Source organism: Ohtaekwangia kribbensis, from assembly GCF_042676245.1.
In the GTDB taxonomy this organism is placed as follows: Bacteria; Bacteroidota; Bacteroidia; order Cytophagales; family Cyclobacteriaceae; genus Ohtaekwangia; species Ohtaekwangia kribbensis.
Genome location: NZ_JBHTKA010000001.1, coordinates 692,057 through 807,399, shown reverse-complemented (window position 1 = coordinate 807,399; position 115,343 = coordinate 692,057). Strand labels below are relative to the sequence as shown.

At 44.4% G+C, this 115,343-nt stretch carries 80 protein-coding genes (2 of these 80 running past the window's edge); 52 read left to right on the top strand and 28 right to left on the bottom strand.

Translation table 11 applies throughout. From position 1 onward, the window contains the following. The 9 genes from ACFQ21_RS03220 to ACFQ21_RS03180 form a co-directional block, all read left to right on the top strand. Positions 1–417: the 3' portion of a response regulator gene (locus tag ACFQ21_RS03220; protein ID WP_377574757.1), read on the top strand. It extends 240 nt beyond the left edge of the window; only the last 417 of its 657 coding nucleotides appear in the window; its start codon lies off the left edge, out of view; it ends in the stop codon at positions 415–417. A 340-nt stretch (positions 418–757) separates the two neighbouring features. After that, a complete protein-coding gene (locus ACFQ21_RS03215) occupies positions 758–1,300 on the top strand; it encodes a sensor histidine kinase (RefSeq protein ID WP_377574754.1) in 543 nt (180 codons plus the stop codon). 447 nt (positions 1,301–1,747) lie between these two features. Continuing rightward, positions 1,748–2,077 (top strand): ArsR/SmtB family transcription factor, encoded by a 330-nt coding sequence (locus tag ACFQ21_RS03210; RefSeq protein WP_377574751.1) that lies wholly within the window; start codon positions 1,748–1,750, stop codon positions 2,075–2,077. A gap of 65 nt (positions 2,078–2,142) precedes the next feature. Continuing rightward, positions 2,143–2,781 carry a protein-tyrosine-phosphatase gene (locus ACFQ21_RS03205; RefSeq protein ID WP_377574748.1) on the top strand — a complete coding sequence of 213 codons (639 nt, stop codon included), beginning with the start codon at positions 2,143–2,145 and terminating at the stop codon, positions 2,779–2,781. Positions 2,782–2,791: 10 nt separating this feature from the next. Further along, positions 2,792–3,838 carry an ACR3 family arsenite efflux transporter gene (gene arsB / locus ACFQ21_RS03200; RefSeq protein WP_377574745.1) on the top strand — a complete coding sequence of 349 codons (1,047 nt, stop codon included), beginning with the start codon at positions 2,792–2,794 and terminating at the stop codon, positions 3,836–3,838. A gap of 3 nt (positions 3,839–3,841) precedes the next feature. Then, positions 3,842–4,918 (top strand): ArsO family NAD(P)H-dependent flavin-containing monooxygenase, encoded by a 1,077-nt coding sequence (locus ACFQ21_RS03195; protein WP_377574743.1) that lies wholly within the window; start codon positions 3,842–3,844, stop codon positions 4,916–4,918. 72 nt (positions 4,919–4,990) lie between these two features. Next, entirely contained in the window at positions 4,991–5,527 is a 537-nt protein-coding gene (locus tag ACFQ21_RS03190) for a sigma-70 family RNA polymerase sigma factor (protein WP_377574740.1), read from the top strand. Positions 5,528–5,819: 292 nt separating this feature from the next. Then, entirely contained in the window at positions 5,820–6,710 is an 891-nt protein-coding gene (locus ACFQ21_RS03185; protein ID WP_377574737.1) for a phosphatase PAP2 family protein, read from the top strand. A 297-nt stretch (positions 6,711–7,007) separates the two neighbouring features. Further along, positions 7,008–10,493: a DUF5689 domain-containing protein gene (locus ACFQ21_RS03180; protein ID WP_377574734.1), complete on the top strand. Its 3,486-nt coding sequence runs from the start codon at positions 7,008–7,010 to the stop codon at positions 10,491–10,493. Between the two features lie 225 nt (positions 10,494–10,718). Here the strand turns inward: ACFQ21_RS03180 and ACFQ21_RS03175 are convergent, their stop codons facing one another. Together ACFQ21_RS03175 and ACFQ21_RS03170 are read right to left on the bottom strand one after the other, a co-directional pair. Beyond that, positions 10,719–11,741 (bottom strand): LLM class flavin-dependent oxidoreductase, encoded by a 1,023-nt coding sequence (locus ACFQ21_RS03175; RefSeq protein ID WP_377574731.1) that lies wholly within the window; start codon positions 11,739–11,741, stop codon positions 10,719–10,721. 206 nt (positions 11,742–11,947) lie between these two features. Continuing rightward, entirely contained in the window at positions 11,948–12,328 is a 381-nt protein-coding gene (locus ACFQ21_RS03170) for a hypothetical protein (RefSeq protein ID WP_377574728.1), read from the bottom strand. 148 nt (positions 12,329–12,476) lie between these two features. Here ACFQ21_RS03170 and ACFQ21_RS03165 point away from each other — a divergent pair, with 148 nt between their 5' ends. Beyond that, positions 12,477–13,481 carry an AraC family transcriptional regulator gene (locus ACFQ21_RS03165; protein ID WP_377574725.1) on the top strand — a complete coding sequence of 335 codons (1,005 nt, stop codon included), beginning with the start codon at positions 12,477–12,479 and terminating at the stop codon, positions 13,479–13,481. A 33-nt stretch (positions 13,482–13,514) separates the two neighbouring features. On the opposite strand, the gene ACFQ21_RS03160 is transcribed toward ACFQ21_RS03165, so the two are convergent. Continuing rightward, positions 13,515–13,955, bottom strand: a complete 441-nt coding sequence (locus tag ACFQ21_RS03160; RefSeq protein WP_377574722.1) for a response regulator — start codon at positions 13,953–13,955, stop codon at positions 13,515–13,517. A gap of 182 nt (positions 13,956–14,137) precedes the next feature. Here ACFQ21_RS03160 and ACFQ21_RS03155 point away from each other — a divergent pair, with 182 nt between their 5' ends. From ACFQ21_RS03155 to ACFQ21_RS03145, 3 genes are all read left to right on the top strand, one after another. Continuing rightward, the gene (locus tag ACFQ21_RS03155; RefSeq protein WP_377574719.1) at positions 14,138–14,815 is read left to right on the top strand and encodes a response regulator; all 678 of its coding nucleotides are present in this window, start codon (positions 14,138–14,140) and stop codon (positions 14,813–14,815) included. A gap of 36 nt (positions 14,816–14,851) precedes the next feature. After that, positions 14,852–15,925, top strand: coding sequence for a sensor histidine kinase (locus tag ACFQ21_RS03150; protein ID WP_377574717.1), 1,074 nt, complete (start codon positions 14,852–14,854; stop codon positions 15,923–15,925). Between the two features lie 393 nt (positions 15,926–16,318). After that, positions 16,319–18,121 carry a L,D-transpeptidase family protein gene (locus ACFQ21_RS03145; RefSeq protein ID WP_377574714.1) on the top strand — a complete coding sequence of 601 codons (1,803 nt, stop codon included), beginning with the start codon at positions 16,319–16,321 and terminating at the stop codon, positions 18,119–18,121. A 10-nt stretch (positions 18,122–18,131) separates the two neighbouring features. Here the strand turns inward: ACFQ21_RS03145 and ACFQ21_RS03140 are convergent, their stop codons facing one another. Continuing rightward, positions 18,132–18,923 (bottom strand): murein L,D-transpeptidase catalytic domain family protein, encoded by a 792-nt coding sequence (locus tag ACFQ21_RS03140; protein WP_377574711.1) that lies wholly within the window; start codon positions 18,921–18,923, stop codon positions 18,132–18,134. A 285-nt stretch (positions 18,924–19,208) separates the two neighbouring features. On the opposite strand from ACFQ21_RS03140, the gene fucP reads away from it, so the two are divergent. The 3 genes from fucP to ACFQ21_RS03125 all read left to right on the top strand — a co-directional run bounded on the left by fucP (position 19,209) and on the right by ACFQ21_RS03125 (position 22,712). After that, a complete protein-coding gene (fucP, locus tag ACFQ21_RS03135) occupies positions 19,209–20,426 on the top strand; it encodes an L-fucose:H+ symporter permease (protein ID WP_377574708.1) in 1,218 nt (405 codons plus the stop codon). Between the two features lie 192 nt (positions 20,427–20,618). Further along, the gene (locus ACFQ21_RS03130) at positions 20,619–21,374 is read left to right on the top strand and encodes a TerC family protein (protein WP_377574706.1); all 756 of its coding nucleotides are present in this window, start codon (positions 20,619–20,621) and stop codon (positions 21,372–21,374) included. Between the two features lie 18 nt (positions 21,375–21,392). Next, positions 21,393–22,712 carry a PQQ-dependent sugar dehydrogenase gene (locus ACFQ21_RS03125; RefSeq protein WP_377574703.1) on the top strand — a complete coding sequence of 440 codons (1,320 nt, stop codon included), beginning with the start codon at positions 21,393–21,395 and terminating at the stop codon, positions 22,710–22,712. Positions 22,713–22,893: 181 nt separating this feature from the next. Here the strand turns inward: ACFQ21_RS03125 and ACFQ21_RS03120 are convergent, their stop codons facing one another. Beyond that, positions 22,894–24,360, bottom strand: coding sequence for a potassium/proton antiporter (locus ACFQ21_RS03120; protein ID WP_377574700.1), 1,467 nt, complete (start codon positions 24,358–24,360; stop codon positions 22,894–22,896). Positions 24,361–24,581: 221 nt separating this feature from the next. Here ACFQ21_RS03120 and ACFQ21_RS03115 point away from each other — a divergent pair, with 221 nt between their 5' ends. From ACFQ21_RS03115 to ACFQ21_RS03085, 7 genes are all read left to right on the top strand, one after another. Further along, positions 24,582–25,175 (top strand): RNA polymerase sigma factor, encoded by a 594-nt coding sequence (locus ACFQ21_RS03115; protein WP_377574697.1) that lies wholly within the window; start codon positions 24,582–24,584, stop codon positions 25,173–25,175. 505 nt (positions 25,176–25,680) lie between these two features. Then, a complete protein-coding gene (locus ACFQ21_RS03110; protein WP_377574694.1) occupies positions 25,681–26,796 on the top strand; it encodes a FecR family protein in 1,116 nt (371 codons plus the stop codon). A gap of 188 nt (positions 26,797–26,984) precedes the next feature. After that, positions 26,985–30,308: a SusC/RagA family TonB-linked outer membrane protein gene (locus ACFQ21_RS03105; protein WP_377574691.1), complete on the top strand. Its 3,324-nt coding sequence runs from the start codon at positions 26,985–26,987 to the stop codon at positions 30,306–30,308. A gap of 52 nt (positions 30,309–30,360) precedes the next feature. Beyond that, on the top strand, positions 30,361–31,800 hold the full coding sequence (locus ACFQ21_RS03100) for a RagB/SusD family nutrient uptake outer membrane protein (protein WP_377574688.1): 1,440 nt from the start codon (positions 30,361–30,363) through the stop codon (positions 31,798–31,800). 70 nt (positions 31,801–31,870) lie between these two features. Then, positions 31,871–33,877, top strand: a complete 2,007-nt coding sequence (locus ACFQ21_RS03095) for an FAD-dependent oxidoreductase (protein ID WP_377574686.1) — start codon at positions 31,871–31,873, stop codon at positions 33,875–33,877. A gap of 56 nt (positions 33,878–33,933) precedes the next feature. Beyond that, positions 33,934–35,784 carry an FAD-dependent oxidoreductase gene (locus tag ACFQ21_RS03090; protein WP_377574683.1) on the top strand — a complete coding sequence of 617 codons (1,851 nt, stop codon included), beginning with the start codon at positions 33,934–33,936 and terminating at the stop codon, positions 35,782–35,784. Positions 35,785–35,870: 86 nt separating this feature from the next. Continuing rightward, on the top strand, positions 35,871–37,094 hold the full coding sequence (locus ACFQ21_RS03085; protein WP_377574680.1) for an MFS transporter: 1,224 nt from the start codon (positions 35,871–35,873) through the stop codon (positions 37,092–37,094). Between the two features lie 38 nt (positions 37,095–37,132). Here ACFQ21_RS03085 and ACFQ21_RS03080 read toward each other — a convergent pair whose 3' ends face one another. From ACFQ21_RS03080 to ACFQ21_RS03060, 5 genes are all read right to left on the bottom strand, one after another. After that, the gene (locus tag ACFQ21_RS03080) at positions 37,133–37,489 is read right to left on the bottom strand and encodes a hypothetical protein (RefSeq protein ID WP_377574678.1); all 357 of its coding nucleotides are present in this window, start codon (positions 37,487–37,489) and stop codon (positions 37,133–37,135) included. 227 nt (positions 37,490–37,716) lie between these two features. Then, the gene (locus tag ACFQ21_RS03075; protein WP_377574675.1) at positions 37,717–38,232 is read right to left on the bottom strand and encodes a L,D-transpeptidase family protein; all 516 of its coding nucleotides are present in this window, start codon (positions 38,230–38,232) and stop codon (positions 37,717–37,719) included. Between the two features lie 95 nt (positions 38,233–38,327). Beyond that, positions 38,328–38,723 carry a VOC family protein gene (locus ACFQ21_RS03070; RefSeq protein WP_377574673.1) on the bottom strand — a complete coding sequence of 132 codons (396 nt, stop codon included), beginning with the start codon at positions 38,721–38,723 and terminating at the stop codon, positions 38,328–38,330. Continuing rightward, positions 38,723–39,163 carry a hypothetical protein gene (locus ACFQ21_RS03065; RefSeq protein WP_377574670.1) on the bottom strand — a complete coding sequence of 147 codons (441 nt, stop codon included), beginning with the start codon at positions 39,161–39,163 and terminating at the stop codon, positions 38,723–38,725. Before ACFQ21_RS03065 ends, ACFQ21_RS03070 begins: the two co-directional genes overlap by 1 nt. A 121-nt stretch (positions 39,164–39,284) precedes the next feature. Then, on the bottom strand, positions 39,285–40,067 hold the full coding sequence (locus tag ACFQ21_RS03060) for a hypothetical protein (protein ID WP_377574668.1): 783 nt from the start codon (positions 40,065–40,067) through the stop codon (positions 39,285–39,287). Between the two features lie 577 nt (positions 40,068–40,644). Between ACFQ21_RS03060 and ACFQ21_RS03055 the strand changes: the two genes are divergently transcribed. The 5 genes from ACFQ21_RS03055 to ACFQ21_RS03035 all read left to right on the top strand — a co-directional run bounded on the left by ACFQ21_RS03055 (position 40,645) and on the right by ACFQ21_RS03035 (position 49,334). Next, a complete protein-coding gene (locus ACFQ21_RS03055) occupies positions 40,645–43,938 on the top strand; it encodes a DUF7948 domain-containing protein (protein ID WP_377574664.1) in 3,294 nt (1,097 codons plus the stop codon). A 239-nt stretch (positions 43,939–44,177) separates the two neighbouring features. After that, positions 44,178–46,076, top strand: coding sequence for a glycoside hydrolase family 44 protein (locus tag ACFQ21_RS03050; protein WP_377574661.1), 1,899 nt, complete (start codon positions 44,178–44,180; stop codon positions 46,074–46,076). Between the two features lie 300 nt (positions 46,077–46,376). Next, on the top strand, positions 46,377–47,738 hold the full coding sequence (locus ACFQ21_RS03045; protein WP_377574659.1) for a hypothetical protein: 1,362 nt from the start codon (positions 46,377–46,379) through the stop codon (positions 47,736–47,738). Further along, positions 47,695–48,285 carry a hypothetical protein gene (locus ACFQ21_RS03040; protein WP_377574656.1) on the top strand — a complete coding sequence of 197 codons (591 nt, stop codon included), beginning with the start codon at positions 47,695–47,697 and terminating at the stop codon, positions 48,283–48,285. Before ACFQ21_RS03045 ends, ACFQ21_RS03040 begins: the two co-directional genes overlap by 44 nt. 197 nt (positions 48,286–48,482) lie before the next feature. Continuing rightward, positions 48,483–49,334 carry a Cof-type HAD-IIB family hydrolase gene (locus tag ACFQ21_RS03035; protein WP_377574654.1) on the top strand — a complete coding sequence of 284 codons (852 nt, stop codon included), beginning with the start codon at positions 48,483–48,485 and terminating at the stop codon, positions 49,332–49,334. On the opposite strand, the gene ACFQ21_RS03030 is transcribed toward ACFQ21_RS03035, so the two are convergent. Beyond that, a complete protein-coding gene (locus ACFQ21_RS03030) occupies positions 49,306–50,694 on the bottom strand; it encodes an alanine/glycine:cation symporter family protein (RefSeq protein ID WP_377574651.1) in 1,389 nt (462 codons plus the stop codon). The two genes, ACFQ21_RS03035 and ACFQ21_RS03030, sit on opposite strands and share 29 nt — an antisense overlap. A 406-nt stretch (positions 50,695–51,100) precedes the next feature. Between ACFQ21_RS03030 and ACFQ21_RS03025 the strand changes: the two genes are divergently transcribed. The 6 genes from ACFQ21_RS03025 to ACFQ21_RS03000 all read left to right on the top strand — a co-directional run bounded on the left by ACFQ21_RS03025 (position 51,101) and on the right by ACFQ21_RS03000 (position 63,244). Then, positions 51,101–52,597, top strand: a complete 1,497-nt coding sequence (locus tag ACFQ21_RS03025) for a sensor histidine kinase (RefSeq protein WP_377574648.1) — start codon at positions 51,101–51,103, stop codon at positions 52,595–52,597. 186 nt (positions 52,598–52,783) lie between these two features. Continuing rightward, positions 52,784–56,614: a PAS domain S-box protein gene (locus ACFQ21_RS03020; protein WP_377574646.1), complete on the top strand. Its 3,831-nt coding sequence runs from the start codon at positions 52,784–52,786 to the stop codon at positions 56,612–56,614. A gap of 43 nt (positions 56,615–56,657) precedes the next feature. Continuing rightward, positions 56,658–57,407: a LytR/AlgR family response regulator transcription factor gene (locus ACFQ21_RS03015; RefSeq protein ID WP_377574643.1), complete on the top strand. Its 750-nt coding sequence runs from the start codon at positions 56,658–56,660 to the stop codon at positions 57,405–57,407. 115 nt (positions 57,408–57,522) lie between these two features. Beyond that, complete coding sequence (locus ACFQ21_RS03010) at positions 57,523–60,606, top strand: PAS domain-containing protein (RefSeq protein WP_377574640.1); 3,084 nt, start codon at positions 57,523–57,525, stop codon at positions 60,604–60,606. 66 nt (positions 60,607–60,672) lie between these two features. Next, positions 60,673–61,779, top strand: a complete 1,107-nt coding sequence (locus ACFQ21_RS03005; RefSeq protein ID WP_377574637.1) for a hypothetical protein — start codon at positions 60,673–60,675, stop codon at positions 61,777–61,779. Positions 61,780–62,191: 412 nt separating this feature from the next. Further along, on the top strand, positions 62,192–63,244 hold the full coding sequence (locus ACFQ21_RS03000) for a protein-glutamate methylesterase/protein-glutamine glutaminase (RefSeq protein ID WP_377574634.1): 1,053 nt from the start codon (positions 62,192–62,194) through the stop codon (positions 63,242–63,244). 47 nt (positions 63,245–63,291) lie between these two features. On the opposite strand, the gene ACFQ21_RS02995 is transcribed toward ACFQ21_RS03000, so the two are convergent. Next, a complete protein-coding gene (locus ACFQ21_RS02995; RefSeq protein ID WP_377574631.1) occupies positions 63,292–64,704 on the bottom strand; it encodes an inorganic phosphate transporter in 1,413 nt (470 codons plus the stop codon). Between the two features lie 265 nt (positions 64,705–64,969). Here ACFQ21_RS02995 and pdeM point away from each other — a divergent pair, with 265 nt between their 5' ends. Together pdeM and ACFQ21_RS02985 are read left to right on the top strand one after the other, a co-directional pair. Continuing rightward, on the top strand, positions 64,970–65,623 hold the full coding sequence (gene pdeM / locus ACFQ21_RS02990; RefSeq protein ID WP_377574629.1) for a ligase-associated DNA damage response endonuclease PdeM: 654 nt from the start codon (positions 64,970–64,972) through the stop codon (positions 65,621–65,623). Between the two features lie 47 nt (positions 65,624–65,670). Then, positions 65,671–66,828 carry a CapA family protein gene (locus ACFQ21_RS02985; protein ID WP_377574626.1) on the top strand — a complete coding sequence of 386 codons (1,158 nt, stop codon included), beginning with the start codon at positions 65,671–65,673 and terminating at the stop codon, positions 66,826–66,828. A 120-nt stretch (positions 66,829–66,948) separates the two neighbouring features. Here the strand turns inward: ACFQ21_RS02985 and ACFQ21_RS02980 are convergent, their stop codons facing one another. Next, a complete protein-coding gene (locus ACFQ21_RS02980) occupies positions 66,949–67,668 on the bottom strand; it encodes a hypothetical protein (protein WP_377574623.1) in 720 nt (239 codons plus the stop codon). A gap of 49 nt (positions 67,669–67,717) precedes the next feature. After that, complete coding sequence (locus ACFQ21_RS02975; protein WP_377574621.1) at positions 67,718–69,544, bottom strand: LTA synthase family protein; 1,827 nt, start codon at positions 69,542–69,544, stop codon at positions 67,718–67,720. A gap of 77 nt (positions 69,545–69,621) precedes the next feature. Between ACFQ21_RS02975 and ACFQ21_RS02970 the strand changes: the two genes are divergently transcribed. Beyond that, positions 69,622–71,337 (top strand): amidohydrolase, encoded by a 1,716-nt coding sequence (locus tag ACFQ21_RS02970; protein WP_377574618.1) that lies wholly within the window; start codon positions 69,622–69,624, stop codon positions 71,335–71,337. 239 nt (positions 71,338–71,576) lie between these two features. Here the strand turns inward: ACFQ21_RS02970 and ACFQ21_RS02965 are convergent, their stop codons facing one another. From ACFQ21_RS02965 to ACFQ21_RS02915, 11 genes are all read right to left on the bottom strand, one after another. Next, positions 71,577–71,843: a hypothetical protein gene (locus ACFQ21_RS02965; RefSeq protein ID WP_377574616.1), complete on the bottom strand. Its 267-nt coding sequence runs from the start codon at positions 71,841–71,843 to the stop codon at positions 71,577–71,579. 9 nt (positions 71,844–71,852) lie between these two features. Further along, positions 71,853–76,313, bottom strand: a complete 4,461-nt coding sequence (locus tag ACFQ21_RS02960) for a T9SS type A sorting domain-containing protein (RefSeq protein WP_377574613.1) — start codon at positions 76,311–76,313, stop codon at positions 71,853–71,855. A 35-nt stretch (positions 76,314–76,348) separates the two neighbouring features. Continuing rightward, positions 76,349–78,439 carry a hypothetical protein gene (locus ACFQ21_RS02955; protein ID WP_377574610.1) on the bottom strand — a complete coding sequence of 697 codons (2,091 nt, stop codon included), beginning with the start codon at positions 78,437–78,439 and terminating at the stop codon, positions 76,349–76,351. Then, entirely contained in the window at positions 78,405–82,994 is a 4,590-nt protein-coding gene (locus tag ACFQ21_RS02950) for a hypothetical protein (protein WP_377574607.1), read from the bottom strand. Before ACFQ21_RS02950 ends, ACFQ21_RS02955 begins: the two co-directional genes overlap by 35 nt. A gap of 35 nt (positions 82,995–83,029) precedes the next feature. Continuing rightward, positions 83,030–83,989 (bottom strand): hypothetical protein, encoded by a 960-nt coding sequence (locus ACFQ21_RS02945; RefSeq protein ID WP_377574605.1) that lies wholly within the window; start codon positions 83,987–83,989, stop codon positions 83,030–83,032. A gap of 1 nt (position 83,990) precedes the next feature. Further along, positions 83,991–85,637, bottom strand: coding sequence for a tetratricopeptide repeat protein (locus ACFQ21_RS02940; RefSeq protein WP_377574602.1), 1,647 nt, complete (start codon positions 85,635–85,637; stop codon positions 83,991–83,993). Positions 85,638–85,864: 227 nt separating this feature from the next. Next, complete coding sequence (locus tag ACFQ21_RS02935) at positions 85,865–86,524, bottom strand: hypothetical protein (RefSeq protein WP_377574600.1); 660 nt, start codon at positions 86,522–86,524, stop codon at positions 85,865–85,867. 111 nt (positions 86,525–86,635) lie between these two features. Continuing rightward, complete coding sequence (locus ACFQ21_RS02930) at positions 86,636–87,487, bottom strand: hypothetical protein (protein ID WP_377574597.1); 852 nt, start codon at positions 87,485–87,487, stop codon at positions 86,636–86,638. 12 nt (positions 87,488–87,499) lie between these two features. Next, positions 87,500–88,249 (bottom strand): hypothetical protein, encoded by a 750-nt coding sequence (locus ACFQ21_RS02925; protein WP_377574595.1) that lies wholly within the window; start codon positions 88,247–88,249, stop codon positions 87,500–87,502. Continuing rightward, the gene (locus ACFQ21_RS02920) at positions 88,239–92,357 is read right to left on the bottom strand and encodes a fibronectin type III domain-containing protein (RefSeq protein ID WP_377574593.1); all 4,119 of its coding nucleotides are present in this window, start codon (positions 92,355–92,357) and stop codon (positions 88,239–88,241) included. Before ACFQ21_RS02920 ends, ACFQ21_RS02925 begins: the two co-directional genes overlap by 11 nt. After that, complete coding sequence (locus ACFQ21_RS02915; protein WP_377574590.1) at positions 92,354–94,081, bottom strand: hypothetical protein; 1,728 nt, start codon at positions 94,079–94,081, stop codon at positions 92,354–92,356. The genes ACFQ21_RS02920 and ACFQ21_RS02915 overlap by 4 nt, the downstream gene beginning before the upstream one ends. Before the next feature lie 921 nt (positions 94,082–95,002). On the opposite strand from ACFQ21_RS02915, the gene ACFQ21_RS02910 reads away from it, so the two are divergent. After that, positions 95,003–95,107, top strand: a complete 105-nt coding sequence (locus ACFQ21_RS02910) for a hypothetical protein (protein ID WP_377574587.1) — start codon at positions 95,003–95,005, stop codon at positions 95,105–95,107. 132 nt (positions 95,108–95,239) lie between these two features. On the opposite strand, the gene ACFQ21_RS02905 is transcribed toward ACFQ21_RS02910, so the two are convergent. Next, the gene (locus ACFQ21_RS02905; RefSeq protein ID WP_377574584.1) at positions 95,240–97,111 is read right to left on the bottom strand and encodes a hypothetical protein; all 1,872 of its coding nucleotides are present in this window, start codon (positions 97,109–97,111) and stop codon (positions 95,240–95,242) included. A gap of 354 nt (positions 97,112–97,465) precedes the next feature. Here ACFQ21_RS02905 and ACFQ21_RS02900 point away from each other — a divergent pair, with 354 nt between their 5' ends. Genes ACFQ21_RS02900 through ACFQ21_RS02885 form a run of 4 tightly spaced genes read left to right on the top strand, consistent with a single transcriptional unit; the run spans position 97,466 to position 100,310 of the window. Then, positions 97,466–98,215 carry a hypothetical protein gene (locus ACFQ21_RS02900; protein WP_377574581.1) on the top strand — a complete coding sequence of 250 codons (750 nt, stop codon included), beginning with the start codon at positions 97,466–97,468 and terminating at the stop codon, positions 98,213–98,215. A gap of 26 nt (positions 98,216–98,241) precedes the next feature. Next, a complete protein-coding gene (locus ACFQ21_RS02895) occupies positions 98,242–98,889 on the top strand; it encodes a hypothetical protein (protein WP_377574578.1) in 648 nt (215 codons plus the stop codon). Beyond that, positions 98,859–99,653 carry a sensor histidine kinase gene (locus ACFQ21_RS02890; protein WP_377574575.1) on the top strand — a complete coding sequence of 265 codons (795 nt, stop codon included), beginning with the start codon at positions 98,859–98,861 and terminating at the stop codon, positions 99,651–99,653. Before ACFQ21_RS02895 ends, ACFQ21_RS02890 begins: the two co-directional genes overlap by 31 nt. 3 nt (positions 99,654–99,656) lie before the next feature. Then, positions 99,657–100,310 carry a response regulator gene (locus tag ACFQ21_RS02885; RefSeq protein WP_377574572.1) on the top strand — a complete coding sequence of 218 codons (654 nt, stop codon included), beginning with the start codon at positions 99,657–99,659 and terminating at the stop codon, positions 100,308–100,310. A gap of 222 nt (positions 100,311–100,532) precedes the next feature. Here ACFQ21_RS02885 and ACFQ21_RS02880 read toward each other — a convergent pair whose 3' ends face one another. Further along, complete coding sequence (locus ACFQ21_RS02880; protein WP_377574569.1) at positions 100,533–101,711, bottom strand: acyl-CoA dehydrogenase family protein; 1,179 nt, start codon at positions 101,709–101,711, stop codon at positions 100,533–100,535. Positions 101,712–101,824: 113 nt separating this feature from the next. Here ACFQ21_RS02880 and ACFQ21_RS02875 point away from each other — a divergent pair, with 113 nt between their 5' ends. Beyond that, complete coding sequence (locus ACFQ21_RS02875; protein ID WP_377574566.1) at positions 101,825–102,784, top strand: tryptophan 2,3-dioxygenase family protein; 960 nt, start codon at positions 101,825–101,827, stop codon at positions 102,782–102,784. 39 nt (positions 102,785–102,823) lie between these two features. Then, a complete protein-coding gene (gene cysM, locus ACFQ21_RS02870) occupies positions 102,824–103,702 on the top strand; it encodes a cysteine synthase CysM (protein ID WP_377574564.1) in 879 nt (292 codons plus the stop codon). 8 nt (positions 103,703–103,710) lie between these two features. On the opposite strand, the gene ACFQ21_RS02865 is transcribed toward cysM, so the two are convergent. Next, a complete protein-coding gene (locus ACFQ21_RS02865) occupies positions 103,711–104,343 on the bottom strand; it encodes a dioxygenase family protein (protein WP_377574561.1) in 633 nt (210 codons plus the stop codon). A gap of 165 nt (positions 104,344–104,508) precedes the next feature. Between ACFQ21_RS02865 and ACFQ21_RS02860 the strand changes: the two genes are divergently transcribed. From ACFQ21_RS02860 to ACFQ21_RS02825, 8 genes are all read left to right on the top strand, one after another. Then, positions 104,509–105,537 carry a sensor histidine kinase gene (locus tag ACFQ21_RS02860; protein ID WP_377574559.1) on the top strand — a complete coding sequence of 343 codons (1,029 nt, stop codon included), beginning with the start codon at positions 104,509–104,511 and terminating at the stop codon, positions 105,535–105,537. A gap of 67 nt (positions 105,538–105,604) precedes the next feature. Next, complete coding sequence (locus tag ACFQ21_RS02855; RefSeq protein ID WP_377574557.1) at positions 105,605–106,318, top strand: LytR/AlgR family response regulator transcription factor; 714 nt, start codon at positions 105,605–105,607, stop codon at positions 106,316–106,318. A gap of 68 nt (positions 106,319–106,386) precedes the next feature. Beyond that, positions 106,387–107,043 carry an SGNH/GDSL hydrolase family protein gene (locus ACFQ21_RS02850; protein ID WP_377574554.1) on the top strand — a complete coding sequence of 219 codons (657 nt, stop codon included), beginning with the start codon at positions 106,387–106,389 and terminating at the stop codon, positions 107,041–107,043. 99 nt (positions 107,044–107,142) lie between these two features. Further along, complete coding sequence (locus ACFQ21_RS02845; RefSeq protein WP_377574551.1) at positions 107,143–107,667, top strand: Dps family protein; 525 nt, start codon at positions 107,143–107,145, stop codon at positions 107,665–107,667. A 212-nt stretch (positions 107,668–107,879) separates the two neighbouring features. Beyond that, entirely contained in the window at positions 107,880–110,126 is a 2,247-nt protein-coding gene (locus tag ACFQ21_RS02840; RefSeq protein ID WP_377574548.1) for a transglycosylase domain-containing protein, read from the top strand. Positions 110,127–110,348: 222 nt separating this feature from the next. Continuing rightward, on the top strand, positions 110,349–110,681 hold the full coding sequence (locus ACFQ21_RS02835) for a PadR family transcriptional regulator (RefSeq protein WP_377574546.1): 333 nt from the start codon (positions 110,349–110,351) through the stop codon (positions 110,679–110,681). A 3-nt stretch (positions 110,682–110,684) separates the two neighbouring features. Then, complete coding sequence (locus ACFQ21_RS02830) at positions 110,685–113,354, top strand: ABC transporter permease (RefSeq protein ID WP_377574543.1); 2,670 nt, start codon at positions 110,685–110,687, stop codon at positions 113,352–113,354. Continuing rightward, positions 113,347–115,343: the 5' portion of an ABC transporter permease gene (locus ACFQ21_RS02825; RefSeq protein WP_377574540.1), read on the top strand. It continues 649 nt past the right edge of the window; 1,997 of the gene's 2,646 nt are visible here — the first part of the coding sequence; it begins with the start codon at positions 113,347–113,349; its stop codon lies off the right edge, out of view. The genes ACFQ21_RS02830 and ACFQ21_RS02825 overlap by 8 nt, the downstream gene beginning before the upstream one ends.

Below are 115,343 nucleotides of genomic sequence, written 5' to 3'. Positions count from 1 at the left end.
ATTTCAGCGGAAGCGAATAAAGAATTTATAGCGGCCGGAATCAAAGCCGGTATAGCAGGCTATGTATTGAAAGATATAAGTAAAGATGCGTTGCTTACCGCCATACGCACAGTAATAAAAGGTGAACGCTATTTTAGTCCCGAGGTAATGACGATTGTATTCCAGGATTTCTATACACAGGAAAAAGTAGAGAAGACACCGGGTGCACGCGAAGTAAAAACCGATCTCACCAAACGCGAGCTGGAGGTATTAACGCTGATCGCGCATGGCAAGAGTTTAAAGGAAATTGCCGATCAACTCTTCATTAATATAAAAACGGTTGAGACACACAAGCTGAACATCCAGGGAAAGCTGAACCTTACCAACACGGCACAACTGGTACGTTACGCGATCGAAAACAAGATCGTGAATATATAGCCAGTTTCCCGGTATTCAGGATTTTAGGGTATAGCAACGGTTTTCGTGCGTAGCTATACCGGTTATCTGCCAACCTTTTCAATCAACTCTAATTTTTGCAGGCTTACTTTTTCTAAGGGAATACCTTAGGAAAATCTAATCCATTCCCCTGGATTTACCCAGAATATTTCCGATAAAGACTATAAATCACGGGTATAGACTTACGCATCTAATCCTGTCCCTGATTTTTTAAAATCCTCTTTTTGCTAAAGGTTTAGCGCTCGCCCGGAGTGGATCTTTGTATCGTCAACATGGATATACATGGCGGCAGTACAACAAGATAAAGTAATGATAACGCTCAATGGTGAAACGTATGGTAGATGATCTGGAACAATCTCTGGAAAGCTCGCAGAAGAATGCTCCGGATCAGCAGGTTGATCTTGCCGAGCTGATTGGAAAAGTGTTGGCAGACTACAGCGAAAAAATCAGAGAGCAAAATATAGCCGTGACCATAAAGGTTGAGCAGCACGTAAAGCTATATATGAATGAAAGCCGGTTTCGCGTAGCCCTGGCGCATGTCATTGATAATGCGATCCAGTTCAGCGATGATGAAAAAAAAAAGAAGTTTATTGAAGTACTCGGGAACGTAAATTTTACAAGCTGTTCGGTGAACGTGATTGATAACGGTATAGGAATGGAACGCGTAACAGAATCAAAAGTATTTGATCTCTTTTACCGCGGAACAGAAAAGTCGAAAGGTTTGGGTATAGGACTTCACGTGGTGCGCGAAGTGCTGGAGCAGATGGGCGGAAGTGTATCGGTACATTCGGTATATAAAGCCGGGTCCAAATTTTTTCTGTGGCTACCGAATAAAACTGTGCGCGATGCGAACGGTGCTAACTAGAGTTTGTTTTTTTGTTTATAGGTTGTTGTTTATAGTTTATTGTTTGAGTTGGTGAGTATAGTCTAACCGATGTCATGACTCCTGAACAGGCCTGTTATGAATCATGTGGCTTGGCGGAGGAGGTGGAGGTAGTTTCCGTTGCAGTACCTACCGGGGGGATAGGAACTTGTGATGTTTACGAATCGGAAGCCTGTACTTTTAGTACGGGTGTATGAGCCTCCGCCTCCGTCACTAATCTGCATGAGGATTACAGGTGATGTAGCAAGAAACAGGAGCCAAACCAGAGTTGCGGGTAACACCGCTATCGGATCAAAGCGCTTTGAAAGAGGCGCTTTTTTCTTTGCTTTGCCGTTATCCGGTAATCGTATTGTACAAGTTTCCCGAGGTGAAGAATTTGGGTTTTGGTTTGTATAACAATATACCGTAATATTGCGTTATTACGGTACTATGGGAATTACGAAATCAGAACTGTTTAAGAAACGACAAAACAGAATTGCTCATCTGGCGAAAGCATTTGATCACCCTGCGCGGGTCGCTATTATTGAGCATTTACTAAGTAATCAGACTTGTATCTGCAACGACCTTGTTGATGTATTGCCCTTGTCTCAATCAACCATCAATCAGCATTTGAAAGAACTCAAGAGCATCGGCATCATTAAAGGAGAGATTGAAGGTCCAAAAGTCAATTACTGCATTGACGAAAAAGTTTGGGAGGAAGCCAAAGATATATTTATCAATATGTTCTCTCAATTTGTTTCGAAGAAGAACTGCTGTTAAAAAATTTGCCCAATCGTACCGTAATATTACAATACTACACTGCCACCTAACGATAGGATTATACTATGTCAACACACAACATTACCCTGTTTCCTTCTTTACAGCTTACGGTTACACAACTGGCGAAAGAATTTAATGAGATTCCTGCCGAACGTAAACCGGTACTGAACGAGCTAACGCAATTCATTCAGAAGGGCATTGATAAAAAGCACCCGGTATATCTGAATTTCATTTGTACGCATAACTCCCGCAGAAGTCATCTTTCACAGATATGGGCTCAGACCGCTGCATATTATTTTGGTATTCCGGATGTATTCTGCTTTTCCGGTGGAACAGAAGCAACCGCATTTAATCCGAGAGCAGTTAAGGCTATGCGGGAAGCAGGTTTTGATATCGCCCTATCAACGGAAGGCGATAACCCTGTATATGAAGTAAAATACTCACCGGCTATACCGGGTATAAAAGCATTCTCGAAGAAGTACGATGATCCGTTCAATCACAATAAAGATTTTGCTGCCGTGATGACGTGTTCACACGCCGATGAAAACTGTCCTATAGTACATGGTGCCGTAACAAGAATTCCGCTTCGTTACGATGACCCCAAAAATTTTGATGATACACCACTGGAAGCAGCCAAGTATACGGAGCGCGTTCATCAAATTGGCAGAGAAATATTGTTTGCCTTTTCGCAGGTAAAAGTATAGCAGTGCAGATATGAATAATACGAAGCAACTCAGTTTCCTGGATCGATACCTTACACTCTGGATTTTTCTCGCAATGATCCTGGGCGTTACTATGGGAAATATTTTTCCGATGGAAGCGTTCATGTCAAACTTCCAGGCGGGCACTACAAATATACTACTGGCAACCGGGCTTATCGTGATGATGTATCCGCCTTTGGCAAAAGTCAGGTACGAGCACTTGGGAAAAGTATTTAAGAATGTAAAAGTTATCAGCTTGTCGCTTATCCTCAATTGGATCATCGGTCCGGTAGTAATGTTTGTACTGGCTGTTATTTTTCTGCGCGACAAACCAGAGTATATGACGGGGCTGATCCTGATAGGACTTGCACGGTGCATTGCCATGGTATTGGTATGGAATGATCTGGCGAAAGGAGATAAAGAATATGCTGCAGGGCTTGTTGCGTTGAACAGTGTTTTTCAAGTGCTTTTTTATAGTTTGTTCGCCTGGCTGTTTATCACAAAACTTCCAGCGTACTTTGGTATAGCAGGCTATGAGATAAACGTGAGCATGGCTGACGTTGCAAAAAGTGTTCTGTTATATTTAGGTGTGCCTTTCGCTGCGGGTTTTCTCTCGCGTTTCTTTTTTGTAAAGACAAAAGGAGAGACCTGGTATAGAGATCATGTTATTCCAAAGATCAGTCCGCTTACGCTGATTGCTTTACTTTTTACCATCGTGATCATGTTCAGTTTCAAGGGTAAGCTGATCATGGAAATTCCACTGGATGTAGTGCGTATAGCAATTCCACTCGTTATATATTTTATTGTCATCTTTATTTTGAGCTTCATACTTTCCAGACAACTGGGTGCTAACTACGAAGAGAATGCTTCAGTATCATTTACGGCAACCGGCAATAATTTTGAGTTGGCTATAGCGGTGGCAGTAGGAGTATTTGGAATTAATTCGGGGCAGGCTTTTGCGGGTGTTATAGGTCCGCTTATTGAAGTACCTGCGTTGATCTTGCTGGTAAATCTTGCCTTTTGGTTTAAGAAGAAACTATATCCGGTTAAAGCTGTTTAACGTATGGAGAACAGGTTCGATGTAATTGTTATTGGAGGCGGACAGAGTGGTCTTGCGCTTGGATACTATCTGAGACGATCCGGCCTGTCCTATATTATTCTTGACAACCAGGAAGAGCCTGGAGGTGCGTGGTTACACACCTGGAAATCGCTTCGTTTATTTTCTCCTGCGCAATGGAGTTCTCTTCCCGGCATGATCATGACCGGAGGAACGGATTATTATCCGACAAGAGATGTGGCCATTGAATACCTGAAGTCGTACGAGACTAAATATAATCTTTCCATACGCAGACCGGTTCAGGTGACGCGGGTATATAAACGCGAAGGGGAGTTCCAATTGGAAACGTCTGATGGATTATATTTTTCAAAAACAGTAGTAAGTTCAACCGGTTCATTTTCGAATCCCTATATACCTTCCTTCGAGGGTATAAATGTATTTAAAGGACAGGTGTTGCATTCAGGCGAGTATCAAACACCGGATATATTTACCGGCAAGCGCGTAGCCATTGTCGGAGAAGGAAATTCGGGTGCGCAGATACTGGCCGAAATTTCGAAAGTGACCGGCACACTGTGGATCACACAAAAGGAGCCGCGTTTTCTGCCGGACCACATCGATGGACGTTTCCTGTTTGATGCGGCTACACAAATGTACGAAGCGCAAAAGGCAGGCAAGCGTTACAGACTGCCATCGCTTGGCGATATTGTTATGGTTGACGCTGTAAAGGAAGCACGCAGTAATAAAGTATATAACAGCAGTATCAGACCCTTTCAACATTTTACAGAAGACTCGCTGGTGTGGTCAGATGGTCACGAAGAAAAAATAGATGTTGTTATTTTTTGCACCGGATTCAAAGCATCACTCAATCACCTGGACGCGCTGGGAGTGATTAACGAAGAAGGAAAAATTGATACGGATGGTACAAGGGCAATGCACATTCCCGGCCTTTGGCTTGTGGGGTATGGAAATTGGACAGGCTTTGCTTCCGCAACATTGATCGGTGTTGGTCGTTCTGCAAAGACAACGGTAGAGCAGCTCAGTACCTATATTACCAAACAGAAAGAATCACTTTCCTTGAAATAACAAGCGGCCGGAAAGCTTGCGTCTTTTTTGAAAGTATTGCGTCTTAGTCAGGTAAAAGTATATCAAATGATTATGGAATCGACAGTAGCACAAGGAAGCTTTTTTGAAAATGAACTGAAAGGTTTTGTTTTTAAACGGGTGAAAGACAAAGCGCTTACGGAAGACATTGTTCACGATGTTTTTATACGGGTGCAGGATAAGATTGGACAACTACAAGAACCGGAAAAAGCCACCGGGTGGATATACCAGATTACCCGGAACATGATCATCGATCACTACCGAAAACAATCAAAATATATAGATGCTTCTGTGGTTAACAGTCATGATGAAGTTTTGAATTTTAATGAATGCGTTGAAAACACGCTCCGGAAACTGCTGTTAACGCTTCCACTGAAGTACAGAGAAGCGCTTCAAATGGCAGAGCTTGAAGAACTGTCGCAAATAGAAATGGCTAAACGTCTCGGTGTTTCATACTCGGGTGTTAAGTCGCGCGTGCAGCGTGCCCGGCAAATGTTAAAAGAAAAGTTGCATGAATCGTTGATCATCAAAACCGATGCGTATGGAAATATAGTGGTTTGCGTAGACCGTGATCCGAGTTGTTGCAAATAAAAAGTTGACATAATTAAAGCATATCTCATATATAGTATAATAGTATAAATGAAAGGCGGGACTGTTCCCGCCTTTTCTTGTTTTAGCAGCAACCACTGCCACCGCAACATCCACCGCCTTCGATGGAAATAATCAGATCTTCCATAGTAAATAACTTTTATGTGAATATTTAGTAATTGAACATTTTGTTCGGATAGAAGACGCATGCTCCTGAAAAAAGACGCAACCCGCATCAAGAAAAATAACGCGTCTTTTTAGTCTGCATCACGTCTCAGGGAAAAATTTATTTCACATGAAAAAGTATTATGCCTTTCTGTTTCTTGTATTACTCCGCTTCAGTAATTCCAATGGCCAGAGCAAATTCAATCTTGCCCCTGTTAGCGATCACTACAAGGCGTTGCAATCCATAAGTAATATGCCGAACCAACAGCGCGCATGGATGGATACTATAAAATATCCACCGGCAGAATATGGAACTTCTATAGTATATCTGATAGTGAAGCCGTATTACTTGTCCGATGCGCAGGTAAAAGAATTAAGCGAGAGCGTGAGGTTTCCGGCAAACAGTTCTGACCAGGTTCGAAAGGAGTTAGACTATCTTTTGGAACTTCAGAACAAGCGAACACCTGAGCAGATAAAGCGAGTTGAATTTCTGGGAGATATTGGTTACTGGCCTTCGGTAAATATGGTACCATCACATACTTCTTATGCACATAATCTGCAGGACCTGTTCTTTGAGGGAAGAGAATTGCTGGGAGATAATGTTAATTCGAAAAACTTTCCGAAGATCTCAAAGTTGCTTCAGGGTGTTATGCAGGATATGCGCATCATGGAATTTACCATCAAGTATAAATTGCTGAGGCCGCGTCCGTATCATCTCGAGCCGATGTTAAAGCCGCTGACAAAAATTAACTCGCCATCGTTTGCCAGCGGCCATACACTTTGGGCGTTTATTCAGGCGTATACGTGGAGTGAGATTGTGCCCGAAAAGCAACCACAGTTCATCGCCCTGGCTGAAGAGATCAGACGATCAAGAGAGATTATGGGGATACACTATCCAAGCGACAACGAAGCGTCACGGCAGGTAGCCTATAAAATGCTTCAATACTATTTTCAGAATGCTGCTTTTAATAAAGATTTGAGAGAAGCGATTCTTGAATGGAAAAAGCAATCAGGTGAGTAGCTTCCCTACATAAAACGTCCATTAACGATTTCAAAATTCCTTGCACAAAGGCCACAAAAAAGATACGAAGTTTCACAAAGTATATATTTCCCTGTGCGTTGTGTCTCCTCGTGGCCTTTGTGTTTCCGTATTTTATTTCCTGATAACGATATAACCGATAAAGAACAATAGATAATAATAAGTGTTTAAACTCGAACCTCTACACTATATTTTATAACCTGCACGCAACATTCTTTTCACATTTTAAAAGTAGTTTAGCAACCGGACTGTAATTTTTCCGAACTAAACCCTATATACATGAAAAGTCATTACCCGTTATGGTTTTTACTTATCGCATTTTTGACTGGAGCACAGTGGGCTTCGGCACAAGTGCATCTTAATCTTATCAATTCACCGTATCAACAGCAGTTTGATTCACTTGCCAGTGCAGGCACTACCAATGATATAGCGACATTGCCGGCCGGCTGGACCTTCAGTGAGTCAGGTACCAATGCCAACACTACGTATGCAGCTGGTACAGGTTCATCAAATGCCGGTAACACCTATAGCTTCGGACTGACAGCTAATGACCGCGCACTCGGAGGTTTACTTTCCGGATCGCTTAACTCAACCGTTGGTGCCGGGTTCATCAACCATACCGGCAGTACCATTACAGCATTACACATACAGTACCGCGGTGAGCAATGGCGTCTTGGCGCAACAGGGCGTGCAGCCGACCGACTCGATTTTCAATACAGTACCGATGCTACTTCCATAACATCGGGTACATGGACCGATATAGATTCACTTGATTTCATCAGTCCGGTTACAACGGGTACAGCAGGCGCACTCAATGGTAACGACACGCTTAACAACACCGTCATTACCTTTACTATAAATGGATTGTCGATTGATGATGGTGAAACGTTTTACCTGCGCTGGCTCGACTTTAATGTAGCAAGCTCGGATGATGGTTTGGCAATTGATGATTTTATACTGACACCCTTCGGTGTACCTTCGAATGAACCGGCTATCCAGGTAGTACCTGCATCGCTGAACTTTGGCGATGTTACCGTACATGAGACAAAGCAACTTCGTTACCAGGTGATCGGTGCCAACCTGCAGGATTCCATCGCGATCTTTACTTTTAATAACGCCTATACTATATCTGCGGATAGTATACATTTTGCCGGATCTGCTATAGTACCGGCTACCGGAGGTTTTGTATATGTACAGTTTGCACCGGTAGCACCGGGACTTTCCAGAGATTCATTGTTGCATATCAGCGGCACTACGTCAAAAGTGGTGCATGTGGAAGGCAATGGTTTTGATTTTGTGAGCAGTGTTATATCCATCGCGGAAGCACGCACCAAATCGGTAGGACAAAAAGTTACGGTTGGTGGACGAATTACTGTAGCGAACGAACTGGGCAACCCTGCCTATGTACAGGATGCCACGGGGGGTATACCGGTTTTTGATTATGCTTTTGCTACCCATGTTTCCATTGGCGACTCGGTAATTGTTACCGGACCTATAGGTGTGTTTAACGACCAGGTACAGATCAGTGGCAGTGGTATAGATTTTATACAGCCTGATTCTTCAAAGCGCTATATAGATCCGGCACCTATCGCTATCGGTCAACTGGCCGCGTACGAAGGACAACTGGTTACGGTTGACAGTGTAGAACTGGTTAATAAGGCATTTGTGTTTTATCCGCAAAGCACCGATCGCATGACGGCAGATGGTATACAGGCCGATCTGCGTATTGACGGAGACACCGATATACCCGGACTTACCAAGCCGCAAGGTGTTGTGTCCATCACCGGTGTTGTAGGTCGTTTCCGTACCAATGCTCAGCTGCTGCCACGTTTCAGTGCAGATATACCGGGAGCTCATGTACCATCGCCTGTTTCAGATAGTATTCCGAAAAGTAAAACACTCGATGTTGTTACCTGGAACCTGGAGTTCTTCGGTGCGAAAAAAGAAGACTATCGTAATGAAGAGTACGGTCCGGAAGATGAAGCACAGCAACTCGTAAATGTAAAACGTGTACTGGATTCATTGCAGGCTGATGTCATCGCTGTTGAGGAAGTATCAGACGATTCGTTATTTACCGTGCTGATCTCGCAATTGGGTAAATATAGGGCTACCTGCTCTGATCGTTATTCGTATTCTTTTGATGGACCCAGCGATGAATTCCCTCCGCAGAAAGTATGTTTTATCTACGACACAACAACTGTAAATGTACGCGCGGCACGTCCGATGTTTGAAGCGTTGTACGATGAAGCACGCACGACTAACCCGAATATATTACCAAACTATCCCGGAGGAAGTCCTTCAAGTTTTTATTCCAGCGGACGCCTTCCGTATTTGTTAACGGTTGATGCTACCATCGGAGGCGTAACCGAGCGCATATCCTTTGTTGGTATACATGCTAAATCTGGTTCTACGGCAGCCGACAGAAGTCGCAGAGAGTATGATGGTGCTGTGCTGAAGGATTCGCTCGATTTACACTTTGCCAATGAGCAGGTAATTATACTCGGTGATTTGAACGATGATCTCGATCAGTCGATTGTTACCGGTATGGAAAGTCCATATATAGCGTTTATACAAGACTCGTTGAATTATACCGGCATTACGAAAAACCTCAGTGATGCAGGAGCAAGATCAACGATCAGTTTCCAGGATGTGATCGACCACCAGATCATCACGAACGACCTTCTCCAAGAGGTTATCGGAGGTTCTGAGCAGATCATAACACCGTTCCGTTTTATCACGAATTATGCTGCCACTACATCCGATCACTTGCCGGTAATTGTACGTTACCAGTTGCAGCCAACGCGTGTTAATTTTACAGCAAGCGGTATAACGTTACCGGAAGACAGTGCATCTCATCACGTATATGTTCAGGCAGATAAACAATCGACATCGGCCAAACAGATTGTTATAGCCTTACAGGGCGATGCAACCTATGGACAGGATTTTGTAACCGAGCCGGCAGCCGTTGATAATAAAATTACAGTGACGCTTCCGGCAGATACATTGCTGACGTCATTCCGAATCATAATGCTGAACGATGAAGCCGATGAACTGCTGGAGACAACTACCTTCACGATTTTGGCAGAAGATGGTGTAGCCGGAGGAACGCAGGCAAACTTTTCACTTTCCATTGAAGACAACGATGTGCCAACTATTGCTTTTGCCGAGATACTGCCCAGCGCCAAAGAGGGCAGCGGTATATATAACCTGAAACTGAAATTGAATACAGCCGTTGCTTCCGACCAGGTTGTAACGATCCAGGTAACACAAGGCCCGGGTGTAGTATATGGCGAAGACTATAGCACGGAACCTGCTGTAGCCGGTCGCGCGATACAATTGACAGTTCCGGCAGGTAGCCGCGAAGCTTCGATTGCTATAGATCCGATAGCCGATGGCAAAAAGGAATTCCCGCTGGAGTTTGTGTCTTTCTACCTGGATAAAACAACGGACGGACTAGTGCTTTCTAATCCGCGTATAGCAGTATTTACAATCATTGATGTAAAGAAGAGACAACCCGTTGTAATCGCATCACCAAACCCGACCTCCGGCTTTGTACGACTGGTATGCAAAGAGCTTGAAGCCCATGAAGTAATTCAGGCTGAAGCGCGCAACAGTAACGGAGAGTTAATCTATACTGGCACCGGAACACTCGAAGAACTGAGCGCAGCCCTTACAAACCGTGTCCAATCGGGGAGAAGAGGATTCTATACCATCAAGCTAATTATCGATGGCGAGCCGATCGTAGTACGGCTGTTGAAGATATAGCCGTTATCCGTTTTCTTAACCGTTAATTGTTAATCGTTATCCGTAGGTATAACCTGCGGGTAACGATTATTTTTTTATATAGACCCTCTGTGAAACTTCGTGTCTTCTCCGTTTCCTTTGTGCCATTAGATTTGCCACACGTTGCATTATGAGAACCCTGCTACTATATATAGCACGCCCCAACCACACTCCTCACGATTAACGATTAACCGATAACGGTTAACACTATTTCACGAAGACATCCTCCGGTAAAAAAAACATCTCCGCCAGCAATTCATACGAACGCACGCGATCTTCAAATGTATCTGCAAAAGTAGCAACTACCACTTCATCCACATCAAAAGTACGTGCCAGTTGTTTGATCTTCTCCTTCACAACGTCAGGAGTACCCGTAATGGTGCGAAGGCGGTTATATTGCACACGAGCAAGCTCTTCGCGTGAGTATGCATATCCCTTGATCGCCTCGTATGAAGGTGCTTCATCTATTTTTCCTTTCTCGATGCTGAGCAAGCGATAATCCATAACGGCCTGCATCTGCGCTGCCTTCTCTTCGGTCTCACCACAAAATACAAATACACCAACACTGGTCTGTGGCGTTTGCAATTGCTCGGAAGGTTTGAACTGTTGACGGTAGGCACGTATAGCTTCAGGACCACCCACCGGATTAATGAACTGTGCGAACGACAACGCCATGCCGAAGTGTGCTGCTATATAGGCACTCTCACCACTGCTTGTCAGCATCCACAGATCCGGTTGCGTATCAATGCTCGGTATAGCTTTTACTTTTTCGTGAATCGTGCCGGCCTGACGGTCATCTTTCAAAAACGCTTTCAGGTCAATGATCTGCTGAATATAATCTTGCGGACTAAACGTATTGGACGGGTTAAGCAGCGAAGCTGTAACACGATCGCCACCGGGAGCACGCCCTATACCCAGATCAATGCGACCGGGATATAGTCCTTCCAGTAAACGAAAATTCTCGGCTACTTTTAATGTACTATGATTGGGCAGCATGATACCTCCGGAACCGAAGCGCAGATTTTTTGTTTCACCGGCCAGTCGTGCAATGAGTACTTCAGGAGCTGCACCTGCCAATGTTGCAATGTTATGATGTTCCGATAACCAGTAGCGCGTATAGCCCAACCGGTCGGTATGTTTAGCGAGTTGTATACTTTCCTGTAGGGCTTCCCGTGCGTTGCTTCCTCTGCGAATGGGAGTCTGATCGAGTACGCTGAGTTTTAATTTCATGACAATAGATGCCTTCTGTCTCAGAAGGGGTGTGTTTATGTATTTTCTATAAACACAACTGCAAGCGGGAAAGGTTCAGCCAGGTGCAGATTCGTTTTTGATGGCCGCTTCATCATGCTGATCATCAAAGTGAAAATATTTTTAATATGAAATAAAAAGCCTCACCGTGGTGCTGCACAGTGAGGCTATAAGGAGTTCGGTTTAACTCAGACTGCTGCGGTCTGTTTCACCCCCTTAATCTGCAGGTAAGCCATGGCTGCCACCCACAAGGCTACTGCGGTAATTGCGATATAGCCTATCGCAGACAAATTAAATAACTGCGGCAGTACAATGGCTATACTACCTATAACCCAGAGTATATCCAGCGCAATAATAATATATACATGCGTAAGCCGTGCTGTGCGTTGTACAGCTTCATTCAATACACCGGCAGCGAACACCACCAGAAATATACCAACACCCATAACCGTTCCTACAGCGGTTGTACCAAAGAGGTTGGCAACGGTTTCTGCCAATACTACAAGTCCAATACCGGTAGCACCTGAGCTTACCGCGTTGATGAGAAGAACATTTTTTAGAGATAGCATATACATTTACGTTTAGTGTTTATTGATGAAGCAAAGGTATACCGGCACCATACCCTGCGGTTTATCTTTTTGCGACAACCCGTTACCATCTTGCGCCAACGGTAGGGTGGCATGGTAAACACCTTGATTGAACCAGTATATTTGTTGTATGGATGAGCAACAAAAGCGATTCGTACTAAGTCTGCTGGCGTATGCAGTGCAACGGGGTATATCGGCACAGCAACTCTGCAAGCTTTGTAATCTTGACCTGGCGGCATTGAAACGAAATGAAGCCGTTACCATTACGCGCAAACAACAGGAAGACCTCTGGGTGAATGCGAGTCACCTGTGCGATGATCCTTTATTTGGATTGCACTTTGGTGAATCGCTGCAGTTGAGTGCGCTTGGCGTAGTAGGCGAGATCATCAAGATGAGCGGTACAGTAGGGGAAGCGTTGGCGCATGCTGCAGCCATGACTCCGATGGTAACTGACCTTGTAACGATGGATGTGATACAATCCAGGAAAACCTTTACAGTACATTTTATACCAACCGCTATCGGGAAGCAACAAAGCGATACCGTTACATTTCGCCAGATGCTCGATCTGCTCATGATATTCACGATACATGAACTCGATGGTTTGTTGCTGGAGAAAGTAAAGCCTGTATCGGTGCGACACGCTTTTCAGTCTGTGCATATACATGAATATGAGCGCGTGCTTCGTTGCACGCCTGTGCGCAAGACGCAGCATACCCTGGAGTTTGACAATGCATACTGGGACGAACCCATTCTCACCGCCAACTATGAACTGCAGAAGGTGTTGTTGGACAAAGTAAATACAATTGGTAAAGAAGAAGGTAATGCGCAAACATTGCAGTCTAAGATTTATACGTACCTGTTACAGCATGCGTATCTGGGTATACTTAGCCAGGAGGAGGTAGCTGCTAATTTTAACATCAGTGCGCGGAGCCTGCAGCGAAAGCTTCGCGAAGAAGGAGTAACGTATCAACAGTTGTCTGACAGCGTTCGAAAGTCACTGGCGGTACACTATATCCGTTCGGGTAATTACCAACTCAAGGAAATATCGGGTATGCTTGGCTATAATGAGTTGAGTGCCTTTACCCGTGCCTTTAAACGTTGGACAGGAAAAGCCCCGGCCAGTTACCGTGCATAGGCAAAGACTAAAAATATATAGCCGGTTATTTCTTTATACAGAAAGTTTAGCCAGGCATTTCTCGATAGACACTTTCAGGTGTGCATACTGCGATGGCTTCTGTATATACTGAAAGGCTCCCAGTTTGTACGACTTCTCGATATTATCCAGCGTAGAAGATGTAGACAGAATAACCACCGGTATAGAACTGAATTCGGGATGCTCTTTTATTTCTTTGAGACACTGAAAGCCGTTCTTCAACGGCATGTTCAGATCCATGAAGATAGCATCGGGAAACCGGTTGGCAGCACGAAGCTTTTCCAGGAGTATAATTCCGTTTTCAGCGATCGTAATATCGATCGGAAGTCCTAAGTCCTGAAATACGTCTTTGAATAATAGTATATCATCCGGATCATCGTCAGCGTAAAAAATATTCTTAATCAACAGGTCTTCACTCATCGGGATAAAGTATAAGTTAAGGTAAACGGGCATCATTTTTTTTACGTATTCAGCTCATGCTATATCGCCCGCTGATGTATTCCAAACAACAGTTCAATATTAGATGGTTACACCCTAACTTTCTATCAGGGATTTCCCTGATTTTTAGTCGGATTTGACCGGTTTTTGGACTTATTAACATTAAAGCAATATACCTTTAAGGATTTAATCGCTTTAAAATGCCCGAAAAGATCAAAGTTTTTCATCTCGAAGATTACAAAATTATACGTGATGGCATTCGGTTTTTGTTAGGTAATGATGAAGCCATTGAAGTTGTAGGCGAAGCAAGAAAAGGGGAGGAGCTGTTGAGTGTTATCGATAAAATGCGCATTGATATACTCCTGCTTGATATCTACCTGGACGGAATGCAGGACGTTCGTACCATTGATGGTTTTGAAGTATGTGAAATCGTCCGTAAGAAATATCCCAAAGTAAAGATCATCGCCCATTCAGTTTATGATGATGCCGACCGGGTTGCCAAGATCATGAAAGCCGGTGCCATGGGGTTTGTATCCAAGAAAGCCGGATACGAAGAGCTTATCCAGGCTATTAAAGTCGTGTACAGCGGCAAGAAATATATTTGTGCCGAGACCTCGCGAAAACTGAAAAACATTAATAAATTTTTAGCCGGAATTGAGGATACGTTGCGCGGAGAAGATGAGTTTTTCTCCAAACGCGAACGGGAAGTGCTTGAGCTGATGGCGAAAGGGCACTCGTCCAGAAAAATTGCCGAAAATTTATTTATTACCGAAAAGACCGTGGAGTCTCACCGCAAGAACATGGTTCAGAAGGCGAAAGTGAAGAATACAGCTGAACTTATTGCGTATGCCTCTGCGCGTGGCTTTTTGAAAGTATAGTATATACCTTTCTATTTGCTATAAAGTTTTAGCCCCATGCAAGAAGCCCCGGTGTACACGGAGATCAAACGTATTGGAGAATTATCCAGCGATGGTGTTTTCATTTATAAGATTGACGAACGCAAATTTCAGTACGTCAATCCGGCCTTCAGTGAGATCTTTTATGTAAGTCACGAAAATCTTTACGCACAGTCAAGGTTACTGCTGGATCTGATCATCTCGGAAGACCAGCATTACCTGCGTTCGCGCTTCTCGGATCTCATTCACTTTGGTTGTATAACCAGCACGGAGTTCACGATAAAAATTTCAAGCGGGTTGCTGAAGCACGTTTCGTGCGATGCGTATGTATTGGATAACAATACTACGGTTATCGGTTTTGTAAAAGATGTCAGCCGCATCAAGGAGCACGAGAACTATATCATTAACTATGGTGCCAAGAAAGATACACTGCTGGATATGGTTACCCATAATCTCTACGGACCGCTGAATCTTTCGCAAAGCATTCTAGACAAGATCGAAGAGTCTTATCAGGGAGATTCGTATAAGGACATGAATGCGCAGCTGCAACTTATCCGCAGTATAACCCGTGAATGCATTGATATCGTGACCAACTTTTTACGCGAAGAACACCAGGAGTCTGAACGCATCTTTATCAAGAAAAGTCGTTTTGATATCGTTGATCGGGTGCGCGCAACACTGGTGAAACTGGTAGAGACTAATCACGACAAGAACTTTACGCTTATAACGAAGCTGGATAACCTGTATATCAATGCTGACAGTGTTAAGTTCTTTCAGATCATTCATAACCTCATCTCCAACGCCATCAAATTCACACCCGAAGGTGGCCAGATTGATATAACACTGGAAGAAGGTGAAGAGGATTTTGTTGTGAGTGTAAAAGATAACGGCATCGGTATACCGCAGGCATTTCAATCCTTTATATTTCAACGCAACGATGCGGTGCGCAGGCCGGGACTGAAGGGTGAAAAATCAATGGGATTGGGCCTGCCGATTGTGAAGAATCTTGTCGAGTTGATGAACGGCCAGATCTGGTTTGAAAGTACCGAGAATGATGGGGCTGTATTTTTTGTCAGGTTCCCCAAAGAGTAATACAGGCTATATATGTCAGCCTGGGTATAAAAATGCACAGGCTGTTCTTTTGTCGGGTATATAGCGCAAAATTGTTCGTTCAGCTAAATCCGATTTTTATTTTGTTCCCAATGAAAACAGATATAGTTTTGTGGTGAAGTATAGGCTTTATGCAAATTACTTTCTCATAACATCACAAATCATACATACGCTAAAATCCTCTAATTTATTTGAAAAATAGTTGGCCTAAAGGTTGCAATATCGATTATACAGGAATAAACCTGTAGACAAGTTATGAGCCTTTTCTGTAGACCTAAATACGCTGTCACTCCACAAGTTTACGAGTTGGGCATGCGTAAGGAAGACCCAACCCGTTGGAATTATTTTTTCAATTCAGGAAAGGTGAGAACCAATATGAAGAATCAGATTTTTGAAAAGTCGGGCAGTTACGTTGTCGGTGTACTCTGCGTAGCCATATTCTTTTCTTGCAGTAAAAACATTACACCTACAGACACAGCATCTAAGCAGGGTGCCACTGAGCAAGTGGCGGCTCAAACCGACTCACTCTATGCGCAGCCTGTACGGCCCGGACGCAATCTCTCCATCGATACATTGAAACATCCGCTGGATACCCGCCTCACGCAGGTATGGAAGCAGGATGTATACTATAATCAGAAAGTTCACGATAAAGTGCATCGCTTTTATGCGCTGAGCGACTATCACACCAAGTGGTTAGGTGAATATGCACCCAATCCGTTCTATCAGAAATTCACAGCGTTAATGGCAGATGCATCCGGTTATGGACTGGTGCCTGAAGACTATACCATTACCGATCTCGCTGCAAAGCTCGAAGAACTATATAGCCGGAAGCCGCTGGATACAGCAACACTCATTGATCTGGATATACAGATCAGCGAGAAGCTTTTCCTTTTCACCACGCACCTTGCGGAAGGTAAGGTGAGAAATCCGGGTAACACCACTGCCGTATGGCTCCGCGAGTTTAAGCCGGAGGATAATACTACAGATGTATTTACACTGGCTAAAATTCTTGAGCCTGAACAACTCATCACCGCTGTAAACAGTTTGCAACCTGTATATGAGCAATATGCCAAACTGCAACAGGCACTGAAGCAATACCAGACACTCGAGAAAGCGGAGCCTAAAGAATTTCCGGTGAGTGTTGCTGCGAGCAAGATCAAACCGGATGAACGCAACCAGGTTATACCGTTGATCCGTAAAAAATTATTGCTGACGGATCTGAAAGCCTATACACTTCCCATAGATTCTGTAACCGGTCAAACCGATTCACTGCGCTACGATGCAGCGTTGGTATCTGCTGTAAAATGGTTCCAGGAACGCCACGGACTGGAACCGGATGGTATCATTGGAGAGAAGACGGTGCGTTTTCTGAATCAGTCGTTTCGAGATAAGGCCAACATCATCGCCATGAACATGGAGCGCTTCCGCTGGTTGCCACAGGATGCGTATGGGGATAATTATATCACGGTAAATATCCCGGAATATGAACTCCGCATGTTTGAGAACGGTAAAGAAGCGTTTGATATGCGCGTGATTGTAGGTGCTCCGAATAAACCTACTCCGGTGTTCAACGATGTAGTGAATCATATAATCTTCAGTCCTACGTGGACTGTGCCAACCAGCATCATCAAAGAGGAAATTATACCGCGTCTGCAGAAAGATTCGCTTTACTATACCGAGAAGAATTATGCTTTCTATAAGAATGAAGAAACAATCGATCCTTCAGCGGAAGCGTGGAAAGATGGTTCGGTCAATCCTTATAAATATCGCATCGTGCAACAGCCGGGTCCTGACAACTCGCTGGGACTGGTGAAGTTCGGCATGCCTAACAAAATGAATATTTACCTGCACGATACTCCGAACCACCGCCTGTTTAAGAAGAGTTATCGCGCACTCAGTCACGGTTGCGTGCGCCTGGATGAACCTGCACGTTTTGCAGAATATTTACTCCGCGACCAACGTGGCTGGACAAAAGAGACTGTGCAGAAAGCTATGCATGCCGGAACTCCGGCAACCATTCATCTGCGTAAAAAATACCCGGTGCACATCGAGTATCGCACGGCATGGGTAGATGAAAATGGATTGATCAACTTCCGCGAAGATATCTACGGTCACGATAAACGTCAGTTGCAACAGTTATATCCTGCGCAGAAACCTTCGGCTGTAGCTGGAATCTAAGAAAGAGTAATCAGCGCTTAGCCGTTACGTTGACGTTCTGCAATAGTTGGTCAAGGTTCAGGTAGCGTGAAGTGGACAGGTAGTTTTCGTCATTGAAGTATGCGAAAATGGCTGTGTGACCTTTGATGGCATCAATCACTTCTCTGGCAATTTCTTTCGAAAGAGCAGGGCAGCCCTGGCTTCTTCCCAGACGGCCATAGTGTTTAATCCAGTATTCGCTCACGTATTCAGCATCGTGCATAACCACGGCACGCTCACGCATGTTGTCGTTATAGCCTTTTTCCATGCCATCCAGTTTCAGGCTGTAGCCTTTGCTGCCTACATAGGTTTCAGCAGTTACATAAAAGCCGAGGCTGCTCTGGTTGGAATGAACCATGTTGGAAAATGATTTGGCGATGTCTTCACCGGTATTTTTCCCATGACTCACATACGTGAAGAATTTTACGATATGATGTTCAAGATCAATGGTGTAGAAGCGCTTTTGTGTGCTTGGTTTGGTGAAATCAATAATAGATAACAGGTTTTTATCGTTAAGCTTTCCCTGCATGCGCAGTGTGTAGTAGCCGATTACAGCATACTTGAAAACTTTGTACGACAGGTTATATTTTTCAAGTCCGATAGACGTATAGAGAGTCTGCAACGAGTCGTCAAAGGAAACAGCGGCATCAACATGTGTGGCAGTTGTGTGATCGATAGAATCGGTAACAGCCGTGATGTTTGCAGTGTGGAGCGAGGTTATTGTTTCGGGTTGAGCAGGTGCCGCTGAGTAAAGACTCAGCAACAGGTATAGTACATACGTCATTCTGAAGAGGGGTTATTTTGATACTACAAAACAATCATGAAAGGCAGCCTTAAAAAAATCAACAAAAAGTGAAAAAGTACACCTGAGCTAAATTGAAAGGCTCCAAGCGATTTTCTCCCGGAAAGAGATTTTTAAGTATACAATATCAAGGCACCTTATTTCCAGAAACCTTCTGCGGAATAATAGATATTTCGATAAAGTGAGTTATGTTAGAGGTAATATGCCGGAGTGAAACACGAAGTGTTGCTTCGGGCGGTTCAAGTTCATCTTACTAAATTCTTTGACATGACCTTAAAACCATCCTTTACCGAGAAGAAGTACATCGTTACGCTCATCTTTGTTACATCCCTCTTCATGTTATGGGGCATTGCCATTACCATGGGCGACACACTCAACAAACATTTTCAGAATGTGTTGAACGTGTCCAAATCGCAATCCGGATTGGTGCAGTTCTCGATCTTCGGTGCCTATGCAGTTATGGGCATACCCGCCGGCCTGTTTATGAAAAGGTTCGGGTACAAGAATGGTGTTCTGCTGGGATTGTTCCTGTATGCCCTTGGAGCATTTCTGTTTATACCGGCAGCCAACACAGAATCATTCTCCTTCTTTCGCGCAGCACTGTTTATACTTGCCTGTGGACTTGCCACGCTTGAGACAGTAGCGCATCCGTTCGTTGCTTCGCTGGGAGACCAGCGTACGAGCGATCAGCGAATTAACTTTGCTCAATCGTTCAATGGATTGGGAGCCGTTATTGGTCCTGCACTCGGAGGCTTTTTCATTCTTCGCGCAGGCCAGGACTATACCAATGAATTGGACTCTGTTAAATTCCTATACATCGTCATCGGTTCAGTCATAACTGTTATTGCTTTATCATTTGCATTTGTAAAAGTTCCACCACTTTCCGATCCGCATAACGCAGACGAACCAGGTACGACTGATGCACCGCCTAAAAAGCTTTTTCAACACCGGCATTTTGTGTGGGCGGCTGTTACACAATTTTTTAATGTTGCTGCGCAGGGAGGTACGTGGGCATACTTCATTAATTATAGTGTAGAGATCAATCCTGGGATGAGTGATGAACGTGCCGCTTATTTCTTCTCATTAAGCATGGCGATGATGATGGCGGGAAGATTCCTGTCAACGTTCCTGATGCGGTTCATTGCACCGAACAAATTGCTGTCGATTTATGCTGTTGCCAACATTATACTTTGTATCATCATCGCGCAGAGCTGGGGCACCGTTTCGTTTGTATCGCTTATTATGCTCAACTTCTTTTTCAGCATTATGTTCCCGACCATCTTTAGTCTCGGCTTGAAAGATATGGGTAAATATACCCAGCAGGCTTCATCGTATATTGTTATGGGAGTAGTAGGAGGAGCGTTGTTTCCTCCCATCATGGGCATTGTTGCGAACAAAAGTGTTGCTGCAGCATATTACTTACCGATCATCTGCTACTCGGTAATTTTTGTTTATGGATTTGCTCTTTATAAAGTAAAGAAGTAGAAAGCTGAGATATAGTTTTAAGATTAAGCCTTGAGTAATACTCAGGGCTTTCTTTTTTAATACACATCTGTGGAAATACTTGGACACTGATCCCGTGAAAGTGAATGGAGATCACGTAACCCTTTGAAATATACTTTGAAGCTGCATTGGCGTTGATTTTTAGTATTCGTCCTGATCACATAACCAGGAAGGATGGATTCTATTTTCACAACGGAAGGGCTGGTGAGTCTTTTAACGCTCACATTTCTAGAAATAGTTTTAGGTATCGATAATATTGTTTTCATTTCAATTCTCTCGGGAAGGTTGCCACAGGCACAACAGAACCAGGCGCGTGTGCTGGGCATTGGTATAGCACTCGTGGCGCGCATCATTTTGCTGCTGGGCGTAAGCTGGCTGATTGGATTGCAGAAGCCTGTGCTTACTATGAATCAATTCAACCTTAGTTATCGCGATATAATTCTGATTGTTGGAGGTCTCTTTCTGATTGGTAAGAGTGTATCCGAGATTCATGCCAAGCTGGAAGGAGCGGCACATGCCGAAAATAAACCACGCTTGTTAAGTTTGCGTTCGGCCATTATTCAAATCGTACTCATCGATCTTATATTCTCGCTGGACTCTATCCTTACTGCCATCGGCCTGGTGGAGAACGTCATCATTATCATTATTGCCATTGTTATATCACTGGCCGTTATGCTATTCTTTGCCCGTGGCATAAGCGATTTCATACAGCGACATCCGGCCATGAAGTTGCTGGCGCTCGCATTTCTGGTTATGATCGGAACGTTGCTGGTGGTAGAAGGCTTCCATGTACATGTACCGCGCGGCTATATATACTTCTCTATGGCGTTTGCTGTCATAATTGAAGTGCTGAATATGAAAATTCGCAAGAAGACATCCATCACACCGGGTGTTGATAGAAAGATCAACGTAAAAAATACGATCCGATAAACCCAAATCCATAACTGCATGCTGAAAACTTTTATACCGCTTATAGTCCTTTTTGCTGTGATGATCGGTTCATCCTGTAACAGTCGTAAGCAAGACTCTGAAAAGGCGTCTACCGATACCGTTGCAACCACTGCCGGCACTTTACCGGAGCCCCATGCAACCAAATCGGTAAAGAACTACAGCAACGTGGTGGGCTGGCCCATCGGCACAACGCCGGTAGCGCCTGCAGGTTTTGAAGTAACGAAGTTTGCAGATCAATTGCAGAACCCGCGCTGGATATATATAGGACCTAACGGAGATATATTTGTAGCAGAGGCCAACACCGAATCCAAAGGCGTTGCCAAGGTTAAAGACGAAGTTACCGGCAAAGCAGGTTCACAAAATTCAGGACAGAGCGCGAACCGCATTACACTGTTACGGGATACTAATAAAGATGGTACACCGGAGATACGCTCCGTTTTTCTTGACGATCTCAATCAACCCTTCGGTATGCTTATTCTCAATAATTATTTCTATGTAGCCAATACCGATGGACTCTGGCGCTTTCCGTATAAGGCCGGTGCTAGTACACTGAAAGGAAAAGGAGAAATGATTGTACCATTGCCGGCAGGTGGCTACAACAATCACTGGACCCGAAATGTTATTGCGAGCGCTGATAATACCAAACTATATATAGCAGTAGGCTCTGGCAGTAACAATGGCGAGAACGGTATGGAACATGAATACAGAAGAGCGAATATACTTGAGGTTAATTCGGATGGGAAAGAATTGCGTATATATGCGAGCGGACTTCGCAATCCGGTGGGTATAGATTGGCAACCGGGCACCAATACACTATGGGCTGCGGTAAATGAACGCGATAATCTGGGTGATGGTCTTGTCCCCGATTATGCAACGAGTGTTAAGGAGGGAGGCTTTTACGGATGGCCCTATACCTACTTGGGTCATCACGATGATCCGGATGTTGACATGCCGTTACCGGATTCGATCCGGAATGTAATTGTGCCCGATGTAACATTGGATGCGCATTCGGCTTCACTTGGTTTTGTATTTTATGATGCCAAAACGTTTCCGTCAAAATATCACAATGGTGCATTTATAGGACAGCATGGATCGTGGAACAGTTCGAAATTTACCGGCTATAAAGTTGTCTTTATACCTTTCGAAGGAAACAAGCCCGGCACTCCGGAAGATTTTCTCACAGGCTTTATAAAAGACGAAAGCAGTAAAGAAGTATACGGCCGCCCGGCAGGCGTAGCCGTTGCATCGGATGGAGCATTACTCGTAGCCGATGATGCAGCGAATACCATTTGGCGCGTACAGGCGTTGAGTCGTTGATTGTGAATCGTTATCCGTTATTAGAAAATCCAATTGTGCAAAGTGCAGAGGAGACACAAGTTACGGAGAAAAACTTTGTGTTTTCTTCGTGATTTCTATGCAATGGATTTATACTTTTATACGGATACTATATATACTCCCCCAATCTCGCAGCTCAAAGCTCAATGCTCGCAGCTATTTCCTAGCCTTCAACCTCGAAGCAGGCATGTATATCTTTTACAACTTCCTTGTTATCGGCCATAATGAGGAGGTGATCGTGCTCCTGGATAACGGTATCACCACGTACCGTCATATATTTACCTTCGCGGTGTATCAATACGATTAACGCTGTGCGTGGCAGATTCAATTCGACAACAGCTTTGCCGGCAACAGGGGAGTGGGCGGGTATATCGAACTCCAGCAGTTCAGCTTTGATATCGTCTTTGATCTCAATGTCCAGCGGAAATTTACGTTTGATCTTTTCAGGAACACTTACCTTTAGCCAGTCTGCCACTAGCGCCAGCGTAGTGCCCTGCACGAGTACGGATGATACGGATATAAAGAATACAAGATTGAAAATCATCGGAGCATTCTGCACACCGGCAATCAACGGATATATAGCGAATACAATCGGCACGGCACCGCGCAAACCTACCCACGATATAAAAAGTTTTTTTCTCCAGCGGAGGTCAGAGTTGGCAAGCGCTATAAAAACAGCAATGGGCCTCGCGAGAAATATCAACACACCCGCCAGTAAAACACCCGGCCCTATAAAGGGAACGATCTGACTCGGGAATACCAATAGTCCCAGGGTAAGGAACATGATGATCTGCATAAGCCACGCCTGACCATCGTAAAACTTCATGAGACTTTTCTTGTGTATAAAATTAGCGTTACCCAGAATGATAGCCGCTATATAGATCGCGAGAAAACCGTTGCCGCCTATAAAGTTGGTGAAGGAAAACGTGAAAAACACCAGCGACAAGATCAATACAGGGTATAGTCCTTCGATATCAAGTTTGATCTTGTTGGTAATAAAGATCATCAGTTTTCCGAAAGTATATCCGCATACCGTACCGAGTATCATACCAATCAGGAACTTCGGTATAAGCGATACAATGGAAGCATCCGGATTTTGTACCAGGAACGTAAAGCTTACGGTGAGGAAGTATGCCATTGGATCGTTACTTCCACTTTCAAGCTCAAGCAACGGACGAATTACACCTTTGAGTCCTATATTTCGCGAACGGAGAATAGAGAATACAGCAGCAGCATCGGTAGATGAGACAATGGCTCCGAGCAACAGACCTTCCATTACAGATATATTCAGCAGGTACGATGAGCACACGCCTACGATCGTGGCGGTAACAAGAACACCAATAGTCGATAATGAAATACCACTCTTGAGTACCGGCTTTACACTTTCCCACTTCGTGTCCAATCCACCGGAGAAAAGTATAAATGTCAGCGCCACCACACCGAGGAACTCAGCAATTTTTGGATCGTTGAAATATATTCCGCCAAGACCATCCGAGCCGGCCACCATGCCTACGATCAGAAAAAGGATGAGTGCTGGTATACCGAACTTGAAAGATGTTTTACTGGTAATGATACTGACGAAAAGAAGAATGGAGCCTAACAGTAATATATTGTGTGAGGAAAGTGCCATGTTGGTAGAGTGATAAAAGCTGAAACAGACAAAGTTAAAAAAGCGCGTGAAGTTTGTAGTATCGTTGCCCGTTGCACGGCACTATTAAAACAGATTTATTCCATCAATTTATTATTTTTTCTTACATCAAAAACAGCATTACTGAAAAGTTCAAACGATTTAAATAAGATGGGATACTGGTTTTTGTAAAATAAATTCCCGTATTTAAGCACGTCAACACCATGCACCTCAACGTACACAACGAAATAGAACTGAAGCAGTGGGAAGCTATGCGGGCGGGCAATGAACAGGCTTTTGCATGGTTATACGATCGCTATTTCAAGTTACTTTATAATTACGGCAAGAAGATCGGCACAACAGATGCCGCGCTGGAAGATGGTATACATGATCTCTTTGTAGACCTGTGGCGCTTTCGCAGTTCGCTGTCATCAACAACATCGGTTCGGTTTTATTTATACCGCTCGCTGCGGAGAAGACTGATGCGTAATGATTCGCGCAGTAACTTTTTCACAGCCGATGGCTCCATCATTGAAGACGCATTGAAAGCTGCAACACCTTCATCCGAGCAGGAGTTGATTGACGAAGAGAATAACAAGCAACGTATATATCGGTTAAAAAAATTACTCAGCGATCTTTCTCCCCGTCAGTATGAAGCGTTGGTGTTGCGTTACTACGATGAAATGTCGTTCGATGAAATCGCAGCCATCCTGAATGTGAACGAACAATCCGCGCGTAACCTCGTGCAACGCGGCCTGCTGCAACTGCGGCATTATGCTAAGTATGTGATTGGATTGTTGGTGTTTCTCTTTTTTTAGTCAGAAAGTCCGGAAGACCAGAAGTTGGAAAAGAGTGGAAGTGCGAATGTAATAATGTCGAGATAAGAATGACTTTAATGTATAGAAAGCTGAAGAAGCCTGGTAGTACACGTTGAATGAATTTTATAGCAATGGCCTTCGGGCTCAATAACTTTTTTGATCCCTATATTCTATAATTTTATATACTCTACGGTCTATAGTCACTATAGCGTAAGTTTTCAGATTTTATATTCTCAAACACAATTACAACTCTTTATAACTCTCTAAACATCCGGAATTCTTTAACTTCCGATTTTCTCGCTTCCGGTCTTCCTGACTTTCTAACTTTCCGACTTACGGACTTTTCCGACTTCCCAACTCCTGCAATATTCGATCTTCTTCCTTTCAAATTCTCTCCCTTGCCACATTTCTGCTATAATTCAAAAATATTTTTCCTTCCGGGTGAGTTAAATCCCGAAAACGTTGCTTTTGGTAATTATAACGTTTGAATTGATTTCAACAAGGTATGAAAGATTATGCCCGCTTTAGTGCTGAAGAGTTAGCCACTGATGATGACTTCATCAAATGGGTGAAGTATGCAAACCGTTACCCGGAACTCGACCGCTTTTGGAAGAACTGGCTTGAGCAACACCCGCATCGAAAGGAAGAAGTAGATGAAGCGCGGTTGATGATACGGGCTATTCTCGAAGAGCCTCAGCATTTACCGGGACATGAAAAGCAACGTGCTATATGGAATGAAATTTCCGGTACACTATCTATACTCGCAGAGGAGGAGAAGAAAATTATACCGTTCTACAAGCGCTGGTATATGAAGGCCGCTTCCGTGGTAGTTATACTGGGTATAGGATGGTATACCTATCAGGTTGTATTTACCGGACATCCTGCCGTTAATCATCATCCGGTGGTAGCTACGATTAACCTGGAGAAACACGTCAATAATAATGATGTGCCAAAGACTGTTGTGCTGGAAGATGGTACTTCTATTGTGCTGCAGCCGCATACCATGTTGCGTTACCCGAAGCATTTCAAAAAAGATCTGCGCGAAGTATACCTGATCGGTGAAGCTTTCTTTGAAGTAAAGAAAGATCCTGCCCGTCCTTTTATCGTACATGCAAATGAAATTATAACGCGTGTGCTGGGAACAAGCTTTACCGTGCGCAATTTCATAGGAGAAAAGAATGTAACGGTGCAGGTAAAGACCGGTAAAGTATCCGTGTTCAAGGATCAGAAAAAAGAGAAGAAAGAAGAAGTGGTTGAAGATGCAGTAGATCGCGTGGAAGGTGTTGTACTGATGCCGAATCAACAAGTAGTATATGAACGAAAAGCCATGAAGATGGTGAAATCACTTGTAGAAAATCCATCGGTGTTGATACCGGTTGCCAAACAGGAATTTGAATTTACCGATACACCGATCCGGGAAGTTTTTGATGCCATTGAAAATGCCTACGGTGTAGATATAGTATACGATGAAGAATTACTGGCCAGCTGTGCCATTAATGCATCCTTAACGGATGAGCCGCTCTACGATAAACTGAAACTCATCTGTAAAGGTATAGATGCATCGTACGAGATCATTGACTCACACATCATCATCTACAGCAAAGGATGTACGAGTCAGTGAAAACCTGAACACAACACTACCCAAACCCAAACCAATTGTATAAGCTTATGAAAACATAATACCCATACAAAAAAGAAACCGATGGTGCGCTAACACCACCGGTTCTGAAATGCCCCGTATTCATCCTGGCGAGGATGAGGGGCGTTGTCTCTCCGCATTTCACTTCAAGACAAACCATTTTCAAAAGTATGAAAAAAGAACTACAAGTTCATGGACAGCTATTGTTCATTATGAAGGTCTCATTCATTCACTTTATTTGCGTACTCACATTTCTCGGTGTTGCTCACGCCAGTGAGATCACTGCACAGGTTCTGGAAAAGAAAATTACCATCGACCTGAACGATGTAAGCCTTCGCGTGGCGCTTCAAAAAATTGAACGTGCTACCGACGTTAAATTTCTCTACCAGTCGCAACTCATCTCTCCGAAAGAAAACGTAAACATCGAAGCAGCGGATGAACGTTTGGGAGATTTATTGAAACAAATTTTCGATCCGCTGCAGATTGCGTTCGAAGCCGATGGCAACCAGATCGTGCTGACGCGTCAACGCACCGGAGCGCTGGACATTGATCCGGCTGATTCGGAAAATAAAATGCCGTATGATATACTCATCACCGGAACCATTACCGATGAGCAGGGACAACCTTTGCCCGGAGTAAATATACTTGTAAAGGGAACCACGATCGGAACTACATCGGATGCCAACGGTACGTATAGCCTCTCCGTTGAAGACGAAAGTTCGGTACTTGTTTTTTCATTCATTGGCTTTCTTACACAGGAAGTTCCTGTGGGAAGTCAAACCAGCGTGAATGTTGTAATGGCGGCCGATGTTACATCGCTGCAGGAAGTAGTGGTGGTCGGATATGGTGAAGTAAAGAAATCGGATCTCACCGGTTCCGTTGCATCGATCAAGTCGGAAGAACTGAACGCCTATCCCACAACCAATTTAGTGCAGTCATTGGCGGGGCGTGCGCCCGGTGTACAGATATCGCAAAATACAGGTGCACCCGGAGCGTCCATCAGTGTTCGTGTACGGGGTACGAACTCTGTGCAGGGGTTTAACGAACCGCTATATGTAGTGGATGGCTTTCCGTATTCCGGTAATCCTACATTGCTCAACAATGCAGATATAGAGTCGATACAGATACTGAAAGATGCATCGGCCACAGCTATATATGGATCGCGCGGTGCGAACGGTGTGGTGATCATCACAACGAAACGCGGCAAGCAGGGGAGAACATCGGTTGAATACGATGGCTATTATGGCTGGCAGACCATCCGCAAGAAGATCGATATGATGAGTGCGCGTGAGTATGCGTTGTTCTATAACGAGCAGGCTGCCAACGATGGACTTGCTCCTCACTTTACGCAAGATGAAATCAATTCCTTTGGACAAGGTACAGACTGGCAGGATCTCGTTTTACAAACAGCTCCTATACAAAACCACGCGATCAGTATAAACGGTGGTACCGAGAAAACACGCTTCTCTATTTCCGGAAGCAATTTCAACCAGGAAGGTATCATCATCGGGAGTGATTATGTTCGTAACTCCGTACGTGCTAACGTGACTACCGACATCAGTAAAAAATTCAAGTTCGATCTCAATACGATCTTAAGTCGTATCGATTCCGATCGCAAGAACTCCGGTGGTGGTAACCGTGGTGGTTCACTGATTTCGGCTATGCTGTCCGGGTATCCGACACAAACGCCCTATAACGCAGATGGTACCTATACCAATTTGTCAGCGGCATATTCATGGGGATCGAATGTTATTACCAACCCGCTTAACTATATCGAGCAACAGTCTGATCACATCCGCTCGAATAAAGTATTGATCAACGGAGCGCTCACTTTTACTCCGATAGAAGGACTCGCTATAAAAATATCCGGTGGTGTAGAGAATACCGAAGACCGCACCGATGGTTACACCACAAAGAAGTTCATCAACTCAACGGGGTCTGCATCGATCGCTACAACACAGATTAGCAGTGTACTGAATGAAAATACCATCAGCTATACCAAAGAATTCGGAGCGCATAATATTTCCGCTGTCGCGGGATTTACCTATCAGAATTATACCACCACAACACTCAATGCATCGGGCAGTGGTTTTGTGAGTGATGTGCAGGAGTCGTTTGATATAGGTGCTGCTGCTACGCAAGGTGTACCAAGCTCTTCCTTCTCTGAGTGGGCGTTACTGTCGTACCTCGCGCGCGTAAACTATACCTTTAAAGATAAATACCTCGCTACGATAAGTTTCCGTTCCGATGGTTCATCGCGCTATAGCGATGGACAGAAGTGGGGAAGCTTTCCATCGGCTTCGCTGGCATGGCGCTTATCCGAAGAAGAATTTATAAAGAGTATATCATTCATTTCTGACCTGAAACTACGTGCAGGCTATGGTGAAACCGGAAGTACTGCGATCAACCCCTATCAAACATTGAATCAACTTGAATCCGGTAAAGTAGTATTCGGTGATGCACTGGTTACATACTACGCTCCCGGCACACGATTGTCAGGTCCGCTGAAATGGGAAACGACAGCACAGACAGATATAGGTCTTGATATAGGCTTCCTGCAGAACCGCTTTAATTTTACTGTGGATTACTATATAAAGAACACACGCGACCTGTTGAATACAGTTCCGCTTCCTTCGTCACTGGGCTATGGCTATACCATACAGAATGTTGGTAAAGTGCAGAACAAAGGCCTTGAGCTTTCTGCGGGTGGCGTTGTACTGGAAGGTCCTTTTCAATGGGATGTATCAGCCAATATATCGTTCAATAAAAACAAAGTTGTTAAACTATACGGTGGCAATGATGTATTAGGACAATCCATTGATATCTCGGTGGTGAACGATAATATTAACATTCTGCGTGAAGGTGCTCCGATCGGTTCCTTCTTCGGTTATGTTGAAAAAGGTTATGATGCCAATGGTAAAATTGTATACGAAGATTTCAGTGCCAACGGTTCACGTGATATAGGCGACAAACGCATCATCGGAAATCCGAATCCGAAATATACCTATGGATTTAACTCAACTATGAGTTATAAGAACTTCGAATTGAATGTATTCATACAAGGCTCTTACGGTAATGATATCTTCAACCTGAGTGCCGTAAACCAGACACTCGATTATGGCCAGGCGCTGAACATGCCACGCGAGGTATACGAAGATCATTGGACACCCGAAAACACCGATGCCAAATACCCGGTGATCAGTCGCACCACGCAAACACAAGTGTCCAATCGTTTTGTGGAAGACGGCTCATACCTGCGTTTCAAAAATATACAGTTGAGCTATAATCTCCCGGTGACCGATCTGAACCTGAACTGGCTGCGCAAGGCACAGGTATATGTAAGCGCACAAAACATGATCACGCTTACCGACTACTCCTGGTACGATCCGGAAATCAACTCCTACGGAGGAGCCAACTCCATCCGTCTCGGTATAGATCACTACAGTTACCCTACAGCCAAAAGCATGACGGTAGGCGTACGACTTGGTTTCTAGTACCCCACACACCATCCCCAAGCTCGCAGCTCGTAACTTAAAAAGAAAGCGTATGAAAAAAGTATTCACCTATATAATTGCATCGCTCGCCCTCGCAGGGTGCAGCGAAGTTTTAGAGGAAAATCCAAAGTCATTGTCAGCAGAAGTTTTTTATAACACGGCCGATGAAGCAGCCGCTGCTGTGAACGCTATATATGGTCCGATGCGTTCCGATGGAGCACTCGGTCTCAATTACCCCGCACAATTGGAAGGCATGGCCGACTATGGTAACTCACGCGGAAGTCAGACACCTGTAAGTTTATACCAGGGATTGGACAACACCAACATCACGCGTGTAAGTGGCGTTTGGGACAATCTATACCAGGCGATACGCAATGCCAACATTGTGATCAAGAACGTGCCGAACGGAAATGATATATCGCAGGCTGCGATCGATCTATATGTAGGCGAAGCAAAATACCTGCGTGCACTCATGTACTTCGCGATGGTACGCAACTGGAAAGGCGTGCCACTGCGTACTGAGAACAACATGACAGAACCCAATATAGAACGCGCCAGCGTTGAACAGGTATACGATCAGATTGAAAGTGATGCACTGGCGGCCGAAGCGGCATTGCCGGATGTACCGGCCCAACCCGGAAGACCAACGAAGTGGGCCGCGAAAACTTTATTGTCAGAAGTATATTTGAACCTCGGTCTGTGGGCTGAGTCAAGAGCCAAAGCAGCCGAAGTAATTGCTTCGGGTAAATATAGCCTGGTGCCGGTATCCACATCCGAAGACTTTCAGAAGATCTATGGCCCCGAAGTGGTGTCCACATCCGAAGAGATTTTCTATCTGAAGTACTCCCGCCAGCAGGGATTCGGTTTGGTAAACTATGCACACCGTGCTACGTCACAGTATAAATATTTTGGTCCCGGCGGTGTATATGCACAGTATACAGACTCAGCGTCCAATTCCATTATCAAAAACTGGAGCAAGAGCGATCTGCGCAAAGCACACATTCTGTACAATGTGGATGTAGGCCTCGGTGCCAATACATGTCTCTATCGGAAATATAGGGACCCGCTTGCTACCAACCTCGGTGCAGGCAATGATTACCCGTGGTATCGCTATGCCGATTTGTTGTTGTTTCATGCAGAAGCTGCAGCGCGTGCTAACAACGGACCTACCGCTGAAGCGGTGGAGAGTCTTAATAAAGTACACCGCAGAGCGTACGGTTATGATGCAAACACACCATCGCCTGTTGATTTTGCTATCGGTGATTTCGATCTCACCAGCTTTGTTGATAAAGTAGTGGAAGAACGTGGTTACGAGACTATGTATGAAGGCAAGCGCTGGCTTGATCTGAAACGCCTGGGCATTGCCGAGCAACGCATCAAGGAAGTTAAAAATATAATCGTGGCCGAGAAACATATGTACTGGCCGATCCCGAACTCAGAAATGCTCTATAACAAAGCACTGGACGCTTCTGACCAGAACCCGGGATACTAACTATATACTTTGAGACAGGCATCTGCGCATGATGCAGATGCCTTTTTTTACTTGTACTAAACCCTACGACATGATTTTGAAAAGGCGTATAGTGGTTGCGTTGGTTGCAATATTCGTATTGGTTACAACCGCGGCATCCGCGCAACGAATTATAGAAACAGATGTATGTGTATATGGCGGTACTTCGGCAGGTGTTATTGCTGCCTATACCGCGCAGAAACTGGGCAAGAAAGCTATACTGATTGAACCCGGCCGCCACCTCGGGGGCATGAGCTCGGGCGGATTAGGCTATACTGATATCGGAAACAAGTATGCGATTACCGGACTGGCCCGCGATTTCTACAGGCGCATCGGAAAACATTATGGCAAGTTTGAACAATGGACATTTGAGCCGCATGTAGCGGAAGATATATTCAAGGAATATGTGGCGCAGGGAAATTTCCAGGTGTTATACGAGACACGCCTGCGCGATGTAAAGAAACAGGGAGCTCGCATTACTGAAGTGGTATTGGAGAATGCTGTTGATCGCAGCGCGGCCGCAGTTATTGTACGCGCCAGGGTATATATTGATTGTGGATACGAAGGTGACCTGATGGCAAAGGCTGGCGTATCGTATGTAGTCGGGCGCGAGGATAATAAAGATTTTAACGAGACGATCAATGGGGTGCAGCTGATGCACGGACACCAGTTTCAGGATGGTATAGATCCCTATATAATTCCCGGTAAACCGGAGAGTGGTCTTGTGTGGGGAATAAGCCGTGAGACTTTGCAACCGAATGGGACAGGCGATAAAAAAGTACAGGCCTATAATTATCGCATCTGTCTTACATCCGATAAAAATAACATGGTGCCGATTACGCGGCCGGAGGGATATGACTCCACGCGATACGAACTCGCAGTGCGTTTGTTGAAAGCGAATCCGGACCGGAAAAGATTGGATGATTACTTCATCTGGAGTTGTATGCCGAATAGTAAAACCGATATTAACAATCGCGGTGGCTTTTCTACGGATATGATAGGCATGAATTATAAATATCCCGATGGCACGTATGATCAGCGCAAGCAGATCATTGATGAACATGAACGCTATACCAAAGGATTACTATATTTCTACGGTCATGATACGCGCGTTCCGGTTGAACTTCGGAACGAAATGTTGAAGTGGGGATATCCGAAAGATGAGTATACAGACCATGGCAACTGGTCGCCCCAGCTATACATTCGTGAAGCAAGACGCATGGCAGGAAGTTACGTGATGAGCCAGGCAAACTGTGAAGGTAAAGAAGTGGTGAAAGATGGTGTAGGAATGGCTGCATATACTATGGACTCACACAACTGTCAACGTATCGTGGTGAATGGACAGGTGAAGAACGAAGGGAACGTAGAAGTGGGTGGCTTTGGTCCATACCCGATCGCGTATGGTTCTATTGTCCCAAAGGCAGCAGAGTGTACTAACTTGTTTGTTCCGGTTTGTCTTTCGGCAACGCATATAGCGTATGGTTCCATTCGCATGGAGCCTGTGTTCATGGTACTGGCGCAATCTTCTGCAACGGCTGCGGTACACGCCATTAACGAGGGCAAGAGTATTCAGTCAATCGACATCGCGAAGTTGCAGCAGGAATTAAAAGCCAACCCGCTGGCCGATGGCAAACTGTTCGATGTATTGGTAGATAATGACGATGCTGCCGAAGTGACCAAGCAGGGTAATTGGACTGTCGAGAAGAAAGGCGGTTACGGTCCATCATTCTTCGTAAGTGCTGAAGGCGGTGCGGGGAAGGAGACTGTTCGTTTTACTCCGGAGATTCCACAAAACGGAACATACCAGGTATATATATACTTTCCGAAAGTATCAGGCATGTCGTCACAGATTACTGTAACGCTTTCGGATGGTAACAAACAATATCCGCAAACCATTAAGTCATCGGATATTATTGTGGAAGGACAAACTTCAGGCGAATGGGTTTCGGTTGGAAAATATACCTTGTCGAAAGGTAAATCTGCGTATGCGGAAATATCCAATGCAAAGGCCGATGGTAAAGTGCTGGCAGATGCCGTGATCTGGGTGCCGGTAAAATAATCTGAATAATCGTAAGTATTCATTGTTCACGGTGCGCATGCACCATAACTATACACATGAAAAAAATATTAGCAAGCTATGTATTATGGCTGATCGCGATAAGTGCGTATGCACAATACGATCTTGTGATTGTAGGCGGCACACCGGGTGGTATAATGACAGCCATTGCAGCCGCCCGACAAGGTAAAACCTCGGTTATACTGGAGCGCACTACGCACATCGGTGGATTGCCCGCGAATGGTTTGGGTGCTACGGATATTGCTACGCGCGGTGCTACCACGGGTTTATTTTCCGAGTTTATCACACGGGTAAAACAATATTATATATCAAAGTACGGTGCCGACTCGAAGCAGGTGAAAGATTGCTCAGATGGTTTCCACTTTGAGCCTTCTGTGGCGGAACAGATACTCGAGCAAATGCTGGCCGAGCAAAAAGGAAAGATCACCGTTCGCAAGATGCGACAGTTTGATGTGCTCGATAAGAATATTCTTATGGAGAATGACCAGATCAAAAAGATATACATTTTCAATCGCGAATCGCAGCAGCGTGAAGAATATACGGGTAAAGTATTTGTGGATGCCACCTACGAAGGTGATCTGGGGGCAGCTGCCAAAGTGCCGTTCCGGTTAGGTCGTGAGGGTAAAGATGAGTTCAATGAACCCGGAGCCGGTATCGTGTATAAATACTGGGGCGGTACGGAAGGAGAGGGCTCTACATTTCAGGGCGACAACGCGGTGCAATCGTATAACTACAGATTGTGTCTCACGAACAATCCGGCCAATCGTGTTGAGGTGAAGAAACCGCTGCAGTATAATCGTGAAGAGTATATATCGCTGATCGAAGACGTCTGGACAGGCCGGCACACCGGTGCGCACATGCAGCAGGTTACTGCCGCCATGCTGGAAGAAAACCGAAAGTATATAGCGAGCGGCAAGCCCAGTAAAATACCGGGCGATGTGTGGGGCATCGCTAAAATAACAAACATGGTAACATTGCCCAATGCGAAGACCGATGCCAACAATCAACACATGGCGTTTATCTCCACTGACCTTCCGGAAGAAAACTGGCCGTGGCCGACATCAGCATGGGCATGGCGAGATCAGTATGCACAACGCCTGCGAAACTATATACAAGGGTTAATCTGGTTTGCGCAGAATGATAAAGCACTGCCGGAACATTTCAGGAAGGCTGCGAAGGAGTGGGGCTTTGCAAAAGATGAGTATACGGATAACGATAACTTTCCGCGCCAGGTATATGTACGTGAAGGCAGAAGGTTTGAAGGCTTGTACTTCTTCACGGCAAAAGACGCAACCGAAGTTGCTCCGGGGCAGCGTCCTCCGTTGCATGCTTCGAGTGTAACGGCAAGTCACTATGCATTAGATTCTCATGCTGTGCGCAAGCGCGAACCGAATCGTATACACCTGGATGGTTTCCTGAGTTATCCTTCGCAGGTATATACCGTGCCGTACGGTGTAATGGTACCGAAGACTGTTGATAACCTGATACTGCCTGTTCCTGTATCCGGTAGTCACATAGGTTTTTCAACGTTGCGCATGGAGCCCTGCTGGATGGCGCTCGGGCAGGCTGCCGGTGTAGCGGCATCACTTGCGATTGATCGCAATCAAAAGGTGAGAAATATAGCGATCGCTGAATTGCAGAAAGTGCTGATTGAACAGAAGGCAACGTTGATATACTTTCAAGATGTGCAACCTGATCATGCGGACTTTCCGATGGTTCAGTACATGGCCTTGCGCGGATATTTACCGGAATGGCAGGCGAAACTGACTGACGCTGCCGATGAGATAACGCTGGCTGCATGGGAGAAACTCTCCGGTATAAAGATCCAGGCGCAGGCCGGCACCAGTCGCAAGGATGTACTGACCAAACTCTATCAGCAATTGAAGTAAAATAAACGTGCTATGGCGGCGAGGTATATATTTCTGTATATACTTCGCTATAGCATAGTTTTCCATTTTTTAAAATCATATATAGTATGGATCATAAAAGCGTCTGGAGGCAGGTACTCCAGCCACCGGTTGTTATTGCCGCTTTGGGATACTTTGTAGATATATACGACCTGTTGTTATTCAGCATTGTACGCGTGCCTAGTCTTAAAGCCTTGGGGTTAACCGGTGATGACTTGCTGAAGCAAGGTATATTTCTGATCAATGTTCAGATGGCGGGCCTTTTGGTGGGCGGTATACTGTGGGGCGTGTTGGGCGATAAGCGTGGCCGACTTTCTGTCTTGTTTGGTTCGATTCTCCTGTACTCACTAGCAAACCTGGCAAACGGTTTTGTGTCCACTGTACCGGAATATGCTATGCTACGATTTATAGCCGGTATAGGATTGGCCGGAGAGCTTGGTGCCGGTATAACGCTGGTGGCTGAGATATTGCCGAAACAGATTCGCGGGTACGGAACAACACTGGTTGCGTCTGTTGGACTTCTCGGTGCTGTGCTGGCCTACGTTGTTGCTGCCTATACCGATTGGCGTATTGCGTATGGAATAGGTGGGGGGCTTGGTTTGTGTTTGTTGCTGCTGCGCTATAGTGTGGCCGAGTCGGGTATGTTTGCTGCAGCTAAGGCAAAGGCTGTCGAACGCGGTAACTTCTTTATGTTGTTCACGCGCTATAGTACGTTTGTCAGTTACATACGGTGTATCTTCATCGGGCTGCCCATCTGGTTTGTGATCGGTATACTTGTTACCTTCTCACCCGAGTTTGCCGCTACGCTTTCTGTACCCGGAGTTGTTGATGCCGGTAAAGCAGTTATGTTCTGTTATATCGGTTTATCACTGGGTGATTTGAGCAGTGGCAGTCTGAGCCAATACTTACAGAGCCGAAAGAAAGTAGTGCTGATCTTCATGGGCATAACGGCTCTTGCTATAGCACTCTACTTTACTGTTGCGCAGACATCGGTAACATTATTCTACATGAGCTGTTTGTTGCTTGGATTCTCGATCGGCTATTGGGCGTTGTTTGTTACCATTGCAGCCGAGCAGTTTGGAACCAACATACGCGCTACCGTTGCTACCACGGTGCCGAATGTTGTGCGCGCCACCGTGCTGCCGCTGACTTTTGCTTTCGAACTTTTGCGGGTAAATATAGGGATGGTTGCCAGTGGTTCCGTAGTAGGAGCACTCACGATCCTGATAGGTTTGCTGGCACTATACAACATGAAAGAAACCTTTGGCCGCGACCTCGATTTTGAAGAGTGATGTTTCGTAACGTGTAACGTTGGTGATGTGTTGATGACTTAAAGTATATTTTTTCTGGCGGATGGCGTGGCGTAGTGTATTTCGGCAATGCAGTCGGTGAGTGCCACCACCGCTTTTTTGAACATATCGAGGTCAACACCTTTGCAGGCAGCACTGCATTTTTTACAGGCCACTTCACAAACCGGAAAGAAGTCAACTACATCCTCCGCTTCACTGTTCAGAAGCATGAGCGTCTTCTTGCAGCTTCCCAGACAATCGCCAACTACTTTTCCCAGTCGCATAAGCTTTGGGTCGTCAACACTTCTCACCACCAGTGAGCAGGTCTCCAGTATTTCAATGCAATTGGTCAGTGCCTTCTTCAGGGAGGTAGAGACAAGACTACTTGAATTTTTCATGTGCGCCAAAGTTCACTTTTTTTACGATAATCAAAATAACCGATCAACTGCCTTAATAAATCTTTTAATATATACTATACCTGAAAAATAAGGCCGACCGGACAGCTTTTTAGAAAGGGTCTATATAGTATAGATGCGATGTTGTGTTATAGCTATATAAAACCCATGCTAACTACTATGAATACCAGATACAAAATACCCTCCTTTTTACCAAGGGACCGATAGCCCTATGGGCGGATGATAATTGGTGTACCAATAGCAACCGCATCGTAAAGCTCATCCATCTCCTCATCTGTTACAGCAATGCAACCGGCAGTCCAGTTGCGAAGCCTGTGAAATTTACCGAGCAGCCCCATGCCATTCTTCAAGCCGTGTATCTTAACATCGCCACCGGCACGCACACCTTTTGCGTTGGCTTCCTGCTGATCAGTTTTATCCGGGTAAGAAATGCCCAGGTTCTTGTGGTACCCGCTGTTGGGATTTTTACCTTCAATGTAATACGATCCTTCGGGAGTTCGTTTATCTCCTTCATATTCTTTATCGCCAACAGCATTCCTGCCGATGGCTATAGAATATACTTTTACAAGTTTACCTTTTGCGTACGCATGCATGGTGCGTTCACTCTTTATCACGACCAGTTTATCAATGCGGGTATGAGCCGGCAGGCGTTCTTCCGGCAGAAAATAGTATACCAGTAAGCCGCATAGCAGTAATAAAAAGATAATACTAAGACTTTTTTTCACGAAGGTATAGATATAGCGATGCCGTGTATGTGCTTATACATTTTGCAAAGACCTGTTGAAATGTACTGCTGCTGCGCGATTCAGTCCTGGATTTTTTAGCCAGGCTTCTTCGGTTCAATCATATCCCAGAGGTTGCCGTACAGATCTTTGAACACGGCCACCGCGCCATACGCTTCCGTAGATGGCTCTCGCACAAAGATAACGCCTTTTGCGCGCATTGCGTTGTAGTCGCGCGCCAGATCATCGGTATGGAGGAATAAAAAAACGCGTCCACCGGTTTGATTGCCAACGCATCGCTTCTGTTCGTCATTCGCAGCTTTTGCCAGCAGCAGCGAACATCCCGTTGAACCATCCGGAGCTACCACCACCCAGCGTTTGGTTTCGCTCAGTACGGTATCCTCTATTAATTTAAAGTTCAGGGTTTGTGTATAGAATTGTATCGCTTCATCATAGTCGTTAACGACCAGTGAAAGTTGAAATATACTCTGCATCAGGGTTGGGTTTTGTAGAGGTCAGGGGTAACGACAATATCAAATAAAAAGACACCGTCCAGGTCATTGTAACGATAGGACAGTGTAGTATTCTGTTCACGAAAGAGCTGCAGTTGTGGACTCGTCTTTACATTTTCCACGATTGTAGGTGTCAGAAAATTCTTCAGGTCTTCCATATCAACCGAAGCCTTCTTCATGTTCACCAGGGTATAATTATATTGAAACACGCGTACAGCCGGTATTGTTACAGTATCCAGCCGGGTTTCCGGATCAATCATCATCGGGCACGATTTATTCAGATTGCTGGCCGCCTGTTGCAGCTGCGCTTCGTGCGAAGGTGTTTTAAAGACAAGTATCTTCACCGCAATCGCAACGGCAATGCCCAGTATAATTCCAATGATTGCTTTCCGGCTTACTTTTTTTCGGGTGGGGTTTTCCATGGTGGTGTTTTCGGGGTTCAAGTATACAGAAATTTTTTCGTGTTGGTCCTGAAAACAAAAATGCCGCTCCCGGAAAGGAACGGCATCTGGTATGTCAAAGTCTTTCGCTTACGCACGTGTACTAGCCGTGAAACGGTATATTTATACCAGCCGACCATATATACTGTGCCGAGAAGAACGTATGCCGCGCGCGACCTTGTTCATATAGCTTGGCTGAAGTATAATCTGCAAAAGCACCCTTTACACTTCCTTCCACATATACATAACGAAATATATCGTATCGTATCGCTACGCTGGAGCCTACAACAAAACCACTCAGGCGGAACGGACCGTCATTATGGTTGCCCATGATGTATGAATCTGTCTTCGGAACCAATCCTCCCGCACCGGCTTTTACCAATACACTCAGATGATTTTTGAAGTGCGTTTCCTGGAGTAACCGTATTCTGCGCACGGCACTCACCATTAAGTAATTATTGCCGTTGGTATGTTCGAGGTGAACGAATGCCGGTGTTACAAGCGTGTCCAGGTCATACGACTTGCCGCGTATCTCACCTTTCAGGTGCATCACCTGGTTGTCGGTAACTACATACTTCAGGTGATCCCAGCTCACTTCAATTCCCCACTCCGGTTTCTTTGCAAAGAAGTACCCTATATTGATAACATACTGTGGTACCGTAAGGGGGGTGTTGAAGAAATCATGAAAGTCGGGTTTGTCACGAGCCTTCGCTTTCTCTAGTGTAAAGTTATAGTCATCCGTCTTCGTGTCTTTGAAATGAATCGTGCTGCGGGTATACTGATCGCGGTGATAGCCCCAGGTAACGTAGAAATTGCCAAGTTTACTTTGTCCGTGGACACAAATAGTTCCCGTTATGGCTATGAGAACGCCAATAAATTTTTTCAATGGTATAGTAGGATTAAAAAGAAAACAGATATAGTACTTCAGGCAAAAAGCCTGATCGGGAGTTTTTTATAGCAGAAGCGCAGACCTAATTCATGGGCAGATAAAAATTTAATTACCTATATATGTATAGCGCGGTTAAGATTAGGAGGCGCAAGATTAAGGATGAATTTTTAATTATGAATGTTTTAACTCCTAAAAATTTAAAATATAGAATGGTTCTGCACATGAATACTAGTAGTAAACGATTGCAGCGTAGTATATAAGATATAGGGCAGTGTCAACGTTACTGAAATATCTGCCTGATGGGCTGACAAGTTTGTTCATCATGTTGTTTCAATCAAGTTGTTCGATGACAATGGAGAGGCCGGATCATGAGGCGATCATGACGTTGTATCGGGACATCGGTTGTTGTGAGAGAAGAGGGAATCAGACCCGGAGTCAAAAGGATTTTAGGGTAACACATATCACCCAATAGAAGTTATTAATTCGTTGTTTTACATCTCCGGATTAACTGTTACCTTACGTGCCAGAGCCAGGTATTTTTTATTTCATTAAATTGATTTACCATTCAAGGATCATGAAACTCTTCCTGTCCTGGTTATTCTTCTCGGCACATCTTGCGCTGGCAACCGACCCTGCACCGGCCGTGAAGTTTATCGAGAATAAAAATCAATGGCCTGCTCCCGTACAATTTTCAACACGTGTACACGGTGTAACAATGCAGGTGGAGTCGGGGCGCTTCATATATTATATGCTGGATGAAGAAAAGATACAGCGCATACACGAACGGTCTCATCATCCACACGAAGTCAGCGAAGCCGATCTTACAGACAATGCTATTACCGGCCATGCCGTTTATGTAAATTTTGCAGGTGCCAGTACCAATGCTGTGCCGCTGCCGTTCGGACAATCATCCGAGTATTATAATTATTTTATAGGAAGTGATTCATGCCGGTGGGCATCGCGTGCGTATGCATACCAGGGATTTATATACCCTTCGTTTTATGCCGGCGTGGATATGAAAGTATATTCTTCCGGTGAACATGTAAAGTACGATTTTATCGTGGCACCGCAGGGAGATCCATCGCAGATTGCGCTCGAATATAGCGGGGCCGATATACAGCTTGTGCAAGGCGATCTGACAGTAGCCACCCCGTTGGGTTTCATCATCGAAAAGAAGCCGGTAGCCTGGCAGTGGATCAACGGCCGAAAGGTAATGGTAGCGTGCGAATATAATTTGAACAATAGGCGTGTCTCATTCATTTTCCCGGAAGGATATGATCCGTGTTATGAACTGGTGATCGATCCCTTGCTGATCTTCTCCACCTATTCCGGTTCTACGGCCGATAACTGGGGAAGCACAGCAACGCCTGGCGAAAAAGGTAATCTATACTCTGCGGGTGTAACCAATCACTATGTAAACCTGCGATACAGTGGAACATTCCCGGCAACCGGTGGTGCATTTCAAACTACTTATGGAGGTTTATATGACATCGGTATATTGAAGTACGATTCTTCCGGAAGTAAATTGTTGTATGCCTCTTACCTGGGAGGTGATGATTCTGAGTCGCCACACAGTCTGGTGATGAATGCAAAAGAAGAATTGATTGTGCTGGGTACCAGTAGCTCAGCAGACTTCCCCACAACTCCCAATGCATTCGACCGAACTTTTAACGGTGGGCCAACGGTATCGCATGTAGTTACTTATAATAATGGATCGGATATAATTTTAGCGCGCATCAGTAAAGATGGTTCGAAATTATTAGCATCCACATTTGTAGGCGGGAGCAAGAATGATGGACTGAACCCCGACAGCAGTATATTAACCAAGAACTATGGGGATGAATTGCGGGGCGATGTCATTACAGATGTGCAGGGAAATATATACGTCAGCTCAGTAACAGGATCCGATGACTTTCCGCAGGCACCGAGTAAGGATAACACCTACAACGGTGGGGCTACGGATGCCATCCTACTTCGTTTCAATGAAAACCTGAGCCAGATGGACTTCTCGCTTTTTCTGGGCGGAAGTAAGGAAGACGCTGCCCATACGCTCAAGCTTGATGCAGACAACAACATCTATATAGCAGGAGGAACTGCCAGCGCTGATTTCCCGGTAACAACCTCAGTCTATCAAAACAAATTCGCGGGCAATGCCGATGGCTGGATCGCAAAGGTGGGTCCCATGGGAGATATACTATATCATTCAACATACACCGGCACAACGTCATTCGACCAGATATACTTTCTGGACCTGAATGAAGCCGGAGAGGTATATGTTTATGGGCAGACTTCTGGCAAGATGCCGATTACGCCAGCCAATGTATACCGTAACCCTAACAGTGGACAGTTCGTGCAGAAGTTTGACAGTAGCCTGAAGTTATTGAGGTTCTCCACGGTGTTTGGTTCGGGTAGTGGTATACCGGATATATCGCCTACCGCTTTCCTGGTAAACGAGTGTAACAACCTATATATGGCGGGGTGGGGAGGTTCATTGAACTGGGCACATTGGGAGTTCAGCAGTACAGACGGCATGCGAGTCACCAGCGATGCACTTCAATCGAACACGACCGGCAATGATTTTTACTTTATCGTATTGACGGATGATGCTACACAGTTTTTATACGGAACATTTTTAGGTGGCAATCGCTCGCAGACGCATGTTGATGGAGGCACGAGTCGCTTTGATAAGAACGGAATTGTATACCATGCCGTATGTTCCGGTTGTGGTGGTCCGTATTCCGATTTTCCGACAACGCCCCAAGCATGGTCGCGTACCAACCGAAGCCTCAATTGTAATAACGCTGCTTTTAAATTTGATCTCTCGTCACTCAAGGCGCGACTGCAAACTAATTCCGTACAACTCGATATGCCGGGTCTTAACAAAATTTGTTTACCCGACAAAATTGTTTTTCAAAACCTGAGCACCGGTGGCGAAGTGTTTGAGTGGAAGCTTGGAGATGGAACGGTGATCACCAAGCATGATACCTCGATGATTATACACGCCTATAAAAATACAGGACGGTATACCGTGTGGTTAAAAGCGATCGATCCTGGAACTTGTAAAGTAAAAGATTCGGTCTCAACGATTGTCGATGTATTCGATGCAGAAGCGACTATACAAGACGATGATGATCTGTGTAAAGGAAAGGAGTATACGCTGAAGGCAAGCGGTGGTGCTATATATTCGTGGACGAGTGCTGATGGGACCTTTCAATCCAATTTACCCACTCCGGTAATAAAACCGACCGATACTACCATATACTATATCCGGGTAACCGAAGCGAACGGATGTATACATCGTGATACAGTTCAGATCAACGTAATTCCGGTGGTAGCCCCGGAGTTTGAAATGTTCCGCGAGGAGAATTGTTTTACACTGCCCATCATCCGGGTAGCAGACTTGACCGACAGCCTGGAAGCAACAGATCACTTGTTCTTCGACTTTGGTGATGGCACTACGGCTGATGGTCCGGAAGCAGAACATGAATATGAGAATGACGGAACGTATGTTATAAAGCTTGTTGCTGTACGAACAATCGGCAACAGCGTATGTGTAACGGAAAATGCGCAGTCTATTCCGGTATATACTTTGAAGATACCGAACGTAATAACCCCCGGCAATGGCGATGATCTGAATCAATCACTCTTCATTCAGTACGGTAAAGTAAAAGGTGCTACACCTCTGGATTTTGGTTTTGGTACATCGGTCGTAATTTACAACCGGTGGGGCAGCAAAGTATACGAAAGCACCGACTACAAAAACGACTGGACAGCCGAAGGCCTTGCTTCCGGTATATATTTCTTCGAGGTAACGGTGCAGAACCACGCCACATGTAAAAGCTGGGTGCAGGTTATTAAAGGGGATTGATTGCAGTGATTCACGGATAAAGATTTTTCGGAGTTGCGATTCTTCGCGTAAGCACAAGGTATACTTGTTAAACATTTTTGTGAAAGGATGCGATTTTAAAATCTATCGATACAAATCAGTCAGTACATCAATCAAACACCTTAAAAAATATCTCTTTTAACATTTTCTACCACACGCTGATACAATTCATACACAAGGTTGATAAAGATGCTAGATAACTTCGGGCTTTATTTCTGTTTATGAAAAGTCTAACAATCACCGCACTGCTGTTTGGTTTGTCTGTTTGCACATTCGCCCAGGTTACTGTTACAATAGATTTGTCAGTTGAGCCGCACGTTGTTTCACCCTATATATACGGGCGCAACAATTCGCTTTCGGATAATCCGGGCAGTCCGTTATCTGCGGCTGAGTGGACGCGCATCAAAGATTCCGGTATAAAATTTCTTCGCGAAAGCGGAGGGAATAACAGTACTAAATATAATTGGAGACGTAAACTTTCCAGTCACCCGGACTGGTATAACAATGTATACGCACATGATTGGGATTTTGCAGCGCAGTCAATGCAACAAAACCTGACGGATGTACAAGGCATGTGGTCGTTTCAGCTGATCGGCAAGGCAGCCAAAACAACAACTGCCAACTTTAACGATTGGAGCTACAACAGCTCACAATGGTGGAGTGGTGTAAACCAGAATCTGGCAGGTGGCGGTGTTGTTAATGCTTCCGGTGGTTCTGCAGCTACTACAAACGGAAATCCTGATCTATACCTGGAGAACTGGACGGCAGACTCAACCGTACTCCTCCTGGACCATTGGTTCAACAAGCTGGCATTGCAGAAGAGTTCGCTCACTTACTGGAGCATGGATAACGAAGTGGAGATCTGGTCGGGCACACACGATGATGTAATGCCCACGCAAGAGTCGGCCGAAGCTTTCATGCAACGATACTTTGCTGTAGCGAAGAAGGCAAGAGAAGCTTTTCCTGGTATCAAGCTCGTGGGGCCGGTGCCTGCCAATGAATGGCAATGGTATAACTGGCAGGGAGGCATTACACAGGACGGCAAGAAATATACCTGGCTGGAGTATTTCATCAAACGTATAGCGGAAGAACAACAGGCCAGTGGCGTTCGGCTGCTTGATGTTCTCGATATACATTTTTACCCGGGCAGTACAAACCCGACTGAAATTGTACAATTCCACCGCGTTTTCTTCGATAAGGATTATTCATACCCGGAAGCTCTCGGTGTAAAGAATATTTCAGGTACCTGGGACGACTCCCAGACCAAAGAGTATATATTTGAACGTTGTAAAGCATGGCTTGCTCAATATATAGGCACCAGTCATGGAGTGACATTCGGTGTTTCGGAAACCGGTATATCGTTGGTAAATGCAAATACTTCTGCGGTTTGGTATGCCGGTATGCTGGGCGAATTTATGCGTCACCCGGAAGTGGAAATTTTTGCTCCGTGGACATGGCAGGCAGGCATGTGGGAAGTATTGCATCTATATGCACGCTATAACAAAACACAGTATGCTAAAGCAACTTCTTCAGATGAGACATCGGTATCGGCTTATCCTACTATAAATCAATCGGGAGACTCCATTACCGTTGTGCTGGTGAACCGGGCTTCCACTTCAAAAACAGCAACGGTAAATTTCTCCGGGTTCAACCTGGCCAATCAATCTTTTGATGTCTTGAAATTATCGGGCCTTACAAGCTCGGAAACTTTTGTGTCGCATCAAACCAACGCCTTGCAGAAGTCGACTATTACTCCTTCGCAGAATGCATTGAACGTAACGCTGCCGTCAATGTCAGTCACGTCTATTTTATTAAAGGGAGCGAAGGGTGAAGTTGTTACCGGTATAGATGAGAACGATGCCCGCGAGGTAATGAATTTATATCCCAACCCTGTGGAGGAATCACGAGCCGTTACGATCGAGATCAGGAAGTCGGGCACAGCATCGTTGGAACTTATGGATGTTACCGGTCAAAGACTGAAACATTTCTTTCGGGAAAAAAAAGTTACCAGCAACGCTCGTGAAAAGTTAGAGCTTGCTGAGATCAGCACCGGAACATACCTGCTTAAATTGCAAATAGACGATCGGATCTACTATAGAAAAATTGTAGTAGCCCGGTAGAATGTATATAGCGATACGCCTTCTGCCTTTGGTATCGCGCGGTTTGAAATACGGTCTGATAAATTTATAAGTTTAAATTTTTAATATGATTATTGCCAGTTTATATACCGATGTATAATTCTGTACTTTCCCCACACAACTATGTGTAATATACCTATTGATGATTGCCCACGGGTTGCATTAGCTTTGGCATGGGCAGAAGATATAGTGTTGTTGAGATTTTAGGGATTGATTTTTCTGCGGTATACCACCGGATTTATAAGGTGGTTATGTAAAGATTTAACTATATCATTTTATACTATGCAGAAGTATCTATCCATTATTTTACCCATCCTTTTTTTATGGATTTCATCGTGCGACCATGAAGAATCTGCACGTTCTGAAGCTACAGAGCATAAAAAAATAACGCTAACAGACCTTGATCATGAGCCTGTTGTGAAAGACCTGCTTGCCAAAATCCAGAACCCTGCCACAAATGGACGGATCAGCACCCTTGAAATTGCCGATGCGTTCTTTAAATACGAAGATAGCGACAGCGGCATCCTGAATTATACCTTTCGGTTACCCGATGATTCTCCTGACTACTTCGAGAACCTTGTACTATCACAATACGAGGATGGTTTCTATGGATTTATATACCGCTATATCCCGGATGGACCGTATATAGCCGGCGATTCCTTTAAGGGCACATTTCAGCAATACAATCTTACCGGAGAACTGCTTCGTGAATTTATCTTACCGACTGCGCAAGACAGTGCAGCTGCCGGAGGTAGAACGCAACTCATGAATCAGTGTGTAAAAAGCATTGAGCAAACCTGCACAACTATCTATGAAGTAGAAACGCGAACCGATTATCCGTGCCATTGCCAGTACGATCACAAAACTGAGGTGAGCACAGTATGTGCATTTTCATTTAACCGTGGCTGGTGCGATGATATGACCGGTATACCACCCGCAGGCGGTGGTGATGGTGGTACATACGTAGGAGCAAGCGATGCGACTCCGCGCAGCGGAGGTTCTGGAGGAAGTACAGGTACACCTAAGCCAGTAAAAAAGAATCCGGTAGTAGTGGTGCCGCCAAATGATGATGATATTATTTATGATAAAGTGAAGTCTCCCTGTTTACGAGCTACCGTAAAAAAACTTATAAGTAAGGATTTGACCAATGATATTAATATAGCCATCTTGAAGATTTTCGAAACGAATCCTCATATGAATTTAATCATTGAAGAAGATCCTGCCTTGGGGAACACTCCAGGCAGAACAAAGGTGACTAATGAGAAAAATCCATTTAATGTTACTATTTGGTTAAATCCTAATCTTGAAAATTCGTCTTCAGAATATGCAGCAGCAGTAGTTTACCACGAAGCAATGCATGCGTATTTAAATGCTAATAAGGAAGTTCAAGATGAACTTGAACAACATGTTAAAATGGCTGATGAGTACATAGTTTGGTTAAGCGATGCATTAAGTGAGGCATTTCCTTCACTTTCGCGCAGGTCTGCGAATGCTTTGGCATTAGCAGGACTACGACAAGTTATGTTAAGCAATCCTCCTTATTTTGATTCCCTTATCAAGACTTATGGCTTTGAGAATTTTAAGGAGTTAACCTCATTACTTGAAGAGTATCGTAGTGGTACAAAAGGCACCTCCTGTAATTAAAAATTATTTAATGAAACATATGAGACTATATAGTACTGTTGGTTTATTGCTAATAACTTATACTTATTCACTGAGCCAGAAAATCCAATATCCTGAATTTAAAGGTCCTCAGAGTTCATTTCAAAATTATGTGCGTTCCGAATTATTGAAAGCGGATGCAATTTTTTCGAATACTTGTGACATCAGCCTAGGTTTAGTAGAATTTTATGTAAGTAAAGATGGTAATGTTAAATCAATCAAAATATCAGAAAGTTTTCCCGAAGAAGTTCGCAATAAACTTAATGAAATTGTTTTGACTTCCTCTTGGAGTATAATGAAAGTTAATAACCGTCCTATTGAAAGTTTGCCAATTATACTTCCAGTTTATATTTCAATTGAACTAGGCTGTAAGGATGGCTTTGTAAGACGAGGATTTGGAATTGAAAAGGATTTTAGAGAAATGTTAGTGAAACCTGAAAATCAGTCATTCGTCAATTGCATTTTACTTGATCCATTTACATATGTACTGCCTATTGGATTTCAGGACTTAGATCCAAAAAAAGATTAAATGTTTGTGGTGAATTGATTTAAGTGTCACAAAAAAGAACTAGACGATCGGATCTACTATAGGAAAATTGTAATAGCCCTGTAGAATATAGCGATACTCCTTCATATTAGGATTGCTCCGTAAGTAAAAACGCCTGAAGCCATTTACAACGTCAGGCGTTTTTATGTTTCGTTTATACTATCTTGTCCCTTCAATTTATGATGATGGACATTCGCGCGATCTGTACCGATATTGATGGTACATTGCTGGATAGCAGGAGAGAGCTCTCACCACGCACTATTCAGGTTATTAAAAGCATAAAGAATGAAGTGCCGGTAATCCTGGCGTCATCGCGAATGCCATCGGCTATGCGACATTTGCAACATGAACTGGATATACTCGATCATCCGCTCATCTGCTATAACGGTGGCTATGTTATTCGATATACAACGGGAAGTAACAAGCCTGAGGTACTGGATACTGTTACCATACCGGTGCAGGTTTGTGAAACTATATTGGGCTATACTGCCGGTAGAACAATCCATTTGAGCTTATATACCGAAGACAACTGGTATGCACCGCAAGACGATTACTGGACCGAACGCGAAGCACGTGTTACCAAAGTAACTCCAGTAATCACCGCTTTACCCGAGGTGTTGCAACGCTGGCAGGTATCGGGCATCGGGGCGCACAAGGTCATGTGTATGGGACCCGAAGAAGAGATGAATGTACTGGAAGCAACGTTGAATGCATCGCTATCGCAGGCTATACATGTGTACCGATCCAAATCAACCTATATAGAAATTGCACCGCGGGCTATATCCAAGGCATCGGCATTAAAGCTCACGCTACAGCATTACTATAACCTGGATATAGCACAAGCCATGGCATTCGGTGATAATTATAATGACATCGAGATGCTGCAGTCGGCTGGTCATGGTGTAGCGGTTGCCAATGCCCGCGAAGAAGTGAAGGCCGTTGTACGGTATACAACGGCCTCCAATATTAACGATGGCGTTGCGGCCATGCTTGAAAAATATTTTACTTCAGCTTCGAGAAATAACGGGTAGCCTCGCGCTTTACATGCGGAGCCAGCACAAAACCGGAGAGCATGGTAGGTATAGCCATGAGTGCGAACGAGATATCAATAATGTTCAGCACCAGGTCCATCGAAGCGATAGCACCTACAATGATCATGGATAAATAAAAGTAATCATACCAGCGGCTTTGCTTTTCGCCTACCAGGTAGGAGAGTGCCTTGCGTCCGTAGTAGCTATAGGAGAATAGCGCACTGATCGCAAACACAAATGTACACAGCAAGAGTATATATTCTCCGGATGGCATCGCAGCGCGGTACGCCAGCGATGTAAGGGTTATACCCGTAGCATCTTTTGTTTGCCACACACCGGTAACAAGTATAGCAAAGGCTGTTAGGGAACACGATACTAATGTGTCAATCACCGGGCTCAACATCGATATCAAACCTTCACGCACAGGTTCTGTACTGATAGAAGCGCCCATGGCCATCGGTGCTGTACCTATACCCGCTTCATTTGAAAACGTTGCCCTGCGAACACCGAGCATAATGATACCACCGAGCACACCACCAAGAAAAGGATCGCCATGATAATGACTCGCAGCAAAGGCATCGGTAAACACCAGCTTGATATAGTATGGCACCTGGTCGGCATACGAAATAAGAATGACCGCAACAGAAACAAAATGTAAAACGATCATGATGGGAACGAGTCGTCCTGCCCAGTTGCCGATCCGCTGTATACCACCAATGATAACGACTGATACAAGTATAGTAATGAAAAGTCCGATGATAAGTTTCAGCACACTCACCGGTGTATTGCCGATCGTGATAAAATGCTCGCCAACACCCATCGGCTTCAACCCTATATCAATGATAGCCTGCGTAAGCTGGTTGGCCTGAAATATAGGGAGCATACCAATAAGACTGCACACGCAGAAGAGCGTTGCCAGTGGCAGCCACGGTTTACCCAGCGCTTCACGAATTACATACATCGGTCCGCCCTGAAGCTCACCATTCGAATCGCGACCGCGATACATACTAGCCAGTGTACTGGTAAAGAAGTTGGTAGACATACCAATGAATGACGTTACCCACATCCAGAACAATGCTCCGGGGCCGCCCATCGCTATAGCAGCCGCTACACCGGAAAGATTTCCCATACCTACCGTAGAGGCCAGTGCTGTTGATAAAGCTTTATACGGACTGATCTGTCCCGGTGCGTTGGGATCGTGATACTTGCCCATCAATACATCCACCGCATGTTTGAAATATTTGTACTGAACAAAGCCGGAGTATATCAGAAAGAAAAGTCCGCCACCGATAATCAGAAATAATACAGGCCACCAGGTATAGGCAGCAATATCGGACATGAGTTGATTGAATTCTTGCAAAGGTTACTGAGTTAATTCGGAAAGATATGAAATTCTGTTATACGCACCTTCAGGTTCTGAGGAAGGGTAAAAATCAGTCGATGAACCCGTCACCTGATGATGTGATTCACCGGAATTGCTCCCATAAAAATGTAGTTTTTGAGGCTAAAAAACGCGTAGCTCCAAAATGGAGACACTTTTGGTATAAACGGCAGGCATCCAAATTACCTTGTTTACGTACACACGCCATGATCTTACAGGTTGATATTTCAGGCAGTAGTAACCTTTACGTTGACAAAAACAACGTACAGGTTGAAAGTTGTGTCAAAGGTGTGCTGCCAGCAATATCCATGATCGTGAATGGTGTTTAAAATGTATTGAATAGGCGTTGAGCGGGTCTGTTAATTTTTATCAAAACAATAAGCGTATGACGATGCTGGAGCATGCAGAGATAGGCGTGTGGCAGGATATCTTTACTTCTATAATTGAGGATGCTGATTCTAATATTTTATTACTCGATGAAGACTTTCGCATCATTAACCTCAACTCTGGCTTCTACTGGATCTTTATTGAGACGTATGGAATCGAACTTAAGAAAGGTACTTCCATTCTTGAATCGATGCAGCGTGTACACGCAACACTCACACACACCTGGCGCGACCGTTGTATGGTAGCGTTGAGTGGTACTGCTATAAAAGTTGAAGATGTATTCGAGATCGATGGTCGTAATTACTATTGGGAGATACACTTCAAATCCAGTAGCCGTCCCGATGGTTCGCAAATTATATCCGTCTTCAGCCGTGACATTACCGTGCGCAAGGCGTATCAGAAAAAAATTATAGAGAACGAAGCGAATCTCCGGTCGATCTTAAATACAATTGAAGACAGTATCTGGTTAATCAACACCGATTTTGAACTAATTGACTTTAATCGTGAGTTCTTTAAAAAATATAAACAGGCTTATGGCGTTAAGTTGCTGCGAGGTGAGAACATTCTGGGATTGATACCGGATGACCTGCCCGAGCTGCGCGAGCTGTGGCGCAACCGTTATGAAAGTGGATTAAAGGGAAGACCTGGTAAATATTATGACTCTTACCAGATCGAGAAGGACAACAGGATTTTTGAAATAAAAACGTATCCGATTGTGGAGAATGGAATAGTAACCGGTTTAACCATGTACTCACGCGACATAACAAACCAGACGCGGACAGAAGATCTTTTGAAAAAACAAAATGAAGAGCTCATCCGCATAAACTCAGAGCTTGATCGTTTTGTATATAGCGCCTCGCACGACCTGCGTGCTCCGCTTATGTCTGTTAAAGGATTGATCAACATGATCAAGCTCGATCCTGAAAAACAGAACACGGATCAATACCTGGCGCTCATCGAAAAGAGTGTAAACAAACTCGATCATTTCATTTCGGATATTATACACTACTCGCGTAATGCGCGCATGGATATCATGCCGAAGCAGATCGACTTCAACGAACTGCTGCAGGAGTCTATCGATTCGCTGCGCTATATGGAAGGTGCCGATACCGTAAAGAGCATCCGGAATATAGTACAGCAGGCACCGTTCTGTTCAGATTATAGCCGGTTGCTGATGGTGTTCAACAACATTATATCCAACGCAGTGCAATACCGTGATACACGCAAGGAAGATTCATACCTGAAGATTGATATACTGGTAGATGAGAAGCGTGCTATACTTCGCTTTTCCGACAATGGTATAGGTATCCCGGAAGAGTATGTCGATAAGATATTCAAAATGTTTTTCCGCGCCAATGCCGATAGTAAAGGGTCCGGACTTGGCCTATATATCGTAAAAGGCGTACTCGAAAAACTGGAAGGCTCCGTAAGCGTTCAATCCAAAGTAGGCGAAGGCACAACGTTCAGCTTCGAAATCCCCAACCTCTGCGCGTGATGCGCGTGTTTTACGTGTGCACGTGTTTATGTGTGCACGTGTTTATGTGTGTACGTGTTTATGTTCAGGTAACGTATCAACGTGCACACGTAAACACTTAAACACTTAAACACATAAACACGCGTCTGGTGCACACGTAAACCTTAGACACGTTTTGCTTACCTTTAGCGTATAAAGCATGCGCGATTGAATAACATTACCGAAAAAGAATTTAATGAGCTTCTCGATCCGGAATTGTTCTCGGCAATTCTGGATACTTTGGGAGAGGCTATCTGGACAATCGACTTTACCCGGAATCAACTCCACTGGTTTTCATCGGCTGCGAACCGCATCAAATATGCTATACCGGACGATGAAGCGCTGAATGATTTCTGGCGTAACAATATACATCCGGACGATCGCGAGCGCGCTGTCAGCGGATTTGAAAATGCCCTCCGGGATTCTTCGGTGTCGGTATATATACACGACTATCGTTTCTGTGCTGCCGGCCATGTGTACTATATTCACGATACCATACGCCTGTTGCGCGATGCAGCCGGTAATGTAAGGCGGGTTATTGGTGCCTGGCGTGATACCACGCATCTGCATACACGTGAGCAGCAGATGAACGAACTGCTGGCACGACTGGAAGCTGAACGAAATCGCTTCAAGCGCATTGCTGAACTCTCTAACGCTGCCATGTGGGAAGTAGACCTCGCTACCCGCAAGCTACAATGGATGGCCGGTAACGCTACGCTGGAGGAATTCGGTTTCAATAATCCAGCCTATACATTGGAAGACTGGATCAGCGATATACATATCGAAGACCGGGAACGCGTGGTCAAGAACTTTGATCACGCGGTTGAGACACAGGAGAATTTTTTTGATACATACCGGTTTCACAAGAAGAGCGGGGGCATCGTTCACGTAATCGACCAGGGTACATTTGTGCGCGATGCATCCGGCAAAGCGATCAAAGCTGTAGGAAGCTGGATCGATATATCACGCGAACGTAAGCGTGAAGAAGTGCTGGAACGCTCACTGGAGCAACAACGTGCGCTGAACCATGTATTACAGGAACGCGAAGAAGAACTCGCTACCGCGGAAGAAGAACTCCGGCAAAGCAACGATCAGTTGTCTCATCACATCCGTCAGCTATCCGCGCGTGAATTTATACTCAACCAATCGCAGAAGCTGGCGCGCATCGGAAGCTGGGAATATCATCCGGATAATAAAACCATGTTCTGGTCGAATGAGATGTATAACATCTTTGGTGTAGACCAGAGCTTCAATACCAACGACCTCCGCGAGATCGAGCAGCGCTTTGAAATGCCGGATCGTGAACTGATACAGGAAATATTCAGGCAGATGGAATCGCGCCAGCGTGAGTCGTTCGATATTACCGGGCGTATACTCACTCCGTTGGGTTATAGAAAGTGGGTGCGCATTACAGCATATCCGATTGAGGAAGACGGTATAGCGCAGCGTATGGTGGGCCTCGTGTTTGATATTACCTACCTGAAGGAGGCGGAGGAACGAATCAAGAGCAGCGAGCTGAAATTCTCCCGCGCTTTTCATAGCAATCCCAACCTGATGATGATTGTACGCGAAAGCGATCGTATGATCGCGGATGTGAACGAGTGCATTGAAACCGTCATGGGATATACCCGGCAGGAAATATTGGGCAAGACCCTGAACGATGTAAAATTCTTCATCTATGAAAAAGATCGTGAAGCTTTTTATGAACGCTATAATGCCAATAAAACGGTAGAGATAGAGTGTCCGTGCGTGCGCAAAGACGGCAGCATTATATATGTGATCGTATCCAGTAACCGGCTGGAGATCGAAGGCGTGCCGTATATCCTGTCCGTTGTGCGTGATGTTTCGGAGCGCAGAAATGCTGAAGAGCGGTTCCGGAAATCTTTTGATCTGAACCCGGACCTGATGCTTATCTTCCGCGAACGCGATCTGCAACTGGTGGAGGTAAATGAAAAATTGCAATCACTGGCAGGGTATACCCGTCAGGATGTAATCGGTAAATCCTCGCGCGACTTTAACCTGTGGGCTATATCGGAAGATCGTGATAAGTATTTTTCCACACTTGCCAGTCAGGGACACGTTACGATCGATTCTGTTTTTCTTCGCAAGAATGGAACGCACTTTCTCGGTACTATATCAGCACAACGCGTACACCTGCACGGTGAAAATCATTTGCTCGTAGTAGTACGCGATACCACGGAGAAAAAGATCATTGAACAGAACCTGGTAAAGAGCGAAGCGAACCTTCAATCGATTCTGAATCACACCGAATACTTTATCTGGTCGGTAGATATACGCTATAAATTACTTCGCTTCAACAATCGCTTTGCGGAATACTTCAAGCGCTTTCAAAAAACGGATCTCTTTGTCGGCATGCCCATTCTGGATTTTATCAACCCGGCATCTTTCAGTGATTTCTGGCGGAGTAAATATGAGATTGTAAAGAATGGACGCGCAACCGAAGAGTTTGATATAGAAACCAACAATCGGATATACCACTGTGTGCTGCACCCTATATTTGTAGAAGACGAGATCAGTGGTATCACAGCCTATATGGATGATATCACCAGCAAGCGGCAGGCAGAAGAGCGGTTGATGCTGAGTGAAGCGAACCTGCAGGCTACCGTAAACAACACCAAGTTCATGGTGTGGGCGGTTGATCGGGAGCATCGCGTCATCATATGCAATCAAACGTTCCAGGAGTATATCAAGCGTAACCATAACATTGAGATCACGTACGGTCAACCCATTATATCGGCTGCATGGAATCTCCCGGATGCAAGCTGGCTGCGTGATGTATGGAGCGAACGATACAGCCGCGCGTGTGCAGGTGAATCGTACGAACTGCAGGAGCAGCGCAACGATCGCTACTTTAAATATTCCATTAGTCCGATTGTTGGAAAGGACAGTGTTATTACCGGGGTAACGGTGTTTGCTGAAGATATAACAGAACAAAAAATAGCAGAAGACAAGATACGTGAGAACGAGATCAAACTGAACGCGATCATCAACAACACCGACCTGAGTATATGGTCGGTGGATATGGATTACCGGATCACCGCGATCAACAATGTGTTCTTCGAAACCATGAAGGAACTATACAACATAGAATATAGTGTTGGACAGAACATGGTAGAAGCATCGCGCGGATATTTACCGGATTACCTGATCGATTACTGGGTTAGTTTATACAATCGCTCCTTTACAGGAGAATCTGTATCGGAAGAGTATATCGGTAAAATTGTTACGACACAAAATTCGGTGCACCCGATCATCGAGAATGACCGCATTGTAGGTGCATCGGTATATACGCGTGATATCACTGAACTGAAACGCAAGGCTCAGGAACTATCGGAAGCCAACAAGAAAATAGGAGAGTTGAAACTCATGGCACTGCGTTCTGTTATGAATCCGCATTTTATTTTCAATGCATTAAACTCGATACAATACTTCATCGCGAAGAACGATCGTCAGAATGCGATCAACTATCTCTCTACATTCTCCAAACTTATACGCGGTGTACTCACACACTCGGTGCGAGACAAGATTAACCTGGCCGATGAACTTGATTTGCTTCGTTACTATATAAACCTGGAGATGGTTCGGTTCGAGAATAAATTTGAGTTTGTACTGGATGTTGATCCCGGGCTTGACCTGGACAACATCGAGATACCATCGCTGTTGATTCAGCCGTATGTAGAGAATGCTATTTTACATGGATTATACTCCAAGCCCGAGAAAGGACTTTTGTGTATAGCTGTGAAAAATGATGGCGATCGTGTATTGTTTAGTGTTGAGGACAATGGCATCGGCCGCAAGGCATCACAAGCTTTACGCGCCAAGAATTTTCCAAAGCATAAGTCTATGGGAACCATCCTGACGGAAGAACGACTGCGATTAATCAATGAGCAGGATAAAGTTGCATTGGAGATTCAGGACTTGCAGGATCGTGCCGGAAATGCAACCGGAACCCGCGTAAATATTTGGGTACGATTCTGAGGTTATAAAGGTTTACTTTTTTAACTTGTGTAAGCCCCAAACTATGATCAACGCTATAATTGTAGACGATGAGCTGAAAAGCCGTGAAAGTCTGAAAATTTTACTGGAAGAGTTTTGTGATAATGTCGCTGTTAAAGCGCTATGCCAGGACGTTGCAGAAGCTGTGCAGGCGATTCAGCAATATAAACCTGATGTTGTGTTTCTCGATATACAATTGCAACGTGAAACCGGTTTTGATCTGCTGACACAACTCGGTGATTTTGATTTTGAAGTCATCTTTACCACCGCGTATGCCGAGTATGCTATCAAGGCTTTCAAGTTTGCTGCGATCGATTACCTGTTAAAGCCCATTGACATTGGAGAATTGAAACGGGCGCTCACCAAAGTAGAGAAGCGCATGAACGCCTCCATCTCGTTGCGCCTGCAACAACTGATGCAGAATCTGAAAAACACCTCCTCGGAAAATTACAAACTGGCCTTGCCCACCACAGATGGTTTGGTGTTTGTCAAGATGCAGGACATTTTGTATTGTGAAGCCTCGAGTAACTATACAGAAATCACCGTGATGGACGGAAAGAAATATATAGTAAGTCGCACGCTGAAAGAATATGAAGACATGCTGGGCGAACATAATTTCTATCGCATCCACAATTCATACCTTATTAACCTCAACGCCATAAAAAAATACGTGCGTGGAGAAGGTGGATACGTGATCATGGCAAACGACAAATCACTCGATGTTTCAAAGCGAAAGAAAGAAGGCTTTCTGGCGCGCATAGGGGCCAAATTGTAGCGAGAAGTACCTGACTTTTTCCGTTTCCAGATACTAACCGAAACCCGCCACTTACTCATTGAGAATCTCCGGACAGTGCTTCTGAAAGTACATTGCATGAAATTTCAATTTCCGGATGAAAGCACTTTCCTATTCTATCATCAAGAAGACTACTCTTAACACATTACAACAGCAACTTTCTTTATATCAGTCGCAGATTACGAGTGCTACACAATTCGTAAAAGCGATTGAACAGGGCAACCTCGATATACAATACAACAATACCGATGAAGTAGGCGATGAAAACTCGCTGGCATCTTCGCTTGTGAGCATGCGCGACCAGATGAAGAAATTTTCATCGGAAGAGAAGCAGCGTAACTGGGTAACAGAAGGACTGGCGCGTTTTGTAGACATTCTGCGCGCCAAGAATGATGACCTGGCAGCGTTAACCAATCAGGTAATCAGCAGTCTCGTAAAATATATGGAAGCCAACCAGGGCGCACTATATATACTGGACGATGAAGACCCGAATAATATAGCATTGGAACTGGTAGCGTGCTACGCTTACAACCGTCAGAAGCATTTAAACCAACGTTTTGCACTGGGTGAGGGTATTATCGGTCAGGTCGTGTTAGAGAAGAACACTACATATTTAAAGACGATTCCAAAAGATTATATCCGCATTACATCAGGACTTGGCCAAGGCTTGCCACGCAACCTGCTGGTAGTGCCGTTAAAAATAGAAGAGCGTGTGTGGGGGGTAGTAGAAATTGCATCCTTCCAGGAAATAGGACAGCACCAGATTGAATTCGTAGAGAAGCTTGGAGAAAGTATAGCTTCTACCATATCAGCTGTGAAAGGCAGCGAGCGTACTAAGAAATTATTGCACGAGTCGCAGGTGCAGGCAGAGCAGATGCGTTCACAGGAAGAAGAGATGCGTCAGAACCTCGAAGAGCTTGCCGCTACACAGGAAGAAATGCAGCGCATTATCCGTGAAGTACAAAGTCAGGAAGGATACCTGAATGAAGTCCTGAACGCATCAAAGGACTCTATCTTTACTGTCGACAGAAGCTTTCAGGTGATCAGCTTCAACAAAGCATTTGTGGGAGGTTTGGCAGCTATGGGCGTGGAGCCTCGCAAGGGAATGGATATACTCAGCGTGTTTCAGTATGGCGAACAACGCGACAAGCAACGGAGGTACTATACGCGCGCGTTGGAAGGCGAGACGTTTGATATAACAGAGTCATTTGACCTGGGAGGAACACAATCATATTTCATCAGCAACTATTCGCCACTGCGCAAAGAGAACGGAGAAGTGTTTGCCGCAGCGTGCTATGCAAAAGACGTAACGGAAATGATGCGTGCCCGCCATGAAGCCGAGCGACTGGCGCACCAGGCACAACAGGCGAATGAAGAAATGAAAGCGCAGGAAGAAGAACTGCGCCAGAACATGGAAGAACTTTCGGCTACGCAGGAAGAAATGCAGCGTATACTCACCGAAGTGCAAAGCCAGGAAGGATACCTGAATGAAGTACTCAATGCATCCAAGGATTCTATCTTTACCGTTGATAAGAATTTAAACATCATAAGCTTCAACAAATCATTTGCTGCCGGCATTGAAGCGCTGGGGTTAACACCTCAAAAAGGACTTGACGTACTTACTATTTTTCAGGAAGGCACCGAGCGTGCGAAGCAACGTGACTACTACACGCGCGCGCTGAAAGGAGAAACGTTCGACATCACCGAGTCATTTAATGTAGGTGGAGCACAGTCGTATTACCTGAGTAATTACTCACCGCTGCGCAGAGAGAACGGAGAAGTATTTGCTGCTGCGTGCTATGCGAAAGATATTACAGAAATGATGCGCGCACGCCATGAAGCCGAACGCATGGCGCATGAAGCACAGCAGGCAAACGAAGAGATGAAAGCGCAGGAAGAAGAACTGCGCCAGAACATGGAAGAACTTTCGGCTACGCAGGAAGAAATGCAGCGTATACTCACCGAAGTACAAAGTAAAGAACGGTATGTAAGTGAAATTCTGAACGCATCGGCAGAATCCATCTTTACACTCGATCGCGATTTCAGAGTGGTAAGCTATAACAGCGCATTCACCAAAGGTCTTACCGAAATAGGTATCGTTGTTGAAAAAGGTTTTGATATCCTCTCGTTGTTTGGTGACAACGAAGCAAAGAAGAAAGAGCACCGTTCGTTCTACGAGCGTGCATTTAAGGGTGAAGCATACGAAGTAAACGATACGATCGAGATAAACGGAGCAAAGTCTCACTTCCTGAATCTGTATTCACCTATACGTGATGACAAGGGAACCGTGATCGAGATTGCCTGCTTCGCGAAGAATCTTACTGAAATTGTAAACGCGCGTAACGAAGCGAAAGACAAAGAAGTATATCTCAACAACATGCTCAATGCTACCAGCGATGCCATTCTTACCGTTGATAAGAATTTGCACGTGGTGATGGCGAACGATATTATGCTGAAGACCTTCCGTGCGCAGGGTATACCGATCGATGTAGGCTTTCACGTAACCAGGCTGTCCAAAGGAAATGAAGAAGAACAATTCCTGCTTCCTTATAAAAAAGCATTGGCCGGAGAAGTGGTAGAGATGACGCGCAGCTATTTCGAACATCATTATCTCATTACCTATAATCCGTTACGCGATGCAGCGGGCGAAGTTATAGGTGTAAGTCTTTTTACAAAAGATATAACCAGCCAGATTAACCTGCAACAGCAAACTGAAAAGCTGCTGGCGGAAGCGCAGGGTATGAAACGCGATCTTGAAATTCGCGAGAGTGTATTTACCCTCACCACCATTCTGTCCGAAGCAGATGTACATGGAACGATCCTCGCGGTGAACAGAAAGCTTTGCGAAGTTTCCAAGTATACAGAAGAAGAACTCATTGGCAAACCACACAGTATATTTCGTCACCCGGATATGCCGAAAGAACTCTTCCGCGTGTTCTGGGAAACAATTAAGAAAGGTGAAGTCTTTAAAGGCATCATTAAGAACCGTGCAAAAGATGGAAGCTATTATTGGGTAGATGCCACTATTGTACCGGTAAAAGATGAAGCCGGTAAAATTGTAAAATATATAGGTGCACGTTATCATATTGAAGATTCTGAAATGGCCTTGCTGCTATATAATCGCCAGGCTAAACGATTGAACCTTCCGCAGCTGAAAAATGGAGTGCACGTTGTAAAATAACAAGCAGGTTTTTAGGGTAGGAGGACTGGCACGCGCAAGTGTGCTTAAACAGGAGGGGGAATTTAGATGACATCGCTCACGGACATTTCGCTGAGTCTGATTTCAGAAGAAGAGATCAGGCAAAAGCTCACGTCAGTTTTTGTTGAATCCATTATACTGACGAATAAGTTTGACATCGATCTCATCAGCAATGATGTGCTGGATGCCCTGGGCTATGCATTGGAAGAAGTACAGGGAAAAGGTATCAGCTTCCTGAACTATAAAGAGAACCTGCAAAACCTGTTGCTCAGTAATTTGAACCGTGGTTTTTTTGAAGAGGCAACAGCAACATTAAAAGGTCGCCATAACAAACCGGTTGTGTTTAGTATATCCGGTTTTTACCTCGGGTTGGTGAGTAACATCAACGGCTATATTATTCTCAAGGTAAAGAATCTCGATAAGGTAAAAGAACAAACACGCAGTCACGACAGCCGGCACGAAGACCTTGATAATTTTGTATACCGTGCTGCTCACGATCTGCGCGGACCGCTCGCTTCTATACGTGGACTCGTAGGCGTAATGAAGCTTCGTAAAGATAATGCGGAAGTGGACACTCTGCTGGAGATGCTTGATTCATGCGCAGCTAACCTGGATGAACGTCTCTTTAAACTTCTATACCTGGCAGATTCACACGAGGCAGAAATTCCATCCGGTGATCTGAAGCTTGCCTTGCTTGAACAAACTCTTCGTGAAACGCTGGCATTGAACTGCCTGCTCGATGTTGTGAATTTTCATTTCACCAGCGATCATGCGGAAATCTGTGGTGTGCATGAGCACCTGGTGCAATCGCTTTTGAATAACATCTTGCTCTACATTATCAGTCTGCCACGAAAAGATGGAGCAACAATCAACTGTCATATCTCTAAAAACGATAACGGTTTGCTCATCCAGATTCGGGCGGCAGGTTTTACGGTAGGGTGTACTATTCGCCAGGCGTTGCTACAGCGAACTTCATTGTACTCGGAGCTACTCATTTCACCGAACCTGATCAACTATTACGCAGCCCGCAAAATAGCGCAGGCCATGCAGGCACAGGTGCGACTTTGTTTTCCACATGATGATGTGCAGGAAATTCACATGCAAATCCCTTTTCAGACTGATTCTGCTGTGATTTCACAAGGTGCCAAACCGTGACTTTCCACTTACTCAGAAAAAGTATCCACTTGCTCATTTCGGCTACTGCACCGCCTCTTCGCATCATACCTTTGCTACGCATACACAGTAAAATTCTCCTGTACATTTATAGGTTTTGGGTTTAGGGTTACAGGAATTAGAAAAGCTTCTGGCAGACGGCCTGAAGCTTTTTCTTTTTTATAACCACGCAGCCAGTTGATCTCACAACAACGCTTTCGTAAATTTTTAGAACACATGACGACATCTTTCTGATGTGAATCAGATATATTTCAGCCTGTGAAGGGATTATGAAGGTAGTGATAGAGAAATTAGGTATAGCGTATCAGAGTCGTATAACACCTTCCATGGGAAGGCAACAGAAAGATTGTCATGCAATGAGGAATGTATACCGAACCATAATCTTCTAACCTGCATGGAACGGCCTATAAAAGTTATGGTGATTGACGACTCTGCATTGGTGCGTCAGACACTGAAAGACATCATATCATCAGACTCTCAACTCGAAGTAATTTCAACCGCGGCAGACCCTTATATTGCTGCGAACAAAATACGTCATAACATTCCCGATGTCATCACGCTGGATATAGAGATGCCGCGCATGGACGGACTAACATTTCTGAAGACACTCATGATCCAGTGTCCATTGCCCGTAGTTATCATTTCAAGCCTGACACAGGAGGGAAGTCGCATGGCATTGCGTGCCCTCGATCTTGGTGCCGTTGAAGTGGTGGCAAAGTCAGAGATCCGTGCCACCAAAGCTCATCTCGAAGAATCGAAGATCCGCATCACAGATGCCATCAAGGCTGCGTATATGGCACCCGTTAGGCGCCTGGCGCTGAACAGACCGTCACGTGAAGAGAAGCCATTTATCAAGAGTGTACGGCCCTCCACAAATGAAACCTCTGACAGCATCATTGCCATCGGTGCTTCTACCGGTGGCACAGAAGCACTGCGCTATATATTGAAAGATGTGCCTGCCAATAATGTGGGCATTGTGGTAACACAACACATGCCTGCGGGTTTTACGCGCTCGTTTGCCGAGCAGCTCAACTCGCTTTGTGAAGTAACAGTAAAGGAAGCGAGCGATGGCGATCACATTATGCGCGGCCATGTATATATAGCCCCCGGCGGCAAGCACATGGAAATATACCGTAACGGTACGATGTTCTTCGTCCGCGTAAGGGATGGTGAACTGGTGAACCGCCACCGGCCTTCAGTCGATGTACTCTTCAACTCGGTAGCAAAACATGCCGGCATGAATGCACTCGGTGTTATTATGACGGGTATGGGCCGCGATGGTGCCGAAGGCCTGCTTGCCATGAAAGCAGCAGGAGCGAAGACTATAGCGCAGGACGAAGCGTCCAGTGTTGTATTTGGTATGCCACGCGAAGCGATTAAACTCGGTGCTGCTGACCTGGTGTTGTCACTGACAGAAATATCAGAGCGTATAAAAAAATATACCTGATGTAGATCATACACCAGGTATAGCTATAGGTTGTTTAGGGAAGTCTCTTAGAATATAGCGCGGAACAGCAGGAATAACGTTCCGGAAAGAACGATTACTACCGGCAGTGTAAGCAACCACGCCATAAGAATGTTACGCACCGTATCGGCCTGAAGATTCTTCACACCTTTGCTCGCCACCATGCTACCCGCAATACCGGATGACAACACGTGCGTTGTACTCACCGGCAGTGATAGATACGTTGATATACTGATGGTGCTGGCAGCAATAATTTCTGCGCTGGCGCCTTGTGCATAGTTCAAATGTTCTTTCCCAATCTTCTCACCGATCGTTTTTACAATACGCTTCCAGCCGATCATGGTACCAAGTCCCAATGAAAGAGCGATCATAATGATAACCCACTGCGGAGAGTAATCGGTTATTTTCTTTACTTCTTTCATTTCATTCTTGATCGTATTCTTCTCGCTTTCGCTGAGGCGCAGCTCAGGTTTTTCAAGAAGCGCCTTCATGTGGCGATCTACCAGCAGTATATCTTTTCGTACAATGAAGCGCTCTTCTTTCCTGATCCCTTCAACTGAAGGTATTGAGCTGAGTTTAGCGATCAGCTCGCGATTCATCTTATGGGCATCTTCAAACTTTACGCGATCAGGTGCTGAAAGCGGAGAAGGATCAATAGAACCCATCACCGTTTCAATCCGCTGCAGCGGAGCAACCAATGTACTCGGAACTACTTTTGAATTCAATGCAAAGTATGTAGGCACGATACCGATCAGGATCAGCATCACAAGCCCAACACCTTTTTGTCCATCGTTAGAGCCGTGTGACAAGCTTACGCTGCCGCAGGTAAGGATCAACAGGCCGCGTATAACCGCGGGCGGAGGCGTATTCTTTTTAGGTTCCTTGAAGAGACTGTCACCATAGGAAGTTTTCTTGGTGAGGTTTCTGATCAGGAACATCAGGATGATCGTCATGGAGAAACCAAAGAGCGGAGAGATGAGCAGCGATAAGCCGATCTCCTGCGCCTTGCCCCAGTTCACAGCAGCTTCGCGTGAATCCGGTAACAACGAGTAGGCTATACCCACACCGAGTATAGAACCGATCAGCGTATGGGAGCTTGAACAGGGTATACCGAAATACCAGGTTAGCAAATTCCAGAAGATAGCACTCAGCAAAAGCGCCATGACCATGGAAAGACTGTGTGCAATGTTTTGATCGACAAGCGATTCAACCGGCAACAAGTTAATGATACCTACAGCAACGCCAACGCCACCGATCAATACACCCACAAAATTGCAGATACCGGAGTAGATCACGGCTGTCCAGGGCTTTAGTGAATTGGTATAAATGACAGTAGCCACAGCGTTGGCCGTATCGTGAAATCCATTCACAAATTCAAATCCGCAGGCAGCAATAAGACACAGAATTAGCAGGACAGAGTAAGAAAGGTCTAATTCAAACATAAGAGTTGAAATTCGGGCGCAATCTAAGCTGATTTACTACACCCATTGTTATGGCTATGTTAACTTTTTTAATTCAAAAACACTTGGATCGTATTAATTGTGTTGATTGTCAATTTGTTATGTCGTTTTGGAGTGATAACTTTTGTTTGTGTGCACCCGCCAAAAAACACGAACCAGCTTACGTAAATTTAAGGGATCGGAAGCTCATGGAAAAAGGAAAATAGTATCTTGAACCCTCTTACTTTTCAGAAAGTTGAGCAGCCGAATGACGCAGTTGATTATTGGAGCGGACGAATTTTACCTGTGCCCTCAAAAGGCATTGTACTGGAAAAAATATAAAACCTTGTTGCTGGCTGATCTTCACCTCGGCAAGGTTAACCATTTCAGAAAGGCGGGCATCCCGGTGCCGTCCAAAGCAAATGATCATAACCTCGAAATCCTGATCGAACTTTTACAAAGCACCAAACCGGAACGATTGATTTGCCTGGGTGATCTCTTTCACAGCCACTATAACACCGAGTGGGAAGTGTTTGGTGAACTCGTGAAGCATTTTAAAGGCGTGTCGTTTGAACTTGTGCTCGGCAACCACGACATCATGAGCGACCTGCAGTATGAGCGTAAGGGTATCGTTGTGCACAATGAACTGGTGATTGATGATTTTATATTCACGCATCACCCGCTGGAAGAGGCACATGAAACCAAGTATAATATGGCCGGACATATTCACCCGGGAGTATATTTGCGCGGCAAGGCACGACAGGCCATGACGTTGCCCTGTTTTTATTTCGGAAAACATCTTGCATTGCTTCCGGCATTCGGTATGTTCACAGGATTAGCACGCATTCAACCGAAAAAAGAAGATCGTGTATTCGCCATCGTTGAAGATAAAGTGATTGATGTTAGTATTTTGAGTGCGTAACAACGCGTCACCATACAAACCTATATTTGCCTGAACCCTGAACCTCTATGATAAAGACCACATTGTTTTCAGTACTTTTCTTTTTGACCCTCTGCGCATCGGCACAGGATACTACGCGACTATCACTGATGTTTGTCGGTGATATTATGGGACACGACTCGCAGATCAACTCTGCATACGACCCTGTAGCCAAAAAGTATGACTATAGCAATTGCTTTCAACTCATCAAACCCTATATAGAAGGTGCAGACCTTGCCATTGGGAACCTGGAAGTAACGCTGGCCGGTCCGCCACACAAAGGATATCCACAGTTCAGTTCTCCCGATGCACTCGCGCAGACCTTGAAAGATATAGGCTTTGATGTACTTGTAACCGCTAATAATCATTGCGTGGATCGTGGCAAGAAAGGACTGGAGCGCACCATCATGATGCTCGACAGCCTCGACATTCCACATACCGGTACATTTGTCGATACGGTGAGTCGCATGAATGATCATCCGCTGCTGGTAAAGAAGAATGGATTTACACTGGCTATATTAAATTATACCTATGGCACCAATGGTTTGCCAGTATATAAACCGAACGTGGTTAATCGCCTGGACACGGCTGTGATGCGTAAAGATTTGATCAAGGCAAAAGGACTTAAGCCTGATGTAATTATTGTATTTACTCATTGGGGATCAGAGTATCAAAGCTTACCTTCCAAAGAACAGAAGAACCTTACCGAACTTTGCTTCAGGCACGGAGCTCAGCTTGTAATCGGTGCCCACCCGCATGTTATACAACCGATGGAGTGGCGTAAAGACAAAAATCAATTCGTGGCATACTCGCTTGGTAATTTTGTGTCCGGACAACGGAAGCGCTACACAGACGGTGGTGCCATGGCATACCTTGAACTGCAAAAGATAAATTATACTCCCGACAGCGCAGTTACTAGGATTGACAGTGCTGCCTACTACCTGGAATGGGTATACCGCACGGTGGATGCTCATAAAGATTACTATATCTTGCCGGCACCCAAAGTAGAAACCGATGCCGTACCTTTTATAAAAGACGTAACATCCAAAGCAGCCTATAAAGTTTTTGTAGACGATTCACGTTTGCTATATAAGAAGTATAATAAAGGTGTAGAGGAGAGCAAAAGTATACCCGTACCACTACAAACCTCTCCCGAAATCCCACTCGACAGCATCCCAAAAGACTAACAAAAAACGCTGATTATATATAATATAGCTCACGCGAAGTATATACAAACATCCTGCCGCCAGAAGCCAGCAGCCCTTCTTACTTCTGGCTTCTTACTTCTCGCAGCCCGCACCTCAAAGCTATCTTCTTCTACGCTTGGGTTTCTTAGGCGCGGACGGCCCGCCACCTGAACTAAAGATCAGTCCGATGGAAAACTCCATGCCGGTAAAATCAATCTTGGCGTTCGGATAATCAACAGCCTTTGTCTCAAGCGATGTGTTGCCACCGGTATAGCTTCCCTTGAGCGGAAATTTAGATTCGCCCACGAGGTAATTCGCTTCGATCGATACACCTACTTGCCCGGTAACATATACTGTAAGCTCTGCACCACCGTGATAGCCCCAGCCGGGATTGTTGCTAAAGGTGAGGTCGCTGTTGGCTACCTGCCAGCCTTCATACGTGCGAACAGCACGATCGAAGTTGCCATAGTTGATGCGTTGTCCCATACCATGAAAACCAAATACACCACCTTTGATATCAAACTCAGCAGATTGTCCTTTGAACTGAAGCACTAACTCCACCGGAACGAAGATGGTAAAGTTAGGTCCCACCAAAGGATCTTTACTTTCGAAAGGAAGGTCTTTCATGTTCAGACCCGACATGCGGTATAGCGAAGCGCCTGTCTCAATTGCCAAAAAACGGTTGATGTCAAATCCTAAACCGCGTATTGAAAACGGACTGATGGGCGTTGAAAAGTAGCCATTCTTTGGAATGAAATAAGAGAACGACAAACCGAAGTCCTGCGCCTGCGCGGCCATCGTAACTAAAAATAAAATTGTCAGTATAGATAGTTTTCTCATATCGCTGTTGGTTTACGTTGGTGTTATAACCCGCTATATATAGCAGGCCTCATCGTTTGTTATAGTCGCTGTACAATGCCTGCTGGTAAGCTTTGCTTAACTCCAGGTCGCTTTCATCAGCGCCTTCCTTCTTTAAGAATTGTTTGCCCAGGTTGTCATAGATGATCAGTTTGTTGGGTAACACAAAACCATAACCATCATTGAAGAAGAACGAAGCAAACGGCACAACCTTGTTGCCGAATATATTTTTACTGAATATAAAATCAGGCGAAGGTTTGCCGAGTTGCGCCAGCAAGGTATTGGCTATATCAGTTTGCCCGGCCATGGTATGGATCACAGTATCTTTCTTAATCGGTCCGCCAATGATCAGCAAGGGAGTCTTGAAACGTTCCTTTACCGAGAGCGGTTTATTACCGGGATGACGATGACCGTGATCAGCCGTCATAACAACAATTGTATTCTGCCACCATGGTTGTTGTTTGCACGCACGTATAAAATCACCAAGACTCTTGTCGGTATAGTGACATGAATTGAGGAACAGTGATTCTTCATTGTTCCCTTTTATATAGGGCTCCATCGGCACATCAAACGGCTCGTGACTGCTCAGCGTGAGTATAACTTTAAAGAAAGGAGCGTGTGTTGTATCCAGTTCTTGCAGCGCGTGGGCAAACATATAGTGATCGTGAACACCCCACTTGGATGTGTTGAGTCTGGAAGGGAAATCATCCATGTCGGTAATATGATCGAAGCCACCGGTAGTGAGGTAAGAACGGAAGTTGGCAAAGTCAACATCACCACCGTATAAGAAAGAACTTTTATACCCCATCGCGCGCATATACTGACTGATGTGCGGCAGCCGCTGTGTTTTGGCCGGATATTTAATGATGGACGTTTGAGGTTGTGCCGGGTAACCGCTGAGTATACTGATCAGCCCTTTGTCGGTGCGATCACCACTCGCATAAAAATTATCAAACAATATACCTTCCTTGCAAAGTTCGGTAATATTAGGACACAAGTCTTTAATACCACCCAGCGGTTCTACTACATCTGCTGTAAAGCTTTCGAGAATGATGAACAGTACATTCGGTCGTTCCGTGTGCCATAGCCGTATCGTTGAGTCACTGGCCGGGTATAGCGATGCAAAAAGCTTTTGTGTTTTCTCTTTGTCAAAGAAATTCTCCGGGTAACTGGAACGCGAACTCTTGCGCACGCTATAGATGAAATTCCAGATTACATTGATCGCAGCATGGTTTGCATACGCTTTCGTTTTATGAAAGTATACAAAACCCGTATTCATCGGTGCTACACTAAAGCTGCCGCGTATTGGCAAGAACATTAATCCTGAGACTGCGAGCAGTACAAAAGCAGATTTCTTCTGTTGAGGCGGAGGCAGTGCCGCGGTGCGCGGTTTGATCACACGCAGATATACCCACCAGCAACCGGCTATCAATACAGCGAGAATGATAACACCTTTTATGATCACCATCGGACTGATACTGCCCAGCGCGCCCGATCCCATATAAAAGAAAGGCGTGTTGTTAATGCGAAAGCCCCAGTGCCGGTATAGCTCCAGATCAACAATGGTTATAAGCGATGATATAGCCAGCAGGGTGAAATTGATATAGGTAAGCGTAGTGTGCAGCCAGCGGCCGGGGACGATAGCCGATACCGTGATCAGCAAGCCCAAGAGCGCCAGAAAGTACCCCGTCATGCTGGCATCCATACGAAAGCCGTGCATCATGGTGAGAAACATTTCGCCAACCGTTAATTGAGCAGATATATCGTAGTTATAGGCAAGGAACAACGCTCGTATAACGATCATATATCCAAGCCAGAAAATAGTCAGTAAAAGAAAAACCTGAAGTCTCGCGCGCATATCCTGATTATAATCCGCAAAGATAACAGGTGGTGAATTCTTCAATAATTTATCTTAACATTATCCTTATAAACCTAATGTATAAACTTGTGCGAAAATATCTGTTCGTATACCTGGGCGCGCTCTTGTTGCTTACACAATGCTCCCGCCAAACACCTGCTGATCTGGTAATTAAAGGAGGCAAGATCTATACTGCCGATGAGAGTAATCCCATCGTGGAGGCTGTTGCCGTAACGGGCGATAAAATTGTCTTTGCCGGATCAGAGAAGGATGTTGCCCGGTTTACCGGAGATAAAACCAAGGTCGTTGATCTGCAGGGCAAGACGATGACTCCCGGTTTCATTGAAGGTCACGCACACATGATGGGTGTTGGCTATAACGAATTGAACCTCGATCTGATGAATGTAAAAAACTTCGATGACATCGTAGCGAAAGTAAAGGAAGCTGTGAGTAAAGCTAAACCCGGACAGTGGATTGTAGGTCGCGGCTGGCACCAGGATAAATGGGATGTGAAGCCTGAGAAACTTGTAAAAGGTTTTCCGATCCATACCAAACTCAGCGAAGTATCGCCCGATAACCCGGTGTTCCTGTGGCATGCCAGTGGCCATGCAGCATTTGCCAATGCAAAAGCGATGGAGGTTGCCGGTGTATCGGCACTGTCCAAAGAAAATATAAAGCAGGGTAATACCGAAGGAGGAGAGATCATTCGCGATGAGTTGGGCAACCCGACCGGTTTGTTCAACGAACGTGCCATGACGTTGGTGGCGCGAAATATACCCGAGTCTACAGCCGAGACCGATGCACAGGCGCTCGATCTTGCTATACAGGCATGTCTTCGAAATGGTATAACAAGTTTTCACGATGCCGGGGTGAGTCGCGAAAATATAGCGCTATACCAGCAGTTTAAGAATGAAGGTAAATTGGGGGTTCGCATGTATGTTATGATTACAGGCTATGATCGTGATCTGATGTATGAGTGGTTTAAAAAGGGACCCGCTATAGATTCAGCACATATACTAACGATACGTTCTGTTAAATTGAATTGTGATGGAGCATTGGGTTCGCGCGGTGCATGGCTGCTCGAGCCCTATACCGATCGCCCAGACTTTTCCGGCATGGCGACACTATCTATGGATACTGTACTGAAGACTTCGCGTGAAGCCTTGAAGCATGGCTTTCAGGTATGCTCGCATGCTATAGGCGACCGCGCCAACCGCGAGATACTCGATCGTTATGAGACAGCTTTCAAAGAACATCCCGAAGTGAAAGATCATCGCTTTCGTATTGAACATGCACAACATATTGATCCGAAAGATTTACCACGCTTTGCCGGTCTCGGAGTTATACCCGCCATGCAAGCTATACACATGTCGTCAGACAGACCGTGGGCGATCGATCGGCTAGGAGAGAAGCGCATTAAAGAAGGTGCGTATAGGTGGCAGTCGCTATTGAAGTCGGGGGCTAAAATTGTAAATGGTACCGATGCACCCGTAGAACCGATCAATCCTATATCTTGTTTCTATGCTTCGGTAACACGCAAGACTTTGAAAGGCGAACCCGAAGGAGGCTACGAACCTGAAGAAAAAATGACCCGCGAACAAGCCCTGCGCTCGTATACTATAGATGCAGCATACGGTGCGTTTGAAGAAAATATTAAAGGCTCTATTACTCCCGGCAAACTTGCAGACTTCACCATCTTTACACAAGACATCATGACTATATCTGAAGCAGATATTCTAAAGACTGAAGTAGCTATGACGATTGTGGGAGGGAAGGTGATGTTTGGCGAATAACCGTTAAGTTATCGTGAAGGTCCACAATAGGAGAAACATCGTCCTCTTTACAGAAAAATTCTGCAACTATTAAAATGATGTATACCTGTCCAATTTTTCCCTTTTATATTTTCGGACTCAGCAGGATTACCAGACATGTAGCTCTAAAGTTACTATAGTAGGTTGATTCCTTTTTGATGTATAGATTATCAGGTAGTAACGTAAGGTCTAGTGATCGGTCGACTACTTCTATATAAAAATTATTCCGTCATAGCAATCTTTATATATTTGGCTTCGGTGGAGTCAGTACTTACAAACCTTCCGTTTCGCCAATCACGGACTTCTTCTGAAGTATCTGTTTCAATGGTTGCTACTTCAAACTGCCAAGTATCCGGACATTGAAAGGTGAATCGTCCTTTCTTACTTTCGAATAATACATATTTTTTTTGCTGTGCGGTGACATTCGTCAAAGTCATGCCGAGGAATAAAAGGACTATAAGAAATCTTGTAATAATTCCTTCTTTCATAAGCACACTTCAATTAACCACAAACCGTATATACTTCTTCCCCATCTCATAATCCAGTCTAAGTACATACGTACCGGAAGTTAGTGGCCGCAAATCAAAATATAGCTGGTATATCTTTTCACCGTTTTGCTGAATCTTCCTGACTAAAATTCCACTAGGTGAATGCCACACGCTAACCGTAATCGGCATCTCGTCAATAAGTTCTACGCCAACATGAAATGCACCATTATTAGGATTCGGATATAGTGTAAAGTTCTTCACATATTCCTCATAGCCTAATCTTCCTCCTTCGAAGTCGCCTTCGCTTTCAATAATGGTGATCGTCTTGCTAACCTGATCGAAACATTCCCCTAAATGTGTCGCCAGATTTACTTCATACGTACCGGCAGTATTGAATTTGCCAGAAAGCACATCGCCATTGTCCTGGAGCACCGTCATATCAAGTGGATAGTTCCATTCAACCTTTTCAGGAATCGGCCATGATATGTCAATCATCACCACCGTATCGCCAGCGATAGCTTGCTTGGGTATCATGAAGGATGCTTTCAGCAGATCGTAAGATGTTTCCAGCAGAAACGTATCCTGCGCGATACATCCTTTATCATTTACTACTTCCAGCCAATAGCTAGCTGCATCTTTTACTACTATTTTCTGATCGGTACTTGTATAGCCAGTGTTACTTTTCCAAACTATACTTTTCCAACCGGTTCCGGCATCAAGGGTATAGGTCTGACCAACACACAATGTTACCCCATTGCCAAGATTAAGTGGTAAAGCGGGCGTATTGTCCAACTTAACTGTACCTTCGCCTTTGCAGCCTTTGGCATCGGAAACACTCACAACATAAGAACCCGGACATAGATTGCTTTTGATGCTGGTGTTGCCTCCCGTGGCCCAGGTATATATATACGTTCCGTTTCCACCACTGGCCGCTACTTCCAGTGAGCCGTCACATCCATCTTTACAGGTAGGAAGCGTTGTGTTTACTACCGTTATAACAAGCGGCTCCGGATGTTTTAGTTCGATGTCTTTTGTCAAGACACAACCATTGAAATCCTTTACCACCACCGGATATACTGCTGCACATAACTTGGATTGTGTTGCTCCTGTACTGTTGTTCCACTGATAGGTATAGCTACCGACACCGCCTGTAGCTTTGAGCGTTATAGCACCATCGCAGACTCCGTTACAGGTTGGAACCGCCTCTTGAGCAACTGCTAACCGAAGTGCGTCTGGAGCGGTAACTTCTACAGTTTGTACCACCGGACAATTATGAGAATCCGTGATTAATACATCATAGGTTCCTTTCTTGAGGTTAATACCTTGTAGTGTACTTTGCCCGTCCGGCCACTCGATAACAAACGGGCCGTCTCCTTCGGTAATGGTAATGGAAGCGCTGCCATCGGATGAATCAAAGCACTTAGCGGCAGTAGCGGTGTAAGTGGATTTTGCACCATCGGTGCTTGTGATACCCACACTTCCGTTCATCGTACACGTATTATTATCGGTAACAATCAAGGTATAGATGCCACCTTTTACACTCGAAAGCGTTACGTCCGTATCAACTATATTGTTCTTCGAATCCTGCCAGCTATAGGTATAGCCGCTTACACCACCTGTTACCACGGCTGTTGCCGCACCTGTAGGATTGCTACAGAAAGCAGGCTGCATATCTTTGAACGCTATATTGATTTTCGATGGCTGTGTCAATGTAGTTGCTATACTCTTCTCACAACCATTGTTATCGCGAAGTACAACAGTGTAACTACCGGCTTTCAATCCGGTAAAGGAGTTAGCACTCTGCCATGAAAGTTTATTATCCTTCGAGTAGGTATAACTACCGGCACCCCCCGAAGCAGAAAGCTGTATACTCCCATTGGCACCATCGTAGCAGGATATATTTTGTTTATCTGCTAGCGATAAGGCCAGCAATGAAGGTTCTGTAATATTTTGACTGATCGATTGCTTGCAACCATTATTATCGGATACAGTAACCGTGTAACTACCGGCAGCAAGTCCATTGACAGAAGCCACTGTTTTTCCGTTCGACCATACATAAGTATATACACCTGTACCTCCTTTTCCTTCAGAAACTATTGAACCATCACTGAGTCCATAGCAGGATACGTCATAGCCGGAGTAATCGGAAACATCGGTGATTACTGCCTGAACCGGTAACGGATTTTCAAGCGACATGGTAGCGGTGGCAGAACAACCATTTACGTCTTTTACGGTAGCGGTATAGGAACCTGCACCGATACCCGAAAGCAGTGATCCGGTTGCGCCTGTGTTCCAGCTATAGGAAAGACTCTTCGTTCCCCCAGAACCAATGGCATGTAGTTTCCCATCGGTCATGTTATAGCAACTGATAGCCTGACCGTTGTAGTTACTTCCGATAGACAATTTTAAATCCACAGGATCGGGGTCAGTAAGAAAATAACTAGCTTCAGCCTTACATTGATTGCCATAGGTAATCACAACTTTATACATACCTTCATCCAGATTATTAAGCGATGAAAGTGATGCGCTTTCCCCGATGGTAGTTCCACTTTCTGTCCATAAGTAGTTTTGTGCGGTGGCGATATTGTTGCTACCATCCTTTACCACAGCGGCCAGCATACCATTGGCATCTCCGTTGCACTTTATATAGCTTCCGTTATAATCTGATTGTGGTACGATTGCAACTTTATAGGCCGGTGGTTCATTCAGGGTTATAGATTTTGTTGTGCTACATCCCTGATCGTCCGACAGTGTTAATGAATATATACCGGAGCCTTTGTCAGTGATAGTTGACGAGGTTTCTCCTGTAGACCAGTTATAGTGGGGCGCACCAATAATGGTAGCATTTACGGGTTTTGCTTCAAGTATAGCGGTCTTATCTCCCGGGCAGTTTAAAGGAGCAAGCTGATCGATACTGAAATCTATCTTTACCGGAGCCGTGAGCGCAAGACTACCGGAAGCATTACAGCTATTGCCATCGGTTACTGTTACGCTATATGTGTTCACGCCAAGCCCGGAGACAGAGTTCCCCGTTGCTCCTGTTGACCACAGATAGGTATAGCCAGTTATACCACCCGACACAGCGCTTTTAATTCCGCCATCGCTTTTATTCCAACAGCTTACCGGGTAACCATTGTAGTCTGTAGCCGCAGAAAGAGAAACCTTTATTGGCGTAGGTTCCTGTAAAATTACCTGGTTGGTAGCAACGCAGTTATTGGCGTCTTTGAGACTTACAGTATAGGTACCTGCTTTAAGTCCGGTAATCTTTTCGATTGTTGCGCCTGTACTCCAGCTAAAATCTTTATACCCGCCAACACCACCGGCACCAATAGCTGTAGACTCACCTATACTACCACCATTACATGCAATAGCATAACCGTTATGAAGAGGAGTAACGAATCCTATCGTTACTTGTGTAGGTTCATTCACTGTATGACTTATCGTGGTGTTACAGTGTCCGTATTTTCCGCTTACGGTTTGATCGGTACCTGTCGGATCATACGCATTATTGACGACCAGAAACTGCCAATCGCCCGCTTTTAAATCCTTGATTTGATAGGTTCCCGGATATACCACAGGTTCGATTTTAAGACTTCCATCCGCATGCGTACAATTGATATAAAACCGGTTCACCGCTGACGCAGCATTTGAAATTTGTAAAGTAACTGTACCATTGGATTCCCCTTTACAAATAGCATCAGTGCTATCCGCGATTGAAACTGTTGGCGGTGGTGCATAGACATTAAATGCTTGTGCCGCACTCGTTCGGCCTGCCAAACCTGAATCGCTGACACGAGCGTATAATACTCCATACACTGAGGATAGTCCCAATGCTGAAAGATCGCTTGCTGTCAGGGTAATTTGTTTAGAAGTATTGCTCACTGTTTTCCAGCCACCTGATGATGTATTGGACACTTCCCATTTAGCAGTCCCTTTTAAACAGCGTGGCGCTGACAAGGTTATTGCATCGCAGCTACGAGCTGTATCTATGACCAATCGAGGCCAGAAGATATAGCCCATTTTAAAGTCATACGAACTACTACCGGAGCTACTATACTTCATGGTAACAGTCCCCGTTGGATTGATTCCCAAATTGTAACAGATGTTACTATTGCTATTTATATTATCACTGGCATTATCATTTCCGCCAAGAGATACATTTGAATTCGAATTGACGCATGAAACCGTATTCAAATTTATAGTAATAGTCTTATCCGTAAGGTTGTCCCAGTCTGTTCCACTCAGATAATAGTGATCATTTACGGCCCCATTTTGCCCGAATAGATACATAGATCCACTTGTACTATTACCAATGCTAAATTGATAGTTACCAAATTTGCAAGGAGAATAAGGAGGATTACCCTCCGCTGAGTAATATACACCAAACTCCAACACCCACCCTTGCGCAAAGCCCAGGTTAAAAATCCCCACAACAAAAAAGAACAGAAGGTAAAATTTTATCCTCATCATTTCTTCCATTTATCTATATCACAATACCACTAAAATCAAAATCCTACAGTTTCAATCTTACTCATTTCAGACAACGCTCCACTATTAAACACGGCCATAACCCTATAGCTATATTTAGTACCGGTTACCACTCCACTATCAACAAACTGTTTCTCCTTTACGGTGCGGTATAATTGCATTGCACCATCATTGATCTTCCGGTATATCCGGTAAGAAGCAACGTTTGATTGATCGTATGTCCAGTTCAGTAAAATTGTTTTCTTTTCAAGGTTTACCGTTGGCTGAGCCATGCTTACAGCAGTTTTGGGCTTGGGCAACATAAAGCCGGTAACAACCGGTGCGGGTGGTGACTCTAAATTGGATTCGTCAATGGCAACTACGGTGTAGTGTTGCACATCACTGCCAGTCAGGTGCTGATCGGTGTAGGTATATATTGAATCGGTTCCTGCCGCTTTCGTAACAAGCCGCATCCATTGTCCCTGATCGCCTTTACGATATAGTTCATACTTTACAACGTCCTGACTACCGCCCGGCTCCCAGGTCAGTATAACACCTTCCTTCGTGGATTTGACAGGACGCCACACTGGTGACATCGGAGGTACTTTATCAGGAAGTGCAAGACTCAGTATAGCCGATAAACCGGAATGGTTCTGGTTCTTGTCTATTGCCATTACCTGATAATGGATTTTTTCATTCAGGCTTTGCAACTGTACACGATCGGTAAACACCGTGTCTTTTAAAGGTTCGCCCGTCATCAATGCAAACTCCTCGCTTTGATAGTACGCCCTGTAGATACGATAGCCATATATATCGGCATCTGTGTTGGGTTTCCAGCTAATACTTACATTACCATAATCATCAACTTTTCCTTTTAGTCCTACAGGAATAGCCGGAGGTATACTGTCTACCAGCATGGCGAGGTAAGGCATGGAAATCACTTCCGTACCGTCCAGTGTTTTGGCTTTGAGCTTGTAATAATTGGAGTGCTGTGGAGTGGTGTCTGTAAAGTAACGTGCAGCAGGAGGCAATATACTTTTTGAAATCGTCTTATAAGGCCCGGAGGATGTTGCCGAACGCGTTACCTCAAAACCTGCCAGCGCTTCATTCTCTGCTTCCGGAAATTCCCATTGTATATCTATACTCTTGTTATCCGTACTCAGTGCTGAGGTTATAAATACACTTGACGTCACTGTCTTATTGCCTTTCACCTTTACGATGCTGGATGCCGGACCGTATTCTCCAAACGGTGTAATCCCTCTTACGCGATAACTATACTCTTTGCCAGTCACCGCCAAGGTGTCAACCGCATACTGGTATTTACTGTCCTGTCCTTGCTTGCTCAGCGTAACACCGGGAACATCTGACACCTGTATAAAGGTCTTACCATCTTCCGAACGCTCTACCGAATACGTTGTATACAGACTGCTATAGTCTGACTGTTTCCAGCGTAGCGTTACCGCACTGCCCGTTGTCTGTCCGGAGACTTCAGCCACAGCAGGTAATATATACTTTTGCTGCGGGTCTGTAAAAATACTGCCGCGCAACGTATCCGTTGACGTAATAACGCTGATGCGGTATAAATACTTTACATTCTTCTCGATCTGCTTGTCTGCAAAATATAGCCCTTGTGCTTTTGCTATTACCGGAGACATATCGGCACAGAACAAGGCAATCGAATAACGCTGTTCATTCTCCTGAGCTTTGTTAACAATCTGCATAATATCAGTATGTGCAATATCCAGTTCGAACGTTTCGCCATACAGCGCCTGAGCTGTTATCATTCCATACTTGTTGCCCATGAATTTCTCCCATTGTTCTTCCGGCAGCGGCTTTAATGGCACGTTTGTGAGCAGCTTACGCTCCACCGGACGTATAACCTTACCGTTGCGAACCAGCGTGAAGCGCTCTACGCTGTATCCGTATGCATTCGCTGTGCGCCAGTGATCAACCGAAAGCGGAGCCCAGCGCAGCGTAATAGAATCTATCGATGGCCGCGCAATCACCGCTATATCTTCTTCCGCTTTAGGCACCTGTTGTGCCACGGTATGGGTAACCATCAACGCAACCATACCCACGATGCAAAACGCTATCTTAATCCGGTATAACATTGTGTAATTCCCAATCATAACTACTTGTTGTTTTATTGATTCCTGGTATCCGATATTTTAACCGGACATAATATTTACCCTGACGATAGAACGGGAATGGTTTGGTCACGATTTTTTCAAGGCGCTCGGTAACACGTTCCGGACGATCAGTTATATAGTTAGCTACCTGCTTCTGAATGCTGCGGTAATCTTCCACCATGACACGCATCAGATCGTAACGCATATAGCCGCTCAGGGAAGCATTCGTTACACCACCTGCCTCGTCCGTTAACTCCGGACTCTGCCCAAGCTGTTCAAGGTATGCGGCACGTACTGCCGGCAGTCCAAACTCTAAAGTATCCCGGGTGGTTCCCATATAGCCCAGCAGTGGGTAACCTTCGTATACCAGCGGATATACCAGTTGATTATACCATTTGTTATCCTCCAATAATGCCTCTGTTGTGATCAGCGGTGCAAAGCCGTCTTTGCCTTCAAGTTCGAAGCGATCTATAGCTTCCGGCCCTTGCAGGTATGAACGCAACTCCGCCATATCGCCAGCCTGCGAAGGTATATTCATGGTAATGCTGAGTTTTACTCCAGCTATTTTATCGCGGAAGGTATTGTACTTGCTGGTGCGGAACGGAGCGGTATATACAGTCTTCACATCGCGCAGGGCAAGTTCACCTTCAATGTGCTTGGTAGTAAGTGTATCGCCTGTCTGAAGTTCTGTATTAACGTTCTGAACGTTGGCATCCAGAACTGCATTCTGTTTCGGGAAATTCAGAATTTCAATGGCATATACTTTATCAGTGAGAAGTCCCGAAGGAATATCAAAGTTGACGCGCTTTGCTGATGCATCATAACTCAGTGTTGTTTCTCCATAGCTTTGCGTTTCGGCATTGCTCAAACGTAACTTTTGTACCCATTCTTCGCTCGGTGTAAAGAGTTCTGGTTGACCTTTTTTGAGTTGTATAAATCCCTGACTATATTCTTTAGGATAGAAATTATACTGCCCTATAATCGGATAGGAAATCAAAACATTAGATGCCAGTATATGGTCAGGTGCCTTACCGGTTGTAAAGGTTGTTTCTTTTACTTCTTCAACTTCTTTACCTTCGAACACAACAGCTTTCCAGCTTCCGTTAACTAGTTCTTCAAACGTAATTTTTACGATTACATTCATTTTCTTCTCAGACGGAAGAACATCATGCGAATCAAACGCAACAACATCGGAATCTTCATTCCAGCGGAGTGTACCCGGTACAGCTATACTTCCATCACTCACTTTAAAATCTACCAGTCGCCCGCGGAAAGTGCGTTTACGATTCTCTATATCGGTAATAACAAACTCTTCACCGATCGGTATATTAAACGCGGCTTGTGGTGCCGTGAATACATCTACATCATTGCCGCCCGGTGCCGGGCTTACTTCTGCAATGATGTCTACATCTTCCAATGGATTACTGTTCCCAACAATCTGGCAGTCTTTTCCTATTGTTACTTCAAATTTGCAATTACCTTTTACCAGTCCACCGAGGATTTTGTAATAGCCACCCACTATACCGCGCATCCAGAAAGGATTTGGCCCTTTCGTTTGAAGTATAGCAGCGGCTCCTATGCTGAGTATATCATAGTTACCCTTATAGAAGCGTAGCTTTACCTTGATACCGATTTTACCTTGCACATAGGCGTAAGCCTGTCCGTTGGCAAACCAGCCGTTGATACCGATTGTCTCATCCGAACCTACACAATGATATTCCTTTGCATACTTCTTGATCATGAAGTCCGTACCTATACCGGCTGCAAATCTTCCATAGAACATCAGGAAGCTCAGGTTACCGGTATCAAAACTAAAATTCATACCAAAGGCAAAACCAAAACCTGATTCTGCTGCATTCAGGTCGCGCATATAGTCAAGATCATCAGCCGTGATTCCGAGTATTTCAGAGACTTGTCTAGGGGGTGGCGGACTGCCCGGAAGATTTTTTCCCATCATGAAGTAACTCTTCAGTTTGAGCATCCAGAGTAATTCTATACCTACCGGGTCATTCGGTGTACCCACCAGCATATACCAGTCGCTTTTTTCAAAGTGCATCACAGCCCAGCCCGCACGGTTATTCGGGCCTATACCTTTGATAACACCACCCACAACATTGATAAACATTTCCATGTTGGCATGCAGAACATCATTCTCATTATCGAAGAGAATCTTCACGTTGGCTGATACCTGTCCCTGAACAAGTGACAACAACTTCGCGGCAGCTTTGCTATCACCAGCAACGGCCATAGCCTGTTCTTTTATCCGTTCAAGGCCTCCCGGAAGAGCTGGAGACATAACCACTATATTTCCGGTGAACGTGACCGAGTTTATACCGCCATGTTTATTGAGTGCAACTTCCAATGCTACATCGCCATTGTACGGTGCCTGGCTCGGGGTAGCCCCAAACTTCACCAGAGCCTTTATACCAATTGTGTTTTCATCAGGCACATATACTATACCGGAGGCATTGCGGCCAATAGGGCTACCGTTGCCATCCGTACTTTGCTTCATCTTCGAATAGTAGCCGCCTCCAAAACCATACGCAGAGAAACCGGGAAACAATGGTATACCGCTTGTAAATTCTACAAGTGCATCGGCATACCAGTATCTGAACTCAGGAGTTTTACCAAACAGTGCTTCGACCTTTACCTTGAACATCTGGATTTTTCCTGCAATGGAGCCTTTAAAGCCATCGCCATATACCGGGTCGTCTTCGAAGAACCGTATCTCTCCGGCGATCTCAATTACACCGCCTTTCTTAAAGTTTACACCTATAGCAGTGATTTCAACTTTGTGAAATTTCCAATCGCTTTTGTCTGTACTCGTAACAACGCCCTCTGCATTTTTGACTTCTACCGTTTCTCGTTTACCCCATACAATTAATCCTGCGGTTCCGCCAAAGCCTTCTTCAGAAGAACTACCACCTATATTGATCGTTACATCTAAACCTAGTCCGATCTTGTCTTTACCATCCTTCTTTATCAGGATGTTGTTGATCACCAGCGGATACTTGGAGGCAGATTGTTTTTCTCCTTCTTTGCCGAAGCTCACTGCCTTTATATCAAAGTGTGGTGCTTCCGTGCTAATGCGCAGGCCCTCAAAGCCTATACCTACAAGGTTGGCTTTGGGGCCACTGCTTGTTGTTTTGATACCTAAACATCCGTTGAGAACTACTGTCGGGTAAAATTTATTGTCCTTCTCCTTTACTGTAATGACAGATCCCGGCAGAAGATCAAGGTCTGCCACCAGCAACGGCAGGCGAAGCTTGTCCTTTATAGTTACAGAAAATATATAGTTGCCCTCGGCACTGCGACCAGCCACATATTGAAACTTTGTAGTGCTGTTATCGGCTTGTTTTTTGAGATGAGGTACCGAGATCACCCCCTGTAATTCCAGGCCTTTTACCTGATTGGTGACTAAAGCTAGCTCTGCATGATCCAATGTATAGGCCCATCCACTCATGTCCCCGGCATCCAATATATTATCTGCAAAAATTTCTCCTGTAAAGCCCTGGTCATCGAGGATCATGTGTTCGACACCGAGCGATATACGAGAGTTATCGCCTTCCTTTTTAGCAAACGAAGGAGGCAGTCGCACTTCGAGGCGCTGCAAATAGAAACCCTGCCATAACAATGGCTGCCCTCCCTGAACAAATGGCGATGAATAATCTTTCGGGAAAGATATACCGGGAGGATTGGCCAGATCACTCCAATCCATAAACGCCTGCGTTACCTTAAAACCAAAGCCCTTTAGTGCTTTAACCTGAAAGGCCGGTATGCTTACGCCCACCATCAGATCATTCAGGCTTTGTGCGTACGTTGTAAAATTTACTTTTACGCGTTCGTTATCATTTGTGCTTGCGTTGCCTTTGTCATCTTCCGGTACTATTATACTACGTGAAAATTGGACTTCGGCTTCTATGCTTACGCCTTTAAAACCGTTGCAGTCAAATTCAACATACGTATTAGTACTGCCTTTGATTGTTAACAGCGATATACCGCTGAATTTTATAGGGTGGTCTCCCAGCAGGTATACTTTGGCGCTCCCCGCTATACCTCCTTCTTTGGATAACGGGATTCTTCCCCGAAAAGCAATACGATCGCCTGTCTGCGGAAGCGCCAGCGATACATATACATCCATGATGTTACCTTGCGGAGTTACGGTCATCCGGTCGATGAGAATACTATAGTCAACGGCCCCGCCAGAACGGACAACACCAACGGGTAATTCTATCTCAGCAAGCGCATCAAGATTTTCAATGAATCGCTGGGTACTTTGTACTTTCTCCAGCAACGCATGTGCATACGCTCTTTGCTCTTCGATTGAGTCGGCAAGATCAACCTGTGGAACTATTATAGGATCGTAGGCTGCATCTGCTGACTGTGTATAATTCAGCTCATCAAATGTGCGATAGAGTGCCGCTTGTACGGAAGGCGGTAAATGTCTTACCGGCATGGCTGCCTTCGTAGAATCGGTGTATGCTGCAACCTGAAACGCATACATGAATTGAATTGCAAAAAGCAGAATCGCTACGCCCCGTAAATGTATTCTCATATCCTGAAACTATCCCATCGTTAAAGTCAACTCACCTAAAACCGATCGCGCATGATCGTATAGTCTTTGTGTTTTATAAACCACTCGCGCACTTTCTGCAAGGCTGCTGTATAGTCTTTTGTTTTTATATCACCGCTTTCATCCAGCTCGAACGGATAACCTTTAATAACCGGGGCCAGTTGTTCCATGATGCGATAGCCGCACGGAATCGGCTCTTCTCTTTCGGCATCCGCTGTCATGCAGTTCTTATCATCACGTTGCATGACCTCAACCATATAGCGAATGGCTTCCGCATGGCGGGTATATATCAGGTCGGGGAAGATTTTATATACTATATCATCGCTCACCGGGAGCTTGCGTACTCTCCGCATCACTTCTCCTGTAGCCTCGGCATCATTCATTCTCGATAATGAAACCAATGCTGCCCAACGCACAGCCTGCACGTTACCAGTCTTCGTATAGTGACGAATGGATTCTTTCAGATCAGTCAGTTCCAGAAAACCGGCCAGCTTCAATACCGGATCGAAGTGGGCTGTTTTACTCCTTATTAAATTTTTTATACTATCTTTTGATGCTGTCGTGAAATCATCTTTTCGAAATGTAGTCAGGTAGTCGAGGGCAAGGCCGGCATTGCCAGTGTCTTTATCCTTACAGCCCTGTACCAGATGATGAACGGCTGTCTGTCGAAGAACACTTTGTTTTGCGCTTGTACCGGATTGATGAAAAATCATATACACTTTAGCGCGTATAGCCGCCACGGTATCGCGCTGATATGGAGCCAATGTTTCCTTCCATGCATTAACATTTTCAGGAAGAAGCATACTCTTCGGTATAGAAGGATTTTTACCGGCCCGAACTTCTGTAAAATATATGCTTACCTGTTCATCCAACTTCTGACTATACGACAAACACGGCAACAATACCACGATAGCAAAAATGAAAAAACTCAAACATCCTCGCATTTTCCCGAATATATCTTCCCCCTGACGTTTCATTTTATCCCTTCGTTTTATTCTTCATCCATTCATTATACTCCCTGATTATCCTTACAAAATCCTCGCGTTGATACGCACCACTCTTCACGCGCTCTGACAAATCCGGATAATCGGCAACAAGCTTCGATACCCCTCTGTTAAAATTCAGAAACATAACCTCCAACAACTGATCGCCTTTTTTATAGTACATCCGCGTAGCTACGATCTTTTGTGTACGATCGTGCATACTCGTTGTAACGTAACTATATCTATACACCGGGATTGCTCCGCTCAACACACGCTGGCAGAATTTATGCTCGTATGTCCAGGGGCTTGTATTCATATCCTTTACCCACGTGAGTGACTGCCTGAAGACTCCTTTGTAACTGTAGCCGTGTATTTCCTTCGGGTATATTTCCACACGCTTGTTGTCTTTTAAAACAATGATTTCATCCTCCATCCATACAGAATCACCAAAGGGCATAACATCGTGTGAGGGTATAATGAAACGAACATCCATAGTATCGCCCGGGGTGATCACGATGTAGTCGCGCGGGCCTCCTTTCACTACAACAGGTTCACTCACGGATGGTGCCATATCTTCCTTCGCCAGTGAAGGCTTTGCAAAGCCCCGGTCTATGATATCAGGCTGAACTCCGTTTACAAATCCGTTAGCAACAAAACGGGCACGCTTGTCTGCTATACCTGGCTTGAGTTCGAACGCAACCTGTTCGGTGTTAAAAGCGGCCGCTTTGGTAATCTTCTTTATCCATTCTTCTGCTTTATCAAAATCATTCAATTCATAATAGGCCAATGCCAGATCACCATAGATCATAGCCGACACTTTCGGATCGATGCGTGCGTTCTTATCTTCACTCGCTTCCTTCAAAGCTGCCTCCCATATACCGATCGCTTCATTTACCTGTTGTTTGAATGTATCGTTGAGGTAATCTATCTTTTTACTGGCACCGGCAATAGCATTGTATAGCAGCGAGAACGCTTTTAGTAAATCAGCATACTCTCCCTTTTTGTCTTTTACATAACCAACATTTACACGATCGCCTGCCATGCCATAGCCGTAGTTGCTGAACAGCCAGTTGCGTACTTCGGCCTTTCGTTGTTCCGTACGCTCGTATCGCAGACCATCTTTAAAGCTGTAGTCGTTATTATACTCCTGTTGCAGGCTGGACAATGAAGACCTGTTCTGCGGGTAATACTGTGTTGTAAAGAAACCTGCCAAATCCTGCTCGGTAATTACCTGACCTTTGGCCACTACCCGAATTTTCATTGGGAAGGAATATGTAATGTCATACCAATATTGATGCATGACCGATTTGACACCATTCTTCTCGGTATCGACCGGCTTGTCATTGACTTCCTTGTTGGTAATGGTGAGTGGACTAACCACAAGTTCAATCTGCACATCGCCATTCTCGCGAACGCGTTTATAGCCCGGTATATGCAATGCACGCTGGAGTGAGTCGCGCTGCCACGCAGCAAGATCATTGCCCAGATCTTCCAATCTGTACGAATACGTTTTAAGCGACTTGTCCAGCGGCTTTAACGGGTATCTATAGAAGTATAGATCCTTTGGTTCATATTTAATGTTTTGTGAAAACGTTATTCCGATAGCCAGGAATAAAAGGCAGGTTGTCAGGATTAGGCGCACGTGTATTAGTTTTTTAGTATCTATATTTTCAATTAGAGCTTTACCGATATGTAGTTTGTAAACCTCTATTTTAAGCCGTAGTCAAATGGTTCACATAAAGAGAATTCGCCAAGAGATAAATAACATTGTCAATTATGATGGGATTCGGAGAAGTTACTGATATATATACTTGCATCAATAAAATATCTTCTGGATTTCATCATATCTCATCGCTCTGTCTCGTTTTCTTATTCTTGTGTGAAATAAGGAAGCAATCTTTTGAACTTCCTTTTCCTAAACACAAACTCAATTTTGTTCCCGAGTAGCCAGGATTTATCCAAGTTTCCCAAATCAAAGTTTTCATACAAAACGTAACAAATATTCCTTCCTTCGTAAATCAATTCATAGCAATGATTCGAATACTGACTATATTTTTGAATAAGTGAATCCGGGGTGTTGCGTTTTAGAAAGTCCGCCAAACCAATAGTTAATGGTAGTAGTGGATCCTTGGTTTTAGTTAAAATTCCGTTTTTAAACAGATAAGTCTGTAGTTCACTTTGTGCGAACACAATGGGAGCACCACTAACCCGAGAGTAAACAACCAAAAATTCTTTGTCGGTTATTTCAATCCTTTTTAATTCATGTATTATAAATGCCCGCTGTCCGGTTTCAAAACTCATTTCTATTCGCAGAACTCCGATTGCATCGTTTTCCACTGCTATTGTATATTTTATAATTTCCTCTTCGGTGTTATCTGGTGGATAGTAGCTTTTGTTTTTTATCAAAGAATCTACATCTATTCCCTCTAGCAAGTCTTGAGGGATCAGCTTCAGGATGTCAAACATCGATTGTCCATTTACCAAAGCGGGCGCCCCAGAGATTAGCAGTATTATCCAAATTTTATTCATAAAAAGTATCGGTCGCTTCTATCAATATAATCACGTTATTATCTACGGCTTCTCATTTTCCATAGAGATCGATCACATACCTTAATTCGGGAATGACATATATAATTCATATTAGTAAAGCCAGTCTTCAGGTAAATCCATTCCGTGGCATCGGGTAAAAACTACATCGTCTATTGATTTCCATTTAGTTTTATCTATAGTGTCAATGTGCCATTCAGCCAGATGGTTCTGTTCTTCTTCACGGTATTTAAAAGCTACTTTTAAGTCGAAGTCAGAAATACTAACTCGTTTTTGTGGCTTACGCGTTTCTATTACTTTTAATTTTTCATTTAAAGAATAAAAAAAATCGTCATCCTTCCACCAGTACATTGGTAGCTCGCCAAAAAAATACTCAACATTTTCCAAGTACCAATTATTTTGCTTGTAAGTGAAAACGAAGCTTTTTCCATAAGAGTCATCGAATTTATAGGACAACCTAATCGTATCCGTGTCGACTTGGAAACTAAGGCTATGGCTCAGCCGTAATGGATAACTTTTAAATAGCTTCTCAGCTACGGGATGAGCTAACAAATACTCATATGATATATCTTCTATATAAGGGGGGACTATATTGGATAAAGTTGTTTTTAACGAAAATATGTCTGCACTTTTAGAGCGTTCGTAAAAAGCCCAGTATGTTAAATCTCCATCAATCTGGTCATCTTCTTTTTTGTTATACTTTACCGCAAGGAAATTAATCTTTCCATCTTTACCCAAGTCCGACACTCTTACATAGTCATCGATGACAAAACCGTCTGGAATACATATATAGGAAGGAAGTAATTTAATATACATCAGACTACCGTACACCGTTCTATTGCAGTTCGTCTGTATTGTAACTATTGTTTGTTCCTTCTGTTGTGCCTCACAACTATTTAAAAAAAACATTAGAACAACTATTCCTCTAATTACTGAATCATTCATCTTAAAAAAATATCACTTATTTTCATTAGACCACTCTAGCAAATCGTAATTCTCCATGAAATATTCTTTTTCCTCTGTTTCGGCTTTCCTCCTGGATTCAACCAAGCTAAACTTATCAATTGGAACTATGTTATCTATTCTCTTTGTTTCAAGAACATTCCGCTTCAAAAGCTTAGAGCTTAAATCCATTTGCGTAACATCTCTTTCGTCAAGATCACCTATCCAATAAGCGACTTGTTTTAAATACCAGTTATCCGATTTAAAAACAAATGAGTAAGTCTTTCCATAATAATCCGGGATCAGGTGAGATATTTTGATAGTGTCCTGAATAAACTCAATTCTCAAGTCATAGGGATATGATACTGCTAATCTCGAAGCAACAGTATCACTACCTGCAACGGCTGCATATATATTTTTCAAATATGGAGGCATAATATTTTTTAATTCCTTCTTTAAAACAAAAGTAGTATCACCAGTTCTTTTGTAAATAGCGTAAAATCTAGTTGCCCCAGTTTTTAAAGGATATTCACTATATCTTAGCACAACATCGCTTTTTTTATCTCTGTCGAAGTCTAAATTGGTAATAACCTCCTCTATAGTATAATTTAGGGGAATACATATTCCCTTAGGAAGTCTTTGACTCAATGATTTATCGATGGTTTTTCTACCACACTTGTTTTTACTTTCACTAATTTGACTGTGGCAAGATTGAGTTGTCAATAGCACTATACTTGCTATTACAAGTAATAAATTATTCGTCATGACATTTAAATAGGTTTGAGTTCTCAATTAAGGTCTTGTATCGTTCTCTTCTGTCTGCGCCTCCATTGACGTTTTCAATAGGGCTACCGGAACTACCCGTATTAACCAGTGCTGAGACTTGATCAATAGACATTGTGTCAAAATTATTGATATTAGATACATTCTGTAAGATAAAAGCTATAGCCGAGTACACCATAACTTCGTTGTCAGTTGCAACTAACTCTGGTTGATTTAGCAAATCAACAACTTTATTAAATTTTTTTGCTATTTCTTGTTGGTTTCGTTGATAGTTTGATCGCCCTGTCAATTGAATAGCACCCCTTCCACGATAAGTCCAACCATCAGTAGTGTTGGCATCTTCGGCAATCTTTATATTTCCATTTGCACCATCGTAAGCCTTTATAAACATATTTTTTCTATATTGAACTTTCTGGTTTACGGGCACTATATACTTCTTATATTTCCCAGTTGAATCGCTTTTGAAACCCGCAGGAATCTTAACATGATACTGTGCCTGGTCTTTACCATTATACTTACCATAGTAATCTGTGGATTTTTCAGACTTATGTGTTCCCAACGTATCAACTTTCTCATAATAATTTGAAGTTATTATACTTTTATAAACTGTCTTGTCCCAAAAGTTTTGATTGAAAAAGTGATTCTTAGCTCCCGCAGATTTATTGAAGTATGTTAATATAAAGTCAATTGGCCAGTCTCTATCGACTCCATTAGAATTTTGCCCTTCTACTCTGGCCTTAAATCCTATTGATTCATGTTGGATTTGTGCGAATAATTTAGCTTGCCTATCACACGTATTAAATTTCCCTATTTGAAGCGCTGTATTAAAGATGTCAGCAAATTCAGCACCGTTTTGAGAGATCATGGTGCTATTTGGGAAAATTAATTGTAACCTTTCTTGTGTCATTGCTAAATCTCTGCTGCATTTAGTACAACAAAAACCAGAAGAGCAGGCTGCATTCGTGATTTGCTCATTTTTTGCACCAGTCGGTTTCAGATCGCCAAATATATATTTACGTAATTTTTCAACTTTGGCAAAAGTGCTTAGAGAGTCTTTCTCACTCCCAATTAAGATTTTGAATAACGATTTTTCATTTGCCTTTAGCATAAAACCAGCTTGACACTCATGATCTTCATTTGTCGAATTAAAGTCATAATATATCTTAGGATCTAATAACGTGTCTGCAAGTATTTCATTTGATATTAAAATGTGGTTAAAATCAGTATCCCCAACAGTTAGATAGTATGCGTCATACAAGCTTTTTCTGTTTTTTGCCTGATCGGGTTTAAAAACTGGCAACTTCGCATTGTTTGTAACTCTACTCTTTATGCCGTTGATAATTGCTAACACATCGTCACAGTCATCGAATATACCGAGACATGGCAGTACCATCTCGCTTTCATCATCATTCTCAAACAACCCTATTACCTTCTGCGGATTGTGGATATTGTCCCACTGATATTTATAGAGAGTTTGACCACTGCTATAGTCCATCAAGTTATCTGTAGAGCTTTTTGATAGCGATGGAAACTCGCTGAAAGTATGTTTCAGGTTAAATGCCCCATGACCAACTTCGTGGGCTATCGTAGTTATAGCAGTTGTACTATTAAGGTTGTCAGTAAATATAAATCCAGCCTGTTTGCTGCGTGGCATATAACCTAACGCACTGCCACCACTCTTTGGCTTGGGCACTAAGAATATATAGTATGTTTTATCCAGCAGGTTGCCATAGGCTTTGATAACCTTCTTCATGTCACCGGTATAGTTGGTGAGCAGGCCGCTTTCGCCATCATCGAAGGTATCGTCAAGCGATACTTTGATGGAAGGTTCGATCTTTACATCCCACGTGGCTACGGCTTGTCCGTATATCTCGGTAAGTTTTTGTGATAGTATATTGGAGCTGAGTCCTCCGGGGATGGTGGCTCCGTTTACCGGTACGATAACGAGGTTGCGGGTTAGCTGATCGTAGCTTACCAGATTCAGTTTACCCAATACATTGTCTTTGGCGGTATCGGAGGGAGTATATAGCGCCAGTAATTCTTCCACCATGCCTTCTGCACCGCCACGAACACTGAGAGTATAATTACTGCCGCTGTTGATGGCTGGCACTTTCGAGCCGTTTATTTCAAAACGAACTTTGTCAGCATCTATATCCGTGCCTTCCAGCGTAGCGGCTACGGCATCGGGTTGTGATGCCGTAACGGCTTTCCACGGTATATAGTGACCACCTTCCACCTGTTGATAGTATGATGAAAGCGCTTCATATTTCTTTTCATCGAAGCCATATTTACCATTGCCTTTATTAAAAGTAAGCGCAATGGTATAATTACGGTCGCCTCGTCCGGCTGCTGCGCGCGCTTCGTCTGCGGTGGTTTTGGTGATGTTGCCTTTCTCGTCTACTACATAGCCGTTGCCTACTTCGTCTGCTATGGAATAGCTTTTACCTTTTGGCAGTACTTTCTTTTCACCATCCGTAGTATAGACTTCTATATTTCCCTCATCATCTTTTGTTACCGTAGCAATAGCAGCACCCGTAATTTCAATCAGTGTTTCAGTGGCAACTATATTTACCGGCAACTCACCGTTTAAGGGCACGTTGGTTGAGTCAACTTTCTTCTCTGATTTTACAAGGAATTTACTATCGGCATTCCAGACGCTTTTTATTTCACCTGCTGTAAGCCAGTGCTGTTCATTTACACGAATGTTCTTGAACGTCATGCGTACTTTGGCCGACTGAAACCACGGCACGATCATCATACCCGAGCCGGTATAGGTGCCGCCTTCGTTGGCAGTTATTTCGCGTACCAACACTTCGTAGCCTGCGGCATAAAGGGTGTCGTTGATTCCCAACTGTGTGGCCGGTATCGCATTGACAGGGACTGCCGGTGGTGACACATCGCTCTTGCATACAAAATCATTGGCACCTGCTATAGCGGTCTTGAAAATTTTAACTGGGCCATAGTCACTTACCTGTGTGCTCTGCTCCGCACGTACTTGTACTTCGTATTCAGTATTGGGCTGTAGCTGTGGTATAGATTTCCATTGATCGCTGGTCAGTTCACTATACCATTCATCGTGGCTTCGGCTATTGTGGGGCCTATAGCGTACCCGGTAAGAAACCGCATCTGTTCCGGCTGTCGGCTGTTCCCATCGCACAACCAGTGAAGAAGGATTGGCTTTCTGAAGTGCCAGGTTTTCCGGTATACCTAACTGGTCACCAAACTGAAATACATATACTTCGCTCTTACCGTTGTTCTTGAACAGATCGCGATCTTCTGTATCTTTTGCCTGCACCTGCCATGCGTATTTTCTTCCGGGTATAAGTGCAGGCTCGGCAGGGCCGTATACTATTTGTGTGGAAGAGGTTGTAATTTCATATAGCGGTTGCTGGCTAAGGAAAGCATCGTAGGGATTTCGTGATGCAGGCCATATCTCTACCAGTTTGAAAATATACTCTGTAGTAAAGGCTGAATTGGGTGAACCGGTGTGACGTGGTGTCCATGTGAAAGCTATGTTTGTCGGGTCGAGTATCGCGGCCTTTGTTTCATTGCGCGGGAGGTTAAGCAATGGCGGATCGTTTAAAATAATCCATGCAATGGCTGTACCCTTGTTACTGACTACTGTATTCCGGTTGTAGTCTAATACCTCAATCGTAAACCGATATACACCTTCCGGAAGTTTGGCACCTTTCTCATATTGATTTTTAGACAACCCGGCAAAGTCAAGATTACCCGGATTGAAATATTCCTCCAGGTCTTCGCCATATAGCATGAGTGGTACACTTCCGCCCGGTAATACCAAGGGCCGCTGGGGAATAAAGCTTTGCTTCGTGCGGATGGTAATACCGACACCTTCTATTGTAATTCTGAGTTTTCCACGATACTCCGTTAGTGTAGGATCATTCAGCGTGAAATTTACAATGAGCCGTTGTGCCCCTACAGCCGTATAGTCTGTCAGATATGGACTATAGGGCGCCAGAATTTGTGTATTAACCTGGACAGGATAGGTTTGCGCCTGTGCTTTGATACAGGCTATTAGAAGTAAAACTACACTTACTACGCTGCGCACTATTTCTATTGTCTTTCTCATTTCATTCCAAAGGCATAATTATATCCGAGCGTACCCGTAAATTCTGTAAAAGATTTTGCGGATGTTTCGCTTGTACTTTCACGGTTCACCGCTGCCATACTCAGATTCAAATTATGTTTCTTCTGTATTGTATAACTTCCATTGATGCGTCCGTTCAGAATGGTGCTTACCCGCTCGGAGTTTGTATAGGTATTGTTATAGGATGATGACAGCGTAGCTCTAAGCCTGCGATCAAAAAATGTTTTACTAACCGAAGCAGTAGGTCCGAGCGTTTTAGTTGTGATCGTAGGACTATCATTTACATTACCATTGAACGCAACGGATACCGTGAGATTCTGCGGCACCATGTTATACATATAGGCCACGTAGAGGTTGTAAAATTGGCTTCCTGAATTTTGTTCTACCTGACCTTGCTTGTCTGCGGCATCCTGCACGTTCAGGTTCAGATTTATACTTTGCCTGCGTTCCTTTGAATTGCTCAAAGCATACGAGGCTGTGGCCGTGATGCTTTGCGAGATTTGTGTATAGTTAAGTGTATCCAGATTATCGTAAGGAGTAAGTTGATTTATATTCACAAACTGTGACCTGATATTAGTATAGGTCTGGAAGCTGGAATAGGAGGCCGAAAGGTTTAGCTTCTGGTTAGGTATATAGTTCACGTTAAGTGAACCTACCATTCTGCGCATGGTGCTCACTTTGCTTTTGTCGAGATTGTCGCGCTGCGTACCGGCACTTACCGCTACATTCATTTTTCCTTGCCACAGTGATGCAGAGCCGTTAGCGGTAATACTTTCCAGATCGTTGTTGAAGTAATAAGCACCGAGTGTGCGGTACTGCGGGTCGATACGTTCATAGCCAACACCAAGACTATACGCGTCTTGTTGATAGGTTAAAGAAGCCTTGAATGCCTTGTAGTATGATGATGACAATCGTGGAGTGTATAAAAAACCGATGTTAGCCAACGGGTGCGTATGCTCACCTTCTTCTGCGCGTATATCGCGGGAAAGCGCACTGGAAGCAAGTTCGCATTTCAAGACAAAGTGATCGAAGAATGTTTTACCGGCACCAACGCTAACAACAAGATTCTCCTGTGGCAAAATGCCGAGGCTATCGGGAATATCAGCAATAGAGCCAATTTCATCTTTGGCGTGAAAAACGATCAGGTCAACGGTAGTACCGTCTTTGCTATAGCTGGTCTTGAAGCCATAGCCCATCCGTTTATACGCGGGTGTATTGGTGATCAGCCCGGCTGTGTCTGTTTCAGGCTGCACGGCTCTCAGAAATCTTCCATACAATGCGCTGAACTTCCAGTTGCCTTCGGGTGCAAGATCAATCGCGCCACCCAAAAATATATGGCCATTCACCGTATAGGGTGAATACGACATACTGCAATATCCGGCATGGCCTGTAATCCATTTATAGGTAGGATGAACACTGTATTGATTGAAAGGTTGCTGAAAAGAAGTGTTCCTGTTTGAGACAGCAAAGCTCAAAGGTACATTCCAGCCGTACAATGAAAAGTTTATATTGCCGGAAGCATAGTATGTATAGGGATTGCGCCTGTTTTCAATACCGCTGGCAGTATAAAATATCTGGTTAAGTGATATACCACCTGTTACCGTAATTGGGGTAGTCTTTCCTACATCTGCTAGATTTTGAGCAACCAGCCATTGAGCAGAGAGAAGAATAAAACATACAATATATAGCGTGTAGAATCTACTCATAGGCAACGTAGTGGCTGGGGTACAGGTAAAGCATATACAGTAATTCTGCAGATCACCTTCAATAATAGCAGGTTCACCGAAACTAATTTATGGAAATTGCATGCGCATACTACAGGCTATATATATAGTAAAATTATACCAGCGGATTTTGCGTTTTAGCGCGGATTGCAAATTTCTTAATCGCGAAGTGACTCAAAAAAATGAATATATCTTAATAATCTTACGCAGAATCTTTATGTTACTAAAAAAAAAGTGTGAAGGAATTAAGAGCAATATCCGTATTATTACTGACAAGTATATAGGTAGAATTACTATGAGCTGACAGTACTATATCTTCGCATGGAGTCTGTCTAGCTTCGTTGGATTTAATAGTTCTCTTGAAGCAGAGATTATAGGAAAAGATTTGAAGAGCATGCGAAATGTAATTTGGACATTACTTGCGTTGCTATTGGTGTTGTCATGTAGGAGTAGTTACGATCAGATTTTTGTTACGGCCTATCCGAAATTGTTGCATCAAACACCAAAAAGTAAGCTCTTTACTTATTTTGATTATCGCTATAACGGTTACGGTGTAAAGGATGAAGACGATACATCGAAATGTCTCGTAGAGCCCATTTTTGATGCTATTTCAATAGATGAAAAAAGATTAATAAAATTATTTTACGATAGGAGTAAAATACACAAACATCCAACCTCATTATTGATAGATCGTTGCATTTCCTCTGATGGAAACATTTCTATTTTTTATCTTAATCCAGCGGCTATTTAGAATATGGATGTGAATATGAAATTGGTAACAGCTTTGGTACTGACATTAACAGAATTCCAGTCAAGAACAATAATCTTTGAGGATTCATAACACGAAAGAAAGAACTATACATTCCATATCAATTTGATTACGTTGAGATATTAGGAGATAACATGATTCTGGCATCCCAACATAATAAAGTTGGTTTGATTGATACATTGGGAAATTCACTTCTCCCATTTGACTATGACAATATTGATTCCCCAATCTTTTTTTAAGAAGGTAAATACGGTGTCTTCAAAGCCAGAAGCTAATTTTCCACCGCCACAACCCCGCAAGTAGACAGCTTGCAGGGAGTGATCAGTGGTTTTCAGATTAAAGCAACGTTTAAAACTATAGAGCACTATATACTATTGATAGCAGAAAGTCTTTTGCACGATCTCCGGTCCAACAATACCATAGCCGGTATGCAATCTTCGTTGTACCGATAGTGTAACGAGGTATGAACATTTCTTCAGATCATTTACCGGTGTGTTGTTTACCAGCAGCGAGTTGTTGTTGTGATGGGTTATAGCATCGTTCGTGTTACCTGATAGTGTTATGAAACCATCGGATAAATATTTGTTAACGGCAAGGTCGTTGCTATGAACGTTGATCGATGCGCTTTGCAGGTCGGCATGATGAACGGTATAGGAGAGGTGAACATTGCTGCCCAGCAGGTTACAATCACCACCACCGCTTTGTTCATTGATAGCGAGTTGAACAACCGATGCATCGTTGTTAATAGTGATCGAATTCATCGTCTGGCCGTTTGCCGGTAAGTACACAAACTGGTTGAGCGCCTTGTTGATCACTTCGCGTACTTCAAAGCGTATAGCAATCTTTTTATTCTGAATGCGATTTGCTATAGGCACTGCGTTGCCTGCTGTTACCGGAGGCATCGCTACTGATGGAACAAGAATCTTGGTGTCAAGTGTAATCAGTGGATCATCATCAACCCAATGCCATAAATTAAGAATGTTGAGGTCTGCCGGATTAAGGGTTGGATCATCCGTGAATGTACGGAGTATGGATTTATTTACATCCAGCCACCCTTCGGCATCAAAATCGGTAGCAGCGGCATATACTTTTACAATGCGAATGGTTGGTGAGAAACGAATCATTTTCCCCAACAGACAATCACCACCAAACAGATCCGGAGTTTTTCCGATGATCAGATTGAAATTGGGTTCACCAACGGCCGGAGTACCATTATCTGCCGTAACGGTACTAACCTTGAATCGATATTCGATCGGACGGTTATTGGAAGTGTTTTTACGAGGCACCTGACCTGCCAGTGTAATGACCCCCGTTAATGCATAGCGTGCCGGAGATGCAAAACCTATAGCATCGAAATCATTTAGACTGCTTCCATCTGGTATTGTAAAATTACCAATGCTTGTCCAGGCACTTACTGTTGACGGAGGCTCATTGAAATCAATGACCAGTCTCACACAAAAACAGTTTGAACGATTTTCGCGGTCAGCGCGGTGTCCTACCGAACGATCCTCTTCGAGTAGAAGCGTGTTCGTGGCATTATCGTATAGCTTGAAATATATATCCGGTCCGGCAGGCCACTCGATGTTCAGCCATGAGAAAATAGTTTTGCTGAACTCGGCACTTGTATAGTAAATCCTGAAATGTCCGGAGGTATCCGTCACGTTTGATCCGATGGCATCGTCTTGCAGCAAGTCTACATCAAACGCTTCTACGCGAACTCCCGGTATAGGTTGATTGGTGCCCTGGCTCAGCACCCGGCCACAGATAACCCACAGATCAAGCAATCGTAATATCTGGCACCACCATTTGGAAGGTATGCAATATTCCCAGCCGAAGTAACTTGCTATAGCCTGCTCCGATGTCTTTTCACGCCATTGCGGTTGTATGGTAGTAATATGAAACTGAAACTCTTCCAGTTTTCTGGGTGGAATCGGTTTGTTGAAATTGTTACCGCAGACAAAGTCAATCTCGAAAGCTTCTCCGCTATATTTATCTTTCTCGCTTAATTGAAACGTGAATGAACCACTGGCATCCGTACTGACTTCTGCGATCAGTAATTTTTGTTTTGCTTTCAGCTCTTCTTCCGTTACCTGGTGAAAAGTCTGGTTGGCATCTGCAACGGCTAACAATGTAACGGTCTCGGCACGCGAGGGTTTATATAGTCTCACCTTCACATTTGCAAGCGGCTCTGAACAATCATTGCATAAAAAGCCGCATAGTCTTCCCTTAAAAATATAGTTCATGATAAGAGGGGATTTTGGTTATATATTATTTTGACAAACGGGTTTGCCGATCTCTTCCGGAAGATGCTGGCGTTTTGCGTAACAATATTCGGAGTTACAGCATGGGTATACAATGTGCTGTCAACTGAAATTGATTTTATAAACAGCGATTTATAGCACCGTTGTTTAACGGAAAATGGCTGGTGGTTGAACTATAAAAACAATGTGGCAAAGTATAATAACGCATCAATTTGCGTGTTTTCCGATGTTCAATAAAGCGTGCTATCGCATGAATGAGGTATAGGGCTTTCAATACGATCAAATCCTCCCTAATTTTAATCGTACCTATATTCAACAACTTAAAAAAAGGATAGTATGAAATCACTATTGACCTCTGCCAGCATGATCACCGTTGGCGTCTTTGTTTTCTTTGCATGTCAGAAAACCAGTATACCTCCGAAGGACGGTTTCAGGGACTGCTATACTTGCAAGCAGGACGAGTTTTATGGCTTAACCGTAGATGAATTTATGGAAGGCGTTGCCCGTTATAAAAATACACACGCCAAACTGGTGAATGCCGACTCCTATATGCAGACCAATAAACTCGAAGCATCCAGGAGCTGCTGGTATTCGATTGATACATTGAAGAAATTCATTTGTCTCATTGAGCAATATTCAAAAAAGGTTGATGTGAAACCTGAGGATCTGGGTATACGCTTTTACTATGCGGTATATCCTTCAACCGGTCCCGTGTTAAACGGTTCAAACTATAAGAGCCTGCATACATTGTTTATGGTACCTACTGTAACCGGTGCAGATAGCATCCCCGTTGATTTTGATCCGCGCTATTCCGCTGGTGTTCGCGAGCCTGGTAAAGATGCCAGTCAGGACAGTGGCAAACAGGACACCAAGCAATCAACCGATAATCCTAAATATAAATACTATACCATTTCACAGCTCGATAAGAATGTTAAATTGCTGATGCTGGAATCTGAAACGGCTGCGAGTGCAACGACTACGAGTATGGCGAAGAATCAGGGAATGTTGTGTCCTCCAACCTGCAATACTTCTACCGCCAATACGCTCCAGTCAGCAGACGCCATGCATCCGTCCGTTGGATATTGATTTTTTGTGTAAAAGCAGATCGCTGTATGAATCGATTTATTCCCTACTTTGAATTTGTTGCATTTTTAACTTCACTGCTGGCTTTCCCGATTATCAAGAAAAGTAAATACTTACGGCTTTTCCCGTTGTTACTTTTTATTATCGTCCTGGTGGAAGTATACCAGCTATTCTTTATGTCCAAAGGCAGTGTTAATGCCTGGATATATAATATTCAGATTCCGCTGCAGCATCTGCTTTATCTTATTATACTGCATCAGGCTGTTGAACAAAGCAGTTATAAGCGATTTTTAGTCGCATCCGGAGTAACGCTCATCGTGTTTAGCACATTAACCAACCTCTTCATTGTTGAGGACAAGCATTTTAATGTACAGGCATATTGTTTGGGATCGGTGCTGGTAATCATCGGCATTCTCGTAAAGTTTTATGAGATGCTGCAAAACCCGACAGACTTTAACTTTTTACGTAAGCCTTTCTTCTATATGTTATTTGCATTCTTGCTGTTTAATGTTGGCACGCTTCCGTATTTTGCTATGGGCAACTGGTTGTATTTTGTTACAACACATAAAGATATACTGATGATGCTCGCCAATGTGATGAGCGTATTAAACTATATTTTGTATACTACTTACACGGCAATGTTCTTATGGATGATACAAAGGAAGGGCTACTCCTGATCGGAACTTCGATGATCGTGTTACTGCTCTTTCTGCTAACTGTATTGGCAGTGATGATCATTTACCGGAAACGGAAGCTCGAGCATGTAGAAGAAATTGAAGAGATGAACGAGAAATTTTCACGCGAGCTTCTGCAAACGCAGATCGAAGTGCAGCAACAGACCATGCAGTATATCGGTCGTGAGATACATGATAATGTAGGGCAGAAGCTTACCCTGGCAGTGCTCTATGTACAACAACTTACCGAAGAAGACCCCGAAACACAAAAGCGAATCAATTCCATTGCCGGTATCATTAATGAATCGCTCGCAGATCTGCGCAGCCTCTCCAAAAATCTTACCGACAGTAATTACCGGCAGATCGATCTATACCATTTGATTAGCGCTGAGTTTTCGAAAGTACAGGCTACCGGTTTTTGCCAGGCGGAGATCCATACCAACAATCCGAAAATACAGGCATCTGCCGCGGTAAAAAGTTTTGTGTTGCGTATTTTACAGGAGTTTTTACAGAATAGTCTGAAGCATTCGGGATGTTCAAAAATAAAACTGGACTTCGATCAGCAGGAGCGTGGACTTTCCATCGAGGCATCCGACAATGGAAAAGGTTTTGGTACGAGTGATAAAGATATATATACCAAAGGCATCGGTCTCGGCAACATGAAGCGCAGAGCCGAAATTATCGGTGCTGATTTTATGCTGGAAAGTATACCGGGCGAAGGTACCCGGATGAAACTGTATATACCGGTTAATAAACTAAATGCTTGATGTATGCAACATTCCGTTGTAGTGGTAGATGATCACGTATTGATAGCCGAAGCTCTTACAGGCATGATCAATAAATTTAAACGCTATACGGTGCTATACGAAGCCGATAACGGAAAATCCCTCGTAGAAAGATTCAAGCAGCCCGTTAATATACCCGACATCGTATTGGTCGATATAAATATGCCGGAGATGAATGGCTTTGAGACTGCTCAATGGCTTACACAAAATCATCCGGGTATCCGCATTCTAGCCTTGTCGATGCAGGATGAAGAAGAGACGATCATCAAAATGATTCGCTGCGGAGCCAAAGGCTATTTGTTAAAGAACGTACATCCCGGTGAACTCGAAAAAGCACTTGACGCATTGATGGATCGCGGATATTATTATCCCGACTGGATCGCACACAAAGTTCTGTTAAGTCTTTCCAGCGAGAAAGAAACACCAGCCGCTCCCAAGATAACTCTCAACGATCGCGAAAAAGATTTCCTACGCTATGCAGCCACCGAATTAACCTATAAAGAAATTGCAGAAAAAATGTTCTGCAGTCCCCGCACCGTAGAAAGTTACCGCGACAGCCTCTTCGAAAAGTTCGGCCTGAAGACGCGCGTAGGACTGGTGATGTACGCACTCCGTAACGGACTCATCGAGCTCAATTAGCTACTGAAGGTTGCAGGCTACCAGCTTCTGGCTGCTGGAAATAGCTGCGAGCTGCTAGTTTCGAGATGTAGACATAGTATAGCGGGTCGCAAAGTATATCTACACTTCTTGCTTCTTACTCCTGGCTTCTTACTTTTAATTTCCTGTAGCCAGTACCCAGCAGCCCTTTTCTCGCAGCTCGCAACTCAAGGCTCACAGCTAGTTCGAAAACTCACAGCTAATTTAAACGAATGCCGGTATCCCTGTAATCGTATTGCCCAATATGAGCAAGTGTATATCGTGTGTTCCTTCGTAGGTAACGACTGATTCGAGGTTCATCATATGGCGCATGATAGGATACTCGCCAGTTATACCCATGCCTCCGTGAATTTGTCGGGCTTCGCGCGCGATCTCGAGGGCCATTTGTACACTGTTGCGTTTGGCCATGGATATCTGTGGTGTAGTAGCTTTGCCTTCATTCATCAATACACCCAGGCGCCAGTTGAGTAATTGTGCTTTGGTAATTTCGGTTAGCATCTCCGCCAGTTTCTTTTGTACCAACTGGAACGAAGCTATAGGTTTACCGAACTGTATACGTTCCATCGCATAGCGTCTGGCAGAATCATAGCAATCCATCGCGGCTCCTATAGCACCCCATGCTATACCATAGCGTGCGGAATCCAGACACATCAACGGAGCACCTAAACCATTTTTATTCGGGAGTAAATTCTCTTTGGGAACTTTTACATTATCAAATACAAGTTCACCGGTAGTACTCGCACGCAGCGACCATTTACCATGCGTTTCCGGAGTAGAGAAGCCCGGCATGCCACGTTCAACAACGAGACCATGAATTCTGCCTTGTTCATTCTTGGCCCATACCACCGCTATATCTGCTTTTGGAGAATTGGAGATCCACATCTTCGCACCATTCAGCAAATAGTGGTCGCCCATGTCTTTGAAGTTCGTTACCATGCCACCGGGATTAGAACCATGATCCGGTTCCGTCAATCCAAAACATCCCAGCCATTCACCCGATGCAAGTTTAGGCAGATACTTTTTGCGTTGCGCTTCATTACCGAATTTATAGATCGGGTACATTACCAGCGAGCCTTGCACCGAAGCCGTAGAACGCATACCGGAATCGCCACGCTCAATCTCCTGCATAATCAACCCATACGAAATATAATCCAGTCCGCCACCGCCATACTCGGTTGGAATGGTAGGGCCAAATGCACCAATGTCACCGAATTTCTTTACGATCTCGTATGGAAAATGCGCACGTTGCGCCCAGTCTTCGATATAGGGAGATATTTCACGCTTCACAAAATCACGTATAGAGCTGCGGATAAGCTTGTGCTCTTCGGTCAGCAGGTCGTCCAGAGCATAAAAGTCTGGATGATCAAAAGCGTCCTGCTTCATTGATTTCCGGGTTTGGTTTCCGGTTGCTGTTTGACTTGACATACAGATATAGGATTAATGAATTAACTTTAGCGCCAATTTACACAAGTATTTTACATTCTTAGATTTTAAAAATGGAAGGTAGTAAAGTTGATCCGGAACTCGTAGAACAGCTTCGGAAGCTGCAAGCCAAGTACGATGCCATGGGACAAGACCTGTCGTCTTACCTCGATGGACTCCTGTACTCTGATTATCTCACCTACTGGGATTATATACACCTGGATACATTGCTAAGCCTGCAAAATCCGAAAACACAATTCCCGGATGAGAAGGTGTTCATCATGTATCACCAGATCACCGAATTATATTTTCAACTCATGCTGCACGAGTTGAAGCAGATCACGGAAAAAGAAAACCTGGATGAGAAATTTTTCATGGACCGGCTCGATCGCATCGTGCGGTACTTCCGTCACCTGGAGAATTCATTTGATATCATGGTGAAAGGAATGGAGCGCGAACAGTTCCTGAAATTCAGAATGGCGTTGTTACCGGCCAGCGGTTTTCAATCCGCGCAATACCGTCTCATCGAGATACATGCCACCGACATGATCAACCTGGTAAATATCAACGAGCGGGCTACTGTACAAACTGATGATATAGGCAGACTCCTGGAGAAACTATATTGGCGAAGTGGAGCAACTGAACTTGCATCCGGTAAGAAAACACTTACTCTGCAGCAGTTCGAGCAAAAGTATATGCCGGGTTTTTATGAAGCCGGTACAAAATTGAAAGACCGGAACCTGCGTCAGCTTTTTATAAAACACTTTGCATCCTCTCCGCGCAGAGATGAGATCGTTTCGAAACTTCGCGAGCTCGATACATTGTCCAATGTACTCTGGCCGCTCGCACACTTAAGATCCGCGGGACATTACCTGCATAAAGATCCGGAAGATATCAAAGCCACCGGTGGTACGAACTGGCAGAAGTACCTGCCACCGCGTTTCAGAAGAATAATTTTCTTTCCCGAGCTGTGGAGTGAAAAAGAAAAAGAGGAGTGGGGTAAAGCAGCGTTCGTGCACGAAACCGATTATTGAAATTATTCGTTCGAATAACAGATTAGAAATCCACCACACATGACACTGGAACAACTCATTGGCAATACACGTCTTATTGAACTGCAGCATATACCTGTAAATAAGCGCGTAACGATCTATGGTAAACTTGAAGGCGACAATCCGGGGGGGAGCGTAAAAGACCGTGCAGCCTACGGTATGATCAAAGGCGCATTAGAGCGAGGCGATATAAAACGTGGCGATAAACTGGTGGAAGCAACCAGCGGTAACACCGGTATAGCATTAGCGATGATTGCACGTTTGATGGGACTCGACATGACACTCATCATGCCCGATAACTCAACGCGCGAACGCGTTTTAGCGATGGAAGCATACGGAGCCAAAGTAATTCTTACACCTGCTTCGCGCACCATTGAGTACTCGCGTGAGTTGGCGGAAGAAATGGCTGCGAAAGAAGGCTATTTTATACTAAATCAATTTGGTAATGCCGATAACTATGGCATGCACTATAAAACAACCGGCCCGGAGATCTGGCGCGATACCGAAGGCAAAGTAACACACTTTGTTTCCGCGATGGGTACAACCGGTACGATCATGGGTGTATCGCGATTCCTCAAAGAGAAAAATCCAAAGGTACAGATCGTGGGGACACAACCTACCGATGGCTCTTGCATACCCGGTATACGCAGGTGGTCTCCGGAATTTCTTCCGAAGATATTTGAGCCGCAGCGTGTAGACCGTGTACTGGATGTGCGCGAAGAAGATGCCCGAACCTATACCAAACGACTCGCCCGCGAAGAAGGTATACTGGCCGGCATGAGCAGCGGTGGTGCATTAAGCGCTGCCATGAAAATAGCAAGTGAGATCGAGCAAGGCGTTATTGTCTTCATCATTTGCGATCGGGGCGATCGTTACCTTAGTTCCGATCTGTTCGCGTAACTATATAGTTAATAACCCGGTATATTTTTGCCGAGTATAATATTACGCTGGCAGATCAGTATACCTTGCTTGTTTCGTGTTAGTGTAATGATACCATTACCGCCACGTTTCTTTTGCTGGTTACGTTCTGCCGGCGAAAGCAATGGATCGTCCTCGAAGAGATACTCATCGATCCAGTATTCCTGTATGCCAGGTTCTTTAATAACCGGGTGAATGTGTGCCGGTATATTTTCGCCCGGGTAAGGCGCTGGCTTCAAGGTATAGAAAGTATACTTGCCATCGGCACCGGTCTTGATCCAGCCGCGTATATAGCCATGGCGTTTGGCCCATCCTTTTTCATTGCCACGTGTAGAATAATAGCCTTTCTGGTCGGTGTGGTAAATATATAGTATAATATCTTTAGCCGGAGTCCTGCCATCGCTCTGGTAGATCGTTCCGCTTACAATCATCTTCGGACCACTCTCGTGATAGTCGGGTAACGTGTCGGTCGATGTCAGTACTGTTTTACCATATTCAAATATAGCTTCACATCCTTCGCAACCATCACCAACGGGCCGCGACCCTCGCGTGTCTGGTGGCTGTGTACAAGCCGGTATTCCAAGCACGATAAGAATATAGAAAGTGATTGTAATAGTTTTCATGGTGTTGAGGGTTAGTTTGCTGGTAATTCATTGCTTAAATTCGGAAGGAACGATAGTTGTTTCAATAATTTCTGATGACCTGTTGATTTTGCTTGACGAAAAGTAATGTTGGGCCTATACGCGTAAACGGAAAAGCGCGACATTTGTAATGATCTTCTGATGGGTATGCATAAATTCTGGAAATATAGGATTGATCATGTACTGTTCTGGACAGCCACCGTTGGCTTCCACATGTATACCCGCAGGGAACTGTTGGCGTCAGCAGGATGGGAGCAGTTTATACTGGAGATCATAATCCGCAACGGACTGCTGGCAGCGATAATCTATACACACCTCGTCATTCTTATTCCCCGGCTGGCGCAGCGACAACGCATCGGTATATATGTTGTAGCGGTTATAGGGCTGATTGTGCTGTATGCGTTCGGAAAGAATGGCCACGATGTATACCTCTATAATCACCTGTCCGGTGCAGCACCGAAATCATTTTTTGATAATACATACTATAATATATCGATTGGTATTTTCTACCTGGCATTCAGCGTGGCATTGCATCTCAGTAAAGAATGGTATATCCAGCGAAAGCGCCTGCAGCAGATAGAAATTGAAAAACTCAATACAGAGCTGGAATACCTGAAGTCGCAGATTAACCCACATTTTGTATTTAATTCGATCAATACCATATTCTTCCAGATCGACAAACACAACACAACCGCACGTGAGACATTATCGCGCTTTTCGGAGATGCTGCGCTATCAATTGTACGAATGCAACGGTAGAGATATACCCATTGAGAAAGAGCTGATCTACCTGCAGAATTACATCGAACTTCAACGCCTGCGTAAAGACGATAACTATATCATAACTTTTCGCAGTGATGAAGGAGTGAAGAACTTTAACATCGCTCCGTTATTGATGATTGTATTTGTGGAGAACGCCTTCAAGCATGTCTCGAATTACAGCGATCGCAACAACGAGATCTCTATAGTACTGGAACGAAGTGACACTATCTTTACAATGAAAGTAGTAAATACCAAAGATTTCCATGTAAATGGAAAAACCGTAGGAGGGATCGGATTACGGAACGTAAAGAGACGACTTGATTTATTATATAACGGAAGTCACACGCTTCATATTCAGGATAGTGCCGGAATGTATAGCGTGGAGCTTTCGATTGGATTGAGAAGTAAGAAGTAATTTTACCCAGCAGCTTGCAGCCTGAAGCCACTCACAGCTTCTCATAGCTCGCAGCTCAAAGCTAATTATGAAACTAAACTGTCTCATTATTGATGACGAACCCATTGCCCGTAAAGGTATGGAGGAATACGTGAACGAAATAGATTTTCTTCACCTGGTAGACAAGTGCGAGAATGCTATCAAGGCTACCGCATATTTACGCGAGCATCCTGTTGATTTATTGTTGCTGGATATACACATGCCCAAGTTATCGGGTGTTGATTTTTTGAAGACGTTGAAAGATCCTCCCATGGTTATATTTACCACAGCGTATTCGGAGTATGCATTGGAAGGGTATTCGCTGGATGTGATCGATTACCTTGTGAAACCGGTGCCGTTCGATCGGTTTATGAAAGCAGCTTCCAAAGCACGCGACTTCTACCTGCTTCGGCACAAAGCGGCTGTTGAGGAGCAACCCTACTTTTTTATAAAGTGCGATGGTAAATACGAACGCATTCGCTTTGACGAGATACTATATATCGAGTCTCTTCAAAACTATATTGTTGTGCATACACCGGTGCGCAAATATATCACGTACCTTACGCTAAGCGTGATGGAAGAACAGTTGCCGGTCGGTAATTTTATGAAAGTGCACAAGTCGTTTATCATTGCTTTGGATAAAGTGAAATCTATTGACGGTAATGAAATGGTATTGCCGAACAGCGGCCGCGTACCGATCAGTCGCGCGCTAAAAGATGACGTGTTGAATCGCATCTTTGGTAATAATTTACTGAAGCGATAATTACCACTGGTGTAAACCCGTTTGAGAATCGCATCGGCTGCTGTAACTTCACCGGCAAAAAAAACTATATGCGTATAACCTCACTCTGCCTGGTATATTTTCTGTTGAGTACCGGCACTATTGTACTGGCACAAGATCCAACCCGTTTTGAAAAAGAAGTCACCACACTCATAGCATCCGATACAGCGGTCAGCAAAAAGAACCTGATTCTTTTTACTGGCAGCTCGAGCATTCGCTTCTGGGGAAATATAAAAGCATACTACCCGGAATATAATGTTGTAAACCGCGGCTTTGGTGGCTCACAGATGTCGGACCTCATCTACTATTTTGATAAACTGGTAACACCGTACGAAGCGAAGAAAATATTTATTTATGAAGGCGATAACGACCTGGGTACAGGTAAAACTCCGAAGCAGATCATCGCAGACGCAGATAGTGTATTGAAGCTGATCCGTTCAAAAGTATCGAAGAAAGTGCCGGTATATTTCATAACTCCTAAACCCAGTATAGCACGCTGGCATCTCAAAGATCAATATATAGCGTACAACAATCTGCTGAAAGAATGGGCTGGCCGTCAGAAAAAAGTAACTTACGTAGATGTGTGGACACCGCTACTGGATTCAGCCGGACAACCTCAGAAAGATATATTTATTGAAGATGGACTCCATCTCAACAAGAAGGGATACGAATTATGGTCGGCTGCTATCAAGCCGTACGTGCAATAGCAACGCTGTGAAATAAAATCCACACTTATAGGTTGTTCCGCCTGATTAGAAGGCGGAACAATTCTTTATCCTAATATAGAGAACTAAAATCTCTGTACTATGGATATCGAGAATGTTGCTAAAACACAATTAGACACTCGCCTTGCGAAGGCTAAACCAATAAAGTTAGGGTGGTCTGCTGATGAGACAGAACGTATATCCAGCGCCCTTAACGAATTGCTTGCAAACTATCAGGTTCACTATCAGAAACTCAGAAATTATCACTGGAATGTAAAAGGTAGTGACTTCTTCGACCTGCACCAGGAATTTGAAACACTCTATACGGAGGCAAATCAGAATATCGATGATATTGCTGAACGTATCCGAGTATTTGGTCATACACCGCTTAGTACATTGCGCGACTACCTCGAGCATTCGGCTATAAAAGAGACCGGTTCTGACCTTAGTTCCGAGGTTATGGCACGCGAAATACTCAGCGATTTCAGAATTTTGTTAGGATACCTGGTGAGTGTACTGAGCATTGCTTCCGAACAGGAAGATGCCGGTACAGAGCAGATAATTAAAGGGTATATTAAAAAAATAGAAAAGCATCACTGGATGCTCACAGCATTTCTTGCGAAATAAGGGAGCGTAATTGATTCGGTTAAAAGGAATAATTTTGTCAAAATTGCGTTCTGAATAAAAAGCGAGGAATGACTGAACGATTGTTGATCTATTTAAAGAATACCTGGAACAGATTTATTGCAATCTATAAAAGTCAGTCCCCTGTTAAAAGAGTTCTCTGCGCGGGAAGCATTTTAACAGGGGCTTTTCTTGTTGGTATAATTTCAATATATATGCTGGTATGGATCGGTGCCCTCGGCTCGCTTCCTGGTAAGGACGATCTGAAGGCTGTAGAAAACCCACTGGCAACCGAAGTATATAGCACCGACAGTGTATTGCTAGGAAAATACTTTATACAGGAACGTTCCAATATCCGCTATGAGGATTTACCGAAGCATCTCATCGATGCCCTGATCTCCACGGAAGATGTTCGCTTCTATAATCACGGTGCGGTCGATTCAAAAAGTGTGGTGCGCGTTATCGTGAAAACGATCATGATGCAGCAGGAATCTTCCGGGGGTGGCAGTACACTCACGCAGCAGCTCGCCAAGAATTTATATCCTCGCAAGGATTATTGGATGTTCTCCATGCTCATCAATAAGTTTCGTGAGATGATCGTTGCCTCGCGACTGGAAAATGTATACGATAAAAATGCTATACTCACGCTATACCTCAATACAGTGCCGTTTGGTGATAATACCTTTGGTATAGAAGCTGCCGCGCAACGATTTTTTTCCACGCACACAAAGGATCTTACGGTAGATCAATCGGCTGTCCTTGTCGGTATGCTCAAGTCAACCTATTTTTATAATCCGCGCGTATTTCCGGACCGTTCGCTGCAACGAAGAAATGTTGTGTTAGGACAAATGGAAAAGTACGGTAAACTTGAATCCGCAGCAGCCGAAAAATTCCGAAAGAAACAGGTGAAGCTTGCCTATAATAAGATTACGCACCATACCGGTCTGGCTCCGTACTTCCGCGAGTATATCCGGCCAGTATTGCGCGACTGGTGTAAGCAACACACCAAGCCAAATGGCGAGCCCTATAATTTATATACCGATGGACTGAAGATATATACTACCATCGATTCGCGACTGCAGCGATACGCCGAAGAAGCTGTAGCGCAACAAATGACTTCGCTTCAGAAATTATTTCTGGATCACTGGGGTAAACGGGATCCGTGGGGCAAACAAACCGGGCTGTTGGATGAAGCGATTCGTAAATCGGATCGCTATCAGAAACTTATTGAGGAAGGGAACACACACGAGGCTGCTATAAAAGTAATGAAGACTCCGATACTCATGAGTGTACTCACTTATAAAGGAGAGCAGGAGGTGATGATGAGTCCGGTCGATTCCATTAAACATTACCTGAAATTTTTGCAAGCCGGTGTATTGGCCATGGAGCCCAGACGCGGTGCTATACGCGTGTGGGTGGGAGGTATAAATCATCATTACTTTCAATACGACCACGTTCGCGAAAGCACGCGGAGACAAATCGGTTCAACGTTCAAACCAATCGTATATGCAGCTGCACTCGAACAAGGTGTAGAGCCCTGCGATTTTGTTTCTGCTGCACGAATCGAGTATAGTAATATGAACGGATGGAGTCCCGAGAATACAGAAGACAACTATGATCTGAAATATTCCCTCACCGGTGCACTGGCATACTCGGTAAACACCGTATCAGTACGCGTGCTTGAGCAAGCTGGTATCGATAATACAATTGCACTGGCCCGTAAGATGGGCATAGAAAGTGAATTGCCCGCGGTGCCTTCTATAGCATTGGGTGCAGCGAATATATCCATGATTGAAATGGTGCGTGCCTATGCATGCCTGGTGAATAACGGTAAAGCGGTGGAACCTTTTTATATCACAGCTATAGCCGATCAGCAAAACAAAGTACTCGAACGATTCAAACCGAACGTCAACACGCCTCAGGCTATGTCAGCCGATAATGCACGGATGATGGTACACATGCTAAAGCATACCATTAATGAAGGTACAGCATCCGGTATGCGCGGACGCTATGGTATAAATAACGACATGGCCGGCAAGACTGGAACAACACAATCAAATGCAGACGGTTGGTTTATGGCGATGACACCACACCTCGTAGTAGGCGCATGGGTAGGAGCAGACGATCCGCGCATCCGCTTCCGCTCTACTGCATTAGGACAAGGCGCACGCACGGCATTACCCATTGTGGCAACCATGTTCAAAAAGATAAATGCTAACAAAGAGTTAGGCTATATTAGTCGTGCACATTTCGCGTCACTGTCTCCCGAACTCGAAAGTCGGATTTCCTGCGATCTATACCGCTCCGATGAAAATATATTCGAGCGCATCTTCGGCAACAAGAATGAAGAAGAAGCAGAACAACCCCGCACCTTCAGTACCCGCAGCAGCCGAACACCACCCCGCGACCGCGATCGGAAAAAGAAGAATGGATTTTTCAGAAGACTCTTTGGGAAAGGCTAAGATGTTTTTGTTGTGTTGAAGTGTTTGGTGTTGATGTGTTGAGGTTGTTGAGTTCCTATATTTCTATGTTTTTTCTGCGTTGATCTGCATCCTCTGCGGGTTAGAAACTGTATTTATTTCTGTGTCTTTATAGTCAATCTGCGGGCTAAATAATTTTTTTTATCAATTTGTTTAACAAAATGTATAGAAATCACGTACATTAGTCTTACAAAATATATAGAAATGGGTAAAGAGTTTCTGGGTGAGTTTGAAGAGCTGGTGTTAACCATGGTGGGAGTGCTGGGTGAAGATGCTTATGGTAATGCCATTGTTACCGAGATAAAAGACCGCGTAGGACGCGATGTTAACCTCAGTGCCGTACACGTAACCCTCTATCGACTCGAAGATAAAGGATTGGTGAAGTCGCATATGGGAGGCGCTACCAACGCACGGGGAGGAAGACGCAAACGCATATTTACCATTACCAACGCAGGCCTTGCCATGCTTCGTGCCATGAAAGAAGCTCGTATGGATTTATGGAAATTGATTCCACAACTAAAGATTGCAGGAGGGTAAACTATGAAAGAGCTGAACGGAATTCCCCGTGTAGCACTTCGTTTTCTTGCCTGGTTTTGTCCTTCTGATTTACTGGAAGGTATAGAAGGTGACCTGCTCGAACGGTTTGAAGACGATATACCGGATATAGGCTTGCGTAAAGCACGCGGGCGACTGGTATGGACTGTCCTGTTGTTGTTCAGACCATCCATACTCTTAAGAAATAAATTTTCCTGGCGAATAATCAATGGCATTATGATACGTAATTATATCACTGTAGCATCGCGTAACATACTCAAACGCAAATTATACTCTTCCATCAATGCCTTCGGCCTCAGCATTGGTATAGCGTTCTGTATACTCATTTACCTCTTTATAAAAGACGAGCAAAGCTTCGACCAGTTTCATGTAAACAAAACGCATTTATACCGTATGTACAGCGAGGTATACGATGCAGGCCAGGCAGCCAACCCGGAATCAGATGGACCCTATAGAAAGATGTCGCAGATGCAACTCGCGCTGGCCCCGGTCATGAAAGCGGAATTACCCGAAGTGCAGTATGCTACACACTATTGTCAGAATAATACACTTTTCCGAAAAGATGACAAGATATTCCGCGAGTCTATAGTATATATAGATCCTGACTTTTTCAGCATGTTCTCGTTCCCACTGTTGAAAGGAAATGTTAAGCATCTGTTTCAGGGTAAAGATGAAATTGTACTCACACCAAAGCTGGCCGAAAAATATTTTGGTAACACAGATCCTTTAGGACAAGTACTGATTATTAACGACCGCCCCGTAACGGTTACCGGTATAATTGCAGAACCTCCTGCCAACTCAAGTCTTCAGTTCCAGGCGTTATTGCCTATTGAAGGTTGGGGACCCTATAATCAACATAATCTTGATAAATGGATGAACCTTGGTTTCGCCACGTTTGTACAGCTATATCCGGGAGCAGACTTGAACAACCTGCAGACCAAGCTCGCAGCATTGCGTGATAAATATATGACGGATGACCTGGTGCAATGGCGTGAACGCGATAAAGTTCCGGCTGCGTATGTTCCCTATAACATTGGTTTTACGAATATTACCGCGATACATCTTCAGAAAGATATCAGTTGGGACAAAGTGAGTGATCCCAAGTATGCCTGGATCCTGAGTGGTATAGCCCTGCTGATCCTCTTTATAGCCTGTATTAACTATATATCGCTGGCACTCACATCATCGGCACGCAGGAGGATGGAAGTTGGTATACGTAAAGTTGTAGGTGCTTATCGGAGACAGCTCGTTTACCAGTTTGCATTTGAATCGGTAATGCTCGCACTGTTGTCGATGTTCATCGGGTTCGGTCTCGTTACTTTATTTCTTCCTGCCTTCAATGAATTCACCGGTAAGAATATCAGCATTACTGCTACCGATGTTATTTCACTCAGCGGGATAAGCGTTGGTCTAACCGTGCTCGTGGGGTTGCTCGCAGGATGTTACCCAGCGCTATATCTGTCGGGCTTTCGGCCGGTGCAAGTGTTGAAAGGTGTATTTACTGCACGCTTGTCTGCGGGCTTTTCAAAACCATTGGTCGTATTTCAATTTGTACTATCTTCATTTCTTATCATCAGCTCGGTAGTAATGTATAGGCAGATGCGTTTTGTTACTACCAAAGACCTCGGGTATAATCAGCACCAGGTAATCGTAATTCCGACACAGGCTGGCTGGCGGGAGGATGGTAATAAAGTGGTCGAGCAGTTTCGTCAGCTCGCAGCGGGTAACCCATCCGTTGTGTCGGTAGCAGGTACGGACTATCCGTTTGCGGGCAATGACGGAATGGTCTATGGTTACCAGGTGAAAGGTGAAAACAAAGCGACACATGGTTTTAACATTGACACGTATTTCCTGAAGACATTAGGTATACAACTGGTGCAGGGACGGGATTTTGATATCAACAATCTTGCGGATACAGCCAAGACTATCGTGGTGAACGAAGCACTGGTGAAAGATATGGGCTGGACCGATCCGCTGAATGAGCATTTGAATTTTCACATGAGCGACCCGACAGCTATAGGCTCACGCGTGATCGGTGTCGTAAAAGATTTTCACTTTCTGTCGCTCGAAGAAAATATAAAACCCATGTTCTTCTCAATGGACAGGAATGACGGCAGTCTCCATCACATACTCGTACGCGTTACACCGGATAATATACCGGCTACGATCGAGCAGCTGCAAAAAGTTTTCAGAAGGATATCGCCTGATAAACCCTTTGAATATACTTTCCTGGATGATAATGTAGCGCGTCAGTATGCATCGTTCGATCGGTGGATGAACATCATGGCGTTCTCAACTACATTCGCAATCATCATCTCATGTCTAGGTCTTTTCGGACTCGCAGGTATAAATGCTGTCAATCGTACGAAGGAGATTGGTATCCGCAAAGTGATGGGTGCAGAAGTAATGAGCATCTTCATGATGCTGAACAAACAGTTTATCTGGTTATCGCTTATTGCATTTGCGTTGGCAACACCGCTGGCATGGTATGCCATGAGACGATGGCTTGGCAGTTTCCAGTTTCATATTGACCTGACCTGGTATTTGTTTGCTGCAGGCATGCTGTTAGGACTCCTGGTAGCATTGATGGCTGTGAGTTACCACGCGGTAAAAGCAGCTCGTGTTAACCCGGCAGACTCCTTGAAGTATGAGTAACGATACTGAACACACGACATCAACACCTACAGCCTGGCTTCGCGTGCTCGAATGGTTTTGTCCCGCTTACCTATACGAAGGCATTGAGGGCGATCTGCTCGAGCAATACGATGAAGACAGGGCCGCTGTCGGAAATAAAACAGCCAACCGAAGGCTCAGGTGGAACGTGATACGTTTTTTTCGTCCAGGTATTTTACTGCGAAACCGATTTTCAATACGCTTAATAAAAGGATATATGCTCCTCAATTATTTTAAGATCATGATACGTTCGATGGCGAAACGCAAAGTATACTCAGCCATCAATATCTTCGGGCTTACTATGGGCATTTCATTTGCCTTGCTGATCGGTATATTTATAGCGGGTGAGTTGCAGACCAATCAGCAACTTACATCCGTTGACAGACTATATCTGATGCGCAGTAACAACCTGGAAGCCGCTAACCAGGTTCCGCTGTTCTCGCCATCACCATTGGCACGCCTCATCAAAGAAGAGTACCCGACACTGGTAGAGAATTTCTATCGCTGCAGTGATCGTAACATAACAATATCAAAAGACGATAAACATTTTCGCGTTCAGAGTCTCATTGGCGATTCTACTTTTCTTTCCATGTTCGGGTTCCCCTTGTTGCATGGCAATGTCGGTACTGCACTCAACGAACCGCGATCCATTGTTGTTACAGCAAAAATTGCCAGGCAGTATTTTGACCGGACCGATGTGGTAGGAGAGATGCTTACACTTGCAACCGAGAAAAATGGGAATCAGCAATATACCGTTACCGGAGTGCTGGAAGATTGGAAGCCTAACACCGTGACTAATTTACGAGACATGAACGCTCAGGTATTTCTGCCGATTCATAGTCTCAAAGATTTTAACGGCTTTGACCCCGAAGCATGGACTGGTGTACAAATGATAAGCTATATCCGCAAAACACCAGTGGCTTCTGAAGATGCGATCATAGAAGCGTTTACTTCGCTGTTAAAAAACAAAGCTCCCGCGAACGTGCAGAGTAATTTGAAAATGGCCATTGATGGATTGGATGATTATCACCTGGTGTCCGATAATGGCCTGAAAAAAAAACTGGTAATGACCTTGTCCATTATAGCTATTTTCATTCTGTTGTTGGCCGTTATCAATTTCATAAATATTACAATTGGCAACTCGAATGTGAGACTGAAAGAGATTGGTGTGCGAAAAGCTATAGGAGGTATACGCGAACAGGTAACAACACAATTTCTCAGCGAGTCACTGGTGATGACTTTTGTTGCTACCGCGTTGTCGCTGGGGTTGTATGAATTGTTGCGTACCTATGCCGGCAATATAGTAGGTACTTCTTTGCTATCTGTAATTGAATTCCCGGTGTCATATTGGTTGTTTATAGGTGTTGTTATGCTGGCTACCGGTATAGCTGCCGGTATATACCCTGCGTTTTTTCTCGCGTCCTATAAAACACTGGAGTCGCTTAAAGGTAAATTGAAAGCAGGCAAGGGGAATATAGCCTTATCGCGGTCGCTTATCAGTATACAGTTCCTGCTGGCCATTGGTGTCTTTACGGCTGCGATCATCATCACGCAACAGGTGTCTTATTTCCTTGAAAAGGATTTAGGTTATGACAAGTCAATGGTGCTAACCGTTTCATCCGTGCCCCGCGATTGGACACCCGAAGGTTTTAACCGGATGGATGCTGCCAAACTTCAGTTTCAGCAGGTGCCATCAGTGCAATCGGTAAGCCTCTCGTGGGATATACCCAACGGTAACTTTGGTGTTGTAGCAGAACTATACCGGCAAGGCAAACAACCGGAGGAAGGAGTTGGTATGCCTATATTAATGGCTGATGAAGACTATCGCGATACCTATCAATTTAATATGCTGGCCGGAACATTCTTTCAGCCGAAAGGACAGGTACAGCAGCCGGATGATATGGTGATTAATGAATCAGCACAGAAAGCGCTTCAGGTACAGGTAGGCGATAAGGTTCAGTTGAAGGGTGT

Coding starts and splice junctions, on each gene's coding strand:
- ACFQ21_RS03215 (WP_377574754.1), top strand. CDS start 758: ATGGTGAAACGTATGGTAGATGATCTGGAACAATCTCTGGAAAGCTCG.
- ACFQ21_RS03210 (WP_377574751.1), top strand. CDS start 1,748: ATGGGAATTACGAAATCAGAACTGTTTAAGAAACGACAAAACAGAATT.
- ACFQ21_RS03205 (WP_377574748.1), top strand. CDS start 2,143: ATGTCAACACACAACATTACCCTGTTTCCTTCTTTACAGCTTACGGTT.
- arsB (WP_377574745.1), top strand. CDS start 2,792: ATGAATAATACGAAGCAACTCAGTTTCCTGGATCGATACCTTACACTC.
- ACFQ21_RS03195 (WP_377574743.1), top strand. CDS start 3,842: ATGGAGAACAGGTTCGATGTAATTGTTATTGGAGGCGGACAGAGTGGT.
- ACFQ21_RS03190 (WP_377574740.1), top strand. CDS start 4,991: ATGGAATCGACAGTAGCACAAGGAAGCTTTTTTGAAAATGAACTGAAA.
- ACFQ21_RS03185 (WP_377574737.1), top strand. CDS start 5,820: ATGAAAAAGTATTATGCCTTTCTGTTTCTTGTATTACTCCGCTTCAGT.
- ACFQ21_RS03180 (WP_377574734.1), top strand. CDS start 7,008: ATGAAAAGTCATTACCCGTTATGGTTTTTACTTATCGCATTTTTGACT.
- ACFQ21_RS03175 (WP_377574731.1), bottom strand. CDS start 11,741: ATGAAATTAAAACTCAGCGTACTCGATCAGACTCCCATTCGCAGAGGA.
- ACFQ21_RS03170 (WP_377574728.1), bottom strand. CDS start 12,328: ATGCTATCTCTAAAAAATGTTCTTCTCATCAACGCGGTAAGCTCAGGT.
- ACFQ21_RS03165 (WP_377574725.1), top strand. CDS start 12,477: ATGGATGAGCAACAAAAGCGATTCGTACTAAGTCTGCTGGCGTATGCA.
- ACFQ21_RS03160 (WP_377574722.1), bottom strand. CDS start 13,955: ATGATGCCCGTTTACCTTAACTTATACTTTATCCCGATGAGTGAAGAC.
- ACFQ21_RS03155 (WP_377574719.1), top strand. CDS start 14,138: ATGCCCGAAAAGATCAAAGTTTTTCATCTCGAAGATTACAAAATTATA.
- ACFQ21_RS03150 (WP_377574717.1), top strand. CDS start 14,852: ATGCAAGAAGCCCCGGTGTACACGGAGATCAAACGTATTGGAGAATTA.
- ACFQ21_RS03145 (WP_377574714.1), top strand. CDS start 16,319: ATGAAGAATCAGATTTTTGAAAAGTCGGGCAGTTACGTTGTCGGTGTA.
- ACFQ21_RS03140 (WP_377574711.1), bottom strand. CDS start 18,923: ATGACGTATGTACTATACCTGTTGCTGAGTCTTTACTCAGCGGCACCT.
- fucP (WP_377574708.1), top strand. CDS start 19,209: ATGACCTTAAAACCATCCTTTACCGAGAAGAAGTACATCGTTACGCTC.
- ACFQ21_RS03130 (WP_377574706.1), top strand. CDS start 20,619: ATGGATTCTATTTTCACAACGGAAGGGCTGGTGAGTCTTTTAACGCTC.
- ACFQ21_RS03125 (WP_377574703.1), top strand. CDS start 21,393: ATGCTGAAAACTTTTATACCGCTTATAGTCCTTTTTGCTGTGATGATC.
- ACFQ21_RS03120 (WP_377574700.1), bottom strand. CDS start 24,360: ATGGCACTTTCCTCACACAATATATTACTGTTAGGCTCCATTCTTCTT.
- ACFQ21_RS03115 (WP_377574697.1), top strand. CDS start 24,582: ATGCACCTCAACGTACACAACGAAATAGAACTGAAGCAGTGGGAAGCT.
- ACFQ21_RS03110 (WP_377574694.1), top strand. CDS start 25,681: ATGAAAGATTATGCCCGCTTTAGTGCTGAAGAGTTAGCCACTGATGAT.
- ACFQ21_RS03105 (WP_377574691.1), top strand. CDS start 26,985: ATGAAAAAAGAACTACAAGTTCATGGACAGCTATTGTTCATTATGAAG.
- ACFQ21_RS03100 (WP_377574688.1), top strand. CDS start 30,361: ATGAAAAAAGTATTCACCTATATAATTGCATCGCTCGCCCTCGCAGGG.
- ACFQ21_RS03095 (WP_377574686.1), top strand. CDS start 31,871: ATGATTTTGAAAAGGCGTATAGTGGTTGCGTTGGTTGCAATATTCGTA.
- ACFQ21_RS03090 (WP_377574683.1), top strand. CDS start 33,934: ATGAAAAAAATATTAGCAAGCTATGTATTATGGCTGATCGCGATAAGT.
- ACFQ21_RS03085 (WP_377574680.1), top strand. CDS start 35,871: ATGGATCATAAAAGCGTCTGGAGGCAGGTACTCCAGCCACCGGTTGTT.
- ACFQ21_RS03080 (WP_377574678.1), bottom strand. CDS start 37,489: ATGAAAAATTCAAGTAGTCTTGTCTCTACCTCCCTGAAGAAGGCACTG.
- ACFQ21_RS03070 (WP_377574673.1), bottom strand. CDS start 38,723: ATGCAGAGTATATTTCAACTTTCACTGGTCGTTAACGACTATGATGAA.
- ACFQ21_RS03065 (WP_377574670.1), bottom strand. CDS start 39,163: ATGGAAAACCCCACCCGAAAAAAAGTAAGCCGGAAAGCAATCATTGGA.
- ACFQ21_RS03055 (WP_377574664.1), top strand. CDS start 40,645: ATGAAACTCTTCCTGTCCTGGTTATTCTTCTCGGCACATCTTGCGCTG.
- ACFQ21_RS03050 (WP_377574661.1), top strand. CDS start 44,178: ATGAAAAGTCTAACAATCACCGCACTGCTGTTTGGTTTGTCTGTTTGC.
- ACFQ21_RS03045 (WP_377574659.1), top strand. CDS start 46,377: ATGCAGAAGTATCTATCCATTATTTTACCCATCCTTTTTTTATGGATT.
- ACFQ21_RS03035 (WP_377574654.1), top strand. CDS start 48,483: ATGATGATGGACATTCGCGCGATCTGTACCGATATTGATGGTACATTG.
- ACFQ21_RS03025 (WP_377574648.1), top strand. CDS start 51,101: ATGACGATGCTGGAGCATGCAGAGATAGGCGTGTGGCAGGATATCTTT.
- ACFQ21_RS03015 (WP_377574643.1), top strand. CDS start 56,658: ATGATCAACGCTATAATTGTAGACGATGAGCTGAAAAGCCGTGAAAGT.
- ACFQ21_RS03010 (WP_377574640.1), top strand. CDS start 57,523: ATGAAAGCACTTTCCTATTCTATCATCAAGAAGACTACTCTTAACACA.
- ACFQ21_RS03005 (WP_377574637.1), top strand. CDS start 60,673: ATGACATCGCTCACGGACATTTCGCTGAGTCTGATTTCAGAAGAAGAG.
- ACFQ21_RS03000 (WP_377574634.1), top strand. CDS start 62,192: ATGGAACGGCCTATAAAAGTTATGGTGATTGACGACTCTGCATTGGTG.
- ACFQ21_RS02995 (WP_377574631.1), bottom strand. CDS start 64,704: ATGTTTGAATTAGACCTTTCTTACTCTGTCCTGCTAATTCTGTGTCTT.
- pdeM (WP_377574629.1), top strand. CDS start 64,970: ATGACGCAGTTGATTATTGGAGCGGACGAATTTTACCTGTGCCCTCAA.
- ACFQ21_RS02985 (WP_377574626.1), top strand. CDS start 65,671: ATGATAAAGACCACATTGTTTTCAGTACTTTTCTTTTTGACCCTCTGC.
- ACFQ21_RS02980 (WP_377574623.1), bottom strand. CDS start 67,668: ATGAGAAAACTATCTATACTGACAATTTTATTTTTAGTTACGATGGCC.
- ACFQ21_RS02975 (WP_377574621.1), bottom strand. CDS start 69,544: ATGCGCGCGAGACTTCAGGTTTTTCTTTTACTGACTATTTTCTGGCTT.
- ACFQ21_RS02970 (WP_377574618.1), top strand. CDS start 69,622: ATGTATAAACTTGTGCGAAAATATCTGTTCGTATACCTGGGCGCGCTC.
- ACFQ21_RS02965 (WP_377574616.1), bottom strand. CDS start 71,843: ATGAAAGAAGGAATTATTACAAGATTTCTTATAGTCCTTTTATTCCTC.
- ACFQ21_RS02960 (WP_377574613.1), bottom strand. CDS start 76,313: ATGATGAGGATAAAATTTTACCTTCTGTTCTTTTTTGTTGTGGGGATT.
- ACFQ21_RS02955 (WP_377574610.1), bottom strand. CDS start 78,439: ATGATTGGGAATTACACAATGTTATACCGGATTAAGATAGCGTTTTGC.
- ACFQ21_RS02950 (WP_377574607.1), bottom strand. CDS start 82,994: ATGAGAATACATTTACGGGGCGTAGCGATTCTGCTTTTTGCAATTCAA.
- ACFQ21_RS02945 (WP_377574605.1), bottom strand. CDS start 83,989: ATGAAACGTCAGGGGGAAGATATATTCGGGAAAATGCGAGGATGTTTG.
- ACFQ21_RS02935 (WP_377574600.1), bottom strand. CDS start 86,524: ATGAATAAAATTTGGATAATACTGCTAATCTCTGGGGCGCCCGCTTTG.
- ACFQ21_RS02930 (WP_377574597.1), bottom strand. CDS start 87,487: ATGAATGATTCAGTAATTAGAGGAATAGTTGTTCTAATGTTTTTTTTA.
- ACFQ21_RS02925 (WP_377574595.1), bottom strand. CDS start 88,249: ATGACGAATAATTTATTACTTGTAATAGCAAGTATAGTGCTATTGACA.
- ACFQ21_RS02920 (WP_377574593.1), bottom strand. CDS start 92,357: ATGAGAAAGACAATAGAAATAGTGCGCAGCGTAGTAAGTGTAGTTTTA.
- ACFQ21_RS02915 (WP_377574590.1), bottom strand. CDS start 94,081: ATGAGTAGATTCTACACGCTATATATTGTATGTTTTATTCTTCTCTCT.
- ACFQ21_RS02910 (WP_377574587.1), top strand. CDS start 95,003: ATGATTCTGGCATCCCAACATAATAAAGTTGGTTTGATTGATACATTG.
- ACFQ21_RS02905 (WP_377574584.1), bottom strand. CDS start 97,111: ATGAACTATATTTTTAAGGGAAGACTATGCGGCTTTTTATGCAATGAT.
- ACFQ21_RS02900 (WP_377574581.1), top strand. CDS start 97,466: ATGAAATCACTATTGACCTCTGCCAGCATGATCACCGTTGGCGTCTTT.
- ACFQ21_RS02895 (WP_377574578.1), top strand. CDS start 98,242: ATGAATCGATTTATTCCCTACTTTGAATTTGTTGCATTTTTAACTTCA.
- ACFQ21_RS02890 (WP_377574575.1), top strand. CDS start 98,859: ATGGATGATACAAAGGAAGGGCTACTCCTGATCGGAACTTCGATGATC.
- ACFQ21_RS02885 (WP_377574572.1), top strand. CDS start 99,657: ATGCAACATTCCGTTGTAGTGGTAGATGATCACGTATTGATAGCCGAA.
- ACFQ21_RS02880 (WP_377574569.1), bottom strand. CDS start 101,711: ATGAAGCAGGACGCTTTTGATCATCCAGACTTTTATGCTCTGGACGAC.
- ACFQ21_RS02875 (WP_377574566.1), top strand. CDS start 101,825: ATGGAAGGTAGTAAAGTTGATCCGGAACTCGTAGAACAGCTTCGGAAG.
- cysM (WP_377574564.1), top strand. CDS start 102,824: ATGACACTGGAACAACTCATTGGCAATACACGTCTTATTGAACTGCAG.
- ACFQ21_RS02865 (WP_377574561.1), bottom strand. CDS start 104,343: ATGAAAACTATTACAATCACTTTCTATATTCTTATCGTGCTTGGAATA.
- ACFQ21_RS02860 (WP_377574559.1), top strand. CDS start 104,509: ATGCATAAATTCTGGAAATATAGGATTGATCATGTACTGTTCTGGACA.
- ACFQ21_RS02855 (WP_377574557.1), top strand. CDS start 105,605: ATGAAACTAAACTGTCTCATTATTGATGACGAACCCATTGCCCGTAAA.
- ACFQ21_RS02850 (WP_377574554.1), top strand. CDS start 106,387: ATGCGTATAACCTCACTCTGCCTGGTATATTTTCTGTTGAGTACCGGC.
- ACFQ21_RS02845 (WP_377574551.1), top strand. CDS start 107,143: ATGGATATCGAGAATGTTGCTAAAACACAATTAGACACTCGCCTTGCG.
- ACFQ21_RS02840 (WP_377574548.1), top strand. CDS start 107,880: ATGCTGGTATGGATCGGTGCCCTCGGCTCGCTTCCTGGTAAGGACGAT.
- ACFQ21_RS02835 (WP_377574546.1), top strand. CDS start 110,349: ATGGGTAAAGAGTTTCTGGGTGAGTTTGAAGAGCTGGTGTTAACCATG.
- ACFQ21_RS02830 (WP_377574543.1), top strand. CDS start 110,685: ATGAAAGAGCTGAACGGAATTCCCCGTGTAGCACTTCGTTTTCTTGCC.